Genomic DNA, 115,343 nt, shown 5'->3' with positions numbered 1-115,343 from the left:
CGGTACAGCAAGCCGCTGCCGCCGGACGCGGAGCGCTGCAAGACGCCCCGCGAGTTCCTCGACCTCGTCAACAGCACCCTCAAGACTGGAGCCTGAAGTGTCAGGACACACCGAGAACAGCATCACCATCGACGCCCCTCTCGATCTGGTCTGGGACATGACCAACGACATCGAGAACTGGCCGCAGCTGTTCAGCGAGTACGCGTCCCTGGAGGTGCTCTCCCGTGACGGCGACACCACGAGCTTCCGTCTGACCATGCACCCGGACGAGAACGGGAAGGTCTGGAGCTGGGTCTCGGAGCGGACCGTGGACCGTGCCGCCCGCACAGTTCGCGCCCGTCGCGTCGAGACCGGCCCCTTCGCCCACATGAACATCCGGTGGGAGTACAAGGAGACCCCGGCCGGCACCCACATGCACTGGGTGCAGGACTTCGCGATGAAGCCCGAGGCCCCGGTCGACGACGCCTGGATGACGGACAACATCAACACCAACTCCCGCGTCCAGATGGCCCTGATCCGGGACCGCATCGAGCAGGTCGCCCGCGACCGCCGCAACGCGCCCGCCGTACCGGGCTGATCACCGACCGAGGAAGGACCCCCGATGCACCACGCCCTGATCGTCGCGAGGATGGCGCCCGACTCCGCGCCCGCGATCGCCGACGTGTTCGCCGCCTCCGACCGCGGTGAACTGCCCCACCTGATCGGCGTCAACCGGCGCAGCCTCTTCCAGTTCGGCGATGTGTACATGCACCTCATCGAATCCGACAAGGACCCCGCGCCCGCCATCGCGAAGGTGGCCGGGCACCCGGAGTTCCGCAGTGTCAGCGAGGAACTGTCGGCGTACGTCAGCGCGTACGACCCGCAGACGTGGCGCAGCCCCAAGGACGCCATGGCGCACTGCTTCTACCGCTGGGAGCGCGCCGACGCCTCCTGACCGGGCGCCGTGACACCACCCGAGGCCGCCGGATCCGCGAACGCGGATCCGGCGGCCTCGGGTGGTGCGGGGCCGGCCCGCGTGGGCCGGCCGGTACGCCGTGCCGGTTCAGGCCGGGACGGTGCACTCGAACGCGTGGAGGTACGCGTTGACCGGGCGGACCTCGCCGATGACCAGGCCCGCGGCCGTCAGCCGGTCGGTCATGCTCCGCCGGGTGTGCTTCGCGCCACCGACGTTGAGGAGCAGCAGCAGGTCCATCGAGGTCGTGAACCTCATCGACGGGGTGTCGTCCACGAGGTTCTCGATGACGACGACGCGGGCGCCGGGCCGCGCCGCCTTCCGGACGTTCGCCAGCGCACGCCGGGTGCTGTCGTCGTCCCACTCCAGGATGTTCTTGATGATGTACACGTCCGCCTGTACGGGGATGTCCTCGCGGCAGTCGCCGGCCACGACGCGTACCCGGTCCGACAGCGAACCGCCCTCGCGCAGCCGCTCGTCGGCGTTCTCCACCACGCCCGGCAGGTCGAGCAGGGTGCCGTGCATCCCGGGGTGCTTCTCCAGCAGGCTGGCCACGACCTGCCCCTGACCGCCACCGATGTCGGCGACCGAGGACACCCCGCGGAGGTCGAGCAGCGCCGCCACGTCCCGCGCCGACTGCTCGCTGGACGTCGTCATGGCCCGGTTGAAGACGTACGCGGACTCCGGCGCCTCCTCGTTGAGGTACTCGAAGAACTCCCTCTCGTACACGTCCTCGAAGACGTTGCGGCCGGAGCGCACCGCCTCGTCGAGCTTGGGCCAGACGTTCCACGTCCAGGGCTCGGTGCACCACAGGGCGATGTACCGCAGGCTGTGCGGGTCGTCCTCGCGCAGCAGCCGGGACATCTCCGTGTGGCCGAAGGTGCCGTCGGGGTGCTCGGCGAAGACGCCCTGGCAGGACAGGGCGCGCAGCAGCCGGCGCAGGGTCCCCGGCTGGGTCTTGACCGCCGCCGCCAGGTCCTCGACGCTCATCGGCGTCTCTTCCAGGGCGTCGGCCACACCCAGGCGGGCGGCGGCGCGTACGGCGGCGGCGCACGCCGCTCCGAAGACGAGCTCGCGCAGCCGCATGGGCGGCGGCGGAGCCTGTTCGGCAGTCGTCATCTGGTGCCTCGCTTCTTCCTGTCGTGCGATGGGGGGGGACGTGGGGGTGGTGGGGGAGGACGGCTGGGTCAGCACTTGCCGGCCGGCTCGGAGACCCGGCAGATGTTGTTGCGGAACACGTTGTCCGTGCCGGCGGCGTCCCGGTCGGCCAGATCGGCCGGGACGTTGCGCAGCGCGAGGTTGTCGCGGATCTCGTTGCCCCGGTCGGCCGCGCCGACGAAGCTCTTGAAGAGCACGATGCCGCCCGAGAGGGGAGAGGCGCCCACGTTGCCGACTACCTGATTCCGTGTCACCAGGGTGTCCTCGGCGCCGGTGAGGACGATGCCCGAGCCCTGCAGGGCGGGCAGCCGGGGGGTCTTGGGGCAGGACTTGTTGTTGGCGTGGACGTAGTTCCGGCGCACCGTCAGTGCCCCGGCGGACGGCTTGTTCTCGTCGCCCACGACGAACACACCGGCGCAGTTGCCCGTCGCCTCGTTGTGGTCGACATCGAGGTCGCGCAGCCGGCGCACGGTGATCCCGATGCGGTTGCCGACCAGGAGGTTGTCGCTGAGGACCGTTCCCCGGGTGTCCCGGGCGCCCTCCTCGGTGGAGACGGTGTTGGCGACGAACAGACCGGCGTCGCCGTTGCCCCGGGCGATGTTGTTGCGGAACACCCCGCGGACGGACCGCTCCTGGGCGATGCCCCACTGGCCGTTGTTCTCGGCGGTCACCCCTTGGACGGTCAGCCCGTCGGTCCCCGACGCCCACAGGCCCTGCTTGGCGAAGCCCCGGACGGTCAGCGCGCCCACGGTGACGCCGGTGAGCGGACTGCTGTCGGTCCCGGTCACGCAGATGCCGTTGCCGGACTTGGCACAGGCGTCGCGGGCCGGGGCCGGACCCGGCACGAGGACGGTCCGGCGGGCGCCGTAGCCGCGTACCGTCAGTTCCGGCACGGTGATACGGACGCTCTCGTGATAGGTGCCGGGGGAGACGAGGACGACGTCCCCCGGTTTCGCGGTGTCCACGGCTTTCTGGATGGACTCGCCGGGCCGCACCCGGTGCACCGTGCGGTGGTCGGCCGACGGGGCGGCGCCGAGCCCCGACACCATGACGGCCGCGGTGCACGCGAGGTAGGCCATCTGTCGTTTGGTCATGGGGCGAAGCTAAGAGCGGGGGTCCGGGGCCGCCACCGCTGCTCACCCAGGTGGGCAGGGCTTGTCGTCCCTTGGGTGTGTGCCGGTGTGTCAGTCCGCCGCGCGGACCCCTTGACGCGGTATCAGGCCGCCGGACCGCACCGCTTCCCCGGCCCTCTCCTCCGGCACGCCGTGCCGCGGTACGGGGCGCCCGGTCCCGGCATCCCGTCGCCGGGGCACCGGTCCGGCGGAACACGGCCGCCCCGGCCGGAGGATCCGGCCGGGGCGGCGCAGTCGGGACCCGTCGGGGCCGCGACGGTGTGTCAGGCGAGGGTCGCGAGCGACTCGTTCCAGGTGGCGGAGGGACGCATGACCTTCGCGGCCTTGGCGGGGTCGGGCTGGTAGTAGCCGCCGATGTCGGCGGGCCGGCCCTGGACGGCCAGCAGCTCGTCGACGATCGTCCCCTCCTGCGCGGTGAGCGTCTCGGCGAGCGGGGCGAACACCTTCGCGAGGTCCGCGTCGTCGGTCTGGGCGGCCAGCTCCTGCGCCCAGTAGAGGCCCAGGTAGAAGTGGCTGCCGCGGTTGTCGATGCCGCCGACGCGACGGGTCGGCGACTTGTCCTCGTTGAGGAAGGTCGCCGTGGCGCGGTCGAGGGTGTCGGCGAGGACCTGGGCGCGGGCGTTGCCCGTGGTGGTCGCGAGGTGCTCGAAGCTGGCCGCGAGCGCGAAGAACTCGCCCAGGCTGTCCCAGCGCAGGTAGTCCTCCTTGACCAGCTGCTGGACGTGCTTCGGGGCGGAGCCGCCGGCGCCCGTCTCGAAGAGGCCGCCGCCCGCCATCAGCGGGACGACCGACAGCATCTTGGCGCTGGTGCCCAGCTCCAGGATCGGGAAGAGGTCGGTGAGGTAGTCGCGCAGCACGTTGCCGGTGACCGAGATGGTGTTCTCGCCGCGGCGGATGCGCTCGACGGACAGCTTGGTCGCCTCGACGGGGGACATGACACGGATGTCGAGGCCCTCGGTGTCGTGCTCCGGGAGGTACCGCTCGACCTTCTCGATGAGCACGGCGTCGTGCGCGCGGGTCTCGTCCAGCCAGAAGACGGCCGGGTCGCCGGTGGCGCGGGCGCGGGTGACGGCCAGCTTCACCCAGTCCTTGATCGGGGCGTCCTTGGTCTGGCAGGCGCGGAAGATGTCGCCGGCCGAGACCGTCTGCTCCAGGACGGCGTTCCCGGCCTGGTCGACGAGGCGGACCGTACCGGTGGCCGGGACCTCGAAGGTCTTGTCGTGGCTGCCGTACTCCTCGGCCTTCTGCGCCATCAGGCCGACGTTCGGCACCGAGCCCATGGTGGAGGGGTCGAAGGCGCCGTTGGCGCGGCAGTCGTCGATGACGACCTGGTAGACGCCGGAGTAGCTGCTGTCGGGCAGAACCGCGAGGGTGTCGGCTTCCTGGCCGTCCGGGCCCCACATGTGGCCGGAGGTGCGGATCATGGCCGGCATCGAGGCGTCGACGATGACGTCGGACGGCACGTGCAGGTTGGTGATGCCCTTGTCGGAGTCGACCATCGCGAGCTCCGGTCCCTCGGCGAGCTCGGCGTCGAAGGAGGCCTTGATCTCGGCACCCTCGGGCAGCGCCTCCAGGCCCTTGTAGATCCCGCCGAGACCGTCGTTCGGGGTCAGACCGGCGGCGGCGAACGTCTCGGCGTACCGCGCGAACGTCTTCGGGAAGAAGGCGCGCACCACGTGACCGAAGACGATCGGGTCGGAGACCTTCATCATCGTGGCCTTGAGGTGCACCGAGAACAGAACGCCCTCGGCCTTGGCGCGGGCGATCTGCTCGGTGAGGAACTCACGCAGCGGCGCGACGTGCATGACGGAGGCGTCCACGACCTCGCCGGCCTGCACGGGTACCGACTCGCGGAGCACGGTGATGGAGCCGTCGTCGCCGACCAGCTCGATCCGCAGCGCGCCGGCCTCGGTGATCACCGTGGACTTCTCGGTGGAGCGGAAGTCGTCGACGCCCATGGTGGCGACGTTCGTCTTCGAGTCGGACGTCCACTTGCCCATGCGGTGCGGGTGCGTCTTGGCGTAGTTCTTGACCGACGCGGGGGCGCGGCGGTCGGAGTTGCCCTCGCGCAGCACCGGGTTCACGGCGCTGCCCTTGACCTTGTCGTAACGGGCGCGGATGTCGCGCTCCTCGTCCGACTTCGGGTCGTCCGGGTAGGCCGGCAGCGCGTAGCCCTGCTCCTGCAGCTCGGCGATCGCCGCCTTGAGCTGCGGGATGGAGGCCGAGATGTTCGGCAGCTTGATGATGTTGGCGCCGGGCGTCTTGGCCAGGTCACCGAGCTCGGCGAGGGCGTCGGGGATGCGCTGCCCCTCCTCCAGGAACTCGGGGAAGAGCGCGAGGATGCGCCCGGCCAGCGAGATGTCACGGGTCTCCACAGTGACACCCGCCTGCGAGGCGTACGCCTGGACCACCGGCAGGAACGAATACGTCGCCAGGGCCGGGGCCTCGTCAGTGTGCGTGTAGATGATGGTCGAGTCAGTCACCGGGTGCTCCGCTCCACGTCTGCAACATTGCTCGACATCAAGATATCTCGTGAGCGACCCGGTCTCGACAGGGGTCCGTGCCGGGCCCCGAAAAGTGGTCACGCCTCACACCGGGCGCGGCTCGGGCGTCCGCGCGGTCTTCGTGCGCGGAGAGGCACGGCTGCTTGTCGCGGACGTCGGAGGCTTCGGGGCACGGTGTGCGGGACCGGCCCGGGAGCCGTCCCGGTGCGGCCCCTGGAGGATTCACCGGTCACCGCGGGGCGCCGGGGCGGGAGAGGTGACGGAGCCCTCGGGGCGCGCTCACGGCCGCCGTCGGAGGCGCCCGGGGCCCGTACCGCACCGTCACGGTGACTGCGGGTTCCGGTGTGGGAGGCGGGGAGTCCGTCCGTCGCGCCGCGCTCCCTCCGCGTCCGCAGGGCTCGCGCGGGGCGTACGGGCGCCGCAGGCGGGCGGGACCGCGCGGGGGCTGCGCGGACACCGGGTGGCGCGCGATGGCGGCTTCCCGGGACGTGACGGCGGCGACCAGGGACCGGTACTCGTCGGGCGGATGGGTCCCGGACGAGTCCGTGGAGTGGTCGGCCGGTGCCGAGGGGCCGGCCGGTGGACCGCCGGGTGGGCGCTCCGGCAGGCCGCTGACGCCCCGGTTTCCCGGGGCCCCGGGAAACCGGGGCGTCAGGGATGCGTCCGCCACCGCGGAGTCGGGGGCGCGGAACTGGGGGCCCGGGGGTCGGCCCCTCGACGCGGTCGGTCCGCGGGCCCGGCCCCTCGCCAGGGCCGGTTCGGCCCCGGCCGGCCCTCGTCATCGCCGTGACGACGTCACGGCCGACCCGCGTCATGGCCGCGGCAGCCGCACGGCGACCGCGTCACGCCGACGAAGGCTCCACGGCGAGTCCTTCTCGGTGCCGCGACGGCCTCGCGGCCCGTTCCCCTCGCGGCGGCGAGGGAGTCACGGTCGCGACGGGGTCTCGCGCTGGTGGCGTGACGGGGCCTCGCGCTGGTGCGGGATGGCCGGATCCAGGAGTTCCGCGCCGCCCGGCTGGAGGGCGACCGTGCGGGCCGGCGACGGGATGCGGATGCCCTCGTCGCGGTAACGCCTGTGCAGGCGCTTGATGAACTCGTGCTTGATCCGGTACTGGTCGCTGAACTCGCCGACGCCGAGGATCACGGTGAGTCCGATGCGGGAGTCGCCGAAGGTGTGGAAGCGGACCGCGGGCTCGTGGTCCGGGACGGCGCCCGTGATCCCGGTCATCACCTCGGTGACGACCTCGTTCGTCACCCGCTCGACGTGGTCCAGATCGCTGTCGTAGCCGACACCCACCTGCACGGTCAGCGTCATCTGCTGCTCGGGCCGGGTGAAGTTGGTCATGTTGGTGCCCGACAGCTGGGCGTTGGGGATGATCACCAGGTTGTTGGAGAGCTGACGGACCGTGGTGTTCCGCCAGTTGATGTCGACGACGTACCCCTCCTCGCCGCTGCTCAGCCGGATGTAGTCGCCCGGCTGGATCGTCTTCGACGCGAGGATGTGCACGCCCGCGAAGAGGTTCGCGAGGGTGTCCTGCAGTGCCAGGGCGACGGCGAGACCGCCCACGCCCAGGGCCGTGAGCAGGGGCGCTATGGAGATCCCCAGGGTCTGCAGGACGACCAGGAAACCGATCGCCAGGACCACGACCCGGGTGATGTTGACGAAGATGGTGGCCGATCCGGCCACACCCGAGCGGGACTGGGTCACCGACCGGACCAGTCCCGCGATGAGCCGGGCCGCGGTGACCGTGCTCACCAGGATGAGCAGCACCGTCAGCGAGCGGTTGACCGTACGTCCGACCGGTGCGGCCAGCGGCAGCACCGCGGCGGCGGACGCCAGCCCGCCCGCGATCGCCGCCCAGGGCACCAGCGTGCGCAACGCGTCCACGATGACGTCGTCGCCGCTCCAGCGGGTGCGCTCGGCGTGCTTGCCGAGCCACCGCAGCACCATCCGCAGCAGGAACGCCGCCAGCAGCCCCGCGGCCACGGCGATACCGGCGATCATCAGGTCGTCCAGGGTGACCGGACGCTTCATCGACGACCTCCTCGAAGTCCGGGACCGGCGTGAGGGCCCACGGGCCGTATGTGCTGTGTCGTCACTTGCCACCTGCTCGAATCCGGGAACGCACGATCACGCCCCGACGGCCGTTCGGCGACCGGGGCGACCGCTCATCCTGCCGTACCCGGGGGTATGTCCGTCACCGGGCCCGCACACCTCCGCCACCCCCGCTCCCACCGTCCGTCCGGCCGTCACCGGGCCCGCGTACGGCGGCTCTTGGGGGAGCCGGACCGGTGGACGCGGCCCGTCCGGCTCTCATGTCCGGCTGAACGAACCGTGTCGCCCGGCTCCCGCCGCGAAACGGGCCGCCCCTTCCACGCCTTCGGCCAACACGCCCATGCCGTGCCGGAGTTCACCGCGCATCGCGGCCTTCTCGACCAGGCCCTCCTGATCGAGGACCGAGGCGCGGTCGCCGCGCAGACAGGTCTGGGGGAAGTCGGCGATGTCGGCGGCCAGTCGCTCGGCCGCAGCACGTGCCTCGCCGGTCGGCACGAGGCGGTTGGCGAGCCCCATGCCGTAGGCCTCGGAGGCGGTGACCGGGCGGCCGGTGAGGATCATGTCCATCGCCCGGCTGGTCCCGATGAGACGGGGCAGCCGCACCGTGCCGCCGTCGATGAGCGGGACGCCCCACCGGCGGCAGAACACACCGAAGACCGCGTCCTCCTCGGCGACCCGCAGATCGCACCAGAGCGCCAGTTCGAGACCGCCCGCCACCGCGTGCCCCGCGACCGCCGCGACGACCGGCTTGGACAGCCGCAGCCGGGTCGGCCCCATCGGCCCGTCACCGTCCTCGGCGACCCGGTTGCCCCGCTCGGTACCGATCGCCTTGAGGTCCGCGCCCGCGCAGAACGTGCCGCCCTCACCCCAGAGCACCGCCACCCGGGCCGTGGAGTCCGCCTCGAACTCCCGGAAGGCGTCGGCGAGTTCGAGAGCCGTCGGGCCGTCCACCGCGTTGCGGGCTTCGGGACGGGAGAGGACGACCGTGGTGACGTACCCCTGGCGTTCGATCCGGACCGGCATGCTGCTGACCCCTTCTCCCGGCTGACGTGGGTCCGAGGCTACTCCGCGCCCTCCGGGGACGGCTCAGATCACCTTCAGACGGACCAGCGCCCCGAGCGTCAGCGCCCCGGGCAGCAGCGGCAGCCACACGGTGATGATGCGGAAGGCCAGGACCACGGCCGTGGCCACCGCCACCGGACCGCCGGCCGCCACCAGCGCGACGACCAGCGCCGCCTCCACCGAGCCGATCCCGCCCGGCGTGGGCACCACCGCCACCGCGGCCGTCGCCGCCAGATACGCGAGAGCCATGTGCAGCGGCGGCACCGGCAGGTTCATCGCCTGTCCCACCGCGGTCAGACCGGCGGCCTGCAGCAGCGGGAACGCGAGCGAACCGCCCCACAGGGCGCACGCGCGCGCCGGACGGGAGTGCACCGAGCGCGCCTCGCCGAGCGCGGTGCGCAGGAACGACAGCACCGCCGCGCGCAGCCGCCGGACCAGCAGCAGCACCGTCACCGCGACACACAGCACCGCGACCGCGCCGAGCAGCAGCGGACCCGTGGCCCCGTCCGGGACGAGACCGCCGAGCCGCAGCGCCCCGGGGAACGCGAGCAGCAGCCCCGCAAGCAGAGCGAGACGGGCGACCGACTCGGCGAGCATGTACAGCGCGAGCGCCGCCGAGGAGCGGGCCAGCGGAACGCCGCACACCGTCATGAAACGCAGATTGACCGCGCTCGCGCCCAGCCCCGTGGGCAGCAGATGGTTGGCGGCGCCCGCCGCGAACTGGGTGGCGAGCAGCCGGCGCGCGGGCAGCCGTTCGACGACCGCGCCCTGCCGGGTGACCGCCGCGGCGACCCAGGTCAGACAGGTCGCGGCCACCGCCGCCAGCAGCCACGGCCACTCGGCCGCGCGCAGATGGCCGAAACCCTCCACGAGCACGGAGCGGTGGCGCACGCCGACCACCAGCACGAGGGCGAGCGGGATCAGGCACAGGGCCGACCGGAGGGGGAGGCGCCGGGAGAGTCCCTTGAGGGGACCTCGCGGGGGCGTCTGGGGAAAACGGACCGCTGTCACATCCGGAGAGGTTTTCCACACCGCACCAACAGGAGGTTGCGGGCGCGGGTCCGACGGCTGACACGCCGGGCAAGGTGCGGGAGGGACCGGGGTCCGCGAGGCGGGCGAGGCGGGCGGGGACGTGGTGGATACCGTGATCGATGCCGTCATGAGTTCCCTGGGTCGTTCCTTCGTACGCGTGGACTTCTTCCGCGGGACATTGACCTCAACGAAGCTTGAGGTCCTACGGTCACTTGCATGAGCATGGAGACCACAGCCTGGACGCAGCTGCACAGCGTGATGACCGCGCAGCAGGAACGCCGCCCCTTCGCCCGCGCGACGCTGCGCCGCATCGCCGCCTTCGCCCGCCCGCACCGCCGCAGGATCGGCCAGTTCGTGATACTCAGCGTGGTCACCGCGCTGCTGGCCGTCGCGACGCCGGTGCTCGCGGGGCGCGTCGTGGACGCCATCGTGTCCCACGGCGACGAGGGCACCGTCGTCCGCCTGGCCGTGCTCATCGCGATCATCGCGTTCGCCGAGGCGGGGCTCGGGATTCTCAGCCGCTGGCTGTCGGCGACACTGGGCGAGGGGCTCATCCTGGATCTGCGGGCCGCTGTGTTCGATCATGTACAGCGCATGCCGGTCGCGTTCTTCACACGTACCCGTACGGGCGCGCTCGTCAGTCGACTCAACAACGACGTGATCGGCGCCCAGCGCGCCTTCAGCAACACCCTCTCCGGGGTGGTCGGCAACGTCGTCACCCTGCTGCTCACCCTCGCCGTCATGCTGACCCTGTCCTGGCAGATCACGCTGCTCGCCCTGGTCCTGCTGCCCGTGTTCGTGGTCCCCGCGCGCCGCATGGGCAGCCGGATGGCCAGGATGCAGCGCGAGGCCGCGCACCTGAACGCGGCCATGGGCACCCGGATGACCGAGCGGTTCTCCGCACCCGGGGCCACCCTCGTCAAGCTCTTCGGGCGGCCCGAGGACGAGTCCGCCGAGTTCGCCGCGCGGGCCGCCCGGGTGCGGGACATCGGCGTGCGCACGGCGATGGCGCAGTCGGCCTTCATCACGGCCCTGACCCTGGTCTCCGCGCTGGCGCTGGCGCTCGTGTACGGGCTCGGCGGCTGGTACGCGCTGCGCGGCAGCCTGGAACCGGGCGCCGTCGTCTCCCTGGCGCTGCTGCTGACCCGCCTGTACGCCCCCCTCACCTCGCTCGCGGGTGCGCGTGTCGAGGTCATGAGCGCCCTGGTGAGTTTCGAACGCGTCTTCGAGGTTCTCGATCTCAAGCCGCTCATCGAGGAGAAGCCGGACGCCCGGGAGGTCCCGGAGGGTCCCGCGTCCGTGGAGTTCGACGACGTCCGCTTCGCCTATCCGGCCGCCGACAAGGTCTCCCTCGCCTCCCTGGAGGAGGTCGCCGCCCTCGACACCCGGGCCGGCGCCGAGGTCCTGCGCGGCGTCTCCTTCCGCGCCGAACCCGGCCAGACCGTCGCACTCGTCGGCTCCTCCGGAGCGGGCAAGTCGACCATCGCCCAGCTGCTGCCGCGTCTCTACGACACAGACGGGGGCACCGTCCGCATCGGCGGCGTCGACGTCCGCGACCTGAGCGCCGCCTCGATGCGCCGGACCCTCGGCATGGTCACCCAGGACGGACACCTCTTCCACGAGTCCGTGCGTGACAACCTGCTGCTCGCCCGCCCCTCCGCGACCGAGGGGGAACTCTGGGACGTCCTGCGCCGGGCCCGTCTGGAGGAGCTCGTCCGCTCTTTGCCCGACGGCCTCGACACCGTCGTCGGCGAGCGCGGCTACCGGCTCTCCGGCGGCGAACGCCAGCGCATGACCATCGCCCGGCTGCTGCTCGCCCGGCAGCGCGTCGTCGTCCTCGACGAGGCCACCGCCCACCTGGACAACACCTCGGAGGCGGCCGTGCAGGAGGCGCTCACCGAGGCGCTGGCGGGGCGCACGGCCCTGGTGATCGCCCACCGGCTGTCCACGGTCCGCGCCGCCGACGTCATCCTGGTCGTCGAGGCGGGACAGATCCTGGAGCGGGGCACCCACGAGGAGCTGCTGGCGGCGGAGGGACGGTACGCGGAGCTGTACCGGACGCAGTTCGCCGAGCCGGGGACGGAAAACGCACGGGAACGGAGCCTCGGGCTGATGATGGACTGAAGGGCCACCGGCATCGGCGCGGACAGCGAGCCCCGTCCGTTCCGTACCGGCGCGAGAGCCGCACCGCGGGACGATGATGGAGCACTCGGGACCGTCGCATCGACGTAAGGGGAATCCTCATGGGTCAGATCGGATCGATCGGCCTGATTCTGCACCCCCGGCGCAACCCGGGGCCGGTCATCGAATCCGTCGTCGACTGGGCCCGTACGCACCGGACCGAGGTGCTGGGACTGCCGGACGAGGTGGGACGCATCGCGTGCAGCGCGGTGTCCGTGCCGCCCGAGGACCTGGTGGCGCGGGCCGGTCTGATCGTCAGCCTCGGCGGCGACGGGACCATGCTGCGCGCCATGCGGCTGCTCTCCGGCTCCGCCACCCCGGTGCTCGGTGTCAACCTCGGCCGGCTGGGCTTCCTCGCCGAGATCGACGTGGACGACATCAGGCCCGCACTGGACCACATCGACAGCGGCCGCTTCACCACCGAGGCCCGGATGGCCGTACGGACCAAGCTGCCGGACGGCCGCGAGTTCCGCGCGTTCAACGACATCGCCCTCGTGCGGGTACCGGGCCACGGGATGGCGGCCGTCTCCATCAGCCTCCAGGGGGACGAGTTCATCCGGTACGCCGCCGACGCGCTCGTGGTCGCCACCTCGACCGGATCGACGGCGTACAGCTTCGCGGCGGGCGGCCCGATCCTCTCGCCGCGGGTGGAGGCCATCCTCGTCGTCCCGGCGAGCGCGCACTCGTCGTTCGACCGGGCGCTCGTCCTGCCGGCGGACGAGGAGGTGGTGCTCGAACTGCTGCCCACGACCGGGCGGCTGGCGGTCGAGGTCGACGGCGAGGTGGTCGAGTACCTCGACGCGGGCGACCGCATCACCGTGACGGCCTGCCCCGCGGTGGCCCATGTGGTCCGCCTCGGCGGCACCACGTTCTACCAGCGGGCCCGCAGGAAGCTCGGCATCAGGGGCAGCCTGGAGGCGGGCCGCAGCCACCCCGACGAGCACGTCGACTTCGCGCTCCACGCGGACATCCCGGAGGGGTGACCCGGCGGACACCCGGCCGGGCGGCGGCGATCACCTGAGGCCGTCGTCGACGCCGACCGGTACCGGTCGGGCCGCTGACAGGCCGGCGCGTGTCAGGCCGGCCGCCCGGCGCCGGTGAGCGCCGCCCTCTCCCGCGCGGCACGCACGGCCGCCGACAGTGAGGCGATGTCGTAGGCGCCGTGGTGCCGGCGGCCGTTGACGAAGAACGTCGGGGTGCCCGAGACGCCGCTGAGATCCGCGGACTCCAGGTCCGCGGCGATGTGGGCGGTACCCGCGCCGGCCCGGAGGTCGGCGCGGAAGCGGTCGGTGTCGAGGCCGATCTCCCTGGCGTAGCGGAGCAGGTCCTTGGGCAGCAGGTCCCCCTGGTGCTCCAGCAGCAGGTCGTGCATCTCCCAGTAACCGTCCTGGAGGGCCGCGGCCTCGGCGGCCTCGGCGGCCAGCTGGGCGTTGGGGTGCACGTCGTGCAGCGGCAGGTGCCGCCATACGTACCGCACGTCCCCGAAGTCGGCGAGCAGCTCGCGCACCACGGGTTCGGCCAGTCCGCAGTAGGGGCACTCGAAGTCCCCGTACTCGACCAGTGTCACGGGCGCGTCCAGGGGCCCCCGTACGTGGTCGCGCCGCACGTCGACGGAGTCGCTGAGATCCACGATGCCCTGGGACGTACCGAGCAGGGCCCGCGAGCGGGAACGCTGCGGCAGGGCGCCGATCACCCGGGTGACCAGCCAGGTGAGGAGGAACGAGCCGGCGACGGCGGTCAGGATGCCGATCTTCGCCTGTCCCAGTTCGTCGCCGTGGAAGGCGAGCGTCGCGATCAGCAGGGAGACGGTGAACCCGACGCCGGCCAGCGTGCCGCCCGCGGTGACGGCACCCCAGCCGGCGGGCGGCTTGAGGCGTCCGCGGCTCAGGCGGGTGGTGAGCAGGGAGGCCCCGAGGATGCCGAGCGGTTTGCCGAGGACGTAGCCGAAGACGATGCCGAGCGTGATCGGTGAGGTGAAGGCGTGCGCCAGCTGGTCCCCGGTGACGGTGATACCGGCGTTGGCGAGGGCGAACAGCGGCACGATCACATAACTCGTCCACGGGTGGAACATCCGCTGGAGGCGCTCGTTGGGGGAGAGCGTCGAGGCCAGCCCCCGGCGCACCGTGCGCTCCAGCTCCGGCGTCGGCTGCTCGCGGAAGCGCCGGAACAGGTTGCTCGCGTGCTCCAGGTCACTGCGTTCGGCCGGGCGGGCGTAGGTCAGCAGGCCCATCGCGAGCCCGGTCACGACCGGGTCCACCCCCGACTTCAGGAGCGCCACCCAGATGGCGACACCCAGCACGGCGTACAGGACGGGGATCCGCATGCCGAGGGTGCGCCGTACCACCAGCAGCACCGCGAACACGCCCAGCGCCGTCAGCAGCGCGGGTACCGAGATCGCCCCGCTGTAGGCGAAGGCGATGACGGCCAGCGCCACGAAGTCGTCCACGACCGAGACACTGAGGATGAAGACCCGCAGGCTGCCGGGCAGCCGTGTGCCGAAGACGGCCAGCATGCCGAGCGCGAAGGCCGTGTCCGTCGACATGGCGGTGCCCCACCCCTGTGCGGAGGCGTGGCCCGCGTTGACGGCCAGGTAGATCGCGACGGGCACCGCCATCCCGCTGAGTCCCGCGAGGACGGGGAGGGTGACCCGCCGGCGCTCCCGCAGCTCGCCCATGTCGAACTCGCGGCGGGCCTCCAGCCCCACGACGAAGAAGAACAGCGTCATCAGGCCGCTGTTCACCCACTCGCGCAAGCCCAGGGACACCTGGCCCGATCCGACGCGGACCGACAGCCCGGTGTGCCAGAAGGACGTGTAGGAGCCGGGCGCGATGTTCGCCCAGGCGAGTGCCAGGAGCGCCGCGGTGAGCAGTACGGCGGCGCTGCCGGTCTCGGTGCGCAGGAAGTCCCGCAGCGGACCGTGGGCGCTCTGGCCGCACTCGGTCTGCCCCGACAGGAGGGAACCCTCAGGTGGCTCGGATGGCACAGTCACTCCGTGATTCTCGCTCCGTACACCGACACGCACCCGGCGAGGCGACGCGAGGACGGCGCCCCGGCCGCGCTCCGGCGCCCGGTGCATCCCTGGTAACCCCCGGGAGACGCATCCTCTTCCTGCCGGGTCCGGTGAGACGCCTTCCGAGTGCTTCCGGGGCGTCCTTCCTACCCCGTCTCTCCCGTCCGCCCGGCCCGCCCGGTCCGTGCCGCCCCGGCCGTGAGGGGCGGCGGGTCCTGCGGACGGGTGTCCTGGGCGGAAGGGCGGCCGCCGCGCAGGGCCGAGGCGAGCGCGGAGACGAGCGCCATGCCCGCGGCCACCCCGAAGACGATGGCGAGACCGTGGTGGAAGGGTCCCGAGACGAGCCGGGGGAAGAAGGTGTGACCGGTCAGCGCCGCGTGCTGGGCCGGCGAGAGGTGGGCGAGTGCCCCACCGGACGCGAGCAGGTGTTCGACGGGGTTGTTGCCCAGGAACGTGGCGAACAGGGTGCTCACCGGCGGCAGCGACGCGGCGTGCTCGGCGGCGCCGGCCGGCACACCGTGCGCCCGGAGCCCGCCGCCGAGCGCCGCGGGCAGCGAGGAGGCCAGGCCGGAGACCATCAGGGAGAAGAAGACACCGATGGACAGGGCGGTGCCCGAGTTCTGGAACGTGGAGCGCATGCCCGAGGCGACGCCCCGGTACTCGGGCGGCACGCTGCCCATGATCGAGGACGTGTTGGGGGAGGAGAACATGCCCTGGCCCAGGCCGTTGAGCAGCAGCAGCGCCGCGAAGGTGCCGTAGTGGAAGTCGATGGGGAGGGCGAGCAGTCCGAGGAAGGAGACCGCGACGACGATCAGACCGGCCGTCGAGAACATGCGGGCCCCGAAGCGGTCCGACAGGTACCCGGAGAGGGGCCCCGCGATCAGGAAGCCCAGGGTCAGGGGCAGCATGAAGATGCCCGCCCACAGCGGGGTGTCCTCGAACGCGTAGCCGTGCAGGGGCAGCCAGATGCCCTGCAGCCAGATGATGAGCATGAACTGCAGCCCGCCGCGCGCGATCGCGGTCAGCAGTGCCGCCAGGTTGCCCGCGGCGAAGGCCCGGATCCTGAACAGGGCCAGGGTGAACATGGGGTCGGCGACGCGCGACTCGACGTAGCAGAAGAGCAGCAGCAGGACGACGCCACCGGTCAGACCGGCGAGCACCCACGGGTTGCCCCAGCCGGTGGCGTGCGCGCCGTAGGGCTGGATGCCGTAGGTGATGCCGACCAGCAGGGTTCCGGCGCCCGCGGCGAAGGTGACGTTGCCCAGCCAGTCGATGCGGCCGGGCCGCCCGGCCGAGGTCTCCCGCAGGCTCAGGTACGACCAGACGGTGCCGGTGATGCTGACCGGCACGCTCACCCAGAACACCGCGCCAGTCGACGGCGGCCAGCAGTCCGCCGGCGAGGAGGCCGAGGAACTGGCCGGCGAGCGCGGTGATCTGGTTGATGCCGAGGGCCATGCCGCGCTGCCGGGTGGGGAAGGCGTCGGTGAGGATGGCGGCGGAGTTGGCGGTGAGCATGGAGCCGCCGAACGCCTGCACGACCCGCCACAGGATCAGCCACAACGCGCCGGCGGCGGCCCCGAACGGGTCGAGGGAGAGCGCGACGGAGGCGCAGGCGAAGACGAGGAAGCCGAGGTTGTAGATCTTGACCCGGCCGTACATGTCGCCGAGCCGGCCGAGGACGACGACGAGCACCGCCGACACCAGCAGATAGCCGAGGATCATCCAGAGCAGGTAGCCGATGTTGCCGGGGGCGAGCGGGTCGAGCCCGATCCCGCGGAAGATCGCGGGCAGCGAGATGATCACGATGGAGGCGTCCATCGTGGCGATCAGCACGCCGAGCGTGGTGTTGGACAGGGCGACCCACTTGTAGCCGGGGCCCGGCGGCAGGTCCTTGCGCCGGACCGGGCGCGGGGCGGTCGGGCCCGCTCCGCGCGGACGGTCCGGGCCGCGGTCGCCGGGCGTGCGCACGGTCACAGTCGCTCCGCCAGCCGGTCGAGCAGGGGCAGCGCGGAGGCGAGGGTCTCGCGCTCCCGCTCGGTGAACTCGTCGAGAGCGGCCGACAGGCGGTGCACGGACTCGGAGCGCCGCTCGGCGAGCACGGCGCGGCCCTCCTCGGTGATCGCCACGATGATCCGCCGTCCGTCCGCCGTGTCGGGAGCGCGGCCGACCAGTCCGCGTTCGCCGAGCGCGGCGAGGGTGCCGGCCATCGCCTGGGGCCGTACGCGCTCCGACTCGGCGAGGGACCCCGGGGAGCCGGGACCGTCGGCGGCGAGCCGCGCGAGCACCGAGACACCGGAGAGCGACACGTCGCCGACGGCGTGGGCCTGACGCAGCCGCCGGGTCAACCGCCCCACCGCGAGACGCAGGGAGGAGGCGAGCCGAGCGGTGTCCCCGGGTTCCGGGACCTGTTCGTGACCGTGACCTGCTTCTGTACGCACCTTCACAGATACTTACATTAGGTTTATCAGGCAAGGCTGATCAATCAAATGTAAGTAATTATCACCACCCCTGCCGGAGGTGGTAGGTAGTAAGGTGTGCAAACAGCCCTTGACCTGCGAGAACGCGGGCAGGGAGCCTACGTCCGGGGAGTTTCCTCATGCTGCGCACCATGTTCAAATCCAAGATCCACCGTGCCACGGTCACCCAGGCCGACCTGCACTACGTGGGGTCCGTGACCATCGACGCCGATCTGCTCGACGCCGCGGATCTGCTGCCCGGTGAGCTCGTGCACATCGTCGACATCACCAACGGCGCGCGTCTGGAGACGTACGTCATCGAGGGGGAGCGCGGCTCGGGGGTGGTGGGGATCAACGGTGCGGCGGCCCATCTCGTCCACCCCGGTGATCTGGTGATCATCATCAGTTACGCTCAGGTCTCCGACGCCGAGGCGCGGGCACTGCGGCCGCGGGTCGTGCACGTGGACCGCGACAACCGGATCGTGGCCCTGGGGGCCGACCCGTCCGAACCGGTGCCGGGCTCGGACCAGGAGCGCAGCCCGCAGGCGGTCACCGTCTGAGCCACGGCCGAGGAGGTCCGGGGCGTCCGGGGCGGTCCGCCACGGGCGCGGATCCCCGGGCCGGGGCCGAGGAACCAGGACCCGAGGGAGTACCCATGAGCGACACAGAGATCCGCGACGACCGGGCGGCCGGCCGCCTGGAGGCCCTCGCCGGGGACGAGGTGGTGGGGCACATCGAGTACTTCGTCCTCGAGGCTCCCGCGCGCGCCCTCGTCCCGGTGCACACCATCGTGGAGCCCGCGCACGAGGGGAAGGGCATCGCGGGCTCGCTCGCCCGTGAGCTGTACGCCCTCGCCGCCCGCGAGGGCGTCGTGGTCGCGCCGCTGTGCCCGTACGTCGTGAAGTGGGCGGCGCGTCACCCCGAGGAGGCCCCGGCGGCCGACCCGCGCCTGGTGGACGCGGCACTGGAATGGCTCCAGGCGCACCCCGGACGCTTCTGATGGCGCACGTGGCGCACGTGGCGCACGTGGCGCACACCGCGCACCCGGGACGCCGCTGATGCCTCCCCCGCGTCCCCGGCCCCCCGCGGCTCCGACACCGTCCCCGAGTCCGGGACCTGAGCGTCCGGGCCCGGCCGGGGCCGGTGTCCTGGCCCTGCTGCACACCTCGCCCGTGCACATCCCCGTGTTCGAAGCGCTGCGCGACGAGGACCATCCGGGGCTGGAACTGCGGCACCGGGTGGAGGAGACGCTGCTGGCCCGGGCCCGTGCGGAGGGTCCGGCCGCGGTCGCGGGCGCGGTGCGGGCGGCGCTCGTCCGGGCCGCCGCGGCCGGCGCCGACGCCGTGCTGTGCACGTGCTCGACCATCGGCGGGATCGCCGAGCGGGCGCAGACCACGGTGCCCGTGCTGCGGGTGGACCGTCCGATGGCCACCGCCGCGGTGGCCGCCGGTCCGCGGATCGCGGTACTGGCCGCGCTGGAGAGCACGCTGGCGCCGACGGCCGCCCTCGTCGAGGACGAGGCGCGTGCCGCGGGACGGCCCGTGACGGTCCGCACCCTGCTGGCCGACGGCGCCTGGGCCCGTTTCGAGGCCGGGGACCAGGACGGCTTCGCCGCCGCGGTCGCCGCGTCCGCGGACGCGGTCACCGGCGCCGACGTGATCGTCCTCGCCCAGGCCTCCATGGCGCCCGCCCGGCGGCTGGCCACGACCACGGTTCCGGTGCTGGCCAGCCCCCGCCCGGGACTGGCCGCGGGAGCGGACGCCGTACGCCGCGCACGGACCGGGCCGGTCCGTACGCGCGGCTGACAGGACTCGCGTACCTCGCGCGACGGGGTGAGTGGGCGCGCGAGGGCCGGGTACGCGTGGGACAAGTCCAGAGCCGACGTACCGACAGGGACGTACCGACCGGCACGTACCGACTGGCTGGAGGACACGATGACGCAACCGCACCCCGAACCGGTGAAGCCGGGTCCCACCCCCGGGCCGGGGCCCGACCGCCCGCAGCCCTTCCCCGACCCGAACCCCTTCCCCGACCCGACGCCGGACCCGGGCCCCGGCCCCACCCCGGAACCCTCTCCGCCGCCGTCCCCCGGTCCGCGGCCAGGTCCGGAGCCGGTGCCGCCGGGGCCTCAGCCGGTGCCGCAGCCCGAGCCGGTCCCGCAGCCGGAACCCGGACCGCCGCTTTCCTGAGCAGGGCCGCCGCGACGGGTGGTCCGGCGGGCCCGGGCACCCTACCGACGCGAGGAGGCCGCCCCACCCCGAGCTCGGGGTGGGGCGGCCTCCTCGCGTCGGATTCCTAGGCACCGACCTCCGAGCGGTCGTCACCCCACAGCGTGTGGAACGAGCCCTCACGGTCCGTACGCCGGTAGGTGTGCGCCCCGAAGAAGTCGCGCTGTCCCTGGGTCAGCGCGGCGGGCAGCCGCTCGGCCCGCAGCGCGTCGTAGTAGGCGAGGGCTGCGGCGAAACCGGGCGTCGGCACCCCCTGGCGGGTGGCCGCGACCAGCACCTCGCGCCAGTCGTCCTGGGCCGCCGCGATCTCCTGCGCGAACGTGTCGTCGGACAGCAGGCTCGGCAGGTCCGGCCGGGCGTCGTACGCGGCGCGGATACGGTCCAGGAACGCCGCCCGGATGATGCAGCCGCCGCGCCAGATCGAGGCGACCGCGCCGAGGTCGATGTTCCAGTCGTACTCGTCGCTGCCCGCGGTGATCTCGTGGAAGCCCTGCGTGTACGACACGATCTTCGACGCGTACAGCGCCTGCTCCACCCGGTCGGCGAAGGCCGCGGCGTCGACCTCGTCGAGCTGCTCGGCCCGGGGGCCCGCGAGCCCGCGCGAGGCCGCCCGCAGGTCGGCGTGCCCGGACAGCGAGCGCGCGAAGACCGCCTCCGCGATGCCGGAGACCGGGACACCCAGGTCGAGCGCGATCTGCACGGTCCAGCGGCCGGTGCCCTTCTGCTCGGCGCGGTCCTCGACCACGTCCACGAAGGGCTTGCCCGTCGCCGCGTCCACGTGCGACAGGACCTCCGCCGTGATCTCGATCAGGTAGGAGTCGAGGCGGCCGGTGTTCCAGGTGCGGAAGATGTCCGCGATCTGCGCGGGGGTGTATCCGGCGACGTCGCGCAGCAACTGGTACGCCTCGCCGATCAGCTGCATGTCGGCGTACTCGATGCCGTTGTGGACCATCTTGACGAAGTGGCCGGCGCCGTCGGGGCCGACGTGCGTCACGCACGGGGCGCCGTCCTCGGCCTTCGCGGAGATCTTCTCCAGCATCGGACCGAGCGACTGGTACGACTCGGGTGAGCCGCCGGGCATGATGCTCGGCCCGTTCAGCGCGCCCTCCTCGCCGCCGGAGACACCGGTGCCGACGAAGTGGATGCCCTGGCCGCGCAGCTCGCGCTCCCGGCGCCGGGTGTCCGCGAAGTGCGCGTTCCCACCGTCGATGATCATGTCGCCGGGCTCCAGGAGCGGGGCGAACTCCTGGATCACCGCGTCGGTCGGCTCGCCCGCCTTCACCATGATCACCAGGCGGCGCGGACGCTCCAGCGCGGCCACGAACTCCTTCGCGGTCTCCGCGGCCACGAAGTCGCCCTCGTGACCGAACTCCTCCACCAGCGCGTTCGTCTTGGCCACGGTGCGGTTGTGCACGGCGACCGTGTAGCCGTTGCGTGCGAAGTTGCGGGCGAGGTTGCGCCCCATGACCGCGAGACCCGTGACGCCGATCTGGGCTGAAGTGCTCATACGGTTGGCTCCTAAGAGGTCCTGTAAGAGGTCCTGTATTCGGTAGTGCCGGTCGTGCTCGTCAGTATCGCCTCAGGCGGCCGTCGCCTCCGGCCATCCTGACGCGTCGGGGATGTGTACGCACAACGACCCCCCGACGCCTCAGCCGTCGACGAGCCGAGGCGAGGAAGATCTCCACACGAGAGATATCACCCGCCGTTTCCGATCGACGCGCACGCCGCTCTCTCCACCGCGAGTTGATCACCAGGAGTCACCTCGGCCTCCTGAGCCCCCTGGACCTCTCGGGTCTCCCGCCCCGCCCCCGCCTCCGTCCCCGCGCGCAGCACGGCCGATTGCCGTCTTGTCCTGGCCTGTTCGGAGCGTTTACTTTTGCCGCTCCTGACGCATGTCGAGGGGGCTCCCACATGGCCGTACGCGGCCGGCACCGCCGGTATCAGCCGAACAGGATCAACCGCGCCTCACTCACCGTCACGGCGGGCGGTGCAGGAATGGCCCTCCCGCTCATCACCAGCGGCGTGGCGCACGCGGCCGACGTGGACACCTGGAACAAGGTCGCCGCCTGCGAGTCCAGCGGCAACTGGAGCATCAACACGGGCAACGGCTACTACGGGGGACTGCAGTTCACCCAGTCCACGTGGGAGGCGTACGGCGGCACCGTCTACGCGCACCGCGCGGATCAGGCCGGCCGGGACCAGCAGATCGCCATAGCCGAGAAGGTGCTGAAGGGGCAGGGGCCCGGAGCATGGCCGGTCTGTTCGGTGCGCGCGGGACTCACGCGCGGCGGCGCCGCGCCCGCGGTCGACCCGTCGGGCGGCTCCACGCGGACGGCGTCCGCGAGTGCCTCGCCGCAGACGGTCAAGCGGTCCGTCCGTGACGTGAAGCCGCAGACCACACCCCAGTCGCACGCGGGCACGGCCGAGATGTACACCGTCGTGCACGGGGACACGCTCTCCGGCATCGCCGGCTCCCGGCACGTCGAGGGCGGCTGGCAGCGGCTGTACGAGACGAACCGCAGGACCGTCGGCTCCGACCCCGACCTGATCCTCCCCGGCCAGCGCCTGGACCTGCACGGCAAGGCCCAGCCACCCACCCGCAGCCGGACCGCGCCCGCGCGCCCCGAGAAGCCCGCCGCGGACCGGAGCACCCCGCACAGGGCGAGAGCGACCCCGCACAAGACGGCCCCGGAGCACTCCACCAGGAGCCACACGCTGGTCGCCCCCGTGAACGCGGCGACGGGGACGCAGTACCACGCCGCCGGGGCGTCCTGGTCGAAGGGCTATCACACGGGCGTCGACTTCCCGGTGCCCACCGGCACCTCGGTCAAGGCGGTCGCCGCGGGCCATGTCGTCAGCGCGGGCTGGGGCGGCTCGTTCGGCTACCAGGTGGTCATCCGGCACGCCGACGGCCGCTACACGCAGTACGGCCATCTCTCGGCGATCTCCGTCAAGGACGGGCAGAGCGTGGCGGAGGGGCAACGCATCGGCCGCTCCGGCTCGACGGGCAACAGCACGGGCCCGCATCTGCACTTCGAGGTGCGGACGGGGCCCGGCTTCGGTACCGACATCGACCCGCTGGCCTACCTGCGGGCGGGCGGCGTCAGGATCTGACGCGGGCCCGTTCGGGCCTCGGGAGCGGCGTGGCCGGGATGTACGGCCCGTACAGGGGGCCGAATCCAGCCAGTTCCCCGGAGGACGCGTCCCGCGGTGACGCGCTCTCCGGGGGCGCCGCCGTCACCGACGAGGGGCCGGGTCCGAGGGTGTCCTCGTCCCGCCCCGCGGCGCTCCCGGTCCCGCGGAGCCCGGCGGCGCCCGCGCGGGCCGGCGGGACGGGCTGGTCGGGAAGGACGGGAACGACGGCGAGCAGCAGCTCCTCGACGGCGTCCGGTGCCGCGGCGACGGCGAGGGCCGTACCGTCCTCACCGGCCCCGGTCCCCTTGTCCTCGGCCGGGGTGTCCCCGGCAGGAGGGCGGGTGCTGCCGATCTGCTCCGTCGTGAGCAGGATCAGACCGCCCGCGGCGACGACCCCGCAGGCCAGGGCGAGCAGGGTGCCCGTCTCCCCGTAGCGGAACGTCTCACCGAACATCGTGATGCCGACGGCGGCGGCGACGACGGGGTTGACGACCGTCAGCGTGGCCAGCGGCGCGGCGAGGCCGCCACCGCGGTAGGAGGCCTGCGACAGCAGCATCCCGGCCGTCGCGAAGACGGCTATGAGCACGAGGCTCGGCAGGTCGGCGAGCGAGACGTGGTGCGACCAGTCCACCGCGACCGTCTTGGTGAAGACCGAGGACATGCTGAAGGCCGTGCCGGCTCCCACCGCGAGCAGCACGCTGCGCACGGCCGGGTGCCGGTGTGCGGCGCGGCCCGCGACCATGAACGCGACCACCGCGCCGCCGGCCACCACGGCCAGCACCGTGCGCTGGGTGGTGTTCAGGGACTGCGCGTCGGCCGGGCCGACCAGCGCGAGCAGCACCGCGAGTCCCACCGTGGCCATGATCGCGCCGCGCCAGGCGGTCGCTCCGGCCCGGCGGCCGACGAAGACCGCCGCCATGGGCAGGGCGAACACGATGGTCAGCGCGCCGAGCGGCTGCACCAGGCTCAGCGGCCCGTAGGCGAGCGCCACCACGTGCAGCACACCGCCGGTGCCGGTCAGCGCGACGGCCGCCCACCAGCCGGGACGGCGCAGCGGGGCGTACGTCTGCTCGAGAGAGGTCAGCGCGACCTGCTCCTGCACGATCGCGCCGCCCGCGTACGCGACGGCGGAGACGAAGGAGAGCAGGACGGACAGCGCGAGCGCGCTCATGAGTCTCTCCTCGGCGTGCGGCGTGGGCGCGGTGCCCGGTGCGGCGAACGGTCGGCCTTCATGATGACTACGATCCCTCGTCCGGCCCTTCGCGTCGTCGTCCCTGAGCAGGCAATGGGTCCTACTGCCGATGGAGTACGACGCGCCCCGTGTCCTCCCCTGGGTGGGCGGCACGAGGGGGAGCCCCGCCGGTGGAATCCCCTAGGGGACTTGGTACTACTGCTGTTCGTGGACCTCGACCCGGATCTCGCCGCGCTGGACGCGCTCGGCGGATTCTTCGTACTACGGACCGGTGTACCGCCGCGCGGTCCGCTGCCGACCCTGGCGCGCGCGTACGCGGAGCCTGAAGTCGATCACCCTGGAGAGGTTTACGGAGATCCGATGATTTTCCGTGTGCGGAAGGTCGCGGAGGGTCTCGGGGCTCCGGAGCCCCGTATCGCGGTGTCGGTGGCGCAGCAGGCGCTGGCGGCCCGGCTGTGGTCGGTCGCGCTGGGTGCCGCCGCGCTCTACGGCCGGCTGCCCGACCTCGATCCGGAACTCCTGCACTGGGACCCGGACGGCAGCGCTCCGGACGACCTGTGGCTGTCCGAGGTGCGCGCCCTGCCCGTGCGCGCGATCGGGACGGTCGTCCACGGCCACCTCGGCCCGCTGGAGGCCGCCCTGCGGTCGCGGTACCGCGTCTCGCGGGGTCTGCTGCGGGGGAACGCGGGCTCGGCCCTGGCGGGCGCCTGGCGCCAGCTGGACCGCTGGGCGCGTGACCACCACCGCACGGACGTGGCCGACCGGGCCCGCGATCTGGCGGTGGGTCTCCTCGCGGAGCCCGGTCTCGCCGGCACTCTGGATCCCCGCACGCTCCGCCGCCGCAGCTGCTGCCTCTACTACCGCCTCCCCGGCGGCGGGCTGTGCGGCGACTGCTGCTTCGACCGCCCGCCGGAGCTCCCCGCCGGACGCCGGGGAACGACCCCTCGTTCCTGACGACCGTGGTCTTCCCCGCGCGCTCCTTGTGGGTGACCATGAGGGACACCGACCGGAACGACGGGGGGTTCTGTGTGCGAGTGGGACTGCTGACCCGGGAGTATCCGCCGGACGTGTACGGCGGCGCCGGCGTCCATGTCGAGTTCCTCGCCCGGGAGTTGCGGGCCCTCACGGAACTGGACGTGCACTGCTGGGGCGAGGGCGCCGCGGGCGGCGTCGCGCGCCACCGGCCCTGGCCCGCGCTCGACGGCGCCAACGACGCCCTGCGCACCTTCTCGGTGGACCTCGCCATCGCCGCCGCGCTCGAAGGCCGCGAACTCGTCCACTCGCACACCTGGTACGCGAACCTCGCCGGCCATCTCGGCAAGCTGCTGCACGGCATCCCGCACGTCATGACCGCACACTCGCTGGAGCCGCTGCGCCCCTGGAAGGCCGAGCAACTGGGCGGCGGCTACGCCCTCTCCAGCTGGGCCGAGCGCACCGCCATCGAGTCGGCCGACGCCGTCATCGCCGTCTCCGGCGCGATGCGCGAGGACATCCTGAGCTGCTATCCGGCCCTGGACCCGGCGAGGGTGCGGGTCGTGCACAACGGCATCGACACCTCCCTCTACCGGCCCGACCACGGCACGGACGTCCTGGACCGCATCGGCGTCGACACCGGCCGCCCCTACGCGCTGTTCGTCGGCCGCATCACCCGGCAGAAGGGGGTTCCCCAACTCCTGCGCGCGGTGCGGGACATCGACCCGGCGGTGCAGGTGGTGCTGTGCGCGGGCGCCCCCGACACCCCTGAGATCGGACGGGAGTTCCGCGAGCTCTTCCAGGAACTGAGCGGTGTGCGCGAGGGGGTGCACTGGATCCCGCAGATGCTGCCGCGCCCGGACGTCATCCAACTCCTCACGCACGCGGCCGTGTTCGTCTGTCCCTCGGTCTACGAGCCGCTCGGCATCGTCAACCTGGAGGCGATGGCCTGTGGCACGGCCGTGGTCGCGTCCCGGGTCGGCGGCATCCCCGAGGTGGTCGAGGACGGGGTGACGGGTGTCCTGGTGACGGTCGACGAGGACTTCGAGGCCGGTCTGGCGCGCGCTCTCGACGCGACGCTCGCCGATCCCGCGGCCGCCCGGCGGATGGGCGCGGCCGGACAGGAGCGCGCGGTGAGGGAGTTCGGCTGGGACGCGGTGGCCCGAAGGACCGTCCAGTTGTACGAGGAAGTCCTCAAAGCGGGGTAACCATCGGAGAGGCGTACTTCGGCAACAGGGCCCTGTCCGGCGACCGGGCACGGCCCGAGCGGGCGTAGAGGGGCGGCGGCATGCGGCGAACGGGACACCCCCTGGGCGAGTGGAGCCGGGACCTGGGGGAGGGGCCTTCGGTACTGGGAATCGTCCTCGCGGGCGGAGAGGGCAAGCGTCTGATGCCCCTCACCGCGGACCGCGCGAAACCCGCGGTCACCTTCGGCGGTACGTACCGCCTGGTGGACTTCGTGCTCTCCAACCTCGTCAACGCGGACATCCTGCGCATCTGCGTCCTGACGCAGTACAAGTCGCACTCGTTGGACCGGCATGTCACGACGACCTGGCGGATGTCGAGCCTGCTCGGCAACTACGTCACCCCGGTCCCGGCACAGCAGCGGCTCGGCCCGCGCTGGTATCTGGGCAGCGCGGACGCGATCCTGCAGTCCCTCAACCTGGTGTACGACGAACGGCCCGACTACATCGCGGTGTTCGGCGCCGACCACGTCTACCGCATGGACCCGCGGCAGATGCTCGCCCAGCACATCGAGAGCGGCGCGGGTGTGACGGTGGCGGGGATACGGGTGCCGCGGACCGAGTCCTCCTCGTTCGGGGTCATCACCCCCGGGTCCGACGGCCAGACCGTGCGGGGGTTCCTGGAGAAGCCCGCCGACCCGCCGGGGCTGCCCGACGACCCCGGGTGCGTCTTCGCCTCGATGGGCAACTACATCTTCACCACCAAGGCCCTGGTGGAGGCGCTCCAGCGGGACGCCGAGGACGAGCACTCGGTGCACGACATGGGCGGCTCGATCCTGCCGATGCTCACCGACCGCGGCGAGGCGGGGCTCTACGACTTCAGCGAGAACCATGTGCCGGGCGAGACCACCCGGGACCAGGGGTACTGGCGCGACGTCGGGACGCTCGACGCGTACTACGACGCCCACATGGACCTGATCGCCGAACGGCCCGCCTTCAACCTGTACAACCGCAGATGGCCCATCTACACGCACTCCGGGCAGCTCTCGCCCGCGAGATTCAGCACCGGGGGCATCGCGAGCGAGTCGATCGTCAGCGCCGGCTGCCTGATCCGGGGCCAGGTCACGGGGTCGGTGCTCTCGCCGGGCGTCCTCGTCGACCCGGGAGCCGTCGTGCAGGGTTCGGTCCTGCACGACAACGTCCGCATCGGGCGTGGCGCGGTGGTGCGCGGCGCGGTCCTCGACAAGAACGTCGAGGTGCCGCCGGGCGCGACGATCGGCGTCAACCCCGAGCGGGACGGTGAGCTCTACACGGTCTCCAGGAACGGGGTGATCGCGCTCGGGAAGGGCCGGGTGGTGTCGTAGCCCGGCGGGCCCGCGCCGATGCGGCTCCGGCCCGCCGCGCCGTTGCGCGCGGGCCGCCCGGACCCGGACGGTTCCCGTGCGGTCGTGCCGCCCGGACCCGGACGGTTCCCGTGCGGTCGTGCCGCCCGGACCCGGACGGTTCCCGTGCGGTCGTGCCGCCCGGACCCGGACGGTTCCCGTGCGGCCGCGCGGTCCGGAACCCGGACGGTTCCCGTGCGGTCGTGCGGTCCGGAACCCGTCGGTTCCCGTGCGGCTGCGCGGTCCGGAAGACCGGTCGAGTCTCGTACGGCCGTACGGTTCTGATGCCCCGTACGGCCGCGCCGGTCGACCGCTTCGCATGGGTGTGCGGTTCGGTTCCGTGCCGCCGCGCGGGCGCGGCGCGCGACGCGTTCACTCTCGGCGCTGAGCCGTCCGGCTGGGGTTCCGGGGCCTCTTCGGGGCCCTCAGGTCCGAACTGAACTCAAGTGCCCCTTGCGTCCCGCCCGTCTCGCAGGGGCCGGGCTTAATCTGCTGTTAACTGTGCGTAGCTTGATCGTACTTGACCGTAATCGCCTCTCGGGGTTTGACTGCTTGCTCAACCGTCGTCGACGCGAGAGCAAGCCCTTGACCTCCGATCTCCTCGCACCACTCGACCTGGCGTTCTGGAACATCGAGTCCGAGCAGCACCCGATGCACCTCGGTGCCCTCGGGGTCTTCACGGCGCACTCGCCCACCGCGGGCGCGCACGCCGCCGACCTGCTCGCGGCCCGCGCGGCCGGGGTTCCCGGACTGCGCATGCGGATCCGCGACGTCTGGCAGCCTCTCGTCTACCCGCCGACCTTCGGAAGCGCCGCCCGGGAACCCGCGCCGCACTTCGACCCGCTCGACCACGTCCGGCTGCAGGCGCCGACCGCCGACTTCCACACGGCGGCGGGCCGGCTGATGGAGCGCCCGCTGATGCGGGGCCGGCCGCCCTGGGAGGCGCACGTCCTGCCCGGCGAGGACGGCACCTCGTTCGCGGTGTTCTTCAAGTTCCACCACGCCCTGGCCGACGGACTGCGGGCCCTGATGCTCGCCGCCGCGCTGATGGACCCGGTGGACATGCCGGAACCCCGTCCGCGGCCCGCGGAGCCGCCACGCCCGCTCTTCCCGGACGTCCGCAAGCTGCCGGGGCTCGTCCGCGGCACCCTCTCCGACATGGGCCGCGCCCTGGACATCGGCACCTCGGTCGCCCGTGCCACCCTGGGCGTCCGCTCCTCGCCCGCCCTGACCTCGCGGCCCACCGGCACCCGTCGTATCGCGGGCGTCTCCCTGGACCTGGACGACGTGCACCGCGTCCGCAAGAGCGTCGGCGGCACCGTCAACGACGTCCTGATCGCCGTCGTCGCGGGCGCCCTGCGCACCTGGCTCGACGAACGCGGCGACGGCAGCGAGGGCGTGGCACCCCGCGCCCTGATCCCCGTCTCCAGGCGCCGCCCGCGCACCGCGCACCCACAGGGGAACCGGCTCTCCGGCTACCTGATACGGCTTCCGGTGGACGACCCGGACCCGGTCGGCAGACTGCGCGCGGTCCGTACGGCCATGGACCGCAACAAGGACGCGGGCCCCAACCGGGGAGCGGGCGCCGTGGCGCTCCTCGCGGACCACGTGCCGCCGCTCGGCCACCGGCTCGGCGGCCCCGTCGTCGGCCAGGCGGCCCGGCTGCTCTTCGACATCCTCGTCACCAGCGTGCCGCTGCCCAGCCTCGGCCTGAAGCTCGGCGGCTGCCCGCTCGCCGAGGTCTATCCGCTCGCGCCGCTGGCCCGCGGTCAGGCACTGGCGGTGGCGGTGTCGACGTTCCGCGGACGGGTCCACTACGGGCTCGTCGCCGACGCGGAGGCCGTGCCGGACCTGCACCGGCTGGCCCGCGCGCTGACCGAGGAGGTGGAGACCCTGACCATCGCCTGCGGCGTCTGAGCGGCCGGTGATCACCGCGCGTTTGGCGCCTTGCCCCCTTGCTCCGTAAAATTCCGCCTTCGAAAGCGAGCGCGGTTCGAGCGCGGCGCGAGAACCAGGGAAGCGGCAACGGCGATGACGGTGACAGAGGACGGCCAGGCGACTCTCGCCGTGGACACGGCAGGGGACGACCGGGCGGGTTCCGCCGCCGACGCGGCACCCGAGGCGTACGGACCCGGCATCGACCCGGAGCGGCTGGCCGTCTGCCTCAGCGTGCTCGACGAGCTGGACGGGATCGATGTCGACCACCCCGACGCGATCGCCGTGCGCCGCGCCACCGCGGGCGTCTACCGCACGGTGAAGCAGCGCAGGCGTCAGGACCGCCGGGCCGCCAAGACCGCCCACGACAAGGCCGTCACCGAGGCCACCGCGACCGGTTCCGCCCAGCGCATCGACGACGAGACCGAGGGCATCCTGCCCTCGTCCGTCACCGGCGCCGGCGAGATCGCCGGAATACTCCAGCGCCCGCGCTCCTGCTACATCTGCAAGAAGCGGTACGTCGAGGTCGACTACTTCTACCACCAGCTCTGCCAGGACTGCGCGGCCGAGAACCGTGCCCGCCGCGACGCCCGCACCGACCTCACCGGCAAGCGCGCCCTGCTCACCGGCGGCCGCGCCAAGATCGGCATGTACATCGCGCTGCGGCTGCTGCGTGACGGTGCCCACACCACCATCACCACCCGTTTCCCGAACGACGCGATCCGCCGCTTCAAGGCCATGCCGGACAGCGACGAGTGGATCGGCCGGCTGAAGATCGTCGGCATCGACCTGCGCGACCCGGCCCAGGTCGTCGCGCTCGCCGACTCCGTCGCCGCCGCGGGCCCCCTCGACATCCTGATCAACAACGCGGCCCAGACCGTACGCCGCTCGCCCCAGGCGTACGGCGAACTGCTCGCGGCCGAGTCCGGTCCGCTGCCCGCCGGTGAGCTGCCGCCCGCCGAGGTCATCGGCACCTTCGGCTCCGGCGCGGTGGCGGCGCTCCCGGTGCCCGGCGGCGGCGCGCTGAGCGCGCAGGACGTGACGGACCTCGCGCTGGTCTCCGGCTCCGCCTCGCCGGAGCGGATCGCGGCCGGTACGGCCATCGACGCGGGCGGGCTGGTGCCCGACCTGCACGACACCAACAGCTGGATCCAGTCCGTCGATGAGGTCACGCCGGTCGAGCTGCTGGAGGTCCAGCTCTGCAACTCCACCGCGCCGTTCATCCTCATCAGCCGTCTGCGCGCGGCGATGGCGGCGGCACGGTCCGAGCGGACGTACATCGTGAACGTCTCCGCGATGGAGGGCGTCTTCAACCGCGGCTACAAGGGCGCGGGCCACCCGCACACCAACATGGCCAAGGCCGCACTGAACATGCTCACGCGCACCAGCGCCCAGGAGATGTTCGAGAAGGACCGCATCCTGATGACCGCGGTCGACACGGGCTGGATCACCGACGAGCGCCCGCATCCCGACAAGATGCGCCTCGCCGACGCGGGCTTCCACGCCCCCCTCGACCTCGTCGACGGCGCGGCCCGCGTCTACGACCCGATCGTGCGCGGCGAGGGGGGCGAGGACCTGTACGGGGTCTTCCTGAAGGACTACGCCCCCGGCAAGTGGTAGCCGGATCCGGGCGGCGGGCGTTCCCGAGCCCGGGGTGACACGGCCCCCGGCCCGCTCGTCACCCGGAGGCGCGGCCGCCGACGCGTGACGGAAGGGCCTCGGGCGGCGCGCCCGTGTCCGGCGTCAGGGCGCGCCGCGTGGGCCACGGAGGCCCGCTCGCGGCGACGGTGCCGGTGGCGGTCCGGACCGGGGCGGGACGGCCCCTTGCCGGTGACGCCCCGCCGGGGGCGCCGTGGTGGGCGCCGGCGCCGGCGTCGGCGTCCCGCGAGGCCGCCCCGGTCACCGCCGTGCGGGCGTGGTCATCGTCCGGCGTCGGGTGCGCGGGTGCGCAGCCGGTCGTGCAGGGCGGAGCCGGCGCCGTGCGCGGCCCGGACGCGGGTCCCTCCGTCGACCAGCAGATCGGCGCCGGTGATCCACTCGGCGGCGTCGGAGGCCAGCCACACCACGGCTCGCGCCACGTCCACGGGTCTGCCGATCCGGCCCAGCGGGAGCCCGGCGCCGAGTTCGTCCTCGGAACCCTCCCAGACGAAGCGGGCCATCTCGGTGCGGACCAGGCCGGGGGAGACGGAGTTGACCCGGACCCGCGGGGCCAGCTCACCCGCGAGCTGCCGGGTGAGGTGCAGCAGCGCCGCCTTGCTGGTGCCGTACGCGCCCACCCGCGGCCCCACGTGGTCCGCGCCCTCCGTGCAGACGTTCACGATCGCGCCGCCGTGCTCGCCCATCCAGCCGTGCCAGGCGTACTGCGCCAGCCGCAGCGCGGCCTCGACGTTGACGGTGAACGCCGTCCGCCAGCGGTCCGGGTCGACGTCCATGAGCGGGCCGTACGGCTGGTTGGTCGCCGCGTTGTTCACCACGAGGTCGATGCGCCCGAACTCGCGCAGCGCCAGCTCGGTCACGGCCCTCAGATGCGCCGGATCGGCGACCGAACCGGCCAGCGCGACCCCGCCGAGCCGCTCGGCCGTCCGGCCCACCGCGTCCGCGTCCCGGGCGGTCACGCACACCCGCGCCCCCGCCCCGGCCAGCTCCTCGGCGACGGCCAGCCCGATCCCGCGCGAGGCTCCGGTGACGATGGCGGCCCTGCCCCGCAGTCCGTACGGCGACGTCATCCGCGTACCGTCTCATGACGGTCCGTCAGTCGACAGCCCCCAGCCGGGAGTTGTGCGCCACCACCAGTTCCACCACCGTGCGCCAGTCCTCCAGCACCCCGGCGTGGAGTCCCGCGACCCGGCCCGCCTCGCAGGCCTGACGCAGACTCAGTACGTCGTCGGCGTCCCAGGGTTCGGGTACGTCGCCGGAGAGGAGGCGGCCCAGACGGGAGACCCGGTCGCCGAGCAGCGGCCCCACCAGGTCGGGTAGCGGCGCGGCGTGCGCGGTGACGTCGCCGGGGCGCAGCAGCCGGCCGATGCCGTGCACCAGCCCGGCCACCTGGAGCTCTTTGTCGGCGGGGCGGCCGCGGCGCAGCAGGGCGGCGGTCTGCAGCGCGTGGTCGTGCACGTCGACCGGGCCCCCGCCGCCGTCCGCGGGGTGGCGGGTGCCCCGGCAGGCGTGCAGCAGATCCATCAGCTCCTCGACGCTGCGCAGCTCCATGCGTCGGTCCTTCCGCGAGAAAAGCCGTTGCCGGGCGCCAGCACAGCATGGCCGGCTTGCGAACCGGCCAACGGGACCTGAACTGCGCCCGGTGTTCAGCGCGCGCCGTGCGGGTGGTCGTGCCCCCCGTGGCCGGTCCGGTCCGCCGCTTCCGGTGATCCGCCCATGGTCCGCAGCATCGCCGGGCCACCGGTGCGCAGGAAGCGCCACACCAGTGCCGCCGCGAGCAGCAGGAAGGCGATGTTGAGCCAGGTCGTGTAGTCCCACGAGACCCCTTCCACGGGAATCCGGGCGTCGGCCTGGTCGGGGACGAGCCCGAGGCCGCCGAAGAGGATCTCCACGACGTAACCGGCGACCACCATGGCCGCGTAGAAGGTGACCAGCAGGAAGACCGTCGTCCGGGGGCCGTAGTACTTCCGGTAGATGTTCAGGATCGGCAGGATCAGCAGGTCGGCGAAGACGAACGCGACCACACCGCCGAAGCTGATGCCGCCCTTCCACAGCACGACGGCCAGCGGCACGTTCCCGATCGAGCACACGAAGGAGGCGATCGCCACAAGCGGTCCGATCAGGGGTCCGACCAGTTTCGCGGCGAGCGGATGTCCGTCCAGGAAGAAGGAGCGCCAGAAGGAGTCCGGCACCCAGGCGGCGATGGCCCCCGCGATCAGCAGCCCGGCCACCAGGTCGCGCAGGATCGCCGCCCACTCCATGACGAACACGTGTGCGACAGAGGTGAAGCCCGCGCGGGAGAACAGCCGGCGTCCGAACGAGCCCTCGCCCCGCACCGACATGTCCATCGCGGCATGGCCCTCCATGGCCCCGGAGAGCCCCAGGTCGGCCTGTTCGCGGGCCTGGTGCAGCAGCCGCTCGCGCAGCAGGAGCCGGAAGAGCACGGCCAGTACCACGATCATGACCGGCCCGCCGACGAACTCGGCGACGGTGAACTGCCAGCCCATCAACAGGGCCAGGATCACGCCGAGTTCGACCACGAGATTGGTGGAGGCGATCTCGAACGCCATCGCGGCGGTGAAGTTCGCGCCCTTGCGGAACAGGGAGCGGGCGAGCGCCACGGCCGCGTACGAGCAGGACGAGGACGCCGCGCCGAGCCCGGCGGCCAGGACGAGGGTCCGGGGCCGGTCGTCACCGAGCAGCCGCGCGACCGTCGCCCTGCGCACCACCGCCTGGACCACGGCGGACAGGCCGAACCCCAGGATCAGGGCCCAGGTGATCTCCCAGGTCATCGACCCGGTGATGGACAGCGCGTGCAGGATCGCGTGCATCGGCTCCGCTCTCTCCCGGGGTGGCGTACGGGCCGTTCGCGACGGTACCCCCTGAGGGTATGAATCACGGAGCGTCGCGGCGGGTCGGCGGGCGGTCGGCGTCAAGCCGTCGGCCGCCGGGCGGGTGGCCATGGGTGCGGCGGCCGCGTCGAACGGGTGGCGCGAAAGAGGGATATATCATCGAATAGACGCAGATCAGGTCTCCGCGGACACCGATCGACGCGAGACGGTTACCTCTTGTTTTCAGCCCCATAGAGCGGGCGCCCGCTCATTTGGTTACCCTGTACCGACGGACAGCCTGAAGGGGTCCCACCCACACCCATGGTCCGTCCCGGGACAAGCCGGTCACCACGGCCTGCTCTCACACGAGTTACCGGCGCCACCGCGTCCCTAACTGCCTTCGACTCAGACCCGAGCGGGCGTCAGGCGGCCGGAGGAAGACTGGCTCCTGTACGTCCCGAGGGTGACCCGACACATAAGGAGTGCGCGGTGACACCGGAGAAGACGAATCACGATCAGCGTCCCAAGGACCGCATGGACCGTGTGGGCGGCCGGCCCGAGAAGAAGCTGGGCAGCCTCGACGTGTGGGCCAGGTCCGCGCCCATCCGCCTCGCGGGTTACGAGGACGACCTCGCCGAGCCCCACATCCTGCCCAGCGTCGACTGACCGGTCCGGCGCGAAACCCCCTCGCGGCAGCTGACGGCATGGGCGTGCCAGACTCACGTCCATGCTGATCAGAGAAGCCGTGGCCGACGACTGGCCACGGATCTGGCCGTTCTGGCACCGCATCGTCGCCGCGGGCGAGACCTACACCTGGGACCCCGACACCCCGGCCGACGCCGCACGGGCCCTGTGGATGGCACCGGGCAAGCGCGTGTACGTCGCCGAGGACGCCGCCGGCACGGTCGTCGGCTCGGCCTACGTCGCCCCGAACTACGGCGGCCCCGCCGACCGCATCGCGAACGCCGGGTTCATGGTCGACCCCGACCACGCGGGACGCGGCATCGGCCGCGCGCTCGCCGAGCACGTCCTGACCGCCGCCCGGGCGGACGGCTACCGCGGCATGGTCTTCAACGCCGTCGTCGCGACCAACCCCGCCGTCGGGCTGTGGACTTCCCTCGGTTTCACCGTGCTCGCCACCGTGCCCGACGCCTACGAGCACCCCAGGCACGGCCGGGTCGGACTGCACATCATGCACCGGGCGCTCTGAGGGACGACGCTTTCCGGCACCGGCCTCCGCCCCGGCCCTCTCGCGGCGGACGCGCCCGGTTCCGCCTCAGTCCAGCGGCGCCGTCCGTTTCCACGGACGCAGCTCCTCCAGCTGCCCCGCGAGCTCCAGCAGTTCCGCCTCCGATCCGGGCCGCCCGACCAACTGCACGGCGCACGGGGCGCCGCCCGGCAGGGTCCCGAACGGCACCGCCATCGCGGGCCAGCCGGTGAGGTTCCAGGGCGGGGTCAGTGGCGAGTAGTTCGTGTTCGCCAGGAGGTTGCGCAGCCAGCCCCGCTCGTGCCAGGCCGCGGCGGCCGGACCCCGCCGGGCCAGCGCGGGGGTCAGCAGCACGTCGTGCTCCTCGAAGAACGGCGTCAGACGCGCACGCAACTGCTCACGACGCTCGCCGGTGCGCACACCGGTCACGAAGCGGCGCCCCACGGCGGCGTGCGCGCGCGTGCGGCGGGTGAGCCGCCGCGGGTCGAGGTCCGCGGCGTCCACCGCGGTCCCCGCCGTCCAGTGCGCGAGCGACGTCGTGCCCAGCCACAGCGGGTACGGGGGGTCGGAGCGCCGCACCCGGTGACCGGCCCCGGCGAGCAGCGCCGCCGCCTCCCGGGCCGCCGTCGCGTACGGCCGGCCGACGGTCACCCCGGCCAGGGGGCTGCGCACGGAGACCGCGATCCTCCGGGCGGGGTTCCCGGAGGGCCGTACCGCCTCGGTGTCCGAGAGGACCGCCAGCATCAGCCGCGCGTCGGCCACGGTGGTCGTGAGCGGCCCGTTCTCCGCCATGCCGAACCAGTCGCCGTGACCGATGCCGGCCGGGACCGTCCCGTGCCCCGGCTTCAGCCCGACCAGCCCGCAGTTGGCCGCCGGGATGCGCAGCGACCCCATCCCGTCGTTGCCCAGCGCGACGGGCACCATTCCGGCCGCGACGGCGGCCGCGCTGCCGCCCGAGGAGCCGCCGGCCGTGCGCGAGGGGTCCCAGGGATTGCGGACGATGCCGTACACACCGTCCGAGGTGCCGAAGACGCAGAGCTCGGGCACGTTCGTCAGGCCCACCACCACGGCGCCCGCCGCACGCAGCCGTGCCACGGTGACATGGTCCTCCTCGGCGGCGGCGTCGGAGGTCGCGGCGGAGCCCTGGCGGCAGGACTCACCCCGCACCGGCAGGTTGTCCTTGACGGCCACGGGCACCCCGGCGAGGGGGAGTCCGGCCAGGTCCGGTCGGGCGGCCAGCGCGTCGGCCTCCGCCATGGCCGCCTCGGACCGTACGAGCCGGAAGGCGCCGATCCCGGCGTCCAGCCGTTCGATCCGGGCGAGGTGCTCGGCCACCACCTCGCGCGGGCTGATCCGCTTCTCACGGACGGCCGCGGCGATCTCGGTGGCCGTCCGGCCGGCCCAACTGGTCACGGGTGCTCCTCGGGGCAGGGAACTACTGGTCGGTACGAGGAGCACTGTGCCCGGGTGCGAGAGCCGCGTCGAGGGCTGCCGCGCCGGGACGTCCACCCCGGTTCTCCTGGGCTTTTCACCGGGAGACCGGACGACGGCCCCCGTATGCCTCCCGATCCTCCGACCACTGGGTCAAATTACAAGCCCTCAGGCCTCGTTGACAGCCATCGGAAGCCGTCTCATCATCAGACATCCGATGAATTGGAGCCGCTCATGGGTACGTATCCAAGACGTCAGGTTCTGGGAGCCACCGCGGCCGTCGCCGCCGCGACGGCTCTTCCGCTCACCGCGGCGACCGCGGCGCGGGCCGCCGCACCGGCCGAAGGGCCGGCGCGGCAGTGGGTTCCCGTTCCCGGCCCGATCCCCGTACCGCTCGACGCCCACTTCGACAACGACGGCGTCGACCGCACGGGTGTCCCCGGCGGCGACTTCGACGGCTCGGGCTACACCTTCCCCGGTGAGGAACTCCCCGCGGGCCCGGTCGAGGTGGACGGCATCGCCTTCCTGTTCCCGTCCTCCGACGCGGGGGCCAGGAACAACGTGGTCGCCCTCGGCCAGCGCATCGGCCTTCCCCAGGGCCGCTATCTCTCGGCGCTCTTCCTCACGTCCGCCAGCTACGGCGACGCCTCGGGCACCGCCACCGTCCACTACGCCGACGGTTCGACGACCACCGCTGGACTCGGCGGTTCGGACTGGTACGCGACGGGCGGCCCGCTCTCCGCGCCCTACCGCTACCGGCCGGACGGCGGCAAAGACGAGCACAGCGTCGGGATCGGCACGGCGGAGGTCTGGATCGACCCGGCGCGCGAGGCGGTCGCCCTCACCCTGCCGACCACCCGGGCCGCAGAGGAGAACCAGGCCTCCCTGCACATCTTCGCCCTCTCGCTGCAACCGGTCGCCCAGGGACGGGCGTTGGCACTGCGGGACGTCCACAGCACCTTCTCGCTGCTGGAGTCGAGCGGCGCGCAGAGCGTGGAGGCCACCGTCGTCAACGCGGGAACGGTCCCCGTCCTCGCCGGTGACCGGGTGACGGTCGGCGTCGAAGTGCCCGGAGCCCGCACCGTCGAGCCCGCGCGCGTGACCCGCCTCGACCCCGGTGAGCAGGCGCGGGTCCGCGTCGGCATCCGCAACCGGGTGGGCACGGCGCCGGGCACCGCCCGCGAGGGGACGGTGGCCGTCGAGAGCCGCGGCCGGCAGGCGGCCGCCGCCCGCCGCACCCTGACCCTGGGCGTGCCCGACTACCTCCCGACCGAGGAGTCCCTCGCCGGGCACCAGGCCCCGTACTGGTTCCACCGCGCCAAGTTCGGCATCTTCATCCACTGGGGCGTCTACTCGGTGCCCGCCTGGTCACCGGTGGGCGAGCAGTACGCCGAGTGGTACTGGAACAACCTCCAGGACCCGGGGAACGCGGTGTACGCCTACCACCGGCAGAAGTACGGCGAGGACTTCGCCTACGACGACTTCATCCCGATGTTCACGGCCCGCCGGTTCGATCCGCGGGCCTGGGTGGAGCTGTTCCGGGACGCGGGCGCCCAGTACCACGTCCTCACCTCCAAGCACCACGAGGGCTTCGCCCTGTGGGACACCCGGGTCTCCGGCCGCAACTCCGTGAAGATGGGCCCGAAGCGCGACCTCGTCCGTGAACTCTTCGACGCCTCCCGGCGGTTCACGCCCGAGCTCCACCGCGGGCTGTACTTCTCCATGCCCGAGTGGTTCAACCCCGACAACCCCTGGTCGGGGCACGCCCCGCGCAATCCGTACACGCGGGAACCGGTCCCGTACACCGGATACTCCGCAGGCAAGGACTATGTGAAGGACTATCAGGCAGCGCAGATGCTGGAACTGGTCCACGGCTACGACCCGTCCGTCATCTGGTGCGACATCGGGGGCGCCAACGACAGTGCGCGCGTGCTCGCCGAGTACTTCAACCACGGCAAGAACCGCGCGAAGCCGTACGAGGTGACGGTCAACAACCGCTCGGGCATCGGCTTCCACGACTTCACGACGCCCGAGTACACGACCTACGCGAACACCGTGGTCGCCAAGTGGGAGTCCAGCAGGGGACTCGACCCGTTCAGCTACGGCTACAACCGGGCCACGCCCGACGCCGCTTACATGACCGCCGAGGAAGTGGTCCGCAGTCTGGTCGACATCGTCTCCAAGAACGGCAACCTCCTGCTCGACATCGGGCCGCGCGCCGACGGCACCATCCCGGAGATCATGCAGACCCGGCTGCGCGAGACCGGCCGGTGGCTGAAGGTCAACGGGGAGGCGGTCTACGACACGACGTACTGGTCGCGGATGGCGCAGCTCGGGGAGGACCTGCGGTTCACGGTGAAGCAGAACGAGGCCTTCTACATCCATTCGCTGGCCGCGCCCGGCGCCACGCTCACCGTAGAGGCGCCGGTGCCGGTCCGCGGCGGCGACCGGGTGACCCTGCTCGGCCACGACCGACCGCTCAACTGGACCATCCGGAAAGGGGCGTTGGTGATCGACGTGCCCGAGGCGGCCCGCAGGTCCGGCGAGTACGTCTGGGTGTTCAAGGTGGAGTGGCACGACTGACGCCGGTGCGGTTCGGCGGCCACCGCCGAGCACGGCCGTGGCGGGCGCCGGTACCGCCGGGATCGGGGCGCTCGCGCACCGGCGGGACGCCTCTCGTCGAGGACGGCCGGAGCCGGTCCTCGACGAGGGGCACCCTGGCCGGCGCGGCCCACCGTCAGGCGCCGGCCCGGCCGACCGGGCCGGCGGCCGGGGTCGCGCCGGCCGCCGGCGGCCTCACCTCAGATGCCGGGTGAAGAACCGGGCCGCCGCGTCGCCCGCGGACTCCGGGACGCCCGCGTGCCCGCCCATGTTGGCGTTCAGGGTCTTCTCCTTGGAGCCGAAGGCGTCGAAGAGGTCCAGGGCCGACTGCCGGTCGTTCCCCTCGTCGTCCCACTGCAGCAGGACGTGCAGCGGGATGGTGACCTTCCGGGCCTCCTCGAACATGGCGCGGGGCACGAAGCTCCCGGCGAACAGGGCGGCGGCCGCGATGCGCGGTTCGAGCACCGCCAGCCGGGTCCCGATGGAGATCACTCCGCCCGAGTACCCGACCGGGCCGCCGAGCCCCGGCAGCGACAGGACGGCGTCCAGGGTGGCCCGCCATTCCGGCACCGCCTTCTCGACCAGCGGGAGGACCAGCGCGTCGATGATCTCGTCGCCGACCGGCTCTCCGGCCTTCAGTGTCCGGTGCAGGTCGGCGCGGGCCTGTTCGAGGGCGGGCAGGCGGGGCCGGTCACCGCTCCCGGGGAGCTCGACGGTGACCGCGGCGAAGCCGTCCGCGGCCGACCGCCGGGCCCGGGCCGCCAGCCGGGGGTACATCCTCCGCAGTCCGCCGGGGTGACCCAGCAGGATCAGCGGCGCGGGCACGGGCGCGGGTGCGGACGAGGGTGCGGGTGTCCACAGGACGCCGGGGATCTCGCCGAGGGTGAATTCGCGTTCGAGGACGCCGTCGTCGAAACGCCGTTCAGAGGTGAATCGCATGGTCGTGCCTTTCGGGAGTGCGCGTCAGCGGCGCTCCCGGACGACCTGTCGCCCGACCGTGACCCCGGAGGGGAGCACCCATGTCGATACTGTGTCCACGGGTACCACCTCCTCGTTCTCTCGCACGGCCTCCGGAAAGGTAGCAGGCGGCCCCGAGGGCCGCCAACAGGTTTTCTGCGCAGGCACGCCCCTGCCGGAGACCGGGCACCCTGCCGTCAGACGCCGGGGACAGCCCCGGTGCTCTCGCGTCCGATCAGCCGGGGCACCGGTACCTGGACGGTCCGTGCCGGGCCGCCGTCCAGCAGCGCGGTCAGTTCCCGCGCGGCCGTGCGCCCGAACTCCAGGGTGTCGCGGGAGAGCGCGGACAGCCACGGTCTGACCATGCGGCACAGCGCGGAATCCTCCCAGGCCACGACGGACACGTCGCGCGGCACCAGGAAGCCGAGTTCCGTCGCGGCGGCTGCCCCGGCGACGGCCATCACGTCGTTGTCGTAGATCAGCGCCGTGGGCGGCGCGCCGCTCTCCAGGACCCGTCGGGTGACGGCGGCGCCCTCGGAGTCCGAGTAGTCGGTGGTCAGTGACCGCACCTCGGACAGACCCCGTCGCTCCGCCTCCGCGCGCAGGGCGCGGATGCGCCGCTCGGTGTGCGCGAGCCCCGGCAGGCCCGCGATGTGCGCGATCCGCCGGTGCCCGAGCGCGTACAACTCGCCCACCACCGAGGCCATCGCACCGGCGTCGTCCGCCCAGACGGTGGACATCCCGGGGTGTTCCGCGTCCGGCACACCGCCGATCACCACCGCGGGCAGGCCCAGCTCCTCCAACAGGTCGGGGCGTGGATCGTCGGTGCGCGGATCGACGACCAGGACGCCGTCCACGCGGTGCTCGGCCCACCAGCGCCGGTAGACCGCGCACTCGTCGTCCACGTCCTCCACCACCTGGAAGAGCAGCCCCAGATGCCGCTCGGCCAGCACCTCCTGGATACCCGAGATCAGCTGCAGGAAGAACGAGTCCACGCCCAGGGTGTCGGCGGGACGGGCGACGACGAGCCCGACCGTGGCCGCGCCCTCGCCGGAGAGCGCGCGGGCCGCCGTGCTCGGCCGCCAGCCCAGCTGTTCGGCGACCCGGCGCACCCGGTCGCGGGTGATCTCGGAGACCCCGGGGCGGTCGTTGAGAGCGAAGGAGACCGCGCTCTCCGAGACCCCGGCGCGGCGCGCGATGTCCTTCATCGTCGGCCGTCGCGCCGGTGACCGTTTCGCTGGCACCCCTGCTCCCCGTTCTCCCGAGACCGCGTACTAATGCGCTTGAGCCGAACCAACCTAAAGCGCATTAGTGATCTGTGGCAAGAGGCCGGAGACACCTCTCTGACCAGCAATGTTCGGCCACTAATGAGTTTAGCTGGGTCAAATGCATTGACTGTTACGGCGAGTTGCATGCAAGGTCTGCCCCGGCACCGTTCGCCCCCCCCACCGCAGAGGAGCCCCGTCCGTGCGCATCTCCCGCAGAGCTCTCGCCGCCGCTGCCGTCGCCGTCGTCCTGCCGCTGAGTTCCTGCGGCTCCGGGGACGGCGGGGGCGGCTCGACGGACGCCTCCGGCAAGGTCGAGGGCGACATCACCTTCCAGACGTGGAACCTGCGAGCCAACTTCAAGGACTACTTCGAGGGCGTGATCGCGGACTTCGAGAAGAAGTACCCGGACACCCATGTGAAGTGGGTCGACCAGCCCGCCGAGGGCTACGCCGACAAGATCAGCGCGGACGCGGCCGGCGGCACCCTGCCCGACGTCGTGAACGTCTCCCCGGACCTCGTCGCCCCGCTCGCCAAGGCGGGCCTCGCGCTGGACCTCGACAAGTCGGCGGGCCAGTACAAGAAGGAGTACCTGGGCGGGGCGTGGGCCGGTCACCAGGTACCGGGCATGACCGGTACGTACGCCTTCCCCTGGTACCTCAACACCGGGCCGCTCTTCTACAACAAGTCGCTGTTCAAGGAGGCCGGACTCGACGCCTCCGAGCCGCCGACGACCTACGACGACCTCTTCGCCGACGCGCTGCGGCTGGCGGAGAAGACCCACGGCAAGGTGGCCACGCTCGCCAACGTCCCCACCGTCGAGGACTTCGGCCGCTACGGCGTCGAGCTGATGAACAAGGAAGGCACCGCCTTCGCCTTCAACGACGCCAAGGGAGTCGAACTCCTCACCAAGTACAAGGAGTTGTACGACGCCAAGGCGCTCGACCCGCAGGCGCTCACCGCGACCCCGGAGTCGTCCGGCAAGAAGTTCCTCACCGGCGCCGTCGCCATGAACCCGGGCAGCGCCCTGGACCTCGGCAACTTCAAGAAGCAGGCGCCGAACCTGTACAAGAACATCGGCATCACGGACCAGATCACCAGCACCGGCAAGGTGAACATGTACGTCATGGGCGTGATGGTCAACACGCGCACCAAGCACACCCCGGCGTCGGTCGCCTTCGCCCACTTCGTCACCGACGCGCGGAACCAGATGTCGTTCGCCAAGAAGGTCGCGATCTTCCCGAGCACCGCCGGCTCGCTCGACGACCCGTACTTCACCCAGGAGGACGGCAGCGACGAGACCCGGGTACGGATCGCCGCCGCCAAGTCGCTGAAGAACGCGGTCAATTACACCCCGGTCCTCTTCAGCGAGCAGATGAAGACCGAGCTGCGCAACGAGGTCGCCAAGGCGCTCCAGGGCAAGGAGAGCCCCAAGGCGGCATTGGACAACGCTGTCAAGGCCTGCGACCGGCTGCTCCAGCAGCAGGGCTGATCAGGCATGGCGAGCTCCTCGACCGTATCCGGCGGCGTGCGGCGCGGTATGCGGACACCCCGCGGGGTGTCCCGGGTCCGACGCCAGCTCCCGTCCAGCCCCTGGCTGTTCGCCGCGCCGGGACTGCTGATCACGGGTGCCTTCATCCTCTACCCGTTCGTCTCGACGGTGGTCAACTCCTTCACCGACCGCCGCACCCTGATCCCCGGCACGTTCGTGGGCCTCGCCAACTTCCGGGAGCTGCTGCACGACGACATGTTCTGGATCGGCCTGCGCAACAGCGCGCTCTACGTGGTCGGGGTCGTCCCCGCGCTCGTCCTGCTGCCGCTGCTGCTCGCTCTGCTGGTCCAGAAGAACATCCCCGGCATCACCTTCTTCCGGTCCGCGTTCTACACCCCGGTGGTCGCCTCCATCGTCGTGGTCGGCCTGATCTGGGTGTGGCTGCTGGACGAACGCGGCCTGGTGAACTCGCTGCTGGAGACGGTCGGCATCGGCGGGGTCGGCTTCCTCAGCGACCAGTGGCTGCTCCTGGTGAGCGCCATGGCCGTCACGGTCTGGAAGGGCCTCGGCTACTACATGATCATTTATCTGGCGGCGCTCGCGAACGTCCCGCGCGAGCTGCACGAGGCGGCGTCGGTCGACGGCGCGGGCGCGGTACGGCGCTTCCTCACCGTCACCGTGCCCGCCGTCCGCTCCACCATGGTGCTGGTCGGCGCGCTCTCCTCGGTCGCCGCCTTCAAGGTGTTCTCCGAGGTGTATCTGATGGCGGGCCCGGACGGCGGACCGGCGGGCGAGGACACCACCCTCGTCATGCTGGTCCAGCGCACCGGCACCGGACTGACCGGCCGGGTGGGCTACGCCTCCGCGCTCTCCGTCGTCGTCTTCGTCGTCACCGTCGCGCTGATGCTGCTCGTGCTGCGCGCCGACCGGAAGGAGGACGCGTGAGCGTGCTGGAGAAGGTCCGGCCGGCGGTACGCCCGGAGCCGGAGCGGCGGCCCCGCGCCCGCGTCACCGACGAGCACGGCCGTCGCGTCCGGGTGTGGGAACTGGTCCTGCGCTACCTGCTGCTGCTCGCCGTCCTCGCCCTGACCGTCGGCCCCTTCCTGTGGCAGCTGTCCACCTCGCTGAAGGGCCCGACCGAGGACATCTTCGGGTCGCCCCCCGCGTTCCTGCCCGGCCACCCGACGCTGCACAACTACCAGCGGGTCGCCGACACCATCCCCGTCTGGGACTACGCCCTCAACTCGCTCAAGGTGGCCGGCGCCAACGTGGTGACGAACTGCGTCGGTTCGGCCCTGGCCGGGTACGCCCTGGCCCGGCTGCGCTACCGCGGCCGCCGGGTGGCGACGCTCGTCTTCATCCTCGCGATGCTGGTCCCCGTCGAGGGGATCATCATCGCCCAGTTCACGACCATGCGTGAACTCGGCCTGAACAACACGCTCATCGGCGTGGTCCTGCCCGGCTGTGTCGGTGCCATGAACGTCCTGCTGATGCGCAACGCCTTCCTCAACCTGCCGCACGAGATCGAGGAGGCGGCCTTCGTCGACGGCGCGAACGTCTGGCAGCGGTTCCTGTGGATCGCGCTGCCCGCGGTGAAGGGCACCCTCGCCGTCGTCGCCATCTTCGCCTTCATGGGGGCCTGGGACGACTTCCTGTGGCCGCTCATCGTGCTCAGCGACCCCTCCCGATTCACCCTGACCATCGGCCTCAACTACCTGCACGGCACGTTCGCCAACGACGAACGGCTCGTCGCCGCGGGCACGATCATCGCCGTGGCACCGCTGATCGCCCTCTTCGCCTGCCTCCAGCGGTACTTCTTCCGCGGGGTCGGCGAGGGAGCGGTCAAGGGCTGAACCCGTCCGCCCGCCCGTCCGTCTTCCGATTCGCAAGGATCCCGCATGACCTCAGCCGTGCGCTTCGGCGTCAACTACACCCCGAGCGAGGGGTGGTTCCACCACTGGCTCGACTTCGACGCCGACTCCGTGCGCGCCGACCTCGATTCGATCGCCGCGCTCGGCCTCGACCACATCCGGGTCTTCCCGCTGTGGCCCTACTTCCAGCCCAACCGCACCCTGATCCGCCCGCGCGCCGTCGAGCAGCTCGTCGCGCTCGCCGACGCGGCCGCCGAACGCGGGCTCGACGTCAACGTGGACGGGCTGCAGGGGCATCTGTCGAGCTTCGACTTCCTGCCCGCGTGGACGCAGACCTGGCACCGGCGGAACATCTTCACCGACCCGGACGTGGTCGAGGCCGAGGCCGATTACCTGCGCACCCTGGCCGCCGCCCTCGCCGACCGGCCGAACTTCATCGGCATGACCATCGGCAACGAGGTCAACCAGTTCGCCGCCGGTCCACACCCCGACCCGGACCGCATCACGCCCGAGCAGGCCGGGGCGTGGCTGACCCGGCTCCTCGCGGCCTGCGAGGAGGGCGCTCCCGGCAAGCCGCACCTGCACGCCTCGTACGACGCCGCCTGGTACCAGGACGACCAGCCGTTCACCCCCGAGCACTCGGCCCGGCTCGGCGCCCTCACCGCCGTCCACTCCTGGGTGTTCAACGGGACCGCCCAGCGGCACGGCCGCCGGGGCGTCGCCACCGAACACCACGCCGCCTACCTCGTGGAGCTCTCCAAGGCCTGGGCCGACGATGCGGGCCGCCCGGTCTGGCTCCAGGAGGTCGGCGCACCCGCCCCACTCGTCCCGGCCGAGCACGCCGCGGCCTTCACCGAGGCGACCGTCACCAACGTGCTGGACTGCCCCGACCTGTGGGGCGTCACCTGGTGGTGCTCGCACGACGTCAGCCGGGACCTGGCCGACTTCCCCGAACTCGAGTACGGCCTCGGCCTGTTGACGAACGACCGGCGGCCCAAGCCGGCCGCCCGCACGCTCGCCCGGATCGCGGGCGAGCGACGGGACCACCGGCCCGCCCCGCGCACCACCGCGCTCGTGGTCGACACCGCTCCCGGCCGCTCCGTCTGCGCCCCCGGCGGCGCCGTCTTCGAGGCCTTCGCCCGGCTCACCGCCGACGGCGCCCGTCCCACCACCGTGCTCGCGAGCCGCGCCGACGACAAGGACCACCTCGCGGCCCGTGGCATCACCGAAGTCGTCACACCCGATCAGGTCACCGAGTAGCCCGTCCCCACCCGTCCCACGACGACGCGGAGCACACAGTGAACCTCAGCAGACGCGCACTCCTGCTCGCCGGAGCCGCGGCGGCGCTCACCCCCACCCTGCCGGGCGTCCCCGGCCGGGCCGCCGCGGCCGCCCGCGACCTCCAGCCGTACGCCTCCTACTGGTACCCGGACTCGCTGCCCTCCGGCACTCCGGGCGCCGGCATCACCTGGCGCAGCCTGAAGGCGTGGAGCGCCGCCGGTGACACGGACCTGGCGTTCAACGCGGCCTCCGTACCGCTCGCCGCGCGCTTCACCCCGACGCCCGCGAACAGCACGGCCCGCGCGGGCCAGGCGCGTGTCCAGTCCCTCGTCTCGTTCGGCCCCACGTCGCTCAATCCCTCCCAGGGCGCCGCCGACGCCGACTACTACGCCCTCACCCACTGGGCTTACGTCGACGAACTCGTCTTCTGGGGAGGCTCGTCCGGCGAGGGGCTGATCCTCGCGCCGAACGCCCCGATCGTGGACGCGGCCCACCGGCACGGCGTACCCGTCCTCGGCAACGTCTTCCTGCCACCCGTCGCCTACGGCGGCCGCCTCCAGTGGACCCGTGACCTGGTGCAGAAGGACGTCGCCGGGCACTACCCGCTCGCCGCCCAACTGGTGGCGGTGGCGGCGGCGTACGGCTTCGACGGCTGGTTCGTGAACGCCGAGACCGGCGGCGGAGACACCGCGCTCGCCTCCGCCATGCTTGGCTTCCTGAAGGAACTCAAGGCGCTCGGAGCGGCCCAGGGGCAGCGCGTCACCTGGTACGACGCGATGACGGTCAGCGGCTCGGTCGGCTGGCAGGGCGCGCTCGACAACCAGAACAAGACGTTCTTCCAGGCCGCCGACTCGCTGTTCGTCGACTTCCGCTGGTCGGCGAGCAGTCTGGCCTCCTCCGCCACCGCCGCGCAGCAACTCGGGCGCAGTCCCTACGAGTTGTGGGCGGGCGTCGATGTGGAGGCGAACGGCACGGCCGCGTCGGTCGACTGGGAGGCCATCGTGCCGGCGGACAAGGCGCACGTCACCTCGGTCGGCTTCTACCGGCCCGAGTGGACCCGCAACCATCTGCCCGCGGGCCGCACCCCCGGCGACTTCCACGCCGCCGACGACCTGTTCTGGACCGGCGCCTCATTGGACCCCTCCCGGCCGGCCGCGAACGCGAGCTGGCGGGCCCCGGCGCTCTCCGTCGCCGACCGGTCGACCGTCGACGCGCTGCCGTTCGCGACCGTCTTCAACACCGGCCACGGCCTGAGGTGGTACGAGGACGGTGAGGTCGCCTCGGACACCGCGTGGAACCACCTGGGCCTCCAGGACCGGCTGCCCTCCCGCCGCTGGGCCGTGCGCACCACCGGCCGTCGACCGGCCGTCACCCTCGACTTCGCGGACGCCTGGCGGGGCGGCAGCAGCCTCCTGGTCTCCGGCACGCTCGACGAGCCGACGACGCTCGACCTCTACGCGACCCGGCTGCCGCTCGGTGCGGACACGGTGGTCGAGCTGACCCACCGTACGGACGCGGGCAGCGCCTCCCTGGAGCTGGCCGTCGCCACGGAGGAACCGGGCACGGCGGGCGAGGCACCCCCGTACACCTTCCTCACCGTGCCCGCGGGCGGCGGTGGCGGATGGCAGACGTCCACCGTGCGGCTGACCGGACTGTCGGGGACCGTGCACGCGCTCGGCGTGCGGCTGGCGGCGAGCGGCCCTCCGGTGAGCTGGCGACTGGGCGGGCTCGCGGTCCGCGACGCGACCGTGACCCCGGGCACCCCCACCGAGCTGCGGATCACCGACGCCGACGGCGGCGACCTGCGCTTCGCGTGGCAGCGCCCCACGGGTCACGTACGCCACTACGAGCTCCACCGGATTCTCCCCGACGGCACCCGCCGCTTCCTCGGCGGCACCTGCCAGTCGGCCTTCTACGTGGGTGGTCTCACCGCCGAGCAGGGCGAGGCCGCCGCAGGATTCGAACTGCGCGCGGTGGGGGAGCTGTTCACCGTCTCGACCCCGGCCACGACCACCCACACCTGGTAACCCGCACCCCTCACCCCACGGAGCTCACCCATGCATGACGACCGCACCCTGGTCGAAGCCCGCCTCAAGCGTGTCCTCGACGAACGCATCCGACCGGCCGTGTACCCCGAGTCCGTCCCGCTGGACGTGGCGGTGTGGAACGCGCCCGGCGAGCCGGTCCCGGTCGCCGAGGGACTCGCGGCCGAACCGGAGCCGATCGAGGTGGGCGCGCGCTGGGGCGCTCCGTGGGGCACCAGCTGGTTCCGGGTCACCGGGACGGTCCCCGAGTCCTGGGCCGGCCGGACCGTGGAAGCCCTCCTCGACCTCGGATTCGACGAGAACATGCCCGGGTTCCAGTGCGAAGGGCTCGTCTACCGGCCCGACGGAACACCGGTGAAGGGGCTCAACCCGCGCAACCAGTGGGTACGCGTCGGCGCGCCCGCGGAGGGCGGCGAGGAGGTCCGCCTGCACATCGAGGCCGCCTCCAATCCGGTGATCCTCGACTACCACCCCTTCCTGCCCACCCGGCTCGGCGACAAGGAGACGGCGGGCAGTGAGCCGCAGTACACACTCGCCCGGATGGACCTCGCGGTCCGCGACGAGACGGTGTGGGAGCTGGTCCTCGACCTGGAGGTGCTCGGTGAGCTGATGGCCGAGCTGCCGGTGGAGTCCGCGCGGCGCTGGGACATCCTGCGCGCGGTGGAGCGGGCACTGGACGCCGTCGACCTCCAGGACGTGGGCGGCACCGCCGCGGCGGCCCGGGCCCGGCTGGCGGGCGTGCTCGCGGAACCGGCGGTGCCCTCGGCGCACCGGATCAGCGCGGTCGGACACGCGCACATCGACTCGGCCTGGCTGTGGCCGCTGCGGGAGACGGTCCGCAAGGTGGCGCGCACGACCTCCAACATGACGGCGCTCGTCGAGGACGAGCCCGAGTTCGTCTTCGCCATGTCCCAGGCCCAGCAGTGGGCCTGGGTGAAGGAGCACCGGCCCGAGGTGTGGGCCCGGGTGAAGAAGGCCGTGGCGGAGGGCCGGTTCGTGCCGGCCGGGGGCATGTGGGTCGAGTCGGACACCAACATGCCCGGTTCAGAGGCGATGGCCCGTCAGTTCGTGCACGGAAAGCGGTTCTTCCTCGACGAGTTCGGCATCGAGAACGACGAGGCCTGGCTGCCCGACACCTTCGGCTTCGCCGCCGGACTCCCGCAGATCATCAAGGCGGCGGGCTCCAAGTGGCTGCTCACCCAGAAGATCTCGTGGTCGCAGACCAACAAGTTCCCGCACCACACGTTCCGCTGGGAGGGCATCGACGGAACCCGCATCTTCACCCACTTCCCGCCCGTCGACACCTACAACTGCTCCATGCGGGGCGGCGAGATCGCCCACGCGGCCAGGAACTTCAAGGACAAGGGCGTCGCCCGGCACTCCCTCGCGCCCACCGGCTGGGGCGACGGAGGCGGCGGCACCACCCGGGAGATGGTCGGCAAGGCCGCCCGGCTCAAGAACCTCGAAGGGTCCGCCACCGTGGTGTGGGAGACGCCCGCCGAGTTCTTCGCGAAGGCCGAGGCCGAACACCCCGAAGCGCCCGTCTGGGTCGGTGAGCTGTACCTCGAACTGCACCGCGCGACCCTCACCAGCCAGGCGCTGACCAAGCAGGGCAACCGCCGCAGCGAGCACCTGCTGCGCGAGGCCGAGCTGTGGGCGGCGACCGCGGCGGTGCGGACCGGATTCCCCTACCCGTACGCGGAACTGGACCGCATCTGGAAGACGGTGCTGCTCCACCAGTTCCACGACATCCTGCCCGGGTCGTCCATCGCGTGGGTGCACCGGGAGGCCCGGCGGACGTACGAGCGGGTCGCCGGGGAACTCGACGGCATCATCGGCGCGGCACAGCGCGCGCTGGCCGGCGAGGGCACCACCCGGCTGCTGTTCAACTCGGCTCCGCACCCCCGCGGCGGGGTCCCGGCAGGCGCCGCCGGTCCGGCCGTCGACCTCGGCGGGGTCTCCCTCACCCCGCGGGCCGACGGCGGACACGTCCTCGACAACGGCCTGCTGCGGGTCGAGGTCGACGCCCGGGGACTGGTCGTCTCGGCGTACGACATCGAGGCCGGCCGCGAGACGGTCGCACCGGACCGGGCCGCCAACCTGCTCCAGATCCACCCCGACTTCCCCAACATGTGGGACGCCTGGGACGTCGACGAGTTCTACCGCAACACGGTCACCGACCTGGTGGACGCCGACGAGGTCGCGCCGGGCCACGACGGCGTCTCGGTCCGGATCGTCCGGTCCTTCGGCGCGTCGCGGGTCACCCAGGTGCTGTCGCTGGCTCCGGGCGAGCGCCGGCTCGGCATCGACACCGAGGTGGACTGGCACGAGACCGAGAAGTTCCTGAAGCTCGCCTTCCCGCTCGACGTGCACGCCGAACGGTACGCGTCCGAGACCCAGTTCGGGCACTTCCACCGGCCCACCCACACCAACACCTCATGGGAGGCGGCCAAGTTCGAGGCGTGCAATCACCGGTTCGTGCACGTCGAGGAACCTGGCTGGGGTGTCGCGGTCGTCAACGACTCCACGTACGGACACGACGTGACCCGGACCGTGCGCGACAGCGACTCCGGTACGACCACCACCGTGCGGGTGTCCCTGCTGCGCGCCCCGCGCTTCCCGGACCCGGAGACCGACCAGGGCGTCCACCGCTTCCGGCACGCGCTGGTGCCGGGAGCCGGGATCGGGGACGCGGTGCGCGAGGGCTGGCGGATCAACCTGCCCGAGCGGCACCTGACGGGCGCCGGCGACGTCGCCCCGCTGGTGGACGTCGAGCAGGACGCGGTCGTGGTGACCGCGGTCAAGCTCGCCGACGACGGCAGCGGTGACGTGGTCGTACGCTTCCACGAGTCCCGCGGCGGCCGGACCCGGGCCACGCTCACCACGGGCTTCGCGGCCGGGGACGTCACGGTGACCGATCTGCTGGAGCGGCCTCTCGCGGACGCCGTGCCGCCGGAGCGCGACGGCGACCGGATCAGCCTGTCGCTGCGCCCCTTCCAGCTGGTGACGCTGCGGCTGACGCGGGCCTGAGCGCCGTACGGGCCGCGGACCCGGCTACTGCGTGAGCTGGGTCCGCAGCCACTGCTCCACCTCGCCCACATGCGCGGCGGCGGCCGCTCTGGCCGCCTCCGGGTCGTGGGCCAGCAGCGCGCGGTGGATCGCCGCGTGCTCGCGGCGGGTGCGCTCGAAGGCGCCCTCCTCCTGGTAGCCGCGCCAGACCCGGGCGCGGAACGTGCGCGAGGACAGCCCCTCCAGGATCGCCGCCATCGTCTCGTTTCCCGCGGCGGCGGCGATCTCCCGGTGGAAGGCCAGGTCGTGGGCGAGGATCTCCTCCGGGTCGTCGGTCGCGTTCATCGCCGTCAGATGCTTCTCCACCTCGGCGAGCTGGTCGGGGGTGATCCGCGCGGCGGCCAGCGCCGTCGCCGTCGACTCCAGGATGCGGCGCACCTCCAGGAGTTCCACCAGCCGGGGTCCGCGCGAGAGGTCGGCCACCACGCCGAAGGTCTCCAGGAGATCCCCGGCCTCCAGCTGGGTGACGTAGATGCCCGAGCCGTGCCGGGCCTCCAGCACGCCGAGGACCGTGAGCGCGCGGATGGCCTCGCGCATCGAGCTGCGGGACATGCCCAGCTGCGCGGCGAGATCGCGTTCCGTCGGCAGCCGCTGACCGGGTTCGAGACGGCCTTCCTTGATCATCGCCTTGATCCGCTCGATGGCGCGCTCGGTCACGGTGCCCTTCTGGGGCGCGCCCTCCGTTTCCTCGGACAGGGTCTCGTCCACGCCGCTTCCTCCTGTTGCCGGGTGCGCCGCAGTCTAACCACCGATGTGGTCGGACCACTACGGCCGGAAAACGGGAAAACATGGCTCCGCGGGGTGTTGCGGACCCAAAGTGGTCTGATAAATATTCGTCCCGGCCGGAAGAGGGACTCCGGCCACGCGTCCTGCTCGATCTCGCTCAATGAGGAGCCGTCAGATGGCCGGCAGAACAGTGCGGAACAGGCGAATCTCGTCGCGGGCGGTGAGCGCGGCGGCGGTGGCCGCCTGCGCGACCCTGGTGCTCGCGGCGTGCGGCAGCACCAAGGACGACGTCGCCTCCGGCGGCGGGGGAGGCGACGGCAGCGGCAAGGTCGGAGTGATCCTGCCGCTGCTGACCTCGCCGTTCTGGCAGTCCTACAACGACTACGTGCCGAAGATGGCGAAGTCCGAGGGCGTCGACGCCCTGAAGACCGTCAACTCCAACAGTGATCCCTCTCAGCAGATCACCGACATCAACAACCAGCTCAACCAGGGCGTGAAGGGTCTCGTGGTGGCCCCGCTGGACAGCGCCGCGATCGTCGCCGGTCTCGACCAGGCCGAGCGCAAGGGCGTCCCCGTGGTCGCCGTCGACGTGGCCCCCGACAAGGGGAAGGTCGCCATGGTCGTCCGCGCGGACAACGTCGCGTACGGGGAGAAGGCCTGCGAGTACCTGGGCAAGCAGGTCGGTTCGGGCAAGGTCGTGCAGATCATGGGCGACCTGGCCTCCGTCAACGGCCGTGACCGCTCCGAGGCGTTCCGCTCCTGCGTGAAGAAGAACTACCCGAAGCTGAAGGTCCTGGAGATCCCCGCCAAGTGGGAGTCCGACACGGCGGCCTCCAAGCTGGACACGCTGCTGAACGCCAACCCCGACATCAAGGGCATCTACATGCAGGCGGGTGGCGTCTACCTGGCACCCACCCTGCAGACCCTGAAGTCCAAGGGGATGCTGAAGAAGGCGGGTCAGGCCGGCCACATCGCGATCGTCTCGAACGACGGCATCCCGCAGGAGTTCGACGCCATCCGCAAGGGCGAGATCGACGCCACCGTCTCGCAGCCCGCCGACGCCTACGCCAAGTACGGCATGTATTACATCAAGGCGGCCATGCAGGGCAAGAAGTTCAAGACCGGCCCGACCGACCACGACTCCAAGATCGTCGAGCTGCCCGGCGGCATCCTGGAGGACCAGCTGCCCGCGCCGCTGGTCACCAAGGACAACGTCGACGACCCCCAGCTCTGGGGCAACACGGTCAAATGAGTACCCCACTGGTGGAGGCGCGCGGGGTGGCCAAGCGGTACGGCCCCACCGTCGCGCTCCGAGACGGCCGGCTCACCGTCCTGCCGGGGGAGTCCCACGCCCTGGTGGGACGCAACGGTGCGGGCAAGTCCACCCTCGTCACGATCCTCACCGGTCTGCAGGCCCCCGACGAGGGCACGGTCCGCTTCGACGGCGAACCCGCGCCCCCGCTCACCGACCGCGACGCCTGGCGCCGCAAGGTGGCGTGCGTCTACCAGAAACCCACCGTCGTACCGGAGTTGACGGTCGCCGAGAACCTCTTCATCAACCGGCAGCCGACGGGACGCGGCGGACTGATCAGCTGGCGCAGACTGCGGTCCGAGGCGGCCGAGGTCCTGGCGACCTGGGACGTGCGGGTCGACCCCGAGGCCCGCACCGCCGACCTCAAGGTCGAGGACCGGCAAATGGTGGAGATCGCCCGGGCGTTGAGCTTCGGCGCCCGGTTCATCGTTCTCGACGAACCCACCGCGCAGCTCGACAACCGGGAGATCGAGCGGCTCTTCACCCGGATGCGCGCGCTCCAGGAGTCCGGTGTCACCTTCCTGTTCATCTCGCACCACCTCCAGGAGGTGTACGAGGTGTGCCAGACGGTCACCGTGCTGCGCGACGCCCGCTGGATCACCACCGCGCCGGTCGCCGAACTCCCGCGGCCGGCGCTGGTGGAGGCCATGGCGGGCGAGGCGATCGCCGAACGGACGGCCGTCCGCGACGCCACGCCCGCGGACGCTCCCGTCGTGCTGAGCACCGAGGGCCTCACCTCGGACGCGTACGAGGCCATCGACCTCACCGTGCGCCGCGGCGAGGTCGTCGGGCTCGCCGGCTCCAGCGCGAGCGGCAAGATCGAACTGGCCGAGTCGTTCGCCGGACTGCACCGGCCGACCGGCGGCACGGCCAGACTCGACGGCGAGCCGCTCCCGTTCGGCGATGTGCAGGCCGCGCTCAGGGCGGGCGTCGGCTGTGTGCCGCGCGACCGGCACGAGCAGGGGCTGGTCTCCGGCATGACCATCGGTGACAACACCACCATGAGCGTCCTGAACCGGCTCGGCCGCTACGGCTTCATCGCCACGGACCGCAGGCGGGGGTTCGCCGAGGAGCTGATCGACCGCCTCGACATCCACGCCGAAGGTCCCGACCAGCCGGTCTCCGACCTCTCCGGCGGCAACGCGCAGAAGGTCGTGATGGCCCGCGCCCTCGCCTCCGACCCCCGGCTGCTCATCCTCATCAACCCCACCGCGGGCGTCGACGTGAAGTCCAAGCAGTCGCTGCTGTCCCGCGTGGACAGCGCCCGTGACGACGGCACCGCCGTGCTCGTCGTCTCCGACGAACTCGACGACCTGCGCCGCTGCGACCGCGTCCTCGTCCTCTTCCACGGCCGTGTCGTCGCCGAGCACCCGGCCGGCTGGCACGACCACGAGCTGATCGCCTCCATCGAAGGAGTGGACCATGGCCACGGCATCTCCCCGGGGGGTCACCCCCGGACCCCCGGCCGAGGGGAGCGGGGCCCCGATGACTGAGACGAAGGCCTCCCCGCTCGCCGCCGCGGCAGTGCGCGACGGGCATGCCACCAAGGCCGTTCTGCTCCGCAGGGCCCGCGAACTCGCGCTCGTACCAGCCCTGTTGCTGCTGATGGTGCTCGGTGCGATCGTCAACGACTCCTTCCTCACCGAGCGCAACCTCATCTCCATCCTCGGTGCCTCCGCGGCCCTCGCGATGGTGGTCCTCGCCGAGTCGCTGATCCTGATCACAGGCAAGATCGACCTGTCGCTGGAGTCGGTCGTCGGCATCGCGCCCGCCGTCGGCGCCCTCCTGGTCCTGCCCGCCGCGCAGTCCGGCTGGGGCACGGAGTGGCCGGCCGGGCTCGCGCTCCTGGCGGTCCTCGTCGTGGGCGGTTTCATCGGCGCCTTCAACGGCGTCCTCGTGGTCAAGTTCAAGCTCAACGCCTTCATCGTCACCCTCGCGATGCTGATCGTCCTGCGCGGGCTGCTGGTCGGCGCCACCAAGGGCAAGACGCTGTTCGGCATGCCCGACGCGTTCTTCTCCCTGGCCACCTCCACCTTCCTGCGCGTTCCGCTCTCGGTGTGGCTGGCCGCGGTCGCCTTCGGCGTCGCCGGGCTGATCCTCAAGTACCACCGCATCGGGCGCGCCCTGTACGCGATCGGCGGCAACACCGACGCCGCCCGCGCGGCCGGCATCCGCGTCGACCGGGTGCTGCTCGGGGTGTCCGTCGTCGCGGGCGTCCTCGCCTCGGTCGGCGGGATCATGCAGACCGGGTACGTCGGCGCGATCAGCGCCAACCAGGGCAACAACATGATCTTCACGGTGATGGCCGCCGCGGTCATCGGCGGCATCAGCCTCGACGGCGGCAGGGGCACCATGTTCGGCGCCCTCACCGGCGTCCTGCTCCTCGGCGTCGTGCAGAACCTGCTCACCCTCGCCCAGGTGCCGTCCTTCTGGATCCAGGCGATCTACGGCGGGATCATCCTCGTCGCCCTGATGATCGCCCGGGTGACCACCGGACGTGCCCAGGACTGACCGCCCCTCCGCTCCCGTACGGACCCCTCCGTACCCCCTGTTCCGGACCGAAAGGCCTCCTGTGTCCCCAACTGCCGCTCGCATCACCGCGGTCGACACCTACGACGTCCGTTTCCCCACTTCGCGCGAGCTCGACGGCTCGGACGCGATGAACCCGGACCCCGACTACTCGGCGGCCTACGTCGTGCTGCGCGGCGACACGGCCGACTGTCCCGAGGGGCACGGATTCACCTTCACCATCGGACGGGGCAACGACGTCCAGGTCGCGGCGATCGAGGCGCTGCGGGGGCATGTGCTGGGACGGTCCGTCGAGGAGCTGTGCGCCGACCCCGGCTCCCTCGCCCGTGATCTGATCGGGGACAGCCAACTGCGCTGGCTGGGGCCCGAGAAGGGCGTTATGCACATGGCGATCGGCGCCGTCGTCAACGCCGTGTGGGACCTGGCCGCCAAGCGGGCCGGCAAGCCGTTGTGGCAGCTCCTCGCCGACGCCGAACCGGAGTGGCTGGTCAGCCAGATCGACTTCCGCTACCTCACGGACGCCCTCACCCCGGACGAGGCGCTGGACATGCTGCGGCGCGGCAGACAGGGCGCCGCCGGACGCGCCGCAGCCCTCCGGCAGAACGGGTTCCCCGCCTACACCACCTCGCCCGGCTGGCTCGGCTACAGCGACGAGAAGCTCACCCGGCTGGCCGCCGAGGCGGTCGCCGACGGCTTCACCCAGATCAAGCTGAAGGTCGGCGCCGACCTGACGGACGACGTACGGCGCTGCCGGGTCGCCCGCTCGGTCGTCGGCCCCGGCATCCGCATCGCGATCGACGCCAACCAGCGCTGGAACGTGGACGAGGCCATCGACTGGACCAGGGCCCTGGCCGAGTTCGAACCGTACTGGATCGAGGAGCCCACCAGCCCCGACGACGTCCTCGGGCACGCCGCCGTGCGCAAGGCGGTCGCCCCCGTCAAGGTCGCCACCGGCGAGCACGTCCACAACCGCATCGTCTTCAAACAGCTCCTCCAGGCCGGTGCCATCGACGTCCTGCAGATCGACGCGGCCCGGGTCGCCGGCGTCAACGAGAACCTGGCGATCCTGCTGCTCGCGGCCAAGTTCGGGGTGCCCGTCTGCCCGCACGCCGGCGGCGTCGGCCTGTGCGAACTCGTCCAGCACCTCTCCATGTTCGACTTCGTGGCGCTCTCCGGCACCACCGACGACCGGGTCATCGAATACGTCGATCATCTGCACGACCACTTCCTGGACCCGGTGGTGATCAGGCAGGGTCACTACACGGCACCCACCGCGCCGGGCTTCTCCGCCACCATGCGTCCGGAGTCCATCGCGGAGTTCACCTATCCAGGCGGCACCTTCTGGGCCGCCGACCTCGCCCGGCAGGAACCCGACAGTCAGAAGGGGGAAGCGGCATGACCGCGGACTTCGAAGGTCTCAAGGCGCTGGTGACCGGAGGCGCCTCGGGCATCGGCCGGGCCACCGCCGAGCTGCTCGCGGCCCGCGGCGCCCGGGTCGCCGTCCTCGACCGCGATCTCTCCGGGGTCGACAAGCCGCTGCTCGGCCACCTCGCCGACGTCACCGACGACACCTCCGTCCGTGCGGCGGTGGCCGCCGCGGTCGTGGATCTCGGCGGACTCGACGTGCTGGTCAACAATGCGGGGATCGGCGCCCAGGGCACCGTCGAGGACAACGACGACACCGAGTGGCACCGGGTGCTGGACGTCAACGTCCTGGGCATGGTGCGGACCACCCGCGCCGCGCTGCCGCATCTGCGGGAGTCCGCGCACGCGGCGATCGTGAACACCTGCTCCATCGCCGCGACCGCCGGACTGCCGCAGCGCGCGGTGTACTCCGCGTCGAAGGGCGCCGTCCTCTCCCTCACCCTCGCCATGGCGGCCGACCACCTCCGCGAGGGCATCCGCGTCAACTGCGTCAACCCCGGTACGGCCGACACCCCTTGGGTCGGCAGGCTGCTGGACGCCGCGACCGATCCGGCCGCGGAGCGGGCCGCCCTCGAAGCCCGCCAGCCCTCCGGCCGTCTCGTCTCGGCCGACGAGGTCGCGGGTGCGATCGCCTACCTGGCCAGTCCGCTGTCCGGCGCCACCACCGGTACCGCGCTCGCCGTGGACGGCGGTATGCAGGGACTGCGGCTGCGACCGGCGGGCCGGTGAGAACGCTCGGCCGGAGCGGCGTCGGGGTCAGCGCCCTGTCCTTCGGCGCCGCGGGCATCGGCAACCTGTACACCCCGGTGACCGAGGAGGCGGCGTACGACGCCGTGACCGCGGCCTGGGAGGCCGGCATCCGCTCCTTCGACACCGCGGCGCACTACGGCCTCGGCCTCTCCGAACGGCGGCTCGGAGCGGCCCTGCGCGAGCGGCCGCGCGACGCGTACACCCTCTCCACCAAGGTGGGCCGCCTCCTGGAGCCCACCGGCACGGGCGGCGACGACCTGGCGAACGGATTCGCCGTGCCGGCCACCCACCGCCGGGTCTGGGACTTCAGCGCCGACGGGGTACGGCGCGCCCTGGAGGCAGGACTCGAACGGCTCGGTCTGGACCGGGTGGACGTCGTCTACCTCCACGACCCGGACGACCACGGCGAGCAGGCCTTCCACGAGGGCTATCCGGCGCTGGAGAAGCTCCGTTCGGAGGGCGTGGTCGGTGCGATCGGCGCGGGCATGAACCAGACCGGGATGCTCACCCGCTTCGTGCGCGAGACGGACGTCGACGTGGTGCTGTGCGCGGGCCGCTACACCCTGCTCGACCACGGCGCCCTGGCCGAACTGTTGCCCGCCGCGCAGGCCCGCGGCACCTCGGTCGTCGTCGGCGGCGCCTTCAACTCCGGTCTGCTGGCCGACCCGAGGCCGGGAGCGACGTACGACTACGCGGCGGCGCCGCCGGAACTGCTGGAGCGGGCCCTGCGGCTCCAGGAGACCGCACGACGGCACGGCACCACCCTGCGCGCCGCCGCCCTCGCCTTCCCCGCCGCGCACCCGGCCGTCGTGAGCGTGCTCGTCGGAGCCCGCTCGGCACACGAAGTCCACGACTGCGCCGAGCAGTTCGCCACACCGGTGCCCGCCGCGTTCTGGCGGGAACTGCGGGAGGCGGGACTGCTGCCCGAGGAAGCCCCCGTACCCGTACAGGACCCGTCATGAGAATCGCCCTGCACACCAAGGTGCGTGCCGACCGCGTCGACGCGTACGAGGCCGCCCACCGCAAGGTGCCCGCGGAGCTCACGGCGGCCATCCGGGCCGCCGGAGCCACCTCGTGGACGATCTGGCGCAGCGGCACCGACCTCTTCCACGTCCTGGAGTGTGAGGACTACGCCAGGATGCTCGCCGAGCTGGAGCGACTGCCGGTCAACATCGCCTGGCAGGCGCGGATGGCCGAACTCCTCGACGTCGTGCACGACTACTCCGGCGAGGGCGCGGGCGCGGGCCTGCCCGTCGTGTGGGAGCTGCCGTGAGGGTCGACGCGCACCACCACGTGTGGGACCTCTCCGTCCGGGACCAGGACTGGATCACCGGCCCCGGACTCCGGCCGCTGCGCCGGGACTTCACCGTCGACGACCTCCTGCCCGAGGCGGCCGCCGCTGGGATCGGACGGACCGTCCTGGTGCAGACCGTCACCGTGGCGGAGGAGACCCCGGAGTTCCTCGCCCTCGCCGGGAGCAGCGAGCTGATCGCCGGAGTGGTGGGCTGGACCGACCTGACCCGGCCGGACGTCGCCGACGAGCTGGCCCGGCTGCGGGAACTGCCCGGCGGCCACCGCCTCAAGGGCATCCGTCATCAGGTGCAGGGGGAACCGGAGCCCGACTGGCTGCTCCGGCCCGATGTACGGCGTGGGCTGGCGGCCGTCGCGGCGGCCGGTCTCGTCTACGACCTGGTCGTGCGGCCGCACCAACTTCCCTCCTGTGTCCGCGCGGCCATGGACCATCCCGAACTCACCTTCGTCCTCGACCACTTGGGGAAACCGCCGATCGCGTCCGGCGCCCTCGGGCCGTGGGCAGGCCGGCTGCGGACGCTGGCCGCGCTCCCCAACACGGTGGGAAAGCTCTCCGGGCTGGTCACCGAGGCGGACCTCGCGCGGTGGAAGGCCGACGACCTCCGCCCGTACGCCGAGACCGCCCTCGCGGCCTTCGGGCCGGACCGTCTCATGTTCGGCTCCGACTGGCCGGTCTGTACGCTGGCCGCCTCCTACGCCCAAGTCGTCGCGACGACCGATGAGTTGACCGAGCGGCTGGACGAAGGGGAGCGCGCCGAGGTGTTCGGCGGTACGGCCCTGCGGGTCTACGGGCTCTGATCGCCTCCCTCCAGCCGGGTCGGCGGCAGGAACTCCCGTACCGGGGTCCGGTGCCAGCACGCACCGGTCTCCCGCAGTTCACGCCAGGTGGTGAAGCGGTACCGGTACAGGCGGGCCCGGACGTACCGGGGAGGCGCGTCCGCCGGGAACGGGGACCGGCGCAGCAGCCGCAGGGTGTCGCGGTCGTTCTCCAGCAGCCGTTCGACCAGACCGGTGAACCACGGACCCGCGTAGGCGGGGGAGAGCGCCGCGAACCACATCAGCCAGTCGAGCCGCAGGTGGTACGGGGCGAACTGGCGCGGCCAGCGCCGCGGATCACCGGGCTTGCCCCTGAACTCGTACTCCCGCCAGTCCGAGTCCTCGCGGGGGACCTCGTCCGAGGTGCCCTCGACGACCACCTCGTGACGCACCCGGCTGACGCTGCCGAACGCGCCGTAGGTGTTGACCAGCCGCAGCGGGTCGAAGGAGCGGTTCATGACCTGGCGCGGGGAGATCATGTTGCGGACGGGACGGTAGCCGAGGACCAGCAGACCGGCGGCGACGGCGAGGACCACGATCTCGTACCAGAGCGGCGGCCCCGGCACCGGCGGAGGGCTCGCCGGGAACGCGACGGCGGACAGGGCCAGCACGATCGTGATCCAGTTCAGCCAGGAGAAGTTGCCGGACAGCACCAGCCAGAGCTGGGTCAGCACCATCAGCGAGGCGGCGGCGGTCGCGACCGGCTGCGGGGTGAACAGCAGGACGGGGACGACGAGCTGGGTGACGTGGTTCGCGGCCACCTCCACCCGGTGCAGGGGCTTGGGGAGACGGTGGAAGAACCAGCTCAGCGGACCGGGCATCGGCTGGGTCTCGTGGTGGTGGTCCAGGCAGGTGAGCCTGCGCCAGCAGACGTCGCCGCGCATCTTGATCAGACCGGCGCCGAACTCCACCCTGAACAGCACCCAGCGCAGCAGGAAGAGGACCACGACCGGGGGAGCGGTCTCGTCGTTGCCCAGGAGGACGGCGAGGAAGCCGACCTCCAGGAGCAGCGACTCCCAGCCGAACGCGTACCAGGTCTGACCGACATTGACGATCGACAGGTACATCACCCAGGGGACGAGCCACAGCAGCATGCCGCCCCAGAGCGGGAGACACCCGTCCACGCCCGCGACCAGAGCGGCGGACACCGCGCAGCCCGCCCAGGACCAGAGGGCGAAGAAGCGGTCCGAGTAGTGCAGGTGGAAGACGCTCGGCGCGTGACGGAACGGCACCCGCTCCACGAACCGCGGCACGGGCAGCATCCCGCGCTCCCCGAGCAGCGCGCGGAACTGCCGCGCCGCGCAGAGGAACGCGACGAGGTACACCACGGCCAGCGCCCGCTGGAAGACCAGCCGGCTCAGCCAGTACTCGGGGGCGGTGAACCACTCCACGGCGAGTCGCTCCTCTCCCTCCCAGTGTGACTCCGGGTGATCGTCTCCGCTTGCGTGCGCCAACCGGGCGACGCAGACAATGGTCATCGACCTGTCCGGGATGAACGGGAGAACGCGGTGCGCATACCCACCCGAACCTTCGTCACGGCCTGCGCCCTCTCGGCGGCCCTCCTCGTCGCCGGGTGCGGCGGCAACGGCGGCGGGACCGGCGAGAACACGGTGTCCGGCGCCTCCGACGGCGAGATCCTCCTCCAGCCGGCGGCCACCCGCGGACCCGACCCGTTCACCGACTCGACGGTCTCCACCGCCGCCACGACCACGCCGCACGTCACCCGAACACCGCAATCGACGGCGCGGACCTCCCCGGCATCCGGTGACACCACGGACACGGCGCATCCCGCGCGGTTCGCGGGCGGCACACCGGGCCTGTACGGCGGCACCCGGTCGGCCGGCAGCTGCGACGTCGCCCGGCAGGCCGGACTGCTCGCCGCCGACCCCCGCAGAGCCCAGGCCTTCGCCCGGGCCGCGGGCATCGCCCAGGACGCCCTGCCGGACTTCCTGGGCGGACTGACCCCGGTCGTCCTGCGCGCCGACACCCGGGTCACCGGCCACGGATACCGGGACGGCGGGGTGACCGGATTCCAGTCCGTGCTGCAGGCGGGCACGGCCGTCCTCGTCGACGACCGGGGTGTGCCCCGGCTCCGGTGCGCCTGCGGCAATCCGCTGACTCCGCCGGTCGCGCCGCGCGGCGCCGCGGCCACCAGCGGGCGGTCCTGGTCCTCGTTCCGGCCCGACCGGGTCGTGGAGGTGACCTCCGCGCCGGCACCGCTCGGCAGCGTCACGATCATCGCTCCCGACGGCCGCACCTGGATCCAGCGGCGGATCGGCGACGACGGGCACCGCGACGCCGTCGTCCCGCCGCCCGAGGGCGGAGCACCCGACATCGGGCCGCCCGACGGGTCCCGGACCGGCCCGGACAGCCCGCAGGCCTCGCCGTCCGCCTCCGCGGCCGACCCCGGCGACCCACCGGACGGAACGGGCCGCCCGCCCGACGGCGCCACGCCCGACTGCGCGACGGCGACCGTGACCGTACCGCCCGGCCCGACCGACGTCCTCCCGGACGAGGACACGCCCGCGCAGACCCCGGTGGCGGCGCCCCCGGACTGCCCCACGGCCACCGTCACCGTTCCGCCCCCGGCGGCTCCGTCGGACGAGGGCACCGTTCCCTGGCCGGACGAGCCGAGCGAGGAGACCGGCCCCGACACCCTGCCGGACCTCCCCGGCCTGCCCGACGGCGGCGGTCCGGTGCCCGACGAGTCACCCGGAAGCGGCACCGTGTTCGACGCCCCGACCGACATCTTCGACAGCTGAGCGGCCGGCCGGCCGCCGGGACGGCGGTCCCCGCGCCCCTGCGCGGAGGGCCCCGGAGCGGGTCCTCAGAAGTCGAAGATTCCGGCAAATGCTGACAAGGTGGCCCCATGGTTGATCGGGGAGCGAGCGCCCTGCCTCTCCCGGACGACTGGCCCGCCCACCCGGATCCGATCCTGGCGCTCAACCGTATGGGCAGCTTCGACTGGGACCTGGACGGCGGCCTGTTCCACATGGACGCCCGGGCCCACGAGATCTTCGACCTGCGCCCCGACGAGTTCGACGGGTCCCCCGAGGGCCTGTCGGTACGGATGCCCCCGGCGGAGGGTATCCGCCTCGACACCGTGGTGTCCCAGGCCATCAAGGACGGCAGCGAGAACTACGGCGCCTACTTCCGCGTGCGCCGCCGCGACGGGTCCCTGCGCTGGACGCACACCCAGGGGCACATCCGGCGCGACGGGACCGGCCGACCGCGCCGGATCATCGGCATCGTGCGCGACGCCACGCAGGAACTGAGCGAGGGCGCGGCGCGGAACGAACTCGCCGCCCAGGACGAGGCCCGCCGCCAGCAGACCAACGTCGTGCAGATCACCACGGCCGCGCTGGCGCACGCCCGCACCGTGCAGGACGTCATCGACATCCTCAAGGACACGCACGGCCTCACCCATCTGGGGGCGACGAGCCTGGTGATGGGTCTCGTCGAGGCCGGCCGCATCCGGCTCGTCGCCGAGGGCCCCGCGGGCAGCTTCGTCCCGGGCACCCTGATCACCCGGATCGACGAGGAGTACCCGATGAGCGAGGTCGTGCGCACCCTCGCCCCGCGCTTCATCGAGTCGCCCGAGGACTTCGCCGCGTCGTACCCGTTGCTGTGGCCGCACATCACCGACCTGGAGATCACCTCGGCCGCCTATCTCCCGCTGATCGCCCAGGCGCGCCCCATCGGTGCCCTCGGCCTCCTCTACAACGACCGGTACGGCTTCTCCGCCGAGGAGCGCAACGTCCTCGTCGCGCTCGGCAGCAGCATCGCCCAGAGCCTGCAGCGGGCCATGTTCTACGAGCAGGAGAAGGACCTCGCCCAGGGGCTCCAGCAGGCCATGCTGCCGCGCTGCATCCCGAGCGTGCCCGGCGCGGACACCGCCGTCCGCTACCGCTCCGCCTCCCTCGGCCGGGACATCGGCGGCGACTGGTACGACCTGATACCGCTGCCGGGCGGCCGGGTCGGCGCCGTCATCGGTGACGTCCAGGGCCACGACACGCACGCCGCCGCCGTCATGGGCCAGCTGCGCATCGTGCTGCGCGCCTACGCCGCCGAGGGGCACACCCCCGCCACCGTGATGGCCCGCGCCTCCGTCTTCCTGCACGAACTCGACACCGAACGCTTCGCGACCTGCCTGTACGCGGAGGCCGACCTGTCCACCGGAGTCGTCCAGCTGGTGCGGGCCGGGCACATCGACCCGGTCGTGCGGCGGACCGACGGCACCTGCCGCCGGCTGTCCGTCGAGGGTGGTCTGCCGCTCGGCCTGTCCGCCCTGTTCGGACGCCTCGAATATCCGGTCGAGACGATCGAACTCGACCCGGGCCAGACCCTGTTGCTGTGCACCGACGGGCTCGTGGAACAGCCAGGGGTCGACCTCGACGAGGGGATGCACACCCTCATGGAGCTGATCCGGTCGGGACCGCAGGACGTGCGCGACCTCGCCGACCGGCTCATCGACGTGGCCGAGGAACGCGGCGGCGAGGACGACGTGGCCCTGCTGCTCCTGCGCCGCCGGGGGCCCGGACCCCGGCAGTCCGGTGGCCGGCTCCAGCAGCGGGTCGCGCCGGGCGACTCCGAGGCCCTCACCGAGGCCCGCCACATGATCAGGGCGGCGGTCCGCGCCTGGGGCGCCGTCGAGCGCGCCGACGAGATCGAACTCGTCGCCGACGAACTGATCACCAACGCGCTCATGCACACCGAGGGGCCCGCGATCGTCACCCTGCGGGTTCTCAGCGGCTCCGACCGCAGGGTCCGTGTCGAGGTCGAGGACTCCTCCAGTGCCCTGCCGAGGCGCCGGGAGGCGGGCGTGACGGGTGTCTCCGGACGCGGTCTGCTGCTGGTCGACCGGCTCGCCGACGTGTGGGGCGTGGAGGCCCGGGGCGGCGGCAAGTGCGTGTGGTGCGAGTTCCTCGTACCGGGGCGGGACTGAACGGGGGCCGGGCGCCGCGGCCGGGCGCGGGGCGGGGCCGACCGGAGCCCCGGATGGTGGTGTCGGTGGCGGATGGCACTCTGGATGCATGCCGGAACTGCCAGAGGTCGAAGCGCTCAGGGACTTCCTGGCCGACCATCTCGTCGGCCGCCGGGTCGTGCGTGTGCTGCCCGTCGCCATCAGTGTCCTGAAGACCTACGACCCGCCCCTCACCGCCTTCGAGGGCCGCGAGGTCACCGCCGTGCGCCGGCGGGGCAAGTTCCTCGACATCGAGGCCGACGGCCTGCATCTGGTGACCCATCTGGCCCGCGCGGGCTGGCTGCAGTGGCGGAACCCGCTGCCGGACGGCCCGCCCAAGCCGGGCAAGGGCCCGCTGGCGCTGCGGGTCGCCCTGGAGAGCGGCGAGGGCTTCGACCTGACCGAGGCGGGCACCCAGAAGAGACTCGCGGTCCATGTGGTCCAGGACCCGGAGGAGATCCCGGGGGTGGCGCGCCTCGGCCCCGACCCGCTCGCCGCCGATTTCGACGAGGCACGGTTCGCACGGCTGCTGGAGGGGGAGCGGCGCCGCCTCAAGGGCGCTCTGCGGGACCAGAGCCTGATCGCGGGAGTGGGGAACGCGTACAGCGACGAGATCCTGCACGCCGCCAGGATGTCCCCCTTCAAGCTCGCCTCCTCGCTGACGCCCGAGGAGACCGGCCGGCTGTACGAGGCGCTGCGGGGGACGCTCTCCGAGGCGGTGGAGCGCTCCCACGGGCTGGCCGCGGGCCGTCTCAAACGGGAGAAGAAGACCGGGCTCCGGGTGCACGGCCGGACGGGTGAGCCCTGTCCGGTGTGCGGTGACACCATTCGCGAGGTCTCCTTCAGCGACTCCTCGCTGCAGTACTGCCCGACCTGTCAGACGGGCGGCAGGCCACTGGCCGACCGCCGGCTCTCCCGTCTGCTCAAGTAGTCCCGTCCCCGGGGGACTTGACCGTCACCAGGTGTTTGCCGTCCGCCGTGCGCACCTCGAACCTGCTGATGTCCGAGGCGGACATCGAGGCGCCGCCCTGCATGCTGGTGGCCGCGCCGTCGTGGTCGGGCACCATCCAGCTGGTGACCGTCTGCTCCGACCCGTCCTTGCCGACGGCGACGAGCTGGCAGGGGCGCGGGCCCCCGGAGTCCTTGACCTCGACGTCGACCTCGCTGCCCCAGGCCCGGTCCTGAGTGGTGATCCGGGCCCAGACGCCGGTGTCCGCGTCCGTCGCGGCGGCCTGGGCGGTCGCGCCGGCCCGGTCGGAGGAGGAGCCGCCGGACGCCGGGCCGTGCGAGGACACCATGGCGAGCGAGGGACCGCCCACCGCGAAGACCACGGCGGCGGCCACCGCGTACAGCCAGCGTCTGCGGCCGGCCCGGCGGCGGCCCGCGACCTCGCCGAGCAGGGTGTCCAGCAGCCGGGGTCCGGGTGCCGCGAAGGGGTGCACGGTGCGCGGTGTGGCCAGCCGGTACAGCATCATCTGCCGTGCGGCGGGTTTGAACTCACTCACGTGCGCCGCGCACTGGGGGCACTCCATGAGGTGATCCTCGAAGCGGAAGGCATCCGCCTCGTCCAGCACGCCGAGCGCGTAGGCGCCGACGTCACGATGCCGTTCCAGGGACCTCATACCGAATACCGAATCCTCGTGGCGATCGAGCGGGGTGGGGGTGGTGTTGCTGTTGCCCACCGGTACGGACCAGACCGCCGAATCACTCAAGCTCGTCCGGAATCGCGGCGAAGACGTGGCGAAGACGTTCGGAGCGGACGCTCCCCCGGATTGGTGCGCGTCGGGAAAAGTTGCCCGGGACGCGTCCGCGGGGTGGCGGCCGGAGGATCGCGGGGAGGCCCCCGGTCCGAGGTGACGGCTGTGCGCGGGGTGTGTGCGGGGGTCGGAGGAGGCGTCCGGTCGAAGGGGCGCGGGGCGGAGGAGGTGGTGGGGAAAGGGGTCGCGGGGCCGGGAGGGTGGTGATCGGAAGGCGGCCGGGGCCGGGACGCGTTCGGAGGACCGGTCACGGGTTCGAGGGTGTGTCCGTGCGGACAACCGTGAGGCGGAGGGCGCGCGGTCGGTGGAGTGAGGAGCGCGGTCGGCAGGAGGAGAAGGAAACGCGGTCGGTCGGAGGAGCCTGGAGCGTGCTCGGTCGGGGGAGGCGGGAGCGCGGCCGGTCAGCGGGTCAGAAGAGGTGGATCGCCAGGTGCCCCAGGGGCAGGCCCAGTTGCCACGCCGGCGTCCACACCTTGGGGCCGTCGTCCTCGCCGGGGATCGGCCCGCCGCCGGGTACGGCGTCCAGGTCGGGGGCGAGCAGTTCGGTCTCCTCCAGCCAGCGCCAGGCCGCCGCGGCCAGTTCCAGGTCCGGGGCGGGCCCGCCCCGGTCGGCGGCCTCGGCCGTGCGCCGGGCCATGTGCTCACGCACCCAGTCCTGCCACGGCTGGTCGTAGGCGGTCAGCGAGAGCCAGGTCTCCAGTTGCGAGACGACCCGGATGCCCGAGAGTTCGCCGTCGCTGTCGGAGAGGAAGATGGTGAGGGCCAGGGCGTCACGCCCGGCGCGGAACTCGAAGGACGTGGGCGGCATCAGGTCGCCGGTCCGCAACAGCTCGTCGGCGATGTACTCGGCGTACAACCAGGCCATGGGGACCGTGAGTTCCCCGCCGCCGGTGCCGTCCGTGCTCTCTTGACCTCTGTGCAGCATCCCTTCCTGCCTTCCTCCGGTGCGTGCGCGTCGCCCGACCCGGGCTCTCGGTCGGAACACGGATGAGGACAAGCGGAATACTCAACCATGGTCCTTGGCAGGCGCTTTACGGAGGCTTGACCCGGCGCTCGGTTTCACCGCAGGTCGGCCGCGTATCCCGGAAGGACCCGACGCAGGGCGCGCAACGCGTAGTAGGCCCGCGACTTCACCGTACCGGGCGGGATTCCGAGCGCGGCGGCGGCCTCCGCCACACTCGCCCCCTGGAAGTACACCAGCACCAGGACTTCACGGTGCTCGGGAGTGAGAGTCTTCACAGCCTCCCGCACATCGAGCGTCGCCGCCGACCTTTCGGCGTGATCCGCGCAGACCCGCGCGTTGTCCAGCACCGCGTCGCCCACCTCGGGGGGCCGCGCCTGACGGGCCCGGCGCGCGTCGATCGCGAGCCGTCGTCCCACGGTGAGCAGCCAGGGACGTACGGAGGTGAAGTCGTCGGCGCGCAGCGCCTCGGGGTGCTGCCAGGCCCGTACGAACGTCTCCTGCAGCAGATCCTCGGCGCGCTGCCGGTCGCCGTCGGACAGGCGCAGCAGCAGGGCGAAGAGGGGCCGTCCGTGCTCGCGCTGCAGCGCGGCCAACTCGTGCTCGGCGGTCGTCTTGGTGGTGGTTCCGGCCGTCATGGCCTGTATGCCAGCGGCTGTCGCCCCGCGCGCACAGGGGCGGGGCAAGGGTCTGCGGTGGGCGGTCGATGCGGTCGGTGAACGGCACGGTGAACGGTCCAGCGGGCCGGCGCGTGCCGTTCGGCGCGTCCGCGCGTCCGCGCGTCCGCGTGCCCGCGTGCCCGCCGTGCGGTCCGCGTGCCCGGCGCGGCGCCCGTCTTCCGGATCGTGCCGGGGGATCGGGGTCCCGCACGACCGGCCGGGGCGTCGGTGTCGGTTGCCGACGCTCGGCGTCGACGCCCTTCTCCGCCGTGCGGGCGCAGGCGGCGGACCCCGCCCGCGCCGGCGGGAAGGTGTCGGCGGCCCGATCCGGCCCGATCCGGAGGAAAGGCCCTACGGGACGACGGTGACCGGCCAGCGCCCGGCCTTCACCAGCCGGATCGCCACCGAACCGACGATGCGGTGGCCCGCCTGCTCGGAGGCGCCGACCACCACGGCGTCCGCGGTGAGTTCGTCCGCCGCCTTCACCAGACCGTTGTACGGGTCGCCGCGGAAGGTGTGGAACTCCCAGCGCACGTCGAATATGTCCTTGACCCGTCCGGCGGCCTCACGGATCTGTGCGATGAGGTCCTCGGCGATCCGGTCCGTCGTCTCCGCGACCGGGGCTCCGAAGGCCGCTCCGGCGGCCATGACGGGCTGGATGTAGACCACGGCCAGCAGCGCGTGCTGCCGCCTGGCCAGGCCGCCCGCGTACGCCGCGGCGCGCAGCGACGAGTCGGAGCCGTCGACGCCGACGACGATGACCTTGGGACCGTCCGTGCCGCGCTCGAACTGGTGCGAGGGTTGCTGTTCCGCCACAGCGCCGAGGCTATCGGAACCCGCAGGTCCGGGAGGCGGGCGGGGCGTGTGGATACCAGGGGGACGGCGTGTCGGCCGTATCGGTGTACGCCGGAGGCGACTCCGGCGACCACTGCACCCCGCGCACGACCCGCCCCGCACACGACTCACCCCGCGCCCGGCACTCCCTCGTGCACGACCTGTCCCGTGCCCCGGCACTCCCTCCCGCACCACATGCCCCGCGCCCGGCACGCCCTCCCGCACGACACGCCCCCGTGCCCGGCGTGCCCGGCGCGCGTGGGCCGCGGCCGGATCGCTCGACGGGCGGCGGCGCCCGGCCCTTCCTAGAGTCGGAACCATGAGTGCCACCGTCGAGGCCCGCGGACCGAAGGGCGCCGGGGGTGCCGTACGGCGGTCCCGGGACGGGTTCCTCAGCAAGGTGCCCGAGGGGTACGGGGCGTTCTTCGGCATCCTCGGCGCGCTCTGCGCCGTACTGGCCTTCGTCGAGCCCCTGCGCCGGCTGCTGCGCCCGGTGGTGGACCTCCTCGACCGGCTGATCGTCCCGGTGAGCGCGAACCTCGCGTACGCGGCCTTCCTCTTCCTGCTCGCCGCGGCGACCGCCGCCCGCAAGAAGGTGGCGTGGTGGCTGGTCGTCGTCTACCTCGGCCTGTTGGTCCTGTCCGACGTCGTCGGCCTCGCGATGGGTCTGTACGCCGACTCGCTGCCGTCGTTCGCCGTCTGCGGGATCGCCCTGGTGCTCCTGGTCGTGGCGCGCCGCGAGTTCTACGCCGACTCCCGGCGCGGCGCCGTGTGGCGGGCCCTGGCCGTCCTGGCCGCCGGGCTCGTCGTGGCGATCCTGCTCGGCTGGGGCGTGGTCGAACTGTTCCCCGGCACCCTGCCGCGCGGCGACCGGCTGACGTGGGCGGCCGGCCGGGTGTGCGGCGGGCTCGTCTCCGCCGACTCGTTCGGCGGACGGCCACCCCATCCGGTGTACTTCCTCCTCGGTCTCTTCGGTGCCGTCGCCCTGCTCAACGCGGCCGCCACGCTCTTCCGATCCCAGCGGCTGGAGGCGGCGCTGCACGGCGACGAGGAGTCCCGGATCCGCGCGCTGCTGCGCACCTACGGCGCCGACGACTCCCTCGGCTACTTCGCCACCCGCCGCGACAAGGCCGTCGTCTTCTCGCCCAGCGGCAAGGCCGCCGTCACCTACCGCGTCGAGGCCGGGGTCTGCCTCGCCAGCGGCGACCCGGTGGGCGACCGCGAGGCGTGGCCGCACGCCATCGGCGCGTGGCTGGACCTGGCCCGCCGCTACGCCTGGGTGCCCGCCGTCATGGGTGCCTCCGAGGACGGGGCCAGGGCCTTCGTCCGGGCGGGTCTCGGGGCGCTCGAACTCGGTGACGAGGCGATCCTGCACGTCGCCGGGTTCGACCTGGGCGGCCGCGACATGCGCGTCACCCGGCAGGCCGTCAACCGCGTCCGCCGTACCGGGGCCACCTGCCGGGTCCGCCGCCACTCCACCCTCACCGACGAGGAGATGGAGGAGGTCGTCGACCGGGCCGACGCCTGGCGCGACACGGAGACGGAGCGGGGCTTCTCCATGGCCCTGGACCGGCTCGGCGACCCCGCGGACGGAGACTGCCTCCTCGTCGAGGCGATGGACCGGGACGGCCGGCTCCTGGCGCTGCTCTCCTTCGTGCCCTGGGGCGACGACGGCATCTCGCTCGACCTGATGCGCCGTGACCGCGGAGCCCCCAACGGAGTCGTGGAGTACATGGTCGCCGAGGTGTGCGCGGCGGCCGGGAGGTTCGGCGTACGCCGTGTCTCCCTCAACTTCGCCGTGTTCCGGTCGGTCTTCGAGGAGGGCGCCCGGATCGGCGCGGGCCCGGTGCTGCGGCTCTGGCGCAGGCTGCTGCTGTTCTTCTCCCGGTGGTGGCAGCTGGAGGCCCTCTACCGGTCCAACGCCAAGTACCACCCCGAGTGGTACCCCCGTTTCCTCTGCTACGGCGACGCCGGCTCCCTCGCCAGGATCGGCATGGCGTCCGGCATCGCCGAGGGCTTCGTCTCCGTGCCCTCGCTGCGCACCTTGTGGGGGAGGGGACGGAGGAAGGCCAGGACCTCCCCCGTGGTGCCCGGGGGGCCGCACGCACCGCCCGCCGCGGGCCCCGGCGGAGGCGGGCCGGACGAGCCGCCCGATCCGGCGGCGGGCCTGCCCGAGCAGGTCCGCGTCCGGCACCGCACCCTCGAACGGCTCCGTGCCGAGGGCACCGATCCGTACCCGGTGGACGTCGCGCCGCGCACCCACACGCTCGCCGAGGTCCGGGCGGGCGTGCCGGTGACCGTCGCCGGACGTGTCGTCCGCGTACGTGACTTCGGCGGTCTGGTCTTCGCCGTCCTGCGCGACTGGTCCGGCGACCTGCAGATCGCCCTCACCCGCTCCGGATCGGGGCCCGCCCTCGAGCGGTTCCGCACGGACGTCGACATCGGCGACCACCTCCTCGCCGAGGGCGTCTCCGGCGCCGCCGACCGGGGCACCCTCACCGTCTTCGTGACCGACTGGCGGCTCACCGGCAAGTGCCTGCGCCCGCTGCCCGACAAACACCGCGGGCTCACCGATCCCGAGGCGAAGGTGCGCCGCCGTCATGTCGACCTGATGTCGAGCCCCGGGGCCCGCCAGGTCGTCCGGCTGCGGTCCGCCGCCGTGCAGGCGCTGCGCCAGGGGCTGCTGGACCGCGGCTACCTGGAGGTCGAGACGCCGATCCTTCAGCGGATCCACGGCGGCGCCAACGCCCGCCCCTTCACGACCCACATCAACGCCTACGACCTCGACCTCCATCTGCGCATCGCCCCCGAGCTGTACCTCAAGCGGCTGTGCGTCGGGGGCCTGGAGAAGGTCTTCGAGATGGGCCGCGCCTTCCGCAACGAGGGCGTCTCCCACAAGCACAACCCCGAGTTCACCATGCTGGAGGCCTATCAGGCGTTCGCCGACTACGACGTCATGCTCGACCTCGCCCGCGAACTGATCCAGGGCGCGGCGACGGCCGCCTTCGGGTCACCCGTCGCCCGCCGGGACGGCACCGAGTACGACATCTCCGGTCCGTGGCCCGTCCGTACGGTGTACGGCGCCCTGTCCGAGGCGCTGGGGGAGGAGATCGACGCCGGCACCCCGACGGAGGCGCTGCACGGGCTGTGCGACCGCGCCGGCGTGCCGTACCGGGCGGACGGCGGCCGCGGTGACGTCGTCCTGGAGATGTACGAACGGCTGGTGGAGGCGGAGACCCGACTGCCCACGTTCTACAAGGACTTCCCGACCGACGTCTCCCCGCTCACCCGTCAGCACCGCACCGACCCACGCCTCGCCGAACGCTGGGACCTTGTCGCCTTCGGTACCGAACTGGGCACGGCCTACTCCGAGTTGACCGATCCGGTGGAGCAGCGCCGACGGCTGACCGCGCAGTCGCTGCGGGCGGCCGGGGGCGATCCCGAGGCGATGGAACTCGACGAGGACTTCCTCGACGCGCTCGAATACGCCATGCCGCCCACCGGCGGGCTCGGCATCGGCGTCGACCGCACGGTCATGTTCCTCACCGGGCTCTCGATCCGCGAGACGCTGCCGTTCCCCCTGGTGCGCCGTCGCTGAACTGGTCCCATCGGGTGCAATCCCGGGTGCGCCCCGGTGTTGCTCAGCCCCGCCACCCGATCGCTGGGCGACTGATGGGGCATGGAAAAGGACCAGTCGCTCACGCGACGCCGGGCGTTGATCGGCGGCGCGGCCGTCCTGGGGGCGGCGGGGGTCGCGGGCACGGCCCGTGTCCGCACCGCCGCACCCGGGAGCCCGGCGCCGCTCCCGGCCGCCGGCCCGCAGGCCCCCGCGGTCCGCGAGCCGTCCGCCTTCCGCCTGCTGCCCATGACCGGGGACGGGCCGCCGAGCGGCGGGCCGCTGCGCCCGCCGGTCCGCAGCGAGCCGCTCCTGCACGTGCCGGGACACGGCCGCACCATGGTGCTGTCCTTCGACGACGGTCCCGATCCGCGCTACACCCCGGCCGTCCTGAAGACCCTGCGCAAGTACGACGTCCGGGCGATGTTCTTCGTCTGCGGGGGCATGGCCGCGGTGAACAAGGGTCTGCTGGCCGAGATGGCCGACGACGGGCACGTGGTCGGCAACCACACCTGGACGCACCCCCTGCTGACCCGATTGCGGCGCTCACAGATCCACTCCGAGATCGCGCGCACCAGCGACGTCGTCGAGGACGCCTGCGGTGAGCGCCCCCTGTGGTTCCGCGCGCCCTACGGTGCCTGGAACCGCGCGGCCTTCCAGATCGGGGCCGACCTGGGCATGGAGCCCCTGGCGTGGACGGTCGACTCCCGCGACTGGACCACGCCCGGCACGCGCAGCATCGTCCGCCGGGTGGAGCACGGTGCCGCCCCGGGCGTCGTCGTGCTCTCCCACGACGCGGGCGGCGACCGCTCGCAGACCGTGCGGGCGCTGCGCCGCTATCTGCCCCGGCTGCTGGACGAGGGCTACCACCTCACGGTGCCGCGACGGCGCTACTCCTGAGTCCGGGGACCTGTTCCGGGGCCCGCCTCCGCCGACGGGTTCCGGGGCGTGCCGTCCCGTCCCGTCCCGTCCCGGCACCGGGCAGGACGAGGCGGCGCGCCCCGTGGACGGGCCCGGTGCCGGACGGCCGGAGGGCGCCCGGCGTTCAGCGGACGCCGGTGAGGCGGGCGAACACGACGACGTTGCCGTCGTAGCCGTGCTCCTTGGAGAAACCTCCTCCGCAGGTGATGACGCGCAGTTCAGGGGTCCCCCTGTCGCCGTACACGCGGTCGCCGGGGAAGGCGCTCTTCCGGAACACCTGGATGTCGTAGACCTCGAAGACGGCGGTCCTGCCGTCCTTGCGCAGGACCTCGACGCTGTTGCCCTTCCTGAGGGCCCCGAGTCCGTAGAAGACGGCCGGGCCCCGCGCGTTGTCCACGTGGCCCACGACGACGGAGGTGCCCTTCTCGCCGGGCGAGACCGCGCCCGTGAACCACCCCGTGAGATTCGGGTCCTCGGGGGGCGGCGCGCCGACCCAGCCGTTCGTGTCGAGACCGACCGGCACGGCCGGCGCGTCGACCCGGATCGCCGGGATCCGTACCCGGTCCACCACGGCGTACGGCAGCGGGGCGGGCGCCTTGGCGCGCACGGCCGCGGGGGTCCGCGCGTCCGCCGCCGCGGCCGACGCGGGCTGCGGAGGACCCGCGTCGAACTCGCCGGATCCGTTGCGGATCAGTGCGAGACCGGTCAGCAGGACCAGTGCCATCACGCCCCAGGGAACCCGCCTCCTCTGCCGCTCCTCCTCTTCGGACCACGCGGACGAAGACATTCGCCATCCCTTCTCGACACGGCCGTCACCGCGTCCGTCGCGCATTCGAGAAAGCCTGGTGGAGCATGCCCGGCGGCCGACGGGCACGGGCGGGCGGACGGCGGTGCGCCCGTGCGGTGCGCCGTCCGAGGTGCCGGGTGCAGGATATTTCCGTCAGATCATGACCTGCGGCAATATCTGATTATGTGCAAGTCGGTTGGCGTGTCTTCCTGCCGGGACGGACCATGCGCGCAATGCGCCGCCGATCGCGATCGGCGGCGGAGGCACGCGCGCGGCCGGGGGACGGGCACGTGTGTCGCCCGTCCCCCGGCCGCGCGGTCGCTATCGGGGTCCCTCGTGCGGTCCCGTCACCCGGGGAGGTGCGGGAACAGCGTCGTGAACGGCTCGGCCGAGGCCGCGATGCCCCGGCTGTAGGGCGCGTCGAAGTCCCAGATCAGGAAGAGCAGGAAGGCGATCAGGGCCGAGAAGAGCCCGGCCAGGATCAACTCCCTCCGGGTGCGCCGGATCTGCAGCGCGAAGACCATCCCGATCGTGACGACGGCACCGGTGATCAGACCGAACCACACCACGCCCGGCATGGTCGCGCCGGTCGACTCCGCCCGTGAGTTGCGCGCGGTGTCCGCCGCGGTCACCTGGTCGACGAGCGGCTGGTAGGCCTGGGCCTCGAAGTCCGTCTTCGGCTGGTAGTCGGTGACGTCCTGACGGATGCGGTCGAAGAGCCGCCCGCCCTCGGCCGTCACACGACCGTGTTCCGCCATCGTCTTCCACTCGGTGGTGACGACATGTCCGACGTACGCGTTGACGTCGCCGCGGATGCGGTCCCGTGCCTCCGGCGGGTAGACCCGGACCCGCTCCGAGATCTCGTGCAGGGCCTGGGCCTCGGTCTGCACATGGTCCTGGGCGGCACTGCGGGCCTCCCAGACGCCGGCGATGGCCAGCCCCAGGACGATGGCGTAGACCACGCCGATCATCATGGTCATGTACTCGATCACGTCCGGGGTCTCGGACGGATCCTCGTCCTCCGGGGCACGCCGGTTGCGCAGCAGCGCCACGACGAGGACCACGAGGCACGCGGCCGCCATCGCGAGGACGAGAACAAGCCAATCCGACAAAGTTGCCTCCAAGGGTCAGCGCGGACGCAGCGCCGCGACGGCGAGCACCGCGGGCACGGTGACGAGCAGGGTGAGCGAGACCAGGGACGGTCCGCTGCGGACCGCGTGCTTGTGCGCCGGGGCGCGGTACACCGGGTAGCTCACCGGGGTGGGCGACGGCTGGGGACGGGCCCGGTGCGTCGGCGTGGGCGTGGGTGTCGGAGCGGGCGGTGGCGGTGGTGGCGGCGTCGGCCTCGGCGGCGGTGCCACGACGACGGGCCGCGGGGCCGGCGCGGGGGGCGGTGGGGGAGGAGGCGGTGGTGTCGGCCGCGGCCTCGGCGGTGGGGGCGGGGGCGGAGGGGGCGGCGGGGGTGTCGGCTTCGGCGGAGGTGTCGGGGTGGGCGTGGGGGTGGGTGGCGCCGGGCTGACGGTGCAGAGCCCGTCGCCGGCGATCGCCACCGCCTCCGTGCCGTCCGGCCCGACGGAGGCGTACGCGCAGGCGTCCGCGACCGCGGACGGGACCGGCGCACCGCCGAGGACCCAGGCCAGCGTCAGCAGCGCCAGAACCCGTATGACGAGGGCGGACGAGGTCCGCTGTGGTGCATGCACGTCGGAGATCATGAGGCGTGCCGGCGCCACGCACGCCGGAGTGGCGGGGTATTGCCCCGAACGGAGGACTTGTGGACCGGGGCGGTTTGACGGCGGCGCCGGGCAGGCAGGCCGGCCGGGCGCAGATGTACGAGAAGAAGCGAACGGATGGGCGAGCGATCAGGTGTGCGGGGGCCGGGTGGACGGCCGTCCGGGGCTCCGGTGCCGGAGGGTGTCACAGCGTTCCGAAAGTTTTTTGTGAGCCGGTTGAACACAACGCCCGCCCCCGGCCGTACCTAGGGCCATGCGCGGTGCTGCACGGCGCCGCAACCCTTATGTGAACGGTGGGAGTTACCCAATGAAGACCTCCTGGCGGAGCGCCTCACTCGTAGCGACAGCTGCGGCCGTGCTGGCGCTCACGACGGCGTGCGGTCAGGATTCGGGCACCCAGTCGACGGGCAGCCAGAACGTGGGCGCCGCCGCGGCTGCCAACGGATACGGCCAGACCGGCAGCACCGCGAGCCCGAACGGCTACGGCGCCGACCAGCAGGGTGCGGCGGCCCAGGCGGAGTCCGCGGGGCAGCTCGCCGTCGCGGAGAGCGCGACGCTCGGCAAGGTGCTGACCGACAGCGCCGGATTCACCCTCTACCGCTTCGAGAAGGACACCGCCCAGCCGCCGAAGTCGAACTGTGACGGCGACTGCGCGAAGGCCTGGCCCGCCGTTCCCGCCGACGGCGCCACGGCCGCCACCGGGGTGGACAAGGCACTGCTCGGCGAGGTCACCCGTGCGGACGGCACCAAGCAGCTGACCATCGCCGGCTGGCCGATGTACCGGTACGCCAAGGACACCAAGGCCGGCGACGTCAACGGCCAGGGCGTCGGCGGCATCTGGTACGCCTCCGCCCCCGACGGCAAGAAGGCCACGCTGGCCGCCCTGCCGGGCCTGTCGACCCGCAAGGACCCCAAGCTCGGTGAGATCGTCGTCGACAAGAACGGCATGACGGTCTACCGCTTCATGAAGGACCAGGCCTGGCCGGTCTCGAAGTCCGCCTGTGTCGGCGCCTGCCTGGAGAAGTGGCCCGTCGTCGCGCCGGTCAAGGCCGCCGACACCAAGGGCGTCCAGAAGAAGGGCCTGATGGGCTTCACCCGCCCGGACGGCGCCAAGCAGATGACCGTCAACTGCTGGCCCATCTACACCTTCTCCGGTGACACCAAGGCCGGGGACACCAACGGCCAGGGCGTGGGCGGCACGTGGTACGCCGTCGCCCCCGACGGGAAGCCGGTCGGCGCGCCGAAGTAGCCGATCGCCTCCCCTCGGCCCGGTCGTCCCGTCGCGGAGGGACGAACGCGGAACGGCGAACGGGTCGGAACCGGCGGGAACGCCGGACGAACAGAACAACGCGCGCGACCACGGTCCGCCCCCTCCGCACGGAGGGGGCGGACCGTTCGCTGTGCGCGCCCGCATCGGCCGCGGCCCGGACGGGGGAAATTTTCCACACCGGGGACAGTCGCCGCCGGGCCGGGCATGACGACGCTTCGTGACTCCCGGGAACTTTTTGGAACGCTTCGCATCGGTTTCGCGGTGACACGCGTCGGCGTGTCCGAAGGCTCCGCACCGCGGTGGATTCGGCACATGCCGTAGGCAGTCCCGGTGAACGGACGGTCAATTTCCGTTTTGACTCGCCCGTTTGGCGGGCGATCAGTAGCCTCAGCTCGAACACCGGATCGCCTGAGCCGTCGACTACGCCTTGGAGAGATAGATGGAGCGTCCCGCCTGGGCCCCACGCAGCATTGACATCTCGGTGCCGAGCGTGTCCCGCATCTACGACTACTACCTGGGCGGTTCGCACAACTTCGAGGTCGACCGGGAAGCGGCCCGCAAGGCGATGGAGTTCCTGCCCGGACTGCCCAAGATCATGCAGGCGAACCGGGCGTTCATGCGCCGTGCCGTGCGCTTCGCGGCGGACGAGGGCATCTCGCAGTTCCTCGACATCGGCTCCGGCATCCCGACCTTCGGCAACGTCCACGAGGTCGCGCGGGCGGCCCGCCCCGGAGCCCATGTCGTGTACGTCGACCACGACCCGGTCGCCGTCGCGCACAGCCAGGCCGTCCTGCGGGACGTCGACGACACCGACGTGGTCGCCGCCGATCTGCTCAAGCCCCAGGAGATCCTGGCCAGCGCCGAGGTCCAGCGGCTGATCGACCTGAACCGGCCGGTCGCCCTGCTGCTCGTTGCCATACTTCACTTCGTGGAGGACGCGGACGACCCGTACGCTGCGGTGGCCGAACTGCGCGACGCGCTCGCGCCGGGAAGCCTGCTCGTCGTCACGCACGCCTCGTACGAGGGAATCCCGCTCCCGGCCGAGCGGACCGAGGGCGCGGTCGACGTGTACAAGAACATTCGCAACCCGCTGATCATGCGTTCGCGCGAGGAGATCGCGCGGTTCTTCGAGGGGTACGACATGGTGGAACCCGGACTGGTGCCGATGCCGATCTGGCGGCCCGACACCGCGCCCGAGGACGAGGATCCCTATTCCTTCTCCGGGTTCGCGGGCGTGGGGCGCACGGCGTGACCGCGGAACCGGACGGGCCGGAGGACAGACTCCGCAGGTTCGCGACGATCTGGAGCCGCGCGGTCTTCCCGGTCACCTCGACGTCACTGACCCGTCCCGAGTTCGAGCAGCAACTCATCCCGCTCGCACGGCGGTTGAGCGAGGCGCTGCGAGCCAGGACCTTCCAGGCGGCCGAGGGGCAGGCGGTGGGGGCCGCGATCGTCTCCGCGCACTGCACCGATCCCGAGGCGCTGAGCCGCACCCTCGACTGCGTGGACGCCTATCTGGTGCTCTACTGCGGCGAGGACGGACCGCAGGAGGCCCTGCGCACCCGCTCGGCACGGCTGCAGCACGCCATGGCCGCCGGATTCGCGCAGGCGCTGCGGGAGCGGACCCTCAGCGAGCAGGAGGCCATCTACCAGGCCGCGTTGAACGCACGCAGCACGGTGGCCGAGGCACTGCACGCCAGTGAGGCACGCTTCCGCGCGGTCTTCGAGGGCGCGGCCATAGGCATCGCCATCGCCGACCTCGAAGGCAACATCCTGCAGGCCAACGGAGCCCTGCTTCGGATGTTCGGCGGCTCCGAACAGACCATGCGCGGCCGTCGCGTCCCCGAGTGGACCCACCCCGACGACGCGCCCCAAGTCTGGAAGCTCTACGAGGAGTTGGTCAGCGGCGAGCGGGAGCACTACCACGTCGAAAAGGCCTTCTACCGGCCCGACGGCACCGCCCTGTGGACCAACCTGACGGTGTCCCTGCTGCGCGACGCGGACGGTGAACCGCAGTACCAGCTCGCCCTCATGGAGGACACCACCGAGCGCCGGCTGCTCAATCTGCGGCTGCGCTACGAGGCCACCCACGACGCCCTCACCGGACTGCCCAACCGGACCCTCTTCTTCGAACGCCTGGAGAAGGCGCTCTCCGCGGGCGACGACCAGCGGTTCGGTCTGTGCTACCTCGACCTCGACGGCTTCAAGACCATCAACGACAGCCTCGGACACGCGGCAGGCGACCGGCTCCTCGTCGAGGTCGCCGACCGGCTCCAGTCCTGCGCGACCGCACCGGGCGAGATGGTCGCCCGGCTCGGCGGCGACGAGTTCGTGGCCCTCACCATCGGCCCCGACACCGAGCGCGAGGTCGACGAGCTGGCCGGACGCATCATGAACGCCCTGGTCACCCCGATCAGCATCGACGGACGTGAACTGGCCGTACGCGGGAGCATCGGCATCGTCGAGGGACCGGCGGGCGAACGCGGCCCCGCGGAGGTGCTGCGCAGCGCCGACATCACGATGTACCGCGCCAAGTCCGCGGGCGGCAACCGCTTCGAGCTCGCCGACCCCGAGGCAGACGCCCGCGCCATCACCCGGCACGGGCTCACCACGGCGCTCCCGGCGGCCCTCGACCGGGGCGAGTTCTTCATCGAGTACCAGCCGCTGGTGCACCTCGCCGACGGCAGCGTGCACGGCGCGGAGGCGCTGGTGCGCTGGCTGCATCCGCAGCACGGCGTCCTCGGACCCGACCAGTTCATCCCGCTCGCCGAGCACACCGGACTGATCGTGCCGCTCGGCCGCTGGGTCCTGGAACAGTCGGTGCGGCAGGCCCGCAGGTGGCAGGCGCGGCACGCCGGGGCCGGCCCCCTGCGGATCAACGTCAACCTGTCGCCGTGCCAGCTCACCCACCCGGGCCTCGTCCAGGACACCGTGGACATCCTGGAGCGCGAGGGGCTCGACGCCGGCGCCCTGTGCCTCGAGGTCACGGAGTCCGCGCTGATCGGCGCCGACGACGACCTCCTCAAGCCGCTGCGCCGGCTCGCCGAGATGGGAGTGGACATCGCCCTCGACGACTTCGGCACCGGCTACTCGAACCTCGCCAACCTGCGCCGACTGCCCGTGAGCATCCTCAAGCTGGACCGCTCGTTCACCCAGGGCATGCAGCAGTTCCCCGCGGACCCCGTCGATCTCAAGATCGTCGAGGGCATCGTCTCGCTCGCCCACAGCCTCGATCTCGCGGTCACGGTCGAGGGCGTCGAGACCGGCGCGCAGGCCGAACAGCTGCGGATACTGGGCTGCGACACCGCCCAGGGCTGGTACTACGCCCGCCCCGGCCCGCCGGAGCGCCTGCATGACCTGGCCCTGGTCGACGCCACCGGCTGAGGCTTCGTACGCGGGGTGGTCTCCTGGACAGGAGACCACCGGGCGGCCCGGCGCGAGAGCGGGAGGCAGGGCATGGCGGACGAACAGCCGATCGTCGGCCGGGAGACGGAGCTGGCCGAGCTGTCCGCGCTGGCCGCGTCCCCCGACGGACGGGCCCTGCTGCTGCGGGGCGAGGCCGGCGTCGGCAAGAGCGTCCTGCTGGACGCGGCCGCGGCGCGCTCCCTCGCCCTCGGACACCGGGTCGTCCGCGCGGCCGGCGTCGAGGCCGAGTCGGAGCTTCCCTTCGCGGGCCTGCACCAGCTCCTGCACCCGCTGCTCCCGCAGGCCGCCGGCCTCGACCGGGTCACCCGAGCGGCCTTCGACACCGTCTTCGGGCGTACGACGGGTGAGGCGCCCTCGGTGATGACGCTGGGCGTCGCCGTACTCGACCTGTTCGCCCTGGTGTCCGGCGACAGCCCGCTGCTGGTCGTCGTGGACGACGCCCACTGGTTCGACGCGCAGAGCGCCGAGGTGGGCCGGTTCATCGCCCGCCGGCTGTCCGCGCATGCCGTATCCATGGCCGTCGGGGTACGGGCGGACCTCCCGTCGGCGTGGGACGCGGCGGGGCTGCCCGAGCTGACGGTCCCGGCCCTGGACCCCCGGGCGGCCGCCCGGCTGCTCGACGCGCACGCCCCGGACCTCTCGACGGCCGCCCGCCACCAGGTCCTCGAACAGGCCCGGGGCAACCCGCTCGCCCTGCTGGAGCTCCCGCGCGCCCTGCGCGAGGGCACCGCCCACGGCGCCGGGCCCAGTGAGCTGCCCCTGTCCCGGCGCCTCGAACAGCTCTACGGCGACCGGATCAGGACGCTCGCCGCCGCCGAGCGCACCGAACTGCTGCGCGCGGCCCTCGACGGCACCGGCGCGGCACCGTCATCGGCCGACCGCGCCCGCCACCGGCTCAGGGCGGTGGACGGCGCCCTGGCCGCCGGACTGCTGACCGTGGACGCCGTCACCGGCGACCCCGTCTTCCGCCACCCGCTGGTCCGCTCGGCCCTGCTGCAGTCCGCCACCCCGAACGAGCGGCGCGCCGCCCACGCGGAACTCGCCCGGCTGCACCACGCGGACATCGAACGCCACGCCGCCCATCTCGCGGCCGCCACCGTCGACCCCGACGAGGCCGTCGCCGCCGTCCTGGAGCGCGCCGCCCGCTCGGCCACGGCCCGCGGCGCGGCGGCGTCCGCCGTCGCCCTGCTGACCCGCGCCGCCGAACTGAGCCCCGCCGCCGGACCGCGCTCTCGCCGCCTCGGTGACGCGGCCTACGTGGCCGCCCAGTCCGCGCTGCTCGACCAGGCACAGGAACTGCGGGAGGTCTCCGACCGGCTGGCCGGAACCCACCGGTCGCCCACCGCCGTGATCACCTCGGCGTACGCGTCGCTCTACCGGGACGGCGACGTCCGCTCCGCGCACCGCCGGGTCGCCGCCGCGCTCGGGTCGCTGCCCCCGGACGGCGACCCGGAGACCCGTACCCGGCTGCTCAACCTGCTGCTCGCCATCAGCCTGTTCGCCGCCGACCCCGCCCTGTGGACGGTGACCGACGCCCTGGCGGACGAGGTCCCCGGCACGTCGTCCACCGCCCTCTACCGTGACGCGTTCGGGGACCTCGCGCGGCGCGGCGCGGGCGCGCGCGAACGGGTCCAGGACGCGTTCGCCCGGCTGGGCGAGGAACAGCCCTGGGACGTCATGCGGCTGGGCGTCGCGGCGTACTACCTCGACGCGCTCGGTGACCAGCGTCCGCTGGTCCGCCGGGTCGCCGACCGGGAGGCGGACAGCGGGGCGGTCACCAACGCGATGACCCTGCTGCAACTGGTCATGCTGGACCAGATCAACAGCGGCGACTGGGACGCCGCCGAGCGCACCGGCCTGCGCGGCCTGGACCTCACCGCCGTCCACGGCTACGCGCTGTTTGCGCAGCAGTACCACGGCTTCCTCGGACTCGTCGCGGCCTGGCGGGGCGACCTGGAGGCGGCCACGGCGGCACTGAACCGCCTCGACCGGTGGGCCCGGCCGCGCGGCGTCGGCTACCTCACCCAGCTCGCCGAGGCCATCGGCACCGCCGCGCACCTCACCGCGGGCGACTTCGAGGGCGCGTACTCCTACGCGAGCGGTCTCGCCGCGCCCGGCACGTTCACGCCGTACTCGCAGCAGGCCCTGCGCACCCTGCTGGACCTGGTCGAGTCGGCCGTGCACACCGGCCGCACCGCACAGGCCCGTGCGCACGCCGTGGCCGCCCGCGACCAGGGGCTGCCCGCGATCTCGCCGCACCTCGGCTTCCTCACCGCCGCCGCCCTGGCGATGACCGAGGACGACACGCGGGCCAGGGAGGCGTTCGAGCGGGCGGTGGCGCACCCCGCCGGGGCGGAGTACCCCTTCGAGCTGGCCAGGGTGCGGCTCGCCCAGGGCATGTGGCTGCGCAGGGCCCGGGAACGGGCGGCCGCGCGGACGGTCCTCGCGCAGGCGGCCGAGGCCTTCGACCGGCTCGGCGCGGTGCCCTGGGCCCAGCGGGCCCGGGCCGAACTGCGGGCCGCCGGCGCCGCGGCGGCACGGGGCGCCGACGGTCCGGCCGCGGCGCTCACCGCGCAGGAGCGGCAGATCGCCGAACTCGCGGCGAGCGGTCTGAGCAACAAGGAGATCGGCGCCCGGCTCTTCCTCTCGCCGCGCACGGTCGGGGCGCACCTCTACCGGGTGTTCCCGAAGCTCGGGATCTCCTCCCGGGCCTCGCTGCGCGACGCGCTGGCGGGGAACTCCACCGAGGGCGGATGACCTTCGGCCGGGACATCCGTCCGGGGACTCCGTCACCGGTTCACCGGCGATCCGGTCCACTGCCGATCCGTTCCACCGACGATCCTGTCCCCCGACGGGGCACGGAGCCGGCCGGTCACGGCGTGTGTCGGACGCCGGCGCGTGTCGGAGCGGGCGGGGTGGCGCCTGTCGGAGGGAGGCAGCGGTTGTCGGGGAGGTGGGGTGGCGCGTGTCGGAGGCCGGCGGCGCGTGTCGCAGGGAGTGGCGCGTGTCCGAGGAGGGCGGTGGAGGCCGCCGGTTTCGTCACCCGGTCCCGGGGCCGGCGGACGATCGCGGCGGACGGCCGGTGACGACGGCGGCCGGTGACGACGGCCGCCGGCGGCGCGCTGTCCGCGCCCGGCGACGGGGGCGGTGGCCGGCGGCCGCGGCTGTCGGTCGCCCACCACAGTCATTCGACCGATGCGGCGCCCCCGACCGCCGGGGGAGTGTGGACCCGTCGCGCCGCCCCCGGAGGCGGCCCCGAGGAGTCCAGGAGAAGGCCATGCCCGACCCGCGCACCCCCGTCGTTCTCATCCACGGCCTCTGGCTGCACGCCACCTCGTGGCAGCCCTGGGCCGACCTGGCCGACGAGCACGGATACGAGCCGCTGGCCCCCGGCTGGCCCGGCGAGGCCGCCACCGTCGCCGAGGCCCGCCGTCGCCCCGAGGCCGTCGCGGGACTGGGGATCGACGAGGTCACCGAGCACTACGCGGGAATCATCCGCGGCCTGGACCGTCCGCCGGTGCTCATCGGGCACTCCTTCGGGGGCCTGATCGCGCAGAAGCTGCTCGGCGCGGGTCTCGGCCGGGCCGCGGTCGCCATCGATCCCGCCCAGATCAAGGGCGTCAAGGCGCTGCCCCCGGTGCAGCTGCGCGCGGGGCTCCCCGTCCTGGGCAACCCCGCGAACCGCGGCCGCGCGGTCTCCCTGACCGCCGCGCAGTTCCGCTACGGCTTCGGCAACGCGCTGGAGCGGGGCGAGTCCGACGACCTGTACGAGCGGCTCACCATCCCCTCGCCGGGACGGCCGCTGTTCCAGGCGGCGTTCGCCAACTTCGCGCGACGCTCCCCGGCGGCGGTGGCCACCGGCAACGCGGACCGCGGGCCGCTGCTGCTGATCTCCGGCCAGGCCGACCGCACCGTCCCCGACGTGGTGACCCGCTCCGCGTACAAGCTGTACGGCGACTCACCGGCGGTCACCGAGCTCAAGCAGTTCCCCGACCGCGGCCACTCCCTGGTCGTCGACCACGGCTGGCGCGTGGTGGCCGACCACGTCCTGCGGTGGCTGGCCTGCCAGGGGATACCGGGCCGGGACACCCGTCACCCCTGACCACACCGGAGCGGCGGGCGGGCCGCCTCCGCACGAGTCCCCCCATCCACCCACCGACTTACCCACGCCATCCCAGAAGCCCCTCGAACCGGGCCTCACAGCACAGGAGTTGAAAAGAATGAGCACGGAACTTCAGGGCCGGACCGCCGTCGTCACCGGTGCCAGCAAGGGCATCGGACTGGCCGTCGTCCAGGCGCTGGCCGGCGCGGGCGCGACGGTCGTCGCCGGGTCCCGCACCACGACGGAGGCGCTGGACGCGCTGGTCAAGGAGGGGTCGGTCACCTGGGTGCCCGTCGACCTCGCCGAACCCGGGGCCGCCGAGCGGCTGGTCGCGGCGGCCGGTGAGCGCCTCGACATCCTCGTCAACAACGTCGGTGCCGCCCCGGCCCGCACCGGCGGATTCCTCTCGGTCACCGACGAGGACTGGCAGCGCACCGTCGATCTGAACCTGCTGACCGCGGTACGGGTGACCCGGGCCGCCCTGCCGGTGATGCTGGCCGCCGGCCAGGGCTCCGTGGTGACGGTCGCGTCCGTCAACGCCACCCTGCCCGATCCCCTGGTGATCGACTACAGCGCGGGCAAGGCGGCGCTGGTCGCCTTCTCCAAGGCGCTGTCGAAGGAGGTGGGGCCCAAGGGCATCCGGGTCAACACCGTCAGCCCGGGCCCGGTGGAGACCGAGCTGTGGCTCGGCGGCGGGGGAGTCGCCGAGACCGTCTCGGCCGCCGCCGGGGTCACCCCGGACGACGTGATCGCCCAGGTGTCCGGTGCCACCGTCACCGGCCGCTTCTCCCAGTCGTCCGAGGTCGCCGAAGTCGTGCTCTTCCTCGCCGGTGACCGGGCGCCCAACGTCACGGGAAGCGACTTCGTGATCGACGGTGGCTTCATCCCCACCCGCTGACACCCCGTACCTCTGTCCCCACCCGGCACGACCCCACGCGCCCCGGCCCTCCGGTCGGGGCGCCCGCCGGTCCGGAAGGACCGGCGCACCCACCGGCGGGGGCCGGCTCAGCGCTCCAGCAGCATCCGCTGGAGTTCCCGGGCGGCCCGCGGCGGCGCCACGTCACTGCGGTGCGCGAGGGCGATCGTCCGGTGCAGTCCGGGCGGGGCCAGTGGGGTGACCCGCAGGCCCCGCCCCGACCGCGTCGCGACCATGCGCGGGACGACGGCGACACCCAGACCCGAGCGGACGAAGCCGAGGACGGCGTCCATCTCGCCGCCCTCCACCGCGAAGTCCGGCTCGAAGCCCTCGGCGCGGCAGGCGGCCACGGTCAGTTCCCGCAGGTCGTAGCCGTGCCGGAACATGACCATGCGTTCGCCCTCCAGATCGGGGATCCGGACCGTACGGCCCCCGCCGGGCGCGGGCCGCTCCGGCGAGGACACCACCACCAGGTCCTCGCGCAGCAGCTCCACCGTGGTCAGCGCCGGTGAGGGGGTGGGCAGCGGGAGCACGACCAGGGCGAGGTCGAGAGCACCGCGGGCGAGCTCCCGGACGAGGTCGTGGGAGCCGCCCTCCTCGATCAGCAGCCGGATGCCGGGGTAGCGGTCGTGGAAGGCGCGCAGCACGTCGGGCAGCAGGCCCGTGCACACGCTCGGCGTGGCGCCGAGACGGATCCGGCCGCTGCGCAGCTGGGCCAGCTCCTGCACCTCGTGCCGGGCCGTGTCCGCGTCGGCGAGGATACGGCGGGCCAGCGGCAGCAGCGCCTCGCCCGCGTCGGTCAGCGTGATGTTGCCGCGCGCCCGCAGGAAGAGATCCGCCCCCAACTCCCGCTCCAGCGACTTGATCTGCTGGGAGAGGGACGGCTGCGCGACATGGACCAGCTCGGCGGCCCGGGTGAAGTGGCGGGTCTCGGCGACCGCCACGAAGTACTGGAGTTGCTGGAACTGCACCCCACCACGATAGGTCACCCCTATCGAAACGAGCCACACCATGTCTTGGACCGATCGGCTCCGGGCGGCCTAGCGTGCTGAGTCATGGCACTGGCAACGCGGACGGACCGACGACCGTCCATCACCCGCACCGTGTGGGACAGCTCGCTCGGGAAGAAGACCGTGATGGCGGTGAGCGGCCTGATCATGCTGCTCTACCTGGTCGTCCACATGCTCGGCAACCTGAAGATCTTCTTCGGGGCGGGCGACTTCAACCACTACGCGCACTGGCTCCGCACCATCGGAGAACCGTTCCTGCACTACGAGTGGGCCCTCTGGATCATCCGCGTGGTCCTGGTCCTCGCCGTGGTCGCGCACGCCACCGCCGCCTACCAGCTCAGCCGCCGCGACATCCGGGCGCGCCCCAGCCGGTACGTCCACACGAAGCCCCGGTCGAGCTACGCCACCCGCACCATGCGCTGGGGCGGCGTCATCCTCGGCCTCTTCATCGTCTGGCACCTCCTCGACCTGACGACCGGCACCGTGCACTCCGGCGGTTTCCAGTCCGGACACCCCTACCAGAACGTCGTCGACACCTTCTCGACCTGGTACGGCGACGTGATCTACATCGTCGCCATGCTCGCGCTCGGCCTGCACATCCGGCACGGCTTCTGGAGCGCGGCACAGACCCTGGGCGCCGGCAGCCGCACCCGCGACCGCGCCCTCAAGACCGTCGCCAACGTCCTCGCGCTGGTGCTGACCGCGGGCTTCATCGCCGTACCCGTGGCCGTGATGACCGGAGTGGTGAGCTGAACATGACCGCATCGTCCGCATACACCGACTACACGACCGGTGAGCCCGTCGTCGACGGCAAGGCACCGCAGGGCCCGGTCAACGAGCGCTGGGACACCCGCCGTTTCGAGGCCAGACTGGTCAACCCCGCCAACCGCCGCAAACACCGGGTGATCGTCGTCGGCACCGGCCTGGCGGGCGGCTCCGCCGGCGCCACGCTCGCCGAACAGGGCTACCACGTCGTCCAGTTCTGCTACCAGGACTCGCCCCGCCGGGCCCACTCGATCGCCGCCCAGGGCGGCATCAACGCGGCCAAGAACTACCGCAACGACGGCGACTCCGTGCACCGGCTGTTCTACGACACCGTCAAGGGCGGCGACTTCAGGGCCCGGGAGTCCAACGTCCACCGGCTCGCGCAGATCTCCGTCGAGATCATCGACCAGTGCGTCGCCCAGGGCGTGCCCTTCGCCCGTGAGTACGGCGGCCTGCTCGACACCCGCTCCTTCGGCGGCGTCCAGGTCTCCCGCACGTTCTACGCGCGTGGCCAGACGGGCCAGCAACTGCTGCTCGGCGCCTACCAGGCACTGTCCCGGCAGATCGCCGCCGGCACCGTCGAGATGCACCCCCGCACCGAGATGCTCGACCTGATCGTGGTCGACGGCCGCGCTCGCGGGATCGTGGCCCGCGACCTGGTCACCGGCCGCGTCGAGACGTACTACGCCGACGCGGTGGTCCTGGCCAGCGGCGGCTACGGCAACGTCTTCTACCTCTCGACGAACGCCATGAACTCCAACGCCACCGCGGTCTGGCGGGCCCACCGGCGCGGCGCCTACTTCGCCAACCCCTGCTTCACCCAGATCCACCCCACCTGCATCCCGCGCACCGGCGACCACCAGTCCAAGCTGACGCTGATGAGCGAGTCGCTCCGCAACGACGGCCGCATCTGGGTCCCGAAGGCCGCCGGCGACACCCGCCCGCCGAACGAGATCCCCGAGGACGAGCGCGACTACTACCTGGAGCGCATCTACCCGTCCTTCGGCAACCTGGTCCCCCGCGACATCGCCTCCCGCGCCGCGAAGAACGTCTGCGACGAGGGCAGGGGAGTGGGCCCCGGCGGGCAGGGCGTCTACCTTGACTTCGCCGACGCCATCGGGCGCATGGGCAAGGCGAAGGTCGAGGAGAAGTACGGCAACCTCTTCGACATGTACGCCCGGATCACCGCCGAGGACCCGTACACCGTCCCGATGCGGATCTACCCGGCCGTGCATTACACGATGGGCGGACTCTGGGTCGACTACGACCTCCAGACCACCGTCCCCGGCCTGTTCGCGATCGGCGAGGCCAACTTCTCCGACCACGGGGCCAACCGCCTCGGTGCCTCGGCCCTGATGCAGGGCCTCGCCGACGGCTACTTCGTCCTGCCGTCCACCATCAACGACTACCTCGCGCGCAACCCGCACCACGAGGAGGTCACCGACGAACACCCCGCCGTCCAGGAGGTGCTGGCGGAGACCGAGGACCGGCTGCGGCTGCTCCTCGCCGTCGACGGCGACCGCACCCCCGACTCCTTCCACCGCGAAGTCGGCGAACTCATGTGGGAGTTCTGCGGCATGGCCCGCACCGAGACGGGACTGCGCAAGGCGCTGGAGCGGATCCCGCAGATCCGCGAGGAGTTCTGGCGGCGCGTCAAGGTCCCCGGTACGGGCGAGGAGTTCAACCAGTCGCTGGAGAAGGCCAACCGTGTCGTCGACTACCTGGAGCTCGCCGAGCTCATGTGTCTCGACGCGCTGCACCGGGCCGAGTCCTGCGGCGGCCACTTCCGCGAGGAGTCCCAGACCCCGGACGGCGAGGCGGAGCGCCGGGACGAGGAGTTCTCGTACGCGGCCGCCTGGGAGTTCACCGACACCGGTGCCGCACCCGTCCTGCACAAAGAAGACCTGGTCTTCGAGTACGTCCACCCCACCCAGCGGAGCTACGCATGAAGCTCACCCTGCGCGTCTGGCGCCAGAAGAACGCCGACGCCGACGGAGCGATGTCCACGTACGAAGTGGACGGCATCTCGGCCGACATGTCCTTCCTGGAGATGCTCGACACCCTCAACGAGGAACTCATCCTCAGGGGCGAGGACCCGGTCGCCTTCGACCACGACTGCCGCGAGGGCATCTGCGGCGCGTGCTCGCTCGTCATCAACGGCGACGCCCACGGCCCGGAACGCACCACCTCCTGCCAGCTGCACATGCGTTCCTTCCAGGACGGCGACACCATCGACGTCGAGCCCTGGCGCGCCGCCGCCTTCCCCGTCGTGAAGGACCTCGTGGTCGACCGGTCGGCCTTCGACCGGATCATCCAGGCCGGCGGCTACATCACCGCGCCGACCGGTGCCGCGCCCGAGGCCCATGCCACGCCGGTGCCGAAACCGGACGCCGACCTCGCCTTCGAGCACGCCGAGTGCATCGGCTGCGGGGCGTGCGTCGCGGCCTGCCCGAACGGCGCGGCGATGCTCTTCACCTCAGCGAAGATCAACCACCTGAACGTGCTGCCGCAGGGAGCGCCCGAGCGCGAGACCCGGGTGCTCGACATGGTGGCCCAGATGGACGAGGAGGGCTTCGGCGGCTGCACCCTGGCCGGCGAGTGCGCCACGGCCTGCCCCAAGGGCATCCCGTTGGTCTCCATCACCAGCATGAACAAGGAGTGGCTGCGCGCCACCCGCAAGGCCGGACGGCGCTGACGCCGGGGGCACTTGTTCACAGAGCGTTCGCCGGACGGGTGCGGACGGGCGGGGCCGGGAGTGGTGCTCATCCCCGGCCCCGTCTCGCACAGGGGGGGGCAGCCCCTGGCATTCAACATCCCCACATCCCGGCTCCGGGCACAGGTCACGCGCACGCCAACCGGTATCGGAAGAACAGGAGCGCGCGGACCGCACCGAAACGGTCCGCCGCCGCACCGCCGACCCGGCCCGTGACCAGGAGAGTGCCATGACCGGCGTTTCCACCCTCGACAGCCCCCCGCAGCCGCTGGCCCCCACCCGCTACACCGTCTCCCTCGCCCGCTCGGAGGAGGACGTCCGCGCCGCCCAGCGGCTGCGCCACGACGTCTTCGCGGGAGAGATGGGCGCCCTGCTCACCACTCCGCAGCCGGGCCTCGACATCGACTCCTTCGACGCGTACTGCGACCACCTGCTGGTCCGCGACACGCAGACGGACCAGGTGGTCGGCACCTACCGGCTGCTGCCGCCGGACCGCGCGGCGGTCGCCGGCCGGCTCTACTCGGAGAGCGAGTTCGACCTCGGCCCGCTCGACGCGATCCGCCCCGGGCTCGTCGAGGTCGGCCGTTCCTGTGTGCACCCCGACCACCGCGACGGCGCGGTCATCGGCCTCATCTGGGCCGGCATCGCCCGCTACATGGTCGACGGCGGCCACGAGTGGCTCGCGGGCTGCTGCTCGATCCCCCTCGCCGACGGCGGCACGCTCGCCGCGGGCACCTGGGACCGGGTCCGGGCCAAGTACCTCGCGCCCGACGAGTACCGGGTACGGCCGCGGCTGCCCTGGTCCGCGGAGGGCGTCGCCCGCCCCTCCCGCACCGAGCTGCCCCCGCTGCTGCGCGGCTACCTCCGGCTCGGCGCGTGGGTCTGCGCCGAGCCCGCGCACGACCCGGACTTCGGGGTCGCCGACCTGTACGTGCTGCTGTCGATGCGCCGGGTCGACCCGCGCTATCTGCGGCACTTCCTCTCGCTCGTCCCGGCCTGATGGCGCTCACCGGCGCCGGGGTGGGGAGCGTCTGGCTGCCCGGCGCGCCCTGCACCCCGGGGATCTGCGTGGAAGGCACGGGGTCGGTCACGGCCGTACCCCGGGCCGTGCTGCGGCTCACCGCGGTCCTCGCCCTGCTCGTCGTCGGTGTCGCGCTCTGCCCGGTCGGCGGACGGATCCCGTCCCGGGCGGTGCGGGTCTGGGCGCGCTGCGTCGCCAGGGCGGCGGGCGTCCGGGTCCGGATCACCGGTGCCGCGGCACCCGGCGGCGGTCTGCTGATGGTCGCCAACCACATCTCGTGGCTGGACATCCCGCTGCTCGCCGCGGTCCGGCCGGCGAGGATGCTCGCCAAGTCCGAGATCCGGCAGTGGCCGGTCGCGGGGCCGCTTGCGGCGCGCGGCGGAGTCCTGTTCATCGAACGCGACCGGCTCCGGGCCCTGCCGGACACGGTCGCGCGGATCGCCGGTCTGCTGCGCGACGGTGCCGCCGTCGTCGCCTTCCCTGAGGGCAGCACCTGGTGCGGCAGGGCGCAGGGGCCCTTCCGGCGGGCCGTCTTCCAGGCCGCGCTGGACGCGCGGGTGCCGGTCCAGCCGGTGCGCCTGCACTACCGGTTCGCCCGGGGAGCGGCGAGCACCGCGCCCGCCTTCGTCGGCGACGACTCCCTGCTCGCGTCGCTGTGGCGGGTGGTCTCGGCGCGCGGGCTGGTCGCGGAGGTCGAGGTACGTCCCGCGCTCGCCCCGGGCAGCCACGCCGACCGTCGGGAACTGGCCAGGGCGGCACAGGGGGACCCGCGCCCCGGAGCGGCCCTCGCCCCGACGCCGCTCCATGTCTGACGCACCGTCATGGACCAGGGTGAGCGCCCCGGCAGGCACCAGGGGGCGTGCGGTCCGGCGAGGAACCCCGGGGACGGGCCCCTGAGCGAAGCGCCCGTCCCCCGCGAGGCGGTCGCCCCCCGCCGGCTGAGCCGTCCGGGGCCGCCGCCGTCCCAAACGGCCGGAAGGGGCGGGAGCTTCGCGCGGTGCCCGGCCGCGGGCCGGGCGGGCGGCGGGTCAGGGGATCCGCACGGTCACGGACTTCCCGGGTTCCAGGGCGATCTGCCGACGGAACCGGCCGGCCCGCAGCTCCGTGCGGGTGCCGCCGACGCTGCGGACGGTGGCCGTGGTCGCCTTGCCGTCGCGCCAGGAGAAGTCCACCTCGAAGCCGCCCCGGGCGCCGATTCCGGTGACGGAACCCTTCTTCGCCCAGGCCCGCGGCAACGCGGGCAGCAGTTCGACGACCCCCGGCCGTGAATAGAGGATCATCTCCAGGGCGGCGGTCGGGCCGCCGAGGTTCGCGTCGATCTGGAAGATGGTGTAACTGCCCTGGCTGTACATGTCGAACCAGTTGGCCGAGGTGCCGTTGCCGTTGTTCATCGACGGCCGCAGGACGGTGAGATACAGCTGGTAGGCCTTCTCGGCGTCCTTCAGCCGTGACCAGCACAGCGACCGCCAGGCGCAGGCCCAGCCGAAGCTGTCCATGCCACGCGCGGTGAGCAGCTTGCGTACGCCGTCGACGAGTTCGGGAGGGCTGGTGTCGGCGGCGATCCGGTCGCCGGGATAGAACCCGATGAGGGGCGACAGATGGCGATGGGTGGTCTCCCCGAGGTTGTCCGGGCTCATCCACTCCTCGAGCCAGCCGCTCTTCGGGCTGACCCGGGGGAGATAGAGCCGGTCCCGCATTCCGTCGAGCTCCGAGGCCAGCTTCTCGTCGCGGTCCAGGACGCGGGCCGCGGTCGTGAACTCGCCGAAGAGCTCCCAGGCCAGTTCCTGCGCGTACGTGTTGCCCTTGCCGTCCGGTCCGTGCTCCGGCGACCAGGAGGTGTCGTCGACGAGGACCTCGCGCGAGGATCCGTCCGGGTCGGTGACCGTGGTCGTGAGGAGCCGCGCCTGCCAGAACTCCGCGGCTCCCTTGAGGACGGGGTAGATGGTCTGCAGGTAGCCGCGGTCCTGGGTGTACTCGTAGTGGCGCCACAGGGAGTTGCAGAGCCAGGCGTTGCCCGAGGGGTGCCAGGCCCAGCCGCTGCCGCCGTGGATGTTGGTCGAGAAGGCGACGGCCCAGCCCGCGATCTTCCCGGTGGTGTTGCGGAACCGGTTGTCGGGGCTGTTGAAGAGCCGGCGGGTGACGTCCGTCCAGACGGGCAGTTGGGACAGGCAGTACCGGGCCAGGGCCTCCGCGTTCTCGCCGAGTCCGGCCGGGTCGGCCAGCCAGTAGTTCATCTGGACGTTGATGTCCGTGTGGTAATCGGCGTACCAGTCCGGGTTGTTGTTGTGGATCCACAGACCCTGGAGGTTCATGGGCAGCCAGTCCCTGGAACCCGTGATGGTCAGGTAACGGCCGTACTGCACGTAGGCCGCCTCCAGTTCCGGGTCGGGGGTGGAGGCGTCGGTGTGCCGGACGGCGATGCGTGACCAGGAGTCCAGCGACCTTTGCACCGTGGAGGAGGTGCCCAGGTCGAGGGAGAAGCGGTCGTAGAGGCGCCGGTAGTCGGTCACGTGCGTGGCGAGCAGAGCGGCGCCGGGGACCGCGGCCGCCGCGGAGACCTTGGCACGGGCGACGGCGAGCGGGTCGGTGCCCGGCTCGCGGAAGTCCTTGCCCGCGTCGGCCGAGTAGTCGGTGCCCGCGCACACGACGATCAGCAGTTCCCGGCACCCCGAGAAGGACAGCTTGTCGCCGTCCGCGCGGACGGTGCCCGTGTCACTCACCGCGCGCACCGAGGCCGCGTACCGCAGGCCGTTCTTGAGGGTGCCGGCGAACGAGAGCCGGTGGTCGGCGTACGAGGTGGACTCGCCGTGGGTGCCCTCCAGGGAGACGGTGCCGGTGTGGCGCCCGCCTCCGGTGAGTCTGATGACCACGACGTCGTCCGGATGGCTGGCGTAGACCTCCCGGCGGAAAGTGGCTCCCTTGTGCCGGTAGGCCGCGGAGACGACGCCGTTGCTCAGGTCGAGGCTGCGTCGGTAGTCGCTGATGGTGTCGGGCGTGTGGTCGGGCAGCGTGACGCGGAGCTTGGCCAGCAGACCGAAGCTGCCGAAGTCGTCCGCTCCATAGGGTAGTTGGCCGTCATCGGTGGGAGTGTCGTTGCGCCCACCGGTCCAGAACGAGCCGTCGGTGAGGTACAGGAAGTCGTCCGCCGGGTCGCAGCCGACCAGGGCGCCCAGCCGGCCGTTGCCCAGGGGCAGGGCCTCCTGGATGACGCGTGACTCATCGGCGGGCGTCCGGTACCAGAGGGTGGTCGCCTCGGCCTGCGGAACGAGGGGCGCGTGGTCCGGACGCGCGGGGGCGGCGTGCGCGGCGAACGGCGGCAGGCCGCCGAAGACGGCGAGACCGCCACCGGCGGCCCCGGTGAAGCGGAGGAAGTCACGACGAGAGGAAAAGGGCACGGCACAGGGTCCCTTCAGCGGGAGGCGCGCAAGATTAATTCATAAAATATGAGCCACCTCTTCGGCGCGTCAACGGGTGTGCTCGTCATTGCTCCTACCTATCCGGGCCTCTTCCGGGCGCAAAGTAGGGCCGGTGCCCGTGAAACGCCCGTAATTCCTCCGATGAAAACGGTCCGGGCGGAGCACCGGGCCGCCCTGGGCGATGAGTGGCCAGGCGAGCGACGGACGGACCCGTGAACCCCTATCCGTCCCGGCCGGGGCGGCCCCGCCGGTGTGCGTCCCGGCCCGCCGCCGTGGCGAGAGCCCGGGCGAGATAGGGGGCCGTCGCGCTTCCCGTCGCTCTCGCGACCTCGGCGGGCGGCCCCGCGGCCACGATCCGGCCGCCGGCCTCTCCGCCGCCCGGACCGAGGTCGATCACCCAGTCGGCGGCCGCGACCACCGCCATGGTGTGCTCGACGACCACGACCGTGTGACCCGCGCCGACCAGTCCGTGCAACTGGCGCGTCAGCACCTCGACATCGGCCGGATGGAGCCCGGCCGTCGGCTCGTCGAGGAGGTAGAGCGTGTGCCCCCGGCGAAGCCGCTGCAGTTCGCCGGCGAGCTTGATGCGCTGGGCCTCACCGCCGGACAGCTCGGTCGCGGGCTGGCCGAGCCGCAGATAGCCGAGGCCCACGTCGAGAAGCGTGCCGAGGCTGCGGACCGCGGCCGGGGTGCCGTCGAAGAACTCCGCCGCGGTCTCCACGGTCATGTCCAGCACCTGCGCGATGTTCCGCCCGCGGTGGGTCACTTCGAGCGTCTCGGGGTTGTAGCGGGCCCCGCCGCAGTCCGGGCACGGCGCGTACGTGCTCGGCAGGAAGAGCAGTTCCACGCTCACGAACCCCTCGCCCTGGCAGGTCTCGCAACGGCCACCGGGGACGTTGAAGGAGAAGCGCCCGACGCCGTACTTCCGCTCGCGGGCCGCCCCGGTCCCGGCGAACACCTTGCGCACCACGTCGAAGAGCCCCGTGTACGTGGCGAGATTGGAGCGTGGGGTGCGGCCGATGGGCCGTTGATCGACCGAGACGAGCCTGCCGACGCCCTCCAGTTCCTCCGTCACCTCGCCGATGAGCGTCGACTTGCCGGATCCGGATACGCCCGTCACGGCGGTGAACACGCCGAGCGGGATCTCCGCGGTCACCCCTCGCAGGTTGTGCCGGTGCACCGGGCCCACCTTCAACCAGCCTCGCGGGGAACGGACTTCCCGTGCCCGGACGGGTGGCGGGCCGAAGAGGAAGCGGGCCGTGGCCGACTCCTCGACCCCCGCCAGCTCCGCCACCGGACCGCTGTGCAGCACCCGGCCGCCGTGCTCGCCCGCCCGCGGACCGACATCGACGAGCCAGTCCGCGGCGCGCACGACGTCGAGGTGGTGCTCCACCACGAACACCGAGTTGCCCGCCGACTTGAGCCGGTCCAGGACGGTGAGCAGGGCCTCCGTGTCGGCCGGGTGCAGACCGGCGGACGGCTCGTCGAGGACGTAGACCACTCCGAACAGACCGGACCGCAACTGGGTGGCCAGCCGCAGCCGTTGCAGTTCCCCCGCGGAGAGGGTCGGAGTGGCGCGGTCGAGGCTGAGATACCCGAGGCCGAGTTCGACGACGGGGGCGATGCGCGCCCTCAGGTCGTCCGTGAGCACCCGGGCGGTCTCCCCCTCGGGGCGCAGCGTCCCCGCCAGCTCGGTCAGCGGCAGCGCGGCCAGCTCGGCGATCGTCCGCCCGGCGAAGGTCACCGCCAGCGCCTCGGGACGCAGCCTGCCGCCACCGCACACGGGGCACGGGGCGCTGGTGAGGAACCGCTCGGCGCGAGCCCGCAGCGGCGCGCTCTTCGAGTCCGAGAAGGTCTTCATGACATAGCGCCGGGCACTCATGTAGGTGCCCTGATAGGGGCGTTGGATCCGCTTCGCGTCCCGCACCGGATGCACGGTGACGACCGGCTGCTCGTCCGTGAACAGGATCCACTCCCGTTCCCCGGCGGGCAGTTCGCGCCAGGGACGGTCCACGTCGTGGCCCAGCGCGTCGAGCACGTCTCGCAGGTTCTTGCCCTGCCAGGCGCCCGGCCAGGCGGCGATCGCGCCCTCGCGGACGGAGAGCGCGGGATCGGGGACCAGCAACTCCTCGCTCGTGGTGTGGACCCGGCCGAGGCCGTGGCACTCCGGGCAGGCTCCGGCCGCCGTGTTCGGCGAGAAGGCGTCCGAGTCGAGGCGTTCGGCGCCGGCCGGGTAGTCGCCGGCGCGGGAGAACAGCATCCGCAGGGAGTTGGAGAGGTGGGTGACCGTGCCGACGGACGAGCGCGAGGTCGGCGCCGAACGGCGCTGCTGGAGCGAGACGGCGGGCGGCAGCCCGGTGATGTCCCCGACCTTCGGCGCCCCGACCTGGTGGATCAGTCGCCGCGCGTACGGTGCGACCGACTCGAAGTAGCGCCGCTGGGCCTCCGCGTAGATCGTCCCGAACGCCAGCGAGGACTTGCCCGAGCCCGAGACGCCGCTGAAGACGGCCAGGACGTCCCGCGGGATGTCGACGTCCACGCCGCGCAGGTTGTGCTCACGGGCGTTCCGCACCCGGACGTAGGGGTCGTGGGGGGTCTGCGGATCGGACATCGACGGGACTCCAGAGGCGGTCTGCGAGGTGAGGGGCGGACGAGGAAGGGGTGAATCATGTCATTCCCGTACCAGGGTTCTCGGGTGCGGTGAGTCCCGCGACCCGGGCGAGCCCGCGGAAGGAGTCCAGCAGGGCCTCGCGGTCGTAGGTGCTCGTCGTGACGAGCACCTCCTGCGCACCCGTCTCCCGGAGCACCGCCGTGAGTTCCTCGGCGACCCGCTCCTCGGTTCCCGCGAGCCGGCCGGTGAGTCCGGACTCGTAGAGCTCCCGCTCCTTGCCGGTCATCACCCGGCCCTCGACGCGCTCGGCGGGCGGCAGCGGCGGGAAGGTGCCGTGGGTGCGCGCGTACGCCATCGACCAGGCCTCCGGGATCAGCAGCCGGCGCGCCTCCCTCGGCGTCGCGGCGACCGCGACCGTGCCGGAGACGACGACGTACGGCTCGCGCGCCCACTCGGACGGGCGGAACGCCGCGCGGTAGCGGTCGATCCCCCGCCGCATCCTCTCCCGGTCGGCGAGGTCACCGATGACGAGCGGGAGGCCCGCACGCGCGGCGATGTCCGCGCCCTCGCCCAGCGCGAGCACGAAGGGCGGCACCGTCAGCCCCTCGGTGGGACGCGCGTGCACCCCGGTCGGGGACGTGCCGCGGAACCAGCCCAGCAGTTCGTCGAGCTGGGCCGCGAAGTCGGCGGTATCCGCCGCGTCCTTGTCCCGGCCCAGCGCCCTGCGCACCCCGGTCGTGAACCCGACGGAGCGGCCGAGGCCCATGTCGATCCGGCCGGGAAAGAGCGCCTCCAGGACGCCGAACTGCTCCGCCACGACCAGTGGTCGGTGGTTCGGCAGCATCACTCCACCGGTGCCGACCCGGATCGTCCGGGTGGCGGCGGCGACCGCGGCGGCCAGCACCGTGGGGGCGGACCCGGCGACACCGGGCACCCCGTGGTGTTCCGAGACCCAGAACCGGTGGTAGCCGAGCCGCTCCAGCTCCTGCGCCAGGCCCACGCTGTCGCGCAGCGCCTCGGCGTCGTCATGGCCCTCGCGGGTGCGGGAGCGGTCGAGGACGGAGAAGCGCACGCCCGCCCCGGCCGGCCCCTCCTGCCGCGGGGAACCCGCCCGCTCCCGGCCGTGCGGCGGTGTCCCGGAGGCGACAGCCTCCGCGCCGGTCCCGGTCCCGCTCTTCTCCGTCGTCACCGTGCTCACTCTCCACCGCCGTTTCCATGGTCCGCCCGCGCCGCGGGGCGGGCAAGGCAAGGCCCGTCCCCGCACGGCACGTGAGGTCGGCGCACCACCGCGCCCCTCGTTCCAACACCGGGGCCGCCGCGGTGTTTCCCAGGGTGCTACCGACGGTAACAACACGGATGTCGCGGCAACACCGGCGGCGTCTCCCGCACCTCACGTACCTCCTACGGAAGGCAGCCCATGGAGAATTCAGTGTCCCCCACCGTGATCAGCAGACGCCGGGCCCTGACGGCGGCGGGCGGTGTCCTGGCCGGCGCCGCCCTCGCGGCCCACGCGGCGCCCGCCTTCGCGGCCGGGTCGTCGGACGCGGACGCGATCGTCGTCGGCGGCGGGCTGGCCGGTCTCGTCGCGACGGCCGAACTGGCCGCCGCCGGCCGCAAGGTGCTGCTCCTGGACCAGGAACCCGAGACCAACCTGGGCGGCCAGGCCTTCTGGTCCTTCGGCGGCCTCTTCCTCATCGACTCGGACGAGCAGCGTCTGATGGGCATCAAGGACTCCAGGGAACTGGCCTGGCAGGACTGGCTGGGGGCGGCCGGCTTCGACCGCGGCGTCGGCGACCCGACCGGACAGGACCACTGGGGCCGCAAGTGGGCCGAGGCGTACGTGGACTTCGCCGCGGGGGAGAAGCGGTCCTGGCTCTACGGGCTGGGTGTGCGGTGGTTCCCGATCGTGGGCTGGGCCGAGCGCGGCGGCGGACTCGCGGACGGCCACGGGAACTCGGTGCCGCGCTTCCACGTCACCTGGGGTACGGGTCCCGCCGTGGTCGAGCCGTTCGAGAAGCGGGTACGGGCCGCGGTCGCGGACGGCAAGGTGACCTTCCGCTTCCGGCACCGCGTCGACGAGATCGTGCGCACCGGCGGCGTCGTGACCGGGGTCAGGGGCGCTGTCCTCGAACCGAGCAACGCCGCGCGCGGAAAGGCCAGTTCGCGCACCGTCGTCGGGGACTTCGAACTCCGCGCGCCGGTCGTGATCGTCACCTCGGGCGGTATCGGCGCCAATCACGACCTCGTACGGCGGAACTGGCCGGCCCGGCTCGGCACCCCGCCCAAGTTCATGGTCACCGGTGTGCCCGCCCATGTGGACGGCCGGATGCTCGGGATCACCGAGGCGGCGGGCGGGCGCATCGTCAACCCCGACCGGATGTGGCACTACACCGAGGGCCTCAGGAACTACGACCCGATCTGGGCCGACCACGGCATCCGCATCCTGCCGGGACCGTCCTCGATGTGGTTCGACGCCACCGGCAGACGCTTCTCCGCCCCCGACCTCCCCGGCTACGACACCCTCCACACACTGAAGTCGATCACCGACACGGGCTACGACTACTCGTGGTTCGTGACGACTCAGAAGATCATCGCGAAGGAGTTCGCGCTCTCTGGCTCGGAGCAGAACCCGGACCTCACCAACAAGGACATCTGGATGCTGCTCTCGCGCATCTGGCAGACCCCCGAGCCCATCGAGCGGTTCAAGAAGAACGGGGCCGACTTCGTCGTCGCCCCGACGCTGTCCGAACTGGTCACCGGCATGAACAGGCTGACCGGCGACGGACTGATCGATCTCGCCGACCTCAAGCGGCAGATCGACGCGCGGGACCGGGAGATCGACAACCCGTACACCAAGGACGTCCAGGTGATGGGGATCCGCAACGCGCTGGCCTACACCGGGGACTCGCTCAGCCGCACCGCTCCGATCCACAAGATCCTGGACCCCGGCGCCGGACCGCTGATCGCCGTACGGCTGAACATCCTCACCCGCAAGACCCTGGGCGGTCTGCAGACCGACCTCTCCGGACGCGTCCTGGACACCACCGGCACCCCGGTCCCCGGCCTGTACGCGGCCGGGGAGGTGGCGGGATTCGGCGGCGGGGGAGTGCACGGATACCGCTCGCTGGAGGGTACGTTCCTCGGCGGCTGCCTGTTCTCCGGCCGACAGGCGGGACGGGCGGCGGCGGCCGCGATCTGACCCCGGGCGTACGGACCGCCGAGGGCACCGGCCGGCGGTCCGTACGCGCGGTCCACCGGCGGTCCGTGTGTCGACCGCCGGTGTCCGTACACCGACCGCCGGCGGCCGGAGCGGTGCCCGCCGGTTCTGCGCCGACCGCCGACCGCCGGCGGACAGTGGGCCGTGGTGGTCCGTGCGGGGCGTGTCGGTGGTCCGTACGACGTCCGCGGTGGGTCCGTACGGTGGTCCGCGGCGGGTTCCGTCCGGCCCGCGGCGGCCCGTCCGCCGAGCGGTGCCGGGTCGCTCGTGGGTGGTTCCCGTGGTGTCTTGCGGGTGGTCCGTGCACCGGATCGACCGCGCACCGACCGGCCGCGGGCCGCGTTCCGCGGGGCGGCGTTCCGCGGCACGGTCGCCGCTCCGGCCCGGTTCGGCCGGTACGCCCAGCGGCGGTGGGTCCACCACCGGGCCGAGGTCGGCCTGCCGCCTCGCCTAGGCGGACCGGTGGTTGAGCCGCGCGGAGCCGCCTTCGAGCCGCGGTGGAGCCACCGGGGAGCCGGGGTCCGCCCGTCGCCGCCCGGTGGTCCGGTCCGGGGGGTCCGGTCCGGTCGGGGCCGGTCCCGCGGAACCCGGTCGCCGCGGCGGCCCCACCGGCGGCTCGTCCGGTGGTCCGTGCGTGGTCCGTGCGTTGCGATGAGGCGTCACCCGTTCGGGCGCGTCCCGGCGGGGGGTGCCGTGGACCGGGGCGCGCGGGCACCGGGTGGCCGCGCGGGACGCGAGCCGCCGCGTCCGTGCGGACGATCGGCGGTGGCCGTGCGACTAAGCCGACCGCGATCGGGAAATGGCATTCCCGGAGCCTTCGCCGCGGGAACGACTGGTCGGCGGGACCGGCCCCACCCCCATGAGACGCAGGAGTGCGCATGCAGTACGTGAAGCTCGGTTCGACGGGCCTGGACGTGTCCCGGATCTGCCTCGGCTGCATGAGCTTCGGTGTGCCGGGCCGCGGGACCCACGAGTGGACCCTCGACGACGAGGCCTCCCGCCCGTTGATCCGCCGGGCGCTGGAAGCGGGCATCACCTTCTTCGACACGGCGAACGTCTACTCCGACGGCACCAGCGAGGAGATCGTCGGGCGCGCGCTCGCGGAGTTCGCCCGCCGCGACGAGATCGTCATCGCCACCAAGGTCAACGGCGCGATGCACGACGGCCCCAACGGACGCGGGCTGTCCCGCAAGGCCGTCATGACGGAGATCGACAACAGCCTGCGCAGGCTGGGCACCGACTACGTGGACCTCTACCAGATCCACCGGTTCGACTCCGCCACGCCCGTCGAGGAGACGATGGAAGCCCTGCACGATGTTGTGAAGGCGGGCAAGGCCCGCTACATCGGGGCCAGTTCGATGTACGCCTGGGAATTCTCCAAGGCGCAGTACACGGCTCTGCTGCACGGCTGGACCCGGTTCGTGTCCATGCAGAACCACTACAACCTGCTCTACCGCGAGGAGGAGCGCGAGATGCTGCCGCTCTGCGCGGACCAGGGTGTCGGCGTCCTGCCCTGGAGTCCGCTCGCACGGGGCCGTCTCACCCGCGCCTGGGACGTCACCACCGAACGCAGCAGGACCGACGAGTTCGGCAGGAAGCTCTACCAGGAGGGCGACCGGGACATCGTCGACGCGGTCGGCAGGATCGCCGCCGAACGTGACGTCCCCCGCGCCCGGATCGCCCTCGCCTGGCTGCTGCGCCGCAGCACCGTCACCGCACCGGTCATCGGCGCCACCCGGGCGGGGCACGTCGACGACGCGGTGGCCGCCCTCGACGTGGAACTCACCGAGAAGGAGGCCGAGGAACTGGAGCGGTCGTACACGCCCCGCGCGGTCAGCGGTCACTGATCGCCAAGATCCCCGCTCTCGTTCCGTCCGCCGTGCGCAATCCGCCGTCGGACGAAAACAATGCGCAGATGAGCGGGGAACCCCCGGCCGGAAAATCCGGTGCCGCCCGCGCAACGGGCGGCACCGGATATTGGGAGCGCTCCCAATTCGAGAGGGCGCCTCGACCTGCCATGTCGTCGACGGCCGGGTGGACGCGCCTGCCGTCCGGGGGTCCTGCCGTGGCGGGCGCGGCTCCCGGAGGTCCGGCGGAACGCCGGGGGATTTCCGTTTTCATTTGCCGGCGCTTCTATTGACGTTTCGTCAATCGCGGTCGCCCGTGGCGGAATGGGGAGAACGGGGGCATCACTTGTTTCCGTGAGGTCCGCTGTGCAAAGGTGTGCCTTGTTGGCGTGCAGACAATATTGACTTCCTTCTGCGCGTGCACAGTGTCGTCGCCCGCCCCCTTCGCGAGAGCCGCCGAGGTGGGTGTTCGCGGCGGTGCGGTCCCTCATGAGTGGCCCCTTCGTCCCGCCGGACGTGTCGTCCGCTCATTGGTGCGGACCAATTCATGCGTTGCCTTCGGGAGGAAAGCGGACGTGAACGACCCCGCCCTGTCTCAGTCCGCGGAGCCTGCTCGCCTGTTCGGCATATCGGATGAACGGCTGGCGGCCGAACTGAAGAAGGGCTCGGGGAACACGCCCGCGCAATACCCCGTCGGGGAACTCCTCGACCGCCACTGGGAAGCGGTCTTCGGCTACGCCCGGCTGTGCACCAACGGGGTGCGCCCGGCCGGAATGCTCACCACCGCGGCATTCACCCGGCTGTTCGGCGAATCACTGCGGCAGACCGGACCGACGGCGGCCTGGCGCCCGCAGTTGCTGGTCACCGTGCGCCGTATGACCGCCGAATGGCTCGGCGACCAGCGGCGGGAATCGCTCCACCCGGAACTCCTGGCCGGTCCGGACGGTGAGGAGGGGGTCGCGGCACGGCTCCTTCCGCCGGAGAACCGACGGCTGCTGGCGCGCGCGTTCCAGCGGCTTCCGGAGCCCGCCCGCTGTCTGCTCTGGCACGTGGAGATCGAGGCCGAGCAACTGGCCGTTCCGGCCGGTCTGCTGGGGATCCGTGAGGACGCCGCCGCCATCGAGGTGCCACGGGCCCGGGAACGCCTGCGCGAGGGCTGCCTGGAGATCCACCGCGAACTGGCTCCCGAGGACGAGTGCCGTCAGTACCACCGCATGCTGGACGTGTCGCTCCGCCGGGGCGGGGACGCCCTCGATCCCGATCTGCGCCGCCACATGGGCCGCTGTCGGCACTGCCATTACACAGCCGAGCAGTTGGACCACTTCAACGGCGAACTCGCCCTGCCCCTGGCCGAGTCGGTACTCGGCTGGGGTGCGGACGCGTATCTCGCCTCCCGTCCCGGACGCGGCAGCGCGATCGTGGAAGTGATGGGCGAGGGTCCCGGAGACCTCTACGGAACAGGCGTCCAGGCGGCGCCGCCGCTGCCCGAGGGTGTTCCCCTCCCGCCCACCCGCCCGCCGCGGGTGGGCGGGCGCGCCCAGTCCTCCGGCGGCTCCCGGCAGGCGACGCACAAGGCGCCCCGGCGCTCGCCCGGCCGCCGCAACATCGCGCTGGCCGCGCTGACCGCGAGCGGCCTGATCCTGGTCCCGCTGGCCCTGTGGGCGGCGGCGCAGGGATCGGACGGCACCACCGAGGCCGCCGGTCCGTCGGGCAGGCCGAGTTCGGGCCCCGCCAAGGCACCCGGTGCGAAGCCGTCCTGGATAGGCGAGGCGCCGAACGGCACCGTCCGCGGCCGGCTGCGCAACGTCAAGACCGGGCTCTGTGTCGGCATCGTGGGCGGGAAACTCGTGAAGGGGGCCGAGACGGCGCTCACGTCCTGTTCCTCGGCCGGCGTTCAGGAGTGGTCGTACGAGCCGGACGGAGTGCTGCGCGACGTCGCCGACCCGGGCCTGTGCCTGGACTCCCACCTCGGCTACTCGGTCCAACTGGCTTTCTGCGCACCCGAGTCGAGCCCGGCCGGCAAGAACGTGCGCTACGACTTCACCCTCCAGGGGGAGTTGGTGCCCCGCGGCAGCCAGGACCTGGCGCTCACGCCCGCCGCCACCGACGGCGGGGGAGCGCTGGTCCTCAAGCTCCGCAAGGACCAGGCCGTCCAGCACTGGACGCTGGACACCTCGTCGCCCTCGCTCCAGATGGCGTCGGTGGACTGGGACGCCGACGGATCGGGCGGCCCTGCGACCCGGCGGCCCTCCGGCTCCCCGCGGCCGGGTTCGCCGGGCGACGCGTCCGAGGCGTCGCCCGAGCCCTCGGCCGGGCCGTCGTCACTCGCGGGTGACGACGCCGCCGCGAACCCCGCGCCCTCCTGCTCCCCGTACGACTGCCCGCCGGTGGACGGCGGGTACGGCACCTGGGGACAGGGCGACGGCGGGTCGTGGGGGTACGGCGGCCACGGATACGGCGATCACGGCGGCCACGACGGCGGCGGCCGTCGCTGACTCCGTTCCCTCAGGTCCTGCCTCCGGGGGACCGTACCGCCGTCGCCGCTTCGCCGCGGACCGGTCCCGCGGGGAGCCGGGACCCGCGGGACCGACGCTCACGGACCGAGCGGGTCACGACGCCGTGGTGGCCGCTCCGGCGGTGGCCGACGCGGAGGCGGCCGTCCCGAGGAACTCGGCCCAGCCGCCCAGCGGGGACTGCCCGGGACCGAGCGTGCGCAGCTTGCGCAGCACCGCGGGGTCCTGGGCCTCCAGCCACTCCACGAGCTGGCGGAACGAGACCAGACGCACCTCGTCGTGCCCCGCTATGCGTTCGACCGCCTCCTCGACGGCGTCCATGTATATGCCGCCGTTCCACCGTTCGAAGTGGTTGCCGATGAAGAAGGGCGCCCGGTTGCTCTCGTAGGCCCGGTCGAAGCCGGCGAGGTAGCTGTCGTGGGCCTGCGCGCGCCAGGCGTCGTACTGGGAGCGGTCCCCGAGCGGATCGGCGTTCGACTGGTTGGCCATCAGGTTGTAGTCCATGGACAGGACCTGGAAGGTGTGGCCGGGGAACGGGATGGACTGCAGCGGGAAGTCCCAGATCCGGCCGCCCTGGACCTTGCCCGGCCACATCTGGAGGCCGCCGGGAGAACTGGCGTCGTACTTCCAGCCGAGCGCGGCGGCCGTCGGCAGCAGGTTGGCCTGGCCCTCCAGACACGGGGTGCGGCCGCCGATCAGCTCCTTGTCGTAGTCGAAGGGGAGCGGTTCGAGATCGGTGAAGCCGGTGTTGGTCTTCCACCCGGTGACGAACTTCTTGGCCTGGTCTATCTCGCTGCGCCACTCGGCGGGCGACCACCGGCGCACCCCGTCCGAGCCGCAGAAGTGACCGTTGAAGTGGGTGCCGATCTCGTGCCCCTCCAGCCAGGCGCCCCGGATCTGCTGGAGCGTCGCGTGGATGTGCCGGTCGGAGAGGTAGCCGATCGCGGAGGCGCCCACCGGGTGCTGCGGCGGGCTGTAGAGGTGCTTCTTCGACTCGGGCAGGGTGTAGATCCCACTGAGGAAGAACGTCATCGACGCGCCGTGGTCCGCGGCGACCTTGCGGAACCGTGAGAACAGCTTGTTGCTGAGCTCGCCCGCGCCGTCCCAGGAGAAGACCACGAACTGCGGCGGACGCTCGCCCGGCCTCAGCCGCTCGGCCTTCGGCTGCCTGGGCTGGGCCCCCGTGTCGGCGGTGGAGCCGTCCCCGATGAGCCGGGGCCGCGGGGGCGCGTCCTTCTTCACCTCCCCCTGGTCGTCGCCGCCCACGGTCCAGTCACGCGCCGAGCAGGCGGAGAGCGCGCCGAGCGCTCCCGTGGCGGCCGTCGCGGTCAGCAGACGCCTGCGTGAGATGCCGGTCATGGTGAACCCCCGATGTCCTCGATACCGCTCCCGCGCGGGGCCGGAGCTTCCGTTCCTGTGCCGCGCCGCCTCGCGGAGGACGCGTCGAAGGATGTGATGCGCGGGGGTCCGGGAAAGGTCGCGGGCGGGGGTTCGTGTTGCCGTTCCGTGACAAACCCCGCCGTCCGCGGGGCGATCGGCGGGGTGTCGGGGTGCGGGACGGACGGCGGGTGTCGGCGGGGCGGGCGGGGTCAGGCGCCGGTACCGGCCCGGACGACCGTCAGGGAGACCGAGGAGGAGTTCCCGGACACCGGGACCTTGCCGCCCTTCCAGACCGCCGTGAGCGGGTCCCGCTCGTCGGGCGGGGTGACGACCAGCGACGCCGGTGCGGCCGTGCCTGCCCCGCTGATCTCCGGGTTCGAGAACGTCAGACCGGCCCACGCGCTCTGCCCGGGTGCCAGCATGACCGTGACCGGCGACCCGGGCGCGCGCTTCGGGTCGGGGCCGAGCTGCTTGCCGGACGCGTCGACGAAGGCCGCGCCGGGATAGCCGCGCAGGGTGCAGGCACGGTGGGAGGTGTTGGTGAGGACGACCGGGAAGTTCTCCTGGCCCGCCCCCGGGTCCTCGGCGCCGACCGTCGCGCGCAGCTCGGAGGTGTGGCAGCGCGTGCTCGACGCGCCGCTTCCCGCGGAGGCCGGGGCCGAGGCCTTCGCCGACGCGGAGGCCGAACCCGACGCCGGTGCCGGGGTCCGCCCGCCGCCGGCCGACGCGGTGTCGCTGCCGGAGCCGTCCGGGGTCGTGTCGCCGGAGGCAGGCCGCGCCGTGCCCGGGAGCTTCCGCGGGGTGCCGCCCGTGCCGTCGCCGGTGCCGCACGCCGAGAGCGTGCCCAGCAGCGCGACGCCCGCGGCCACCGCCGCCCAGGACGCCCGGGAGGACGTGCGGTGTACGCGAACCCTGTCGCCGTGCCGGAAGGCCGCCATGTCAACACTCCTTCGAATCAGCGCACACCGTGACCCCCGTGGGTACGGCGAGCGCTCCGTGCTCCGTCACCAGTGTCCGATGCGCGCCGGCCGGAGAAAGTTCGCGGAAGGGTCCGCGAGCCCGGCACGCGTGCTCCTCACGTGCCCACCCGTACGGACCCGAGCACCCGGTCGGTGGCGTCGCCGCCGGTCTTCTGGCGGATCTGCACGTACACCTGCGGCTGCGCGGCCCCGCCCGCCGGGGTGAGCCCCGCCTCCGTGAGCGAGCCGTGCCGGCCCGGGCAGTCGCTCCAGGTCCGCACCAGACCGTGCCAGCGCGCACCGGTGTAGGCGCGGCCGCCGTCGTAGTGGCATCCTCTGTGCGCGAGCGAGTCCACCCGCGCCCGTATCTCCCCGTGCTCGCTCAGCCCGACGAACACCCCGTCGACACCGGTTCGCAGGTCCTGCCAGCGGCCCAGGTCGTCCGCGACCACCAGCCCCGGTTCCTGGGTGTCCGACAGGCCCATGGTCCGCGGATTCCATCCGGAGTCGCGCAGCTGGCGGCCCCAGGCGCGCGGCACCTCGACCGAGAGCCGTCCCGAGGCGTCCGAGACCCGTACGGGTCCACCGGGGGTCTGCCGGCTCACCAGGGCGGCGGTGACGCCGCCGGCGGCGACCACGGCCGCGGCGGTCACCGCGGCGACCAGGGTGCGCCGTCGGCGCCCGGGCGCGCGGACGCCCGGACCCGGCGCCGCCTCGGCCAGCCGCTCCAGCTCCTCGGCCAGGCCCAGCGCCGTGGGCCAGCGCCGCTCCCGGTCCGGTTCCATGGCCCGCAGCAGCGCCCGCTGGACACCGGGGGCCAGGTCGGTACGGAACCGGTCGGGGCGTACGACCTTTCCGGGCGCCCCCGGGACGGTCCCCGTGACCAGGTGGTAGCCGAGGGCTCCCAGGCTGTAGACGTCGGCGCGGGCGTCGATGCCCGAACCGGGCTGGGCCGCCTCCGGCGAGGAGTAGCCCGCCGAACCGGCGGCCATCGTCAGCCCGGAGGCGTGCGCCAGGCTCTTGGCGAGACCGAGGTCCGCCAGCAGGACCCGGTCGTCCGCGCCGGGTGCCGTGCGCAGCAGCACGTTGGACGGCTTGATGTCGCGGTGCACGATCCCGGCCCGGTGCAGCGCGGCGGCGCCGCGGGCCGCCAGCGCGGTCAGCCGCAGGGCCTCGGAGACCGGGAGCGGTCCGTCGCCGGTCCTGTCCGCGAGGGTGCCTCCGTCCGCGTACTCCATGACGAAGTAGGGCCTGCCGTCCGGGAGCTCGCCGATGTCGTAGACCTGGACGACCCGGTTCGAGTCGGCCCGGCGCAGCAGCCGGGCCTCGGAGAGGAAACGTTCCCGGACGTCCAGCCGGTCGGTCCAGTTGTCGGACAGCACCTTCACGGCGACGACCGCGTCCAGCACCTCGTCGTGGGCGAGCCAGACCACGCCGAAGCCGCCGGCGCCCAGGCGCCGGTCCAGACGGTAGCGGCCGATCCGCTGCGGAGGGTGCATGCGACTATCATGCCTGGCCTCTGATCGACACCGAGGGGAGCACCCAGTGCAGGACGCCGCGGGGACCGAGGAGCTCGCGCTGCGCGCGGCCGCGGGCGAACCGGGCGCCCTGGACCTGCTGCTCCAGCGGCTGGAGCCGGAGGTCATGCGGCGCTGCGGACGCTTCCTGCCGTGCCGCGAGGACGCCGAGGAGGCGACGCAGGACGTCCTCCTCCAGGTGGCGCGGAAGATCACCGGCTTCGAGGGCCGCAGCCGCTTCAGCACCTGGCTCTACACGGTCGTGGCCAACTGCTCCCGGCAGAAGTACCGGGAGCTGAAGCGGCGGTCCGCCGAGCAGCCGGACGTCATCGACGCCGCCCAGCACGTCGACCCCCGCACCACGAGCGTCATCGCCGGTTCCCGTGTCGACCTCCTGGAGGCGCTGGAGCGGCTGGAGCGTGAACACCCGCACCTGGTGGCGCCGTTGGTCTACCGGGACATCTGCCAGCTGGAGTACGCCGAGGTGGCCGAGCGGGTCGGTGTTCCCCTCGGCACGCTCAAGTCCCGTCTGCACGAGGCCCGTAAACAGGTCAGGCCCTGGCTGTCCGACGCCTCGTGACGCCGTCGCGCGTACGCGGCGCCCCCAACGCCCCTTCTCCTCCGGGGGAGTCGGGCCGGACCCGGGCCGGAACCGCTCGCGCGTCGCAGCTGGCCGGCCCGCCCGCCCGTCGACCCCTCCTTCGTACCGTCCGGCCGGGGTCCCCGGCTCCCGGCGCGTGCGGAGCCCAGGGCCCTTAGGGTGGTCGGCGTGACGCAGAGGAACAGCAGACCGCTCGCCGTGTTCGACCTGGACGGCACGCTCGCGGACAGCGCGCACCGGCAGCGGTTCCTGGAGCGCAGGCCGCGCGACTGGGACGCGTTCTTCGCGGCCGCGCCGCAGGATCCGCCGCTGGCCGAGGGGGTGGCGCTGGCGACGGAGAGCGCGCGGGAGTGCGACGTCGTCTATCTGACCGGCCGTCCCGAGCGCTGCCGTCGGGACACCGTCGCGTGGCTGGCCGCCCTGGGGCTGCCCGAGGGGCCGGTCTGGATGCGGCGCGACGACGACCGCAGGCCCGCCCGCCGTACCAAGTCGGAGATCCTCCGCCGGCTCGCCCGCGACCGTGAGATCCGTGTCCTCGTGGACGACGACGAACTCGTCTGCGACGAGGCGGAGCGGGCCGGGTTCCGGGTCGTACGGGCCCGCTGGGCGTCGACGTCGGCGGCTCTCAGGAGTGCGCAGGAGCGTGAGGGACGGACCTGACCCGCCGCGCCCGGCCCGGCGGGCCCTGACCCGGCCCGGCGTCACCCGGCCGGACGGGCCTGGACGCCGTGCGCGGGCCCGAGGGACGGACCGGCGGGCGCCGTGGCTCGCTGCCCTGTCGGTCCGGCGAGCCGGGCTCCGTGCGCGAGTGCGCGGGCGGGGCGTGGGCGGCCGTCCGGACCGCCCCGAGGTGACCCGCGCGTTCGGCGGAGCCGGTCCCGGCCGGTGGGCGCCGGGGCGTGCGTATCGGCGCACGGCTCCGCCGCGGACCGGCCCGGCGCGCGGCGCCAGACTCCGTCCGCCGTACCGCCGTCCGCCGCACCGCAGGGCGCGGCCGCGGCAGGTGGTCCCGGCCCGGGGCCACCTGCCGCGGCCGTCCGGTGCGTGGTCGCGTCAGGCGCCGTCCTCCAGGCGGAAGCCGACCTTCAGACCCACCTGGTAGTGCTCGACCTGCCCGTCCACGATCTGACCCCTGACCTGGGTGATCTCGAACCAGTCCAGGTTGCGCAGGGTCTGCGAGGCGCGGGCGATCCCGTTGCGGACGGCCTGGTCGATCCCCTCGGGCGAGGTGCCGACGATCTCGGTGACCCGGTACGTGTGGTCGGTCATGCGGGTGCTCCTCTCCGCCGTGGCGGGTGTGCCACGCGTCATTCCACGGTGCCTCACGGCGTCGCGGTGCGCGAGACGGCGACGGCGTCCTGACCGGTCGCCCTTGACGGGTCTGATTGGTCCATACCAAAATCAGAACACCCGTACGAGCATTGAGCTCGTCCCCCACGTCGGGTTCCCATGCCGCTGTCCGCAAGACAGAACAGGACCCTCCTTCGTGACGCGTCGTCTGCTCGCTCTCGCCTGTGTGACCGCCTCTCTGCTGACCGCCTGCGGAGCTCTCCCGGGGGAGGGCGGCGGACGTCGCACCGTGACGGTGTGGCTGATGAAGGACAGCGCGTCCGCGGACTTCCTCAAGGGGTTCACCGAGGACTTCGAACGGACCCACCGCGACATGGCCCTGGACATCCGCATCCAGCAGTGGACCGGGATCGTGCAGAAGGTGCAGGGGGCGTTGGAGCAGCGGCAGGACGACGGTCCGGACGTCATCGAGGTGGGCAACACCCAGGTGGCGCAGTACGTGGACCGGGGCGGCCTGAGCGACCTGACGCTGGAGTCCGTGCGCGACTGGGGCATGGACGACTGGCTGCCGGGGCTCGCCCAGCCGGGCCGGTTCAGCACCCGCCAGTACGGCATCCCCTGGTACGCGGCCAATCGGGTCGTCATCTACCGCAAGGACCTCTTCGGCCGGGCCGGGATCAAGAAGCCGCCGACGACCCGCGACCGGTGGATCGAGGACACCCGGCGGCTCAACTCGGCGGGCAACCAGGGGATCTATCTGGCCGGCCAGGACTGGTACACCTTCGCCGGGTTCGTCTGGGACGACGGCGGAGAACTCGCGACGGAGGCGGCCGGGACCTGGCAGGGCTCCCTCCAGACGCCCGCGGCCCTGCGCGGCATGGACTTCTACCGAAGGCTCCAGGCGCTCGGCTCCGGGCCCGTCGACGCCGACGAGGAACACCCGCCGCAGGCCGGGGTGTTCGCCGGCGGGCAGGTGGCGCAGATCGTGGCGGTGCCGGGGCTCGCCCAGGCGATCGTGGAGCGGAACCCCGCGCTGAAGAAGAAACTGGGGTTCTTCCCCGTCCCCGGCAGGACGGCCGCCGAGCCCGGTGCCGTCTTCACCGGCGGCTCCGACCTGGTGGTGCCCAAGAACACCGACGACCGGCGGGCCGCCACGGCCGTCGTCTCGGCGCTCGTCGGCGCCAAGTGGCAGACCCGGCTGGCCCGGACGATGAACTACGTGCCCAACAAGACCACCCTCGCGGGCGCGGTGGCCGGTGAGGAGGGTGCCGCCGCCATGGCGGCGGGCGCCGCGCACGGCCGGGCCACCCCCGCCTCGCCCCGGTGGGCGGCCGTCGAGGCCGACAACCCGATCAAGTCGTACATGACCAAGGTGCTCGCCGGCGGTGACCCCGCGACCGAGGCCGAGCGTGCCTCCCGGCTCCTCACGGAACGGCTGGCGGAGAACGGCGGATGAGCCCCGGCGGGACGTCCGCCCGGGGTGTCAGCGCAGGAAGCCCGCGTAGTTGTGCTGCTCGATCTGGCTGCTGATCTGTTTCACGGTCTCCAGACCCACGCTCACGATGATCAGAATGCTCGTGCCGGTGAGCTGGTTGGCGCCGCCGAAGCTCGCGAACGCCACCGTGGGGACCAGGGCGATCAGACCCAGATAGAGGGCGCCCGGCCAGGTGAGCCGGTTGAGGACGTACCCCAGGTACTCGGCCGTGGGCCGGCCCGCGCGCAGGCCGGGGATGAACCCGCCGCTCTGTTTGATGTTCCCCGCCACCTCCTCCGGATTGAAGGTGATCGCCACATAGAAGAACGCGAAGAACACGATCAGCAGGAAATAGGCGACGACGTAATAGGGGTGGTCACCCCGGACGAAGTTCTGGGTGACCCAGGTGGCCCATGCCGCATGCGAGTTGGAGAACTGTGCGATAAGGGCGGGGATATAGAGGAGCGAGGACGCGAAGATGACCGGGACCACGCCCGCCTGATTGACCTTGAGCGGGATGTAGGTCGCCGTTCCGCCGTACGACCTGCGGCCGATCATCCGTTTCGCGTACTGCACCGGAATGCGGCGCTGCGCCTGTTCCACGAAGACGACGAGGGCCACCATCGCGAATCCGACGAGGAGGACGACGCCGAAGCCGAGCCATCCGTCGGCGATGGTGCCCTCCTGTTTGACGGTCCACAGGGCGCCGGGGAACGTGGAGGCGATGGAGATGAAGATGAGCATCGACATCCCGTTGCCGACACCGCGTTCGGTGATCAGCTCGCCGAGCCACATCACGCTGGCGGTCCCCGCGGTGATCGTGAGCACCATGATCACCGTGGTCAGGAGGGAGCGGTCCGGGACGATGCCCGAGGCCGTCGGGCAGCTGGGGAACAGCGCGCCGCTGCGGGCGGTCGCGACCAGGCCCGTGCCCTGCAGCACGGCGAGGGCCACCGTCAGGTAGCGGGTGTACTGGGTGATCCTCCCCTGGCCGGCGGCGCCCTCCTTCTTCAGCTCCTCCAGTTTCGGGATGACCACCGTCAACAGCTGGAGAATGATGCTCGCCGTGATGTACGGCAGAATTCCCAGCGCGAACACCGTGATCTGGAGCAGCGCCCCGCCGCTGAACAGGTTGACCAGGCCCAGCAGACCGCCGTTGGTCTGCGCCGCGTCCACGCACGTCTGGACATTCCGGTAACTCACGCCGGGGAGTGGGACATGCGATCCCACGCGGTACAGCACGATGATGCCGAGCGTGAACAACAGTTTCTTGCGCAGGTCCGGGGTTTTGAAGACCTTGGCGAATGCGCTCAGCAAGGGTTCCTCCTTCGCCCCTGCGTCAGCACGTCAGAGGTGAACAGAAGCAGATGTTCCGAGCCCGGGAACACGCTCAGGAGAGCAACGCGAGGAAATACCCCGCGCCTGGGGGAATTCACGCACCATCATCGAATGGGACAGGAGGGTCGGCAACCGGAAAGCGGCGCGCGGACGCCGGTGAAGGGTCCCGGAACGCGCACGGGCGACGGGCGCCGGCGATGTGCATCGCCGGCGCCCGTCGCCCGATGGTGCCCGGGAGTGTCCCCGGACGGTTCCCGCCTGGCCGGTTACGTCACCGGACCACGCTCAGGGACAGCGCGAAGCGGCCCTCCCGGTCCGTCCACCAGTGGGTCAGGTCGAACCCCGCGGCGGCGACTTCGCGCCGCACCCCGTCCTCGCGGAACTTCGCCGAGATCTCGGTGCGCAGGTCCTCGCCGGCCGCGAAGTCGACGGCGAGGTCGAGGGCGGGGATCTTCACGGTCTGCTCGGTCCGTGAACGCAGCCGCATCTCGATCCACTCGTGCTCGGCGTCCCAGAGGGCGACATGGGTGAACGCCTCCGGGTCGAAGTCGGCGCCGAGCTCGCGGTTGACGACCGTCAGGACGTTCTTGTCGAACTCGGCCGTGACTCCGGCCGCGTCGTCGTACGCGGCGACGAGCACCGACTCGTCCTTGACCAGGTCCGTGCCGAGCAGCAGCGCGTCACCGGGGGAGAGCAGGGCCCGTACGGATGCCAGGAACGCGGCGCGTTCGGCGGGCAGCAGATTGCCGATGGTGCCGCCGAGGAACGCCACCAGCCGCGGTCCGGGCGTGCCCGGCAGCGCCAGACCGCCGGTGAAGTCGGCGATCAGCGCGTGCACACCGAGCTCCGGGCGCTCGGCGATCAGCGCGTGCCCGGCCTGGGTGAGGGCGCTCTCACTGACGTCGACCGGCACGTAGGTGTGCAGTCCGGGCAGCGCGTCGAGCAGATGACGGGTCTTCTCGGAGGAGCCCGAGCCGAGCTCGACGAGGGTGCGCGCGCCGGTCGCCCGGGCGATCTCGGGGGCCCGGGCGGCCAGGATCTCGCGCTCCGCCCGGGTGGGGTAGTAGTCGGGCAGTTCGGTGATCTTGTCGAAGAGCTCACTGCCGCGCGCGTCGTAGAACCACTTGGGCGGCAGCGTCTTGGGTGTGTGGGACAGGCCGTGCAGGACGTCGGCGCGCAGCGCGGCCTCGGTGGCGTCCTCCGGCAGGGTGCGGGTGAGAAGGAACGGACTCACGTGCTGGGCTCCTTCGGACGTGCGGATGCCATGGAGTGGTGGGGGTCCTCGTGAGGGGGCACGCCCTGGCGGTCGTGCGGGTGGTCGATCCGGGTGAGCAGGACCTCGGTGCGGGTCGCCACGAGCAGCGTGCGGTCCGGCACCTCCTGCCACCGTGGGTCGTCGTCGTACGGCTCGGAGGCCACGACGGTGCCGTGCCCGGGGTCGGCCAGGTACCAGAGGGTGTCGCCCCAGGCCGTCGCGGTGATGGTGGCGCCGTCGGTGAGCAGCAGGTTGAGCCGGGAGCCGGGGGCGGCCTCGGCGACCTCGAGGACGGTGTCGGCCAGCGCGCGGCCCTGGTCGTCCCCG

Annotated in this window: 89 protein-coding genes and 1 pseudogene (2 of these 90 cut by a window edge); 53 read left to right on the top strand and 37 right to left on the bottom strand. The window is 72.5% G+C overall.

The window, feature by feature from the left end:
• The 3 genes in view from OG776_RS09770 to OG776_RS09760 are tightly spaced (at most 24 nt apart) and all read left to right on the top strand, a layout consistent with a single transcriptional unit that may run on beyond the window.
• A protein-coding gene (locus tag OG776_RS09770; RefSeq protein WP_148009389.1) for a phosphopantetheine-binding protein crosses the window boundary here: on the top strand, positions 1 to 96 show its end. The gene continues 162 nt to the left of window position 1, outside the view; the window shows 96 of its 258 coding nt (coding positions 163-258); its start codon lies beyond the left edge, outside the window; the stop codon is at positions 94 to 96.
• A gap of 1 nt (position 97) precedes the next feature.
• Positions 98 to 577 (top strand): SRPBCC family protein, encoded by a 480-nt coding sequence (locus OG776_RS09765; protein WP_148009388.1) that lies wholly within the window; start codon positions 98 to 100, stop codon positions 575 to 577.
• Between the two features lie 24 nt (positions 578 to 601).
• Complete coding sequence (locus tag OG776_RS09760) at positions 602 to 934, top strand: TcmI family type II polyketide cyclase (protein ID WP_148009387.1); 333 nt, start codon at positions 602 to 604, stop codon at positions 932 to 934.
• A 108-nt stretch (positions 935 to 1,042) separates the two neighbouring features.
• Here the strand turns inward: OG776_RS09760 and OG776_RS09755 are convergent, their stop codons facing one another.
• The 6 genes from OG776_RS09755 to OG776_RS09730 form a co-directional block, all read right to left on the bottom strand.
• On the bottom strand, positions 1,043 to 2,071 hold the full coding sequence (locus tag OG776_RS09755; protein ID WP_148009386.1) for a methyltransferase: 1,029 nt from the start codon (positions 2,069 to 2,071) through the stop codon (positions 1,043 to 1,045).
• 68 nt (positions 2,072 to 2,139) lie between these two features.
• Positions 2,140 to 3,204: a right-handed parallel beta-helix repeat-containing protein gene (locus OG776_RS09750; protein WP_148007381.1), complete on the bottom strand. Its 1,065-nt coding sequence runs from the start codon at positions 3,202 to 3,204 to the stop codon at positions 2,140 to 2,142.
• Between the two features lie 302 nt (positions 3,205 to 3,506).
• A complete protein-coding gene (locus OG776_RS09745; protein WP_148007382.1) occupies positions 3,507 to 5,726 on the bottom strand; it encodes an NADP-dependent isocitrate dehydrogenase in 2,220 nt (739 codons plus the stop codon).
• 946 nt (positions 5,727 to 6,672) lie between these two features.
• Positions 6,673 to 7,782 carry a mechanosensitive ion channel family protein gene (locus tag OG776_RS09740; RefSeq protein WP_148007383.1) on the bottom strand — a complete coding sequence of 370 codons (1,110 nt, stop codon included), beginning with the start codon at positions 7,780 to 7,782 and terminating at the stop codon, positions 6,673 to 6,675.
• 279 nt (positions 7,783 to 8,061) lie between these two features.
• Positions 8,062 to 8,826, bottom strand: coding sequence for a crotonase/enoyl-CoA hydratase family protein (locus OG776_RS09735; protein ID WP_148007384.1), 765 nt, complete (start codon positions 8,824 to 8,826; stop codon positions 8,062 to 8,064).
• A 63-nt stretch (positions 8,827 to 8,889) separates the two neighbouring features.
• The gene (locus tag OG776_RS09730; protein WP_148007385.1) at positions 8,890 to 9,876 is read right to left on the bottom strand and encodes a lysylphosphatidylglycerol synthase transmembrane domain-containing protein; all 987 of its coding nucleotides are present in this window, start codon (positions 9,874 to 9,876) and stop codon (positions 8,890 to 8,892) included.
• 243 nt (positions 9,877 to 10,119) lie between these two features.
• Here OG776_RS09730 and OG776_RS09725 point away from each other — a divergent pair, with 243 nt between their 5' ends.
• Both OG776_RS09725 and OG776_RS09720 read left to right on the top strand, forming a co-directional pair.
• Positions 10,120 to 12,021, top strand: coding sequence for an ABC transporter ATP-binding protein (locus OG776_RS09725; protein WP_187285480.1), 1,902 nt, complete (start codon positions 10,120 to 10,122; stop codon positions 12,019 to 12,021).
• A 119-nt stretch (positions 12,022 to 12,140) separates the two neighbouring features.
• A complete protein-coding gene (locus OG776_RS09720) occupies positions 12,141 to 13,061 on the top strand; it encodes an NAD(+)/NADH kinase (protein ID WP_148007387.1) in 921 nt (306 codons plus the stop codon).
• A gap of 92 nt (positions 13,062 to 13,153) precedes the next feature.
• Here OG776_RS09720 and nhaA read toward each other — a convergent pair whose 3' ends face one another.
• The 3 genes and pseudogenes from nhaA to OG776_RS09705 form a co-directional block, all read right to left on the bottom strand.
• Positions 13,154 to 15,067 carry a Na+/H+ antiporter NhaA gene (gene nhaA, locus OG776_RS09715; protein ID WP_410093129.1) on the bottom strand — a complete coding sequence of 638 codons (1,914 nt, stop codon included), beginning with the start codon at positions 15,065 to 15,067 and terminating at the stop codon, positions 13,154 to 13,156.
• Positions 15,068 to 15,234: 167 nt separating this feature from the next.
• Positions 15,235 to 16,906, bottom strand: a pseudogene (locus tag OG776_RS09710) (MFS transporter).
• Positions 16,907 to 17,058: 152 nt separating this feature from the next.
• Complete coding sequence (locus tag OG776_RS09705) at positions 17,059 to 17,526, bottom strand: MarR family winged helix-turn-helix transcriptional regulator (RefSeq protein ID WP_329320119.1); 468 nt, start codon at positions 17,524 to 17,526, stop codon at positions 17,059 to 17,061.
• A 158-nt stretch (positions 17,527 to 17,684) separates the two neighbouring features.
• On the opposite strand from OG776_RS09705, the gene panD reads away from it, so the two are divergent.
• The 3 genes from panD to OG776_RS09690 all read left to right on the top strand — a co-directional run bounded on the left by panD (position 17,685) and on the right by OG776_RS09690 (position 19,349).
• The gene (panD, locus tag OG776_RS09700; RefSeq protein ID WP_148007391.1) at positions 17,685 to 18,104 is read left to right on the top strand and encodes an aspartate 1-decarboxylase; all 420 of its coding nucleotides are present in this window, start codon (positions 17,685 to 17,687) and stop codon (positions 18,102 to 18,104) included.
• 95 nt (positions 18,105 to 18,199) lie between these two features.
• Positions 18,200 to 18,544 carry a GNAT family N-acetyltransferase gene (locus tag OG776_RS09695; protein WP_329320116.1) on the top strand — a complete coding sequence of 115 codons (345 nt, stop codon included), beginning with the start codon at positions 18,200 to 18,202 and terminating at the stop codon, positions 18,542 to 18,544.
• Between the two features lie 172 nt (positions 18,545 to 18,716).
• The gene (locus tag OG776_RS09690) at positions 18,717 to 19,349 is read left to right on the top strand and encodes an aspartate/glutamate racemase family protein (protein WP_410093130.1); all 633 of its coding nucleotides are present in this window, start codon (positions 18,717 to 18,719) and stop codon (positions 19,347 to 19,349) included.
• A gap of 490 nt (positions 19,350 to 19,839) precedes the next feature.
• Here the strand turns inward: OG776_RS09690 and gndA are convergent, their stop codons facing one another.
• Positions 19,840 to 21,279: an NADP-dependent phosphogluconate dehydrogenase gene (gene gndA / locus OG776_RS09685; RefSeq protein WP_329320114.1), complete on the bottom strand. Its 1,440-nt coding sequence runs from the start codon at positions 21,277 to 21,279 to the stop codon at positions 19,840 to 19,842.
• A gap of 404 nt (positions 21,280 to 21,683) precedes the next feature.
• On the opposite strand from gndA, the gene OG776_RS09680 reads away from it, so the two are divergent.
• Positions 21,684 to 22,886 (top strand): transglycosylase family protein, encoded by a 1,203-nt coding sequence (locus tag OG776_RS09680; protein ID WP_329320112.1) that lies wholly within the window; start codon positions 21,684 to 21,686, stop codon positions 22,884 to 22,886.
• Here the strand turns inward: OG776_RS09680 and OG776_RS09675 are convergent.
• Positions 22,876 to 24,078 (bottom strand): DMT family transporter, encoded by a 1,203-nt coding sequence (locus OG776_RS09675; RefSeq protein WP_329320110.1) that lies wholly within the window; start codon positions 24,076 to 24,078, stop codon positions 22,876 to 22,878. The genes OG776_RS09680 and OG776_RS09675 overlap by 11 nt on opposite strands.
• Positions 24,079 to 24,288: 210 nt before the next feature.
• Here OG776_RS09675 and OG776_RS09670 point away from each other — a divergent pair, with 210 nt between their 5' ends.
• From OG776_RS09670 to OG776_RS09650, 5 genes are all read left to right on the top strand, one after another.
• Positions 24,289 to 25,053, top strand: coding sequence for a (2Fe-2S)-binding protein (locus OG776_RS09670; RefSeq protein WP_261994868.1), 765 nt, complete (start codon positions 24,289 to 24,291; stop codon positions 25,051 to 25,053).
• A gap of 74 nt (positions 25,054 to 25,127) precedes the next feature.
• A complete protein-coding gene (gene glgA / locus OG776_RS09665; protein ID WP_329323680.1) occupies positions 25,128 to 26,279 on the top strand; it encodes a glycogen synthase in 1,152 nt (383 codons plus the stop codon).
• A gap of 80 nt (positions 26,280 to 26,359) precedes the next feature.
• Positions 26,360 to 27,619 carry a glucose-1-phosphate adenylyltransferase gene (gene glgC / locus OG776_RS09660; protein WP_148012535.1) on the top strand — a complete coding sequence of 420 codons (1,260 nt, stop codon included), beginning with the start codon at positions 26,360 to 26,362 and terminating at the stop codon, positions 27,617 to 27,619.
• A 603-nt stretch (positions 27,620 to 28,222) separates the two neighbouring features.
• On the top strand, positions 28,223 to 29,554 hold the full coding sequence (locus OG776_RS09655; RefSeq protein WP_148012534.1) for a wax ester/triacylglycerol synthase family O-acyltransferase: 1,332 nt from the start codon (positions 28,223 to 28,225) through the stop codon (positions 29,552 to 29,554).
• A gap of 114 nt (positions 29,555 to 29,668) precedes the next feature.
• A complete protein-coding gene (locus tag OG776_RS09650) occupies positions 29,669 to 31,192 on the top strand; it encodes an SDR family NAD(P)-dependent oxidoreductase (RefSeq protein WP_261994867.1) in 1,524 nt (507 codons plus the stop codon).
• Positions 31,193 to 31,491: 299 nt separating this feature from the next.
• On the opposite strand, the gene OG776_RS09645 is transcribed toward OG776_RS09650, so the two are convergent.
• From OG776_RS09645 to OG776_RS09635, 3 genes are all read right to left on the bottom strand, one after another.
• Positions 31,492 to 32,298 (bottom strand): SDR family oxidoreductase, encoded by an 807-nt coding sequence (locus tag OG776_RS09645; RefSeq protein WP_329320106.1) that lies wholly within the window; start codon positions 32,296 to 32,298, stop codon positions 31,492 to 31,494.
• 25 nt (positions 32,299 to 32,323) lie between these two features.
• Positions 32,324 to 32,779, bottom strand: coding sequence for a hypothetical protein (locus OG776_RS09640; RefSeq protein WP_148012532.1), 456 nt, complete (start codon positions 32,777 to 32,779; stop codon positions 32,324 to 32,326).
• Between the two features lie 95 nt (positions 32,780 to 32,874).
• Complete coding sequence (locus tag OG776_RS09635; protein WP_329320103.1) at positions 32,875 to 34,059, bottom strand: permease; 1,185 nt, start codon at positions 34,057 to 34,059, stop codon at positions 32,875 to 32,877.
• Positions 34,060 to 34,548: 489 nt separating this feature from the next.
• Between OG776_RS09635 and OG776_RS09630 the strand changes: the two genes are divergently transcribed.
• Both OG776_RS09630 and OG776_RS09625 read left to right on the top strand, forming a co-directional pair.
• Entirely contained in the window at positions 34,549 to 34,725 is a 177-nt protein-coding gene (locus OG776_RS09630; protein ID WP_187285890.1) for a hypothetical protein, read from the top strand.
• A gap of 61 nt (positions 34,726 to 34,786) precedes the next feature.
• Positions 34,787 to 35,269, top strand: coding sequence for a GNAT family N-acetyltransferase (locus tag OG776_RS09625; RefSeq protein WP_148012530.1), 483 nt, complete (start codon positions 34,787 to 34,789; stop codon positions 35,267 to 35,269).
• 66 nt (positions 35,270 to 35,335) lie between these two features.
• On the opposite strand, the gene OG776_RS09620 is transcribed toward OG776_RS09625, so the two are convergent.
• Entirely contained in the window at positions 35,336 to 36,679 is a 1,344-nt protein-coding gene (locus tag OG776_RS09620; RefSeq protein WP_148012529.1) for an amidase, read from the bottom strand.
• Positions 36,680 to 36,931: 252 nt separating this feature from the next.
• Between OG776_RS09620 and OG776_RS09615 the strand changes: the two genes are divergently transcribed.
• Positions 36,932 to 39,280 carry an alpha-L-fucosidase gene (locus OG776_RS09615; RefSeq protein ID WP_148012528.1) on the top strand — a complete coding sequence of 783 codons (2,349 nt, stop codon included), beginning with the start codon at positions 36,932 to 36,934 and terminating at the stop codon, positions 39,278 to 39,280.
• Between the two features lie 213 nt (positions 39,281 to 39,493).
• Here the strand turns inward: OG776_RS09615 and OG776_RS09610 are convergent, their stop codons facing one another.
• Together OG776_RS09610 and OG776_RS09605 are read right to left on the bottom strand one after the other, a co-directional pair.
• Complete coding sequence (locus OG776_RS09610; protein ID WP_148012527.1) at positions 39,494 to 40,237, bottom strand: alpha/beta hydrolase; 744 nt, start codon at positions 40,235 to 40,237, stop codon at positions 39,494 to 39,496.
• Between the two features lie 215 nt (positions 40,238 to 40,452).
• Positions 40,453 to 41,499 (bottom strand): LacI family DNA-binding transcriptional regulator, encoded by a 1,047-nt coding sequence (locus tag OG776_RS09605; RefSeq protein ID WP_148012526.1) that lies wholly within the window; start codon positions 41,497 to 41,499, stop codon positions 40,453 to 40,455.
• Between the two features lie 223 nt (positions 41,500 to 41,722).
• Here OG776_RS09605 and OG776_RS09600 point away from each other — a divergent pair, with 223 nt between their 5' ends.
• From OG776_RS09600 to OG776_RS09575, 6 genes are read left to right on the top strand one after another with little or no spacing between them, the layout of a single operon-like run.
• Positions 41,723 to 43,012 (top strand): ABC transporter substrate-binding protein, encoded by a 1,290-nt coding sequence (locus OG776_RS09600; RefSeq protein WP_148012525.1) that lies wholly within the window; start codon positions 41,723 to 41,725, stop codon positions 43,010 to 43,012.
• Between the two features lie 6 nt (positions 43,013 to 43,018).
• Positions 43,019 to 43,957 carry a carbohydrate ABC transporter permease gene (locus OG776_RS09595; RefSeq protein ID WP_443077244.1) on the top strand — a complete coding sequence of 313 codons (939 nt, stop codon included), beginning with the start codon at positions 43,019 to 43,021 and terminating at the stop codon, positions 43,955 to 43,957.
• A complete protein-coding gene (locus OG776_RS09590) occupies positions 43,954 to 44,865 on the top strand; it encodes a carbohydrate ABC transporter permease (protein ID WP_148012524.1) in 912 nt (303 codons plus the stop codon). The genes OG776_RS09595 and OG776_RS09590 overlap by 4 nt, the downstream gene beginning before the upstream one ends.
• 45 nt (positions 44,866 to 44,910) lie before the next feature.
• Positions 44,911 to 46,143: a glycoside hydrolase 5 family protein gene (locus OG776_RS09585; protein WP_148012523.1), complete on the top strand. Its 1,233-nt coding sequence runs from the start codon at positions 44,911 to 44,913 to the stop codon at positions 46,141 to 46,143.
• A gap of 38 nt (positions 46,144 to 46,181) precedes the next feature.
• The gene (locus OG776_RS09580) at positions 46,182 to 48,191 is read left to right on the top strand and encodes an endo-beta-N-acetylglucosaminidase (RefSeq protein ID WP_329320097.1); all 2,010 of its coding nucleotides are present in this window, start codon (positions 46,182 to 46,184) and stop codon (positions 48,189 to 48,191) included.
• 30 nt (positions 48,192 to 48,221) lie between these two features.
• On the top strand, positions 48,222 to 51,239 hold the full coding sequence (locus OG776_RS09575) for an alpha-mannosidase (RefSeq protein WP_329320095.1): 3,018 nt from the start codon (positions 48,222 to 48,224) through the stop codon (positions 51,237 to 51,239).
• A 24-nt stretch (positions 51,240 to 51,263) separates the two neighbouring features.
• Here the strand turns inward: OG776_RS09575 and OG776_RS09570 are convergent, their stop codons facing one another.
• On the bottom strand, positions 51,264 to 51,986 hold the full coding sequence (locus tag OG776_RS09570; protein ID WP_187285889.1) for a FadR/GntR family transcriptional regulator: 723 nt from the start codon (positions 51,984 to 51,986) through the stop codon (positions 51,264 to 51,266).
• A 193-nt stretch (positions 51,987 to 52,179) separates the two neighbouring features.
• Here OG776_RS09570 and OG776_RS09565 point away from each other — a divergent pair, with 193 nt between their 5' ends.
• From OG776_RS09565 to OG776_RS09530, 8 genes are all read left to right on the top strand, one after another.
• Complete coding sequence (locus tag OG776_RS09565; protein WP_148012520.1) at positions 52,180 to 53,256, top strand: sugar ABC transporter substrate-binding protein; 1,077 nt, start codon at positions 52,180 to 52,182, stop codon at positions 53,254 to 53,256.
• Entirely contained in the window at positions 53,253 to 54,809 is a 1,557-nt protein-coding gene (locus OG776_RS09560; protein ID WP_329320092.1) for a sugar ABC transporter ATP-binding protein, read from the top strand. Before OG776_RS09565 ends, OG776_RS09560 begins: the two co-directional genes overlap by 4 nt.
• Positions 54,802 to 55,827, top strand: a complete 1,026-nt coding sequence (locus tag OG776_RS09555) for an ABC transporter permease (RefSeq protein WP_148012518.1) — start codon at positions 54,802 to 54,804, stop codon at positions 55,825 to 55,827. The genes OG776_RS09560 and OG776_RS09555 overlap by 8 nt, the downstream gene beginning before the upstream one ends.
• Positions 55,828 to 55,888: 61 nt before the next feature.
• Complete coding sequence (locus OG776_RS09550; protein ID WP_148012517.1) at positions 55,889 to 57,244, top strand: L-fuconate dehydratase; 1,356 nt, start codon at positions 55,889 to 55,891, stop codon at positions 57,242 to 57,244.
• A complete protein-coding gene (locus OG776_RS09545) occupies positions 57,241 to 57,999 on the top strand; it encodes an SDR family NAD(P)-dependent oxidoreductase (protein ID WP_148012516.1) in 759 nt (252 codons plus the stop codon). Before OG776_RS09550 ends, OG776_RS09545 begins: the two co-directional genes overlap by 4 nt.
• Positions 57,996 to 58,982 (top strand): aldo/keto reductase, encoded by a 987-nt coding sequence (locus OG776_RS09540; RefSeq protein ID WP_148012515.1) that lies wholly within the window; start codon positions 57,996 to 57,998, stop codon positions 58,980 to 58,982. The genes OG776_RS09545 and OG776_RS09540 overlap by 4 nt, the downstream gene beginning before the upstream one ends.
• Entirely contained in the window at positions 58,979 to 59,293 is a 315-nt protein-coding gene (locus OG776_RS09535) for an L-rhamnose mutarotase (protein ID WP_148012514.1), read from the top strand. Before OG776_RS09540 ends, OG776_RS09535 begins: the two co-directional genes overlap by 4 nt.
• On the top strand, positions 59,290 to 60,129 hold the full coding sequence (locus OG776_RS09530) for an amidohydrolase family protein (protein WP_329326394.1): 840 nt from the start codon (positions 59,290 to 59,292) through the stop codon (positions 60,127 to 60,129). Before OG776_RS09535 ends, OG776_RS09530 begins: the two co-directional genes overlap by 4 nt.
• Here OG776_RS09530 and OG776_RS09525 read toward each other — a convergent pair.
• Positions 60,117 to 61,538: a lipase maturation factor family protein gene (locus OG776_RS09525; RefSeq protein WP_148012512.1), complete on the bottom strand. Its 1,422-nt coding sequence runs from the start codon at positions 61,536 to 61,538 to the stop codon at positions 60,117 to 60,119. The two genes, OG776_RS09530 and OG776_RS09525, sit on opposite strands and share 13 nt — an antisense overlap.
• Before the next feature lie 117 nt (positions 61,539 to 61,655).
• Between OG776_RS09525 and OG776_RS09520 the strand changes: the two genes are divergently transcribed.
• The 3 genes from OG776_RS09520 (at position 61,656) to OG776_RS09510 (ending at position 66,041) form a co-directional block, all read left to right on the top strand.
• Positions 61,656 to 62,909 carry a DUF6777 domain-containing protein gene (locus tag OG776_RS09520; protein WP_329320087.1) on the top strand — a complete coding sequence of 418 codons (1,254 nt, stop codon included), beginning with the start codon at positions 61,656 to 61,658 and terminating at the stop codon, positions 62,907 to 62,909.
• Between the two features lie 107 nt (positions 62,910 to 63,016).
• Complete coding sequence (locus OG776_RS09515; protein ID WP_329320085.1) at positions 63,017 to 65,092, top strand: SpoIIE family protein phosphatase; 2,076 nt, start codon at positions 63,017 to 63,019, stop codon at positions 65,090 to 65,092.
• A gap of 88 nt (positions 65,093 to 65,180) precedes the next feature.
• On the top strand, positions 65,181 to 66,041 hold the full coding sequence (locus tag OG776_RS09510; protein ID WP_148012509.1) for an Fpg/Nei family DNA glycosylase: 861 nt from the start codon (positions 65,181 to 65,183) through the stop codon (positions 66,039 to 66,041).
• Here the strand turns inward: OG776_RS09510 and OG776_RS09505 are convergent.
• The 4 genes from OG776_RS09505 to OG776_RS09490 all read right to left on the bottom strand — a co-directional run bounded on the left by OG776_RS09505 (position 66,034) and on the right by OG776_RS09490 (position 69,303).
• Positions 66,034 to 66,732 (bottom strand): zf-HC2 domain-containing protein, encoded by a 699-nt coding sequence (locus tag OG776_RS09505; RefSeq protein ID WP_148012508.1) that lies wholly within the window; start codon positions 66,730 to 66,732, stop codon positions 66,034 to 66,036. The genes OG776_RS09510 and OG776_RS09505 overlap by 8 nt on opposite strands.
• Before the next feature lie 544 nt (positions 66,733 to 67,276).
• A complete protein-coding gene (locus OG776_RS09500) occupies positions 67,277 to 67,792 on the bottom strand; it encodes a hypothetical protein (RefSeq protein WP_148009648.1) in 516 nt (171 codons plus the stop codon).
• A gap of 134 nt (positions 67,793 to 67,926) precedes the next feature.
• Positions 67,927 to 68,466, bottom strand: a complete 540-nt coding sequence (locus OG776_RS09495; protein ID WP_148009649.1) for a sigma-70 family RNA polymerase sigma factor — start codon at positions 68,464 to 68,466, stop codon at positions 67,927 to 67,929.
• 372 nt (positions 68,467 to 68,838) lie between these two features.
• Positions 68,839 to 69,303 carry a universal stress protein gene (locus tag OG776_RS09490; RefSeq protein WP_148009650.1) on the bottom strand — a complete coding sequence of 155 codons (465 nt, stop codon included), beginning with the start codon at positions 69,301 to 69,303 and terminating at the stop codon, positions 68,839 to 68,841.
• A 337-nt stretch (positions 69,304 to 69,640) separates the two neighbouring features.
• On the opposite strand from OG776_RS09490, the gene lysX reads away from it, so the two are divergent.
• Positions 69,641 to 72,919, top strand: a complete 3,279-nt coding sequence (gene lysX, locus OG776_RS09485; protein ID WP_148009651.1) for a bifunctional lysylphosphatidylglycerol synthetase/lysine--tRNA ligase LysX — start codon at positions 69,641 to 69,643, stop codon at positions 72,917 to 72,919.
• A gap of 81 nt (positions 72,920 to 73,000) precedes the next feature.
• A complete protein-coding gene (locus OG776_RS09480) occupies positions 73,001 to 73,837 on the top strand; it encodes a polysaccharide deacetylase family protein (RefSeq protein WP_148009652.1) in 837 nt (278 codons plus the stop codon).
• A gap of 145 nt (positions 73,838 to 73,982) precedes the next feature.
• On the opposite strand, the gene OG776_RS09475 is transcribed toward OG776_RS09480, so the two are convergent.
• The 3 genes from OG776_RS09475 to OG776_RS09465 all read right to left on the bottom strand — a co-directional run bounded on the left by OG776_RS09475 (position 73,983) and on the right by OG776_RS09465 (position 75,901).
• A complete protein-coding gene (locus tag OG776_RS09475) occupies positions 73,983 to 74,645 on the bottom strand; it encodes a class F sortase (RefSeq protein WP_329320079.1) in 663 nt (220 codons plus the stop codon).
• Between the two features lie 347 nt (positions 74,646 to 74,992).
• Positions 74,993 to 75,757 (bottom strand): bestrophin-like domain, encoded by a 765-nt coding sequence (locus OG776_RS09470; RefSeq protein WP_148009654.1) that lies wholly within the window; start codon positions 75,755 to 75,757, stop codon positions 74,993 to 74,995.
• 15 nt (positions 75,758 to 75,772) lie between these two features.
• Positions 75,773 to 75,901 carry a hypothetical protein gene (locus OG776_RS09465; protein ID WP_261994579.1) on the bottom strand — a complete coding sequence of 43 codons (129 nt, stop codon included), beginning with the start codon at positions 75,899 to 75,901 and terminating at the stop codon, positions 75,773 to 75,775.
• 781 nt (positions 75,902 to 76,682) lie between these two features.
• Here OG776_RS09465 and OG776_RS09460 point away from each other — a divergent pair.
• From OG776_RS09460 to OG776_RS09435, 6 genes are all read left to right on the top strand, one after another.
• Entirely contained in the window at positions 76,683 to 77,624 is a 942-nt protein-coding gene (locus tag OG776_RS09460; protein WP_148009655.1) for an SCO0930 family lipoprotein, read from the top strand.
• Between the two features lie 460 nt (positions 77,625 to 78,084).
• A complete protein-coding gene (locus tag OG776_RS09455) occupies positions 78,085 to 78,897 on the top strand; it encodes an SAM-dependent methyltransferase (protein ID WP_148009656.1) in 813 nt (270 codons plus the stop codon).
• Positions 78,894 to 81,029, top strand: coding sequence for a putative bifunctional diguanylate cyclase/phosphodiesterase (locus OG776_RS09450; RefSeq protein ID WP_148009657.1), 2,136 nt, complete (start codon positions 78,894 to 78,896; stop codon positions 81,027 to 81,029). Before OG776_RS09455 ends, OG776_RS09450 begins: the two co-directional genes overlap by 4 nt.
• 72 nt (positions 81,030 to 81,101) lie before the next feature.
• The gene (locus OG776_RS09445) at positions 81,102 to 83,828 is read left to right on the top strand and encodes a helix-turn-helix transcriptional regulator (RefSeq protein WP_148009658.1); all 2,727 of its coding nucleotides are present in this window, start codon (positions 81,102 to 81,104) and stop codon (positions 83,826 to 83,828) included.
• 520 nt (positions 83,829 to 84,348) lie between these two features.
• Entirely contained in the window at positions 84,349 to 85,173 is an 825-nt protein-coding gene (locus tag OG776_RS09440) for an alpha/beta hydrolase (protein WP_148009659.1), read from the top strand.
• A 118-nt stretch (positions 85,174 to 85,291) separates the two neighbouring features.
• Positions 85,292 to 86,071, top strand: a complete 780-nt coding sequence (locus OG776_RS09435; protein WP_148009660.1) for an oxidoreductase — start codon at positions 85,292 to 85,294, stop codon at positions 86,069 to 86,071.
• Positions 86,072 to 86,178: 107 nt separating this feature from the next.
• Here the strand turns inward: OG776_RS09435 and OG776_RS09430 are convergent, their stop codons facing one another.
• On the bottom strand, positions 86,179 to 87,060 hold the full coding sequence (locus OG776_RS09430; protein ID WP_148009661.1) for a LysR family transcriptional regulator: 882 nt from the start codon (positions 87,058 to 87,060) through the stop codon (positions 86,179 to 86,181).
• A gap of 120 nt (positions 87,061 to 87,180) precedes the next feature.
• Here OG776_RS09430 and OG776_RS09425 point away from each other — a divergent pair, with 120 nt between their 5' ends.
• The 5 genes from OG776_RS09425 (at position 87,181) to OG776_RS09405 (ending at position 92,410) form a co-directional block, all read left to right on the top strand.
• Entirely contained in the window at positions 87,181 to 87,852 is a 672-nt protein-coding gene (locus OG776_RS09425) for a succinate dehydrogenase (protein WP_148009699.1), read from the top strand.
• A gap of 2 nt (positions 87,853 to 87,854) precedes the next feature.
• Positions 87,855 to 89,813 (top strand): fumarate reductase/succinate dehydrogenase flavoprotein subunit, encoded by a 1,959-nt coding sequence (locus tag OG776_RS09420; protein ID WP_148009662.1) that lies wholly within the window; start codon positions 87,855 to 87,857, stop codon positions 89,811 to 89,813.
• Positions 89,810 to 90,559 carry a succinate dehydrogenase/fumarate reductase iron-sulfur subunit gene (locus OG776_RS09415; protein WP_148009663.1) on the top strand — a complete coding sequence of 250 codons (750 nt, stop codon included), beginning with the start codon at positions 89,810 to 89,812 and terminating at the stop codon, positions 90,557 to 90,559. Before OG776_RS09420 ends, OG776_RS09415 begins: the two co-directional genes overlap by 4 nt.
• A gap of 247 nt (positions 90,560 to 90,806) precedes the next feature.
• Complete coding sequence (locus OG776_RS09410; protein ID WP_148009664.1) at positions 90,807 to 91,577, top strand: GNAT family N-acetyltransferase; 771 nt, start codon at positions 90,807 to 90,809, stop codon at positions 91,575 to 91,577.
• Positions 91,577 to 92,410 carry a lysophospholipid acyltransferase family protein gene (locus tag OG776_RS09405; RefSeq protein WP_148009665.1) on the top strand — a complete coding sequence of 278 codons (834 nt, stop codon included), beginning with the start codon at positions 91,577 to 91,579 and terminating at the stop codon, positions 92,408 to 92,410. Before OG776_RS09410 ends, OG776_RS09405 begins: the two co-directional genes overlap by 1 nt.
• A gap of 216 nt (positions 92,411 to 92,626) precedes the next feature.
• Here the strand turns inward: OG776_RS09405 and OG776_RS09400 are convergent, their stop codons facing one another.
• From OG776_RS09400 to OG776_RS09390, 3 genes are all read right to left on the bottom strand, one after another.
• Positions 92,627 to 94,993 carry a glycosyl hydrolase family 95 catalytic domain-containing protein gene (locus tag OG776_RS09400; RefSeq protein ID WP_148009666.1) on the bottom strand — a complete coding sequence of 789 codons (2,367 nt, stop codon included), beginning with the start codon at positions 94,991 to 94,993 and terminating at the stop codon, positions 92,627 to 92,629.
• A gap of 241 nt (positions 94,994 to 95,234) precedes the next feature.
• Entirely contained in the window at positions 95,235 to 97,625 is a 2,391-nt protein-coding gene (locus OG776_RS09395; protein WP_148009667.1) for an ATP-binding cassette domain-containing protein, read from the bottom strand.
• Positions 97,626 to 97,680: 55 nt separating this feature from the next.
• Positions 97,681 to 98,697, bottom strand: a complete 1,017-nt coding sequence (locus OG776_RS09390) for an MsnO8 family LLM class oxidoreductase (RefSeq protein ID WP_148009700.1) — start codon at positions 98,695 to 98,697, stop codon at positions 97,681 to 97,683.
• Between the two features lie 345 nt (positions 98,698 to 99,042).
• Here OG776_RS09390 and OG776_RS09385 point away from each other — a divergent pair, with 345 nt between their 5' ends.
• The 3 genes from OG776_RS09385 to OG776_RS09375 all read left to right on the top strand — a co-directional run bounded on the left by OG776_RS09385 (position 99,043) and on the right by OG776_RS09375 (position 105,184).
• The gene (locus OG776_RS09385; protein WP_148009668.1) at positions 99,043 to 100,824 is read left to right on the top strand and encodes an FAD-binding dehydrogenase; all 1,782 of its coding nucleotides are present in this window, start codon (positions 99,043 to 99,045) and stop codon (positions 100,822 to 100,824) included.
• 896 nt (positions 100,825 to 101,720) lie between these two features.
• On the top strand, positions 101,721 to 102,689 hold the full coding sequence (locus tag OG776_RS09380) for an aldo/keto reductase (protein ID WP_148009669.1): 969 nt from the start codon (positions 101,721 to 101,723) through the stop codon (positions 102,687 to 102,689).
• Positions 102,690 to 103,264: 575 nt separating this feature from the next.
• Entirely contained in the window at positions 103,265 to 105,184 is a 1,920-nt protein-coding gene (locus tag OG776_RS09375) for a ricin-type beta-trefoil lectin domain protein (protein ID WP_329320066.1), read from the top strand.
• Between the two features lie 114 nt (positions 105,185 to 105,298).
• On the opposite strand, the gene OG776_RS09370 is transcribed toward OG776_RS09375, so the two are convergent.
• The 3 genes from OG776_RS09370 to OG776_RS09360 form a co-directional block, all read right to left on the bottom strand.
• Positions 105,299 to 106,561: a hypothetical protein gene (locus OG776_RS09370; RefSeq protein ID WP_329320064.1), complete on the bottom strand. Its 1,263-nt coding sequence runs from the start codon at positions 106,559 to 106,561 to the stop codon at positions 105,299 to 105,301.
• A 230-nt stretch (positions 106,562 to 106,791) separates the two neighbouring features.
• Positions 106,792 to 107,520: a DUF4232 domain-containing protein gene (locus OG776_RS09365; protein ID WP_329320062.1), complete on the bottom strand. Its 729-nt coding sequence runs from the start codon at positions 107,518 to 107,520 to the stop codon at positions 106,792 to 106,794.
• A gap of 137 nt (positions 107,521 to 107,657) precedes the next feature.
• Entirely contained in the window at positions 107,658 to 109,040 is a 1,383-nt protein-coding gene (locus OG776_RS09360; protein WP_329320060.1) for a serine/threonine-protein kinase, read from the bottom strand.
• A gap of 46 nt (positions 109,041 to 109,086) precedes the next feature.
• Between OG776_RS09360 and OG776_RS09355 the strand changes: the two genes are divergently transcribed.
• Both OG776_RS09355 and OG776_RS09350 read left to right on the top strand, forming a co-directional pair.
• Positions 109,087 to 109,638, top strand: coding sequence for an RNA polymerase sigma factor (locus tag OG776_RS09355; RefSeq protein ID WP_148009672.1), 552 nt, complete (start codon positions 109,087 to 109,089; stop codon positions 109,636 to 109,638).
• A 189-nt stretch (positions 109,639 to 109,827) separates the two neighbouring features.
• Positions 109,828 to 110,319 (top strand): phosphatase domain-containing protein, encoded by a 492-nt coding sequence (locus OG776_RS09350; RefSeq protein ID WP_329320057.1) that lies wholly within the window; start codon positions 109,828 to 109,830, stop codon positions 110,317 to 110,319.
• A gap of 393 nt (positions 110,320 to 110,712) precedes the next feature.
• Here OG776_RS09350 and OG776_RS09345 read toward each other — a convergent pair whose 3' ends face one another.
• A complete protein-coding gene (locus OG776_RS09345) occupies positions 110,713 to 110,928 on the bottom strand; it encodes a dodecin (protein WP_148009674.1) in 216 nt (71 codons plus the stop codon).
• Between the two features lie 217 nt (positions 110,929 to 111,145).
• Between OG776_RS09345 and OG776_RS09340 the strand changes: the two genes are divergently transcribed.
• Entirely contained in the window at positions 111,146 to 112,405 is a 1,260-nt protein-coding gene (locus OG776_RS09340) for an extracellular solute-binding protein (protein WP_329320055.1), read from the top strand.
• 27 nt (positions 112,406 to 112,432) lie between these two features.
• Here OG776_RS09340 and secY read toward each other — a convergent pair whose 3' ends face one another.
• The 3 genes from secY to egtC all read right to left on the bottom strand — a co-directional run.
• Positions 112,433 to 113,740 (bottom strand): preprotein translocase subunit SecY, encoded by a 1,308-nt coding sequence (secY, locus tag OG776_RS09335; RefSeq protein WP_148009676.1) that lies wholly within the window; start codon positions 113,738 to 113,740, stop codon positions 112,433 to 112,435.
• Positions 113,741 to 114,032: 292 nt separating this feature from the next.
• A complete protein-coding gene (gene egtD / locus OG776_RS09330; protein ID WP_329320052.1) occupies positions 114,033 to 114,995 on the bottom strand; it encodes an L-histidine N(alpha)-methyltransferase in 963 nt (320 codons plus the stop codon).
• On the bottom strand, positions 114,992 to 115,343 hold the final stretch of the coding sequence (egtC, locus tag OG776_RS09325; RefSeq protein ID WP_329320050.1) for an ergothioneine biosynthesis protein EgtC. It continues 476 nt past the right edge of the window; the window shows 352 of its 828 coding nt (coding positions 477-828); its start codon lies beyond the right edge, outside the window; it ends in the stop codon at positions 114,992 to 114,994. The genes egtD and egtC overlap by 4 nt, the downstream gene beginning before the upstream one ends.

The sequence above is a fragment of the Streptomyces sp. NBC_01689 genome (assembly GCF_036250675.1).
In the GTDB taxonomy this organism is placed as follows: Bacteria; Actinomycetota; Actinomycetes; order Streptomycetales; family Streptomycetaceae; genus Streptomyces.
This window is presented reverse-complemented; position numbering and strand designations above follow the sequence as displayed.

Coding starts and splice junctions, on each gene's coding strand:
- OG776_RS09760 (WP_148009387.1), top strand. CDS start 602: ATGCACCACGCCCTGATCGTCGCGAGGATGGCGCCCGACTCCGCGCCC.
- OG776_RS09755 (WP_148009386.1), bottom strand. CDS start 2,071: ATGACGACTGCCGAACAGGCTCCGCCGCCGCCCATGCGGCTGCGCGAG.
- OG776_RS09750 (WP_148007381.1), bottom strand. CDS start 3,204: ATGACCAAACGACAGATGGCCTACCTCGCGTGCACCGCGGCCGTCATG.
- OG776_RS09740 (WP_148007383.1), bottom strand. CDS start 7,782: ATGAAGCGTCCGGTCACCCTGGACGACCTGATGATCGCCGGTATCGCC.
- OG776_RS09735 (WP_148007384.1), bottom strand. CDS start 8,826: ATGCCGGTCCGGATCGAACGCCAGGGGTACGTCACCACGGTCGTCCTC.
- OG776_RS09725 (WP_187285480.1), top strand. CDS start 10,120: ATGGAGACCACAGCCTGGACGCAGCTGCACAGCGTGATGACCGCGCAG.
- OG776_RS09720 (WP_148007387.1), top strand. CDS start 12,141: ATGGGTCAGATCGGATCGATCGGCCTGATTCTGCACCCCCGGCGCAAC.
- panD (WP_148007391.1), top strand. CDS start 17,685: ATGCTGCGCACCATGTTCAAATCCAAGATCCACCGTGCCACGGTCACC.
- OG776_RS09695 (WP_329320116.1), top strand. CDS start 18,200: ATGAGCGACACAGAGATCCGCGACGACCGGGCGGCCGGCCGCCTGGAG.
- gndA (WP_329320114.1), bottom strand. CDS start 21,279: ATGAGCACTTCAGCCCAGATCGGCGTCACGGGTCTCGCGGTCATGGGG.
- OG776_RS09680 (WP_329320112.1), top strand. CDS start 21,684: ATGGCCGTACGCGGCCGGCACCGCCGGTATCAGCCGAACAGGATCAAC.
- OG776_RS09675 (WP_329320110.1), bottom strand. CDS start 24,078: ATGAGCGCGCTCGCGCTGTCCGTCCTGCTCTCCTTCGTCTCCGCCGTC.
- glgC (WP_148012535.1), top strand. CDS start 26,360: ATGCGGCGAACGGGACACCCCCTGGGCGAGTGGAGCCGGGACCTGGGG.
- OG776_RS09650 (WP_261994867.1), top strand. CDS start 29,669: ATGACGGTGACAGAGGACGGCCAGGCGACTCTCGCCGTGGACACGGCA.
- OG776_RS09645 (WP_329320106.1), bottom strand. CDS start 32,298: ATGACGTCGCCGTACGGACTGCGGGGCAGGGCCGCCATCGTCACCGGA.
- OG776_RS09640 (WP_148012532.1), bottom strand. CDS start 32,779: ATGGAGCTGCGCAGCGTCGAGGAGCTGATGGATCTGCTGCACGCCTGC.
- OG776_RS09635 (WP_329320103.1), bottom strand. CDS start 34,059: ATGCACGCGATCCTGCACGCGCTGTCCATCACCGGGTCGATGACCTGG.
- OG776_RS09625 (WP_148012530.1), top strand. CDS start 34,787: ATGCTGATCAGAGAAGCCGTGGCCGACGACTGGCCACGGATCTGGCCG.
- OG776_RS09615 (WP_148012528.1), top strand. CDS start 36,932: ATGGGTACGTATCCAAGACGTCAGGTTCTGGGAGCCACCGCGGCCGTC.
- OG776_RS09610 (WP_148012527.1), bottom strand. CDS start 40,237: ATGCGATTCACCTCTGAACGGCGTTTCGACGACGGCGTCCTCGAACGC.
- OG776_RS09595 (WP_443077244.1), top strand. CDS start 43,019: ATGGCGAGCTCCTCGACCGTATCCGGCGGCGTGCGGCGCGGTATGCGG.
- OG776_RS09585 (WP_148012523.1), top strand. CDS start 44,911: ATGACCTCAGCCGTGCGCTTCGGCGTCAACTACACCCCGAGCGAGGGG.
- OG776_RS09575 (WP_329320095.1), top strand. CDS start 48,222: ATGCATGACGACCGCACCCTGGTCGAAGCCCGCCTCAAGCGTGTCCTC.
- OG776_RS09565 (WP_148012520.1), top strand. CDS start 52,180: ATGGCCGGCAGAACAGTGCGGAACAGGCGAATCTCGTCGCGGGCGGTG.
- OG776_RS09560 (WP_329320092.1), top strand. CDS start 53,253: ATGAGTACCCCACTGGTGGAGGCGCGCGGGGTGGCCAAGCGGTACGGC.
- OG776_RS09555 (WP_148012518.1), top strand. CDS start 54,802: ATGACTGAGACGAAGGCCTCCCCGCTCGCCGCCGCGGCAGTGCGCGAC.
- OG776_RS09545 (WP_148012516.1), top strand. CDS start 57,241: ATGACCGCGGACTTCGAAGGTCTCAAGGCGCTGGTGACCGGAGGCGCC.
- OG776_RS09535 (WP_148012514.1), top strand. CDS start 58,979: ATGAGAATCGCCCTGCACACCAAGGTGCGTGCCGACCGCGTCGACGCG.
- OG776_RS09515 (WP_329320085.1), top strand. CDS start 63,017: ATGGTTGATCGGGGAGCGAGCGCCCTGCCTCTCCCGGACGACTGGCCC.
- OG776_RS09510 (WP_148012509.1), top strand. CDS start 65,181: ATGCCGGAACTGCCAGAGGTCGAAGCGCTCAGGGACTTCCTGGCCGAC.
- OG776_RS09505 (WP_148012508.1), bottom strand. CDS start 66,732: ATGAGGTCCCTGGAACGGCATCGTGACGTCGGCGCCTACGCGCTCGGC.
- OG776_RS09500 (WP_148009648.1), bottom strand. CDS start 67,792: ATGCTGCACAGAGGTCAAGAGAGCACGGACGGCACCGGCGGCGGGGAA.
- OG776_RS09495 (WP_148009649.1), bottom strand. CDS start 68,466: ATGACGGCCGGAACCACCACCAAGACGACCGCCGAGCACGAGTTGGCC.
- lysX (WP_148009651.1), top strand. CDS start 69,641: ATGAGTGCCACCGTCGAGGCCCGCGGACCGAAGGGCGCCGGGGGTGCC.
- OG776_RS09480 (WP_148009652.1), top strand. CDS start 73,001: ATGGAAAAGGACCAGTCGCTCACGCGACGCCGGGCGTTGATCGGCGGC.
- OG776_RS09475 (WP_329320079.1), bottom strand. CDS start 74,645: ATGTCTTCGTCCGCGTGGTCCGAAGAGGAGGAGCGGCAGAGGAGGCGG.
- OG776_RS09460 (WP_148009655.1), top strand. CDS start 76,683: ATGAAGACCTCCTGGCGGAGCGCCTCACTCGTAGCGACAGCTGCGGCC.
- OG776_RS09455 (WP_148009656.1), top strand. CDS start 78,085: ATGGAGCGTCCCGCCTGGGCCCCACGCAGCATTGACATCTCGGTGCCG.
- OG776_RS09445 (WP_148009658.1), top strand. CDS start 81,102: ATGGCGGACGAACAGCCGATCGTCGGCCGGGAGACGGAGCTGGCCGAG.
- OG776_RS09440 (WP_148009659.1), top strand. CDS start 84,349: ATGCCCGACCCGCGCACCCCCGTCGTTCTCATCCACGGCCTCTGGCTG.
- OG776_RS09435 (WP_148009660.1), top strand. CDS start 85,292: ATGAGCACGGAACTTCAGGGCCGGACCGCCGTCGTCACCGGTGCCAGC.
- OG776_RS09420 (WP_148009662.1), top strand. CDS start 87,855: ATGACCGCATCGTCCGCATACACCGACTACACGACCGGTGAGCCCGTC.
- OG776_RS09415 (WP_148009663.1), top strand. CDS start 89,810: ATGAAGCTCACCCTGCGCGTCTGGCGCCAGAAGAACGCCGACGCCGAC.
- OG776_RS09410 (WP_148009664.1), top strand. CDS start 90,807: ATGACCGGCGTTTCCACCCTCGACAGCCCCCCGCAGCCGCTGGCCCCC.
- OG776_RS09405 (WP_148009665.1), top strand. CDS start 91,577: ATGGCGCTCACCGGCGCCGGGGTGGGGAGCGTCTGGCTGCCCGGCGCG.
- OG776_RS09395 (WP_148009667.1), bottom strand. CDS start 97,625: ATGTCCGATCCGCAGACCCCCCACGACCCCTACGTCCGGGTGCGGAAC.
- OG776_RS09385 (WP_148009668.1), top strand. CDS start 99,043: ATGGAGAATTCAGTGTCCCCCACCGTGATCAGCAGACGCCGGGCCCTG.
- OG776_RS09380 (WP_148009669.1), top strand. CDS start 101,721: ATGCAGTACGTGAAGCTCGGTTCGACGGGCCTGGACGTGTCCCGGATC.
- OG776_RS09370 (WP_329320064.1), bottom strand. CDS start 106,561: ATGACCGGCATCTCACGCAGGCGTCTGCTGACCGCGACGGCCGCCACG.
- OG776_RS09365 (WP_329320062.1), bottom strand. CDS start 107,520: ATGGCGGCCTTCCGGCACGGCGACAGGGTTCGCGTACACCGCACGTCC.
- OG776_RS09360 (WP_329320060.1), bottom strand. CDS start 109,040: ATGCACCCTCCGCAGCGGATCGGCCGCTACCGTCTGGACCGGCGCCTG.
- OG776_RS09345 (WP_148009674.1), bottom strand. CDS start 110,928: ATGACCGACCACACGTACCGGGTCACCGAGATCGTCGGCACCTCGCCC.